Origin of the sequence: Kribbella sp. NPDC023972 (genome assembly GCF_040639075.1) — a bacterium.
Classification (GTDB): Bacteria; Actinomycetota; Actinomycetes; order Propionibacteriales; family Kribbellaceae; genus Kribbella.
Map to the genome: position 1 here is coordinate 1 of NZ_JBEZZH010000014.1, position 115,343 is coordinate 115,343.

Here is a 115,343-nt window from a genome sequence, read left to right on the forward strand (position 1 = left end):
GCCCGCCCCCCCCCCCCCCGCCCGCGCCGCCTCGTTTTCGGAGTACCTAGGCGCCAGGTACGCCGTACCCGGCCTCCCTAGGACCCCCTAAGGCCCAGGGATAGGGAGGAGTTCCGATGTGCGGAGCTACCTCAGACGAGCAGATTTGAGGCATCGGCAGGGAGCCGAGAACACTCCAGGAGGAACACCACATGTTCACGAACGACTCGCTCAAGGCAGAGGTCGACTACCGCAGGGAGCGCCTCAGCCGCGACTTCCGGCAGCACCGGACCAGCTCCGGGACCCGCCGGCACCTCGCCCACCTGTTCGGCCGGAAAGCCTGAAGGGAGGCACACCATGTTGTTCACCACACCGGAATCACTGAAGGCGGAGACCGCCTACCGGAAGGAGCGGATCACCCGCGACTTCGGGCGCTCGACCCGCCGGCAGCGCGCGGAGCGGGCTTCGCAGCCTGAACCGCGGCACGCGCGCCGGGCCCTTCGACCCACCACCGCAGCATGACGGAGTTGGCTGGCCGCGCCTCTGGCACCGGCGCGGTCATGCGGCTTGGGCCGGGAGGCCCCAGCACCGACGGGACCGCCGTCCCTGACCCGATAGCACCGGTCAGGGACGGCGTTTTCGTTGCCACTGGCGACCAGCGGAAGGGATGCCGTCGATTTGTGTCGGCTCCAGGGGCGAAGATGGACGACGTGCCCTGGACTTCGACACCTCTCGTCGGCCGCTCTACCGAGATGGCCGCCCTGCTCAGCGCCGTCGACGACGCCAAGACGCGTCGCGCCGGCGCCGTTCTCATGTCCGGTGATGCCGGCGTCGGCAAGACCCGGCTGCTGGACGAGGTGGCCACGGGTGCGCACGAGCGTGGTTTCGGCGTCCTGGTCGGGCACTGCACCGACTTCGGCGACGCAGGCCTGCCGTACCTGCCGTTCTCCGAGATCTTCGGCCGGCTGGCCGGTGACCGGCCTGACCTGGTCGAGAGCGTGCTGACCAACTTCCCGGCGATCGGCCGCCTGCTGCCCACCCACCGCCTGATCGGCGCCCAGCCGGTGCCGCAGGAGGGCCAGCTGGACCGGGCCGCCCTGTTCGACGCCGTCCTGGGTGCGTTCACCGCGCTGTCCACCAGCGAGCCGCTGCTGGTGATCATCGAGGACGCGCACTGGGCCGACGACTCGACCCGGGACCTGATCGGTTTCCTGATCACCCGGCTCACCTCGCAGCGGCTGGCCCTGGTGGTCTCCTACCGCAGCGACGACCTGCACCGGCGGCACCCGTTGCGCCGCCCGATCACCGAGTGGTCCCGCAACCCCCGGGTCCGCCGGGTCAACCTGCTTCCGCTCGACGCGGACGAGTCCCGCGCCCTGCTGAACTCCCTGCTCACCGAGCCGCTCCCGGAGTCCGAGGTACGACGCATCCTCGAGCGGGCCGGTGGCAACGCGTTCTTCACCGAGGAGCTGGTCGCCGCCGCGTCGATGGGCGACGGCGACGCCGTACCGCCCGATCTGGCCGACCTGCTGCTGGTCCGGCTCGATCCGCTGTCCGATGACGCCCGCCAGGTGGCCCGGGTGATCGCCGTGGCCGGCCGCCGGGTGCCGCATGACCTGCTGAGTGCCGTCGCCGGCCTGCCCGAGCGGGAGCTCGACGTGGCTCTGCGGGAGCTGATCGACGCGCACATCATCGACGTACCGGCCAACGACCGCTACTACTTCCGGCACGCGCTGCTGGCCGAGGCGGTGTACGACGACCTGCTGCCGGGCGAGCGGGTTCGGCAGCACGCGGCGTACGTGCAGGCGCTGAAGGACCAGACCGTCGCGGGTACGGCGGCTGAGCTGGCCGGGCACGCCACCCGGTCGCACAACCTGGCCGAAGCCTTCGAAGCGCGGGTCCGGGCCGGTGAGGAGGCCATCTCGGTCGCCGCGCCGCAGGAGGCGCTGAAGCACTACGAGCTGGCCCTCGAGCTGTTCCCGAACCGGGCGCCCGAGAGCAGCATCGACAAGGTCTGGCTGATCGTGCAGACCGCGACCGCCGCGACGCTGTCCTCACAGCACCTGAGGGCGCTGAAGATCCTGCGCAAGGCGCTGGCCGAGCTGCCCGCGGACGCGCCGAGGACGCAGCGGGCTGAGCTGCTGCTGCCACTGGCCGAGATCGCACTGATCATCGACCAGGATCAGGAGGCGAGCGAGGCGATTTCACAGGCGCTCAAGCTGGTCAACGACGAGCCGGCCAGCGTGTTCAAGGCACACGTCGCGTCGCTGTATGCCCGGGTCTCGGATGCGATGGGCCGGCCGATGGAGGCCGAGCGCTGGGCCCTGCGGGCGCTGGAGATCGCCCGCGAGGCGGGCCAGGAGTCCGCAATGGGCGACGCCGGGATCACCCTGGCCGTGCTCCGGCGCCGGGCCGGTGACCCGATGGGCGCGGTGCGGCAACTGGAGGAGGCCGCCGTACGGGCTCAGTTGGCCGGAGACGCCGCGGCGGAGGTGCGGAGCCGGTTCCTGCTCGGCTCGACGCACTACGAGCAGGGCGACCTGCAGAGCGCGAAGGCGGCGCTGGCGATCGCGATGCGGCGAGCAGCCGAGCTCGGCCGGCAGTGGGCCGTGTACGGGTTCGACGCGCGGCGGCTGCTCGGGCTGACCCAGTTCGTCATGGGCGAGTGGGACGAGGCGGCGGCGACCGCCCGGACCGACTCGATGACGCCGAACGCTTCCGCCGCGGCGCTGCGGGCGGTGGAGTTCGCCGTCCGGAGTGGGCGCGGTGACACCTCGGTCGCGGAGGAGCTGGAGCGGCTGCGCAAGTGGTGGGACCTCGACGTGATGCTGCCGATCATCGGTCTGCAGCCGGCCGTGGACGCCTACCTGCAGCTGGACCAGCCCACCGAGGCGGAGAAGCTGATCGCCGACGTGTCCACGCTGTGTGCCGATGTATTCCAGAGCGAGTGGTTCATGGCGCGGATCCGGTTCTCGACGCTCGGGCTACAGGTGCTGTGCCATCGGGCTGTGGGTGAGCCGACCGCGGCCAAGGAGCTGGTAGCCAAGGGCGCGGAGTTGCTCGCAGCCGGGCATGCGACCGCTGAGAAGGGCCTGCCGCCCGGCCGGTTGATGGGTGTCGAGGGCCTGGCGTGGCTGGCTCGGCTGGAGGCCGAGTGGGAGCGGCTGCGGTGGCTGGCCGGGATCGACCCGCCGACACCGGAGGAGCATGTGGCCGTGTGGGAGCGGACGGTGGACGCGTTCGGGTATGGCTACGTCTTCGAGCAGGCGTGGTCGCGGGTGCGGTTGTCAGCCGCGCTGCGGGCGGCCGGCCGGGTCGCGGAGGCGAACGAGCAGGCGGCGCTGGCGACCGAGGTCGGGCGGCAGTTGGCCTCGAAGCCGCTGCTCGACGAGGTCGGTGGAGTGGAGTCCGGGGGCGGGGCGAGCAGCCTGACGTCCCGGGAGACCGAGGTGCTCGCACTGCTGGCCGAGGGGCGGACCAATCGGCAGTTGGCACGGGAGCTCTACATCAGCGAGAAGACGGTCAGCGTCCACGTCTCCAACATCTTGGCGAAACTCGGCGTCCGCTCCCGCACGGAAGCAGCCGCAGTCGCCCGCCGCGACGGCCTACTGGACTGACCGGCCCGCTTACTGGACTGACCCGCACGCTTCCTGGCCCCGCTCGCCTTGTTGGGCTAACCGGCCCGCCGGCTGGGAGTGGTTCACCGTCGCTCACGTTCGGCGCTGTGCGCGTGGCCGCCGAACGTGAGCGATCGGTGTGGGCGGAACCCGGGTGTGGGGCCCAGGTGCCTTGGGTCTTTGGGGTCAGCCGTGGACCCAACGGCGGCCGGTTTCCGGTTCGACACGGCGCGCCTTGGCCATGGCTTGCGCCCGAGCTATGGACAGTTCGTCACCGGAAGGATCGGGTCGAGTACTCTCTGTCCGAGTAATATCAGCAAATACGTGCTGCGCGTGCCGCATCCTGGTCACGGCCTGTATCACGACCCCCGCCGCGATCAGCCCGATCAGCAACCAGAGTTGCCACGACATAACCTCACCACCCTGTGGTTACTTCATTCCCCCGAGTAATCACCATAGCTGTGATAGCAGCAATTGGCGACCGGGTGTACGCATTCCGTTAAAGCTGGGCCGATGATGGTGGCTTTTGTTGCCCAATGCAATCACATAGGGTGACCGGGCGACTTTTCGCCGCTCAGTTGGCAACTACAGACAGTCACATGGCCAGAGCCGACGATCCCGACCACGCACGCCGTGCGGCCGTCGACGTTGTCTGATGCTCCCGCTCGTCGGCAGGTCCCAGAGTAGCCTCGGGTCGGTGAGCGTTCTTTCGGCTGAGGATGTCCGTCGTGCTGTGCCGATGAGTACTGCGATCGACGCCGTACGGGACGCGTTCCGGGAGCTGGCCGCGGGAAACTTCGTGTTGCCGGCCCGGCAGATCTTCGGGGACGGGAGGGTCCTGGTGATGTCGGCGTACCACTCGCCGACCGGCACCGCGGTGGTGAAGACGATCGGCATCGCGCTCGACCAGGTGCCGGCCATCCGGGCGACGGTGGTCTGGACTGGCAGCGGTGACCAACTCGTCGCGGATGGCACCTCGATCACCGCCCTACGGACCGGAGCCGTCGTCGGCGTCGCCACCGATCTGCTCGCACCGGCCGATGCCACCCGGCTCACGCTGATCGGGACGGGCGCTCAGGCCCCCGACCAGGTCCGCGCCGTTCTCGCCGTACGACGGGTCGCCGCAGTGACCGTCACCGGGCGCTCCGCCGATCGAGCCGCGGCGCTGATCAAGAGCCTGGCCGACGAGTTCCCCGACGTGAAGTTCACCGCCAGTACGTCGATCGACGAAGCGATCGCCGATGCCGACATCGTCTGCTGCGCGACCTCGTCGTCCACCCCACTGTTCGAGGCGGATGCGCTCCCGGACCGCGTCCACGTCAACGCCATCGGCGCCTTCCGCCCCACCATGCGCGAACTCCCCCGCAACCTCCTCGCCACCGCCTCCACCGTCATGGTCGACCAGCGCGAAGCCGCGTTGGAGGAATCCGGCGAGATCACCGACGCCGTCACCTCCGGCGCCCTCAGCACCGACGACCTGCTGGAACTCGGCCCCGCCCTCTCACACCCGCCGACCCCCGCCGGCCGCACAGTCTTCAAGTCCGTCGGCATCGGCCCCCAAGACTGGGCCATCGCGGCAGCCCTGGCGCGGGCGTAGGCCCGGACGCCCACGCCATCACAATTGCTCCCGGCCGGGCAGCCCGACCGGTCACGGGGCTGATCGCCTCGATTGTGATGGCCTGGCGGTCCGCCTCAGGTCCAGCGGAGGACGCCCTTGCGGTAGGCGTAGAGGAGGCCGACGGCGACGAAGGCCAGGAAGATGAACATCTCGACCAGGGTGGCGAAGCCGAGGGTGGCGAAGATGGTGGCCCAGGGGAAGAGGTAGATCGCGTCGACGGCGAAGATCACGTAGAGGTAGGCGAACAGGTAGTACCGGATGTGGACCTGCGCCCAGCCCTCGCCGACCGGGTCGACACCGGACTCGTACGTCTTGAGCTTGCCCTCGGTCGGATAGGTGACGGTGAGCGCCTTGTTCAGCGCGAACGCGCCGAGCAGTCCGGCAAGGCCCAGTACGACGACCGCCGCGATGACGCCATAGCTCTCCGACACAGCCAGAAGCTTAGTTCGTACACAGCATGATCGAGTCGACCGCGACGTTCGGGCCGTAGCCGGACTGCACGTCCGCGGCCTGCAACCGCAGTCGCGTCACGCCGAGGATCTTGTAGTTGAGCCAGGTCTCGGTCTCCTGCTTCTGCAGCACCGACGTCATCACGGTCGTCCCGTTGTGCAGCGAAGTACGCACGGCCCCGTCGGTGAGGTTGCCCAGCCAGTTCCGTACATAGCTGCAGCCGGTCGAGTCGACGTCGCCGAAGACGTACCCGCCCTTGTCCGCCATCAGGTCGGCCTCCGCCCGCCGCGGCCCTTCCTGCGGCGGTACGACGGTGAACCGCGGCGTACCCTTCCCGCCGGTCGCGAGCAGCCCGTTCTTGAACATCCCGCGCCAGACGTAGTGCTTGAAGCTGATCATCGGCGAGATGGCGGCCGCGTACGGCGCCTGCGGCCCGAGCGCGATGCGGTAGGTCCGGACCGATCCGGGCTGGACGGTCTTGATCGTGACGCTGGTGCCGGTCGAGTACCCGTGGGCGATCTCCTGCCAGCGGCGTGCGGAGGGGATCCACTGGTGCAGCGGGATCCGGGTGCCCGCCTTCGGCGCCGGCGACAGCGTGCCGATCACAGTGATCACGCCCTTGGTCGCGTCGGTGGTCCGGATGCTGAGGATCTTCGCCGTTGACGTGGATGCCGTGATCGACGCCGGTGCCGCCGCCGGCAGTGCCGCTGCCGCCGTACTGCCGAGACTCAGCGCACTGTCCGCCGGGGCCGCCGGAGCGGCGCATCCGGTCAGGGCGAGGGCCAGCAGCCCGGCCAGAAGACGAAGAGGGCGACGGCGCATGGGGAACTCCAACCGCGTGGATCACGACTTGAAAACGCCACCCTGCCGGTTCTCACTCCGGATCGCAAGCGATCGGCTGCGCAGTGTGACACCAGCAGATTTCGACCTAGCGGAAAACCCAGGCCCCTAACACCGAGTCCCAGGCTGTGGACCACCGGGGCTTCCGCATGATTCTGTCCTAAGGGCGAACTAATATTGGGGTTATCGCCCTGACTGGGGGGATCGACCTGTCGTCCACGAAGCGGCCGGCCGACCCAAGCTTCGACTTGGAGATGAACAGAACAGTGACCATCGAGGTCAAGCAGCTCGACCGCGTGGTGATCCGCTTCGCCGGCGACTCCGGCGACGGGATGCAGCTCACGGGGGACCGGTTCACAGCGGAGACGGCTTCGTTCGGCAATGACCTGTCGACGTTGCCCAACTTCCCAGCAGAGATCCGGGCACCAGCCGGAACCTTGCCGGGCGTGTCGTCGTTCCAGCTCCACTTCGCCGACCACGACATCCTGACGCCGGGTGATGCGCCCGACGTGCTGATCGCGATGAACCCGGCCGCACTCAAGGCGAACCTGGGCGACGTCCCGCGCGGCGCCACCCTGATCGTCGACACCGCCGACTTCACCCCCCGCAACCTGAAGCGGATCGGGTACGACGAGAACCCGCTGGAGACCGGTGAGCTCGAGGCGTACCACGTCGTGCCGCTGAACCTGACCGGCATGACGGTGGAGTCGGTCAAGGAGTTCGGGCTGTCCCGCAAGGACGCGTCCCGGGCGAAGAACATGTACGCCCTCGGCCTGGTGTCCTGGCTGTTCCAGCGGCCGGTCGAGTCGACGATCACGTTCCTGGAGTCCAAGTTCGCGTCCAAGCCGGACATCCGCGATGCCAACATCGCGGCGTTCCGGGCCGGCTACAACTTCGGCGAGACGGCCGAGGAGTTCTCGGTCCGGTACGAGGTGAAACCGGCCAGCATGCCCAGCGGCACCTACCGGAACATCTCCGGCAACCTGGCGCTGGCGTACGGCCTGGTGGCGGGCGCCCAGCGGGCCGGCCTGCCGCTGGTCCTCGGCGCGTACCCGATCACCCCGGCGTCCGACGTGCTGCACGAGCTGTCCAAGCTCAAGCGGTTCAACGTCACCACGATCCAGGCCGAGGACGAGATCGCCGGTGTCGGCGCCGCGCTCGGCGCCTCCTTCGGCGGTTCGCTCGGCGTGACCACCTCGTCCGGTCCGGGGATCAGCCTGAAGTCCGAGACGATCGGCCTCGGCGTGATGCTCGAGCTGCCGCTGGTGGTCTGCGACATCCAACGGGCCGGGCCCTCGACGGGTATGCCGACCAAGACCGAGCAGGCCGACCTGTTGCAGGTGATGTTCGGCCGCAACGGCGAGGCCCCGCTGCCGGTGCTCGCGGCCCAGTCCCCCGCGGACTGCTTCGCGATCGCGATCGAGGCGACCCGGATCGCGGTCACCTACCGGACGCCGGTGATCGTGCTGTCCGACGGCTACCTGGCCAACGGCTCCGAGCCGTGGCAGATCCCGGCGATCGAGGAGTTGCCGACGATCGACCCGAACTTCACCGTCGAGCCGAACGCGACCGGCGCCGACGGCAAGCCGGCGTACCTCCCCTACCTGCGGGACCCGGAGACCCTGGCCCGCGCCTGGGCGATCCCGGGTACGGCGGGACTGGACCACCGGATCGGCGGTCTGGAGAAGGAGGACAAGACCGGCAACATCTCCTACGACCCGGCCAACCACGACCTGATGATTCGCACCCGGCAGGCGAAGGTGGACGGTATCGCCCGCTCCATCGAGCCGATCGGGGTCGACGACCCGGACGGTGCGGCGAAGGTGCTGGTGCTGGGCTGGGGATCGACGTACGGCCCGATCGGCGCCGGTGTCCGCCGGGTCCGCAAGGTCGGCGGCAAGGTCGCGCAGGCGCACCTGCGGCATCTCAACCCGTTCCCGCCGAACCTCGGCGACATCCTGCGGAGCTACGAGAAGGTCCTCGTCCCAGAGATGAACCTGGGCCAGCTGGCGATGCTGCTGCGGGCCAAGTACCTGGTCGACGTGGTGTCGTACGCCCAAGTCCGCGGCATGCCGCTGGGCGCGGCCGAGCTGGCCGAGGTGATCGGCAACCTGGTCGAGGAGACCGAGGGGATCGACGACGATGCCCGCCACCTGGGCGAGGCCGCGGCCAGTCTGAAGCACGGCGAAGTACTGACCGAGGAAGGTGCACGATGAGCACGGTCGAGCTCGGAATGCCGAGTCTGCCGAACGGTCTGCGCGGCGTACCCGCGGCGACCGAGCCGCAGAACCGCAAGGAGTACGTGTCGGACCAGGAGGTCCGCTGGTGCCCGGGTTGCGGGGACTACGCCGTACTGGCCGCTTTCCAGGGGTTCCTGCCGGAGCTCGGGATCAAGCGGGAGAACGTGGCGATGGTGTCCGGGATCGGCTGCTCGTCGCGGTTCCCGTACTACCTGTCGACGTACGGGATGCACTCGATCCACGGGCGCGCGCCGGCCATCGCGACCGGTCTGGCCGTGTCCCGGCCGGACCTGAGCGTCTGGGTGGTGACCGGTGACGGCGACGCGCTGTCGATCGGCGGCAACCACCTGATCCACACGCTGCGCCGCAACGTGAACATGAAGATCCTGCTGTTCAACAACCGGATCTACGGCCTGACCAAGGGTCAGTACTCGCCGACCTCGGAGCCGGGCAAGGTGACCAAGTCGACGCCGATGGGCTCGGTGGACAACCCGTTCAACCCGGTCTCACTGGCGCTCGGCGCGGAGGCGACGTTCGTGGCCCGGACGGTGGACTCCGACCGCAAGCACCTGACCTCGGTGCTGCGCGAGGCGGCCGAGCACCGCGGCACGGCGTTCGTGGAGATCTACCAGAACTGCCCGATCTTCAACGACAACGCGTTCGAGGCGTTCAAGGACCCGGAGACCCGCGACGACGCGATCATCCCGCTGGTGCACGGCGAGCCGATCCGCTTCGGCAAGGACGGCCGGCTCGGGGTGGTCCGCGACGGCTTCGCCTCGCTGGCGGTTCGCGAGGTCGCGGACCTGCCCGGCGGGGAGGCCGACCTGGTCGTCCATGACGCCCACACCGACGACCCGGCGTACGCGTTCGCCCTGTCCCGGCTGACCGACGCCGGCGTCCTGCACCAGGCCCCGATCGGCATCTTCCGCTCGGTCGACCGCCCGGCGTACGACGACCTGGTCCGCCAGCAGATCACCACCGCCCAGGAAGCCCAGGGCACCGGCGACCTGCAGTCCCTCGTCACCGGCTCCGACACCTGGACCGTCAACTGACCCCAGCGGGCTAACTTGTCGGGGTGGACGACCGGGTGGTCCTGAACGCAACCTGCGGAGGAGTCACAGCAGCTCGCTCACCGTGTGGATGATGATGCCGACCAGGGCGCCGACGACGGTGCCGTTGATGCGGATGAACTGGAGGTCGCGGCCCACGTGGAGTTCGATCCGGTCGGCGGCTTCGCGGCCGTCCCAGCGTTCGATGGTGTCGGAGATGACCGAGACGATCTCGCTGCCGTAGGTGCGGATGACGTACCCGACGGCCTCGGCGGCGCGGGCGTCCACCTTCGACCGCATCGCCTCGTCGTCCTGGAGCCGTTTCCCCAGGTCCTGCAGGGCCTTGGTCGCCCGGACCCGCAAGTTGCTGGCCGGGTCGGCGATCGAGTCGATCAGCGCGGTCCGTACGGCGTCCCACACCGCGGTCAGGCTGGCCCCCATGTCGGGATGTGTCAGCATCCGGGCCTTGAACGCCTCGAACCGGTCCATCACCTCGGGATCGTTCTGCAGGTCGTCGGCTAGCTGACTGAGCAGCCGGTCGATCGCCCTGCGGGCCGCATGCGCCTGGTCGTCGCGTACGTCGGCCAGCCAGGCCAGCGCTTCACGGTGGATCCGGTCGATCACCAGCCGGTCGACCCACTGCGGTGACCAGCGCGGCGCCCGCGGACCGACGACCTCGGTCAGCAGCTCCCGGTTGTCGCGCAGCCAGTCATGCGCCTCGACCATGAGCAGGTCGAACAGCGCGTGGTGGGCACCGTCGTCGACCACCGACTGCAGGAAGTGGCCGGCGATCGGGCTCAGCGGCTCCCTCACGAACCGCGGCAGCAGCGAGCCCTGCACGAACGCGGTCACGTCCTCGTCGCCGAGCTTCGGCAACGCGGCGCCGATCGTCCGCGCGCCCTCGGCCACGATCCGCTCCGCATGGTTGCCGGAGGCAAGCCACTCCCCCGCCCGGCGGCTGACCTCGGCGGTGCGCATCTTCTCCGCCACCACCTGCTCGGACAGGAAGTTCTCGGTGACGAACTGCTCCAGGCTCTCGGCCAGGCTGTCCTTGCGGGTCGGCACGATCGCGGTGTGCGGGATCGGCAGCCCGAGCGGCCGGCGGAACAACGCGGTCACCGCGAACCAGTCCGCCAGCGCACCCACCATCGCGGCCTCCGCCGCCGCGTTCACATATCCCCAGCCGCCGTCGCGGTGCAGCGTGGCCAGATAGATCACCGCCGCGAGCACGAGCAACGACAACGCCACGGACCGCATCTGCCGCAGCCCACGCCGCCGTACCTCGTCCGCCGCGCCCAACGTCAAGGTCGCCATACCCCGATCTAACCAAGTCGGCGGTGATCAGGTTGTCAGGCGAGTCCCCCGTCGATCCATGAGACCGGAGATGAGGGCGAGGGCCAGGCCGGCGACAGCGAGTGCGGCGCCGACTCGGCTGGGCCACTCGTAGCCGTAGCCGGCGGCCAGTACGACGCTGCCGAGCCAGGCGCCGAGTGCGTTCGCGATGTTCAGCGTCGAGTGGTTGAGCGAGGCGGCCAGCGACTGCCCTTCGTGCGCGACGTCCATCAGCCGGGTCTGCAGCGCCGGGACCAGGATGCTCGCGGAGAACCCCATTGCGAACACCGCGACGAACGCCGTCGGCCGGGTCTGCGCCAGCCAGCCGAACGTTCCGAGTACGACGGCGATCGCGATCAGGCCGCCGTACAGGCTGCCCATCAGGGACCGGTCGGCCAGGCGACCGCCGACGACGGTGCCACAGGTCATGCCCACGCCGTACACGGCCAGCACGATGGTGACCGCGGCCTCGGAGAAACCGGCCAGTTCCGTCATCGTCGGGGTGATGTAGGTGTACGTCGCGAACATGCCGCCGAAGCCGACCATCCCGACCAGCAGCGCCATCCACACCTGCGGCCGGGACAGCGCGCTCAGCTCACTGCGGACGTTGACGTCACTGCCGACCGGCTGCGGTGTGACCCAGAACCAGACCGCCACCAGCGTCAGCAGCCCGAGTCCGCCGACCGCCAGGAACGGCGCCTGCCAGCCGAGTTCCTGCCCCATCAGCGTCGTCAGCGGGACGCCGATGATGTTCGACACCGGCAGGCCGACCATGCTCATCGAGACCGCCCAGGCCCGCCGGTTGACCGGCACCATCGAAGCGCCGACCACCGCGCCGATCCCGAAGAACGCCCCGTGCGGTACGCCGGTCAGAAACCGCGCGGCCATCAGGAACTCGTAGCTGGAGGCGACCGCGGACAGCACGTTGCCGAGGACGAAGACCGCCATCAGCCCGAGCAACAGCCGCTTCCGCCCGGTCCGCGCACCCAGCGCCGCGATCACCGGCGCGCCCACCACCACGCCGAGCGCGTACGCCGAGATGACGTGACCGGCGGTCGGGATCGAGATGTTCACCCCGTCGGCGATCTGCGGTAACAGCCCCATGGTGACGAACTCGGTGGTCCCGATCGCGAACCCGCCGGTCGCCAGCGCGAACAACGCCAGCCCGACGTGCCGGGACGTCGTACCGCTGTCAGGAGTCACCGAACTTTTCACGGCTGATTCTGACATCGGACCGCCAGGCCATCACAATCCGCGGTCCACCGCGGGCGCTGAGCGCGCACAACGCCGCGACGGCCCGGTTGTGATGGCCTGGCGGTTCGCCACCGTGCAAGGATCCGCCATGGGCAACTTCGGAGACCACCAGCTCGGCATCTACCTCCAGGGCATGCTGCAGGGCACCAGGCCGGAGATCACGACCGATCTGGCCCGGCTGGAGTCCCAAGCAGCCGGCAAGTTGTCGGCCGAGGCGATGGGGTACATCGTGCCGAGCGCCGGCAGCGGTGCGACGGCACGAGCGAACCTGGTCGCGTTCGACCGCTGGCGGCTGGTGCCGCGGATGCTGAGGGCAGCACCGAGCGCGACCTGTCCTGCACCATCCTCGGTACGCCGATGCCGGCGCCGGTCCTGATCGCGCCGCTCGGCGTCCAGACGCTGGCCCACCCGGACGGCGAACTGGCGACCGCGCGGGCCGCCGACGCCCTCGGGCTGACCTACATGCACTCGACCCAGGCGAGTCACGCGTTCGAGCAGATCGAGGCAGGCAGCAAGTGGTTCCAGCTCTACTGGCCGACGGATCGCGACGTCTGCCTGAGCTTCCTCCAGCGCGCGAAGGCCAGCGGGTACGGCGTTCTCGTCGTCACCCTGGACACCGGAACGCTCGGCTGGCGACCGGCCGACCTGGATCGCGGGTTCCTCCCGTTCCTCAAGGGTGAGGGGCTGGCGAACTACTTCAGCGACCCGGCCTTCCAGGCCAAGCTGGTGAAGCCGGTCGAGGAGGATCCGGCCTCGGCCGTGATGCACTGGGCGCAGATGTTCCCGAACGTCGGGCTGAGCTGGGACGAGCTGTCGTTCCTGCGCGAGAACTGGGACGGCCCGATCGTGCTGAAAGGAATCACCGCGGTCGACGACGCCAAGCTCGCGGCCGAGCACGGCGTCGACGGCCTCGTGGTGTCGAACCACGGCGGCCGCCAGGTGGACGGCGCGATCGCCTCACTGGACGCCTTGCCCGCGATCGCCGAGGCGGTCAGCGAACAGCTGACCGTGCTGTTCGACTCGGGCGTGCGCACCGGCGCGGACGCGGCGAAGGCGCTCGCGCTCGGCGCGAAGGCGGTGCTGCTCGGCCGTCCGTTGCTGTACGGGCTTGCACTGGCCGGGCAGGCGGGCGTCGACCACGTGCTGCGGTGCTTCCTGGCCGAGCTCGATCTGACCCTGGCACTTTCGGGGTACGCGAACCACCGCGAACTCAACCGCGACTCCCTGGTCCGCGCATGAAGGCTGTCATCTTCGACCTGGACGACACTCTGTTCGACCACACCACGTCCGCGACGAACGCGATCCACGGCTGGGTCCCGGAACTCGGCGGTACGTCGTCCGACGAGCTGGTCGCGGAGTGGTTCGTGATCGAGAAGCACCGGTTCGACCGCTGGCTGAACGGCGACACGAGCCACCAGGGCCAGCGCCGCGAGCGGTTGCGTGACTTCCTGCCGTTGATCGACCACCCGGTACCTGATGGTGACGACGAGCTCGACGCGATCTTCGCGGGGTACCTGAAGCACTACCGGGCCAGCTGGGTCGCGTTTCCGGACGCCCGGCCCGCGCTGGACATTGCCAGGAGCAACGGTTGGCGGATCGGTGTGCTGACGAACGGCAGCAACACGCAGCAGAACGCCAAACTGGAGACGATCGGACTGTCGGCACTGGTGGACGTCGTCTGCACGTCGGAGCTCCTCGGCGTCAGCAAGCCCGACCCGGCGGCGTACCTGAGGACCTGTCAGGCACTTGGCGCCGAGCCGGACGACACAATCATGATCGGCGACAACCTCGAGTTGGACGTCCTGGCGCCCCGGACGGCCGGCCTGACCGCACACCACCTCGACCGCACCACCGGCATCACCCTGCTGGACCTGCTACCTGGGAGGTTTTCTGCTTGATCCTGGGAGGGTTTTCCCCGAATCGGGACAGAAACCCTCCCAGCATCAGCCGGGCTAGATGCCGCAGGTGGGGGCGTCCCAGACGTTGGACGTTCTGATATCTACGTGGGTGTGGTCGTTGTGGCCTGGGTAGCCGGGGCCGAAGATGCCGCCGAAGCCGTGGTAGCGGGCCTGCTTGGCCAGCGTGCACAGCGAGTGGACACCGACCAGGTCGGCGGACCGGCCGTACAGGTGCTGGCTGTTGCTCGCGCCGCCGACCGCGTTGTTGCACGCGATGCTGCGGAAGCCGCTGGTGACGTTCAGCGGCTGGTCACCCAGCGCGTGCCGCAAGGCCTCCAGCTGCCACATGGTCTGCAACGCGTTGGCCTTCGTCGCCGCCTCGGACAGCGGCCCGCCGTCGTACCCGGACCCACCGCAGCCGTCGTCCAGCTCGGCGTAGGTGAAGTGGATCGGCGTACAGTCGTCGTCCTGCAACTGGTAGATCTTGCTGAACGTGGCCGACCCGGCGATCCCGTCGGAGCCCAGCCCGTACGCCGTCTGGAAGCGCTGCACGGCCGCCTTCGTGGCCGGCCCGAAAGCACCATCGGCCGCCAGATGACCGCCGTACCCGGGCCAGCCTGCCACCCGGATCTGCAGTTGCCGCACGTCCTCGCCACTCATCCCCTGCGACAACGTGCGACCCCAGGTGTAGCAACCATCCGCATGGGCCTTGGTCGCGATCACCACTTGGGTCGTGACCGTCGCGGCCAGCATCGCCGCGAACAACATCAGGATCGCCAGGATCCTCGGCAACGGCCTGCTCAAGAGTCGGGACATCGGACACCTCCGGGGCGGTGAAGGAACCTGTCCGGCCCAGCATTACGGCACAATCCGCCCCTTGACCACCCCTCGGCGAAACTTTCTGACAAAGCCCAGGCAACCATCCGGTGCGCCCAACTGGTCCCACCCGGTGGACCAGCAAGCCGCCCTCGGCCTTAGATCAGATCCAGGAGTGGAGGGCCGCGGCGTCCTTGTTGAGGCGGTCCGGGGAGTCGTCGGCGACGAACTCGAGCAGGGCGTTGATCTCGCGGTCCTCGGCGGCGAGGCGGCTCAGGACCGGGCGCCACAAGGACTCGCGGCCGGTCAGTGGGAGCCGGGTGTTGGACGGCCACCAGGAGAAGACGTGGACCGTGGTCAGCCACGGCATCAGGGCCTCGAGCTGGGCGAGGCACTCGGCGTCGCTGAGATCGACCGGCGGCTGCCAGTACGTCGTCAGGTTGGGCGCGCCGACGTCGAGCAGCAACGTGATGGTCGAGTCGACCTCGTCGGTCAGCGTGTTGCGGTGGAACTCCATCGCGATCTCGATCCCGGAACCGGCCGCCACGTCGGCGAGCTCGGCCAGGCCGCGGGTCACCGCCATCCGGTCCCCCACCCCGGCATCCGCCGTACCGACGTTGCCTGCCCAGACGCGGATCCGGGGCGCACCCAACGCCTCGGCCGTGGCGACGGCCGAGCGCATCTCCTCGCGATCGACACTGCCGGCCCGCAGGTAGGAGCCGTACGCCGCGATCGCCACCCCCCGGTCGTCACACAGGGCCTTCACCCGCTTGGCGGTGCTCAGCTTCCCGAGCGGCACGTGGATGTCGCCACCCCATTCGATCGCCGCCAGTCCCGCCTTGGCCGCGACCTCCACCACCTCGTCGGCCGGCAATTGGCGGAACGTCACCGAGACCAGACCGGTCCTCACACCCACGCGTGCCTCCTCGTTGTCACCCTCTATCCAACCGCATCACGCCAGGCCGTCTCACGTCATGAGCAAAAACATTGGATGCCACTGTCCTCGGGCTTAGGCTGTAGCACGTGCCAGAGCTGCGGAGAGGGTTCGTCTACGGCCTGGCCGCCTATCTGATCTGGGGTCTGTTCCCGCTCTACTGGAAACTCCTGGACAGCTCCGGCCCGATCGAGGTGCTCGCCCACCGCGTCGTCTGGTCGATGGTGACGATCTCGCTGCTGGTCGTCGTACTGCGGAAGTTCGGTGCCGTGAAGGCGCTCCTGCGGGAGCCGCGCCGGCGATGGCCGCTGATCGCCGCGGCGGCGCTGATCTCGGTGAACTGGGGCACCTACATCTGGGGCGTGCACAACCACCGGGTGGTGGAGACCTCGCTCGGCTACTTCATCACCCCGCTGTTCACCGTGCTGCTCGGCGTCCTGGTGCTCAAGGAGCGCCTACGGAGCATGCAGTGGACCGCGCTCGCGATTGCCTTCGTGGCCGTGATCGGGCTGACCATCGAGAACGGGCGGCCGCCGTGGGTCGCGATGATCCTGACCTTCTCGTTCGGCCTGTACGGGCTGGCGAAGAAGCAGGCCGGGGCCGGGGCGATCGAGGGGATGGCGATCGAGACCGCCGCGGTCGCGCCCGTCGCGCTGGCGGCGATCGCCGTCCTGGGAGGGCAGGGGCAGTCGACGGTCGCGGACCACGGCGCCGGCTACCTGATCGTGGTGATGCTGGCCGGGCCGATCACCTCGATCCCGCTGATGCTGTTCGGCGCCGCCTCGACCCGGGTGTCGATGACGACCCTCGGCCTGCTGAACTACATCACCCCGAGCATGCAGTTCGCACTCGCGGTGCTGCTGTTCCACGAGGTGATGTCGCCGATGCGGTGGGCCGGATTCGGCCTGGTGTGGCTGGCGCTGGCGATCTTCACCTGGGACACGATGATGCAGCGGCGCCGGATCCAGTCGCTCGAGCGGACCGCGGTGACCGCCTCCGCAGTGTGACTGTTCGATCTCTCCTTGCTACTGAGGGCAACCTAAGCCTTGAGACGTTCACCTGACCTTCACTTCGTCACCGCCTGGCCTCCCTAGGGTCCCGGGCGTGACCAAGTTCCTGCCGCTGATCAGCCAGATCGGCACCCGCCACGGGTCCCGAAGCTTCCGCACCTGCGAGCTCAAGTGCGCCAACCAGTGTGACCACCCGGAGCCCAACACCTCCGGCAACGAGCACATCCAGACCGTGATGCGGTCGGCGTTCTCCCGCCGCCACGTCCTCAAGGTCGGCGCCGCCGGTGTCGCGGCCGCCGGGGTCGCGTCCCTCGCGGCCAACCTGCCCGCGGCCGCCGACCAGCCGGCCGGGGGCGACTACGGCAACGGCGCGTTCCCCGGTTTCGGCACGCCCGATGCGCTGACGCACGGCGTCGTACCGCCGAACCGCAAGGACGACATCGTCATCCCGCGCGGCTACGAGCAGGCCGTCATCATCGGCTGGGGCGACCCGGTCGAGTCCGGCGCGCCGAAGTTCGACGCCTACCAGCAGACGCCGGAGGCGCAGGCCAAGCAGTTCGGCTACAACAACGACTACACGATGATCGTGCCGCTCCGCGACGACCGGAAGGCGCTGCTCGTCTGCAACCACGAGTACACCGACGAGAACCTGATGTTCCCGGCCGGCAAGTACGACCAGAAGACGATCGCGAAGATCGGCCTCGCGGCGCACGGCATGACCGTGGTCCAGATCGAGCGGGTCGGCCGCACCGGCCAGTGGCGCCGGGACAAGCAGGGCTCGAAGTACAACCGCCGGATCACCGCCACCACCAAGTTCGAGGTCACCGGCCCGGCCGCCGCCGACCCCCGGGTCGGAAAGGTTGCCTACGGCACCTTCGGCAACTGCGCCGGCGGCGTCACCCCGTGGGGCACCATCCTGTCCGGCGAGGAGAACTTCAACGGGTACTTCGACGTCACCGGCTCGATCCCGGCCGAGTACGTGGCCAGCTACAAGCGGTACGGCGTACCGACCACGGTGACCAAGTCCGCCCGGCAGTGGAGCACCGTCGACCCGCGGTGGGACCTGGCCAAGACGCCGACCGAGGCGTTCCGGGCCGGCTGGATCGTCGAGGTCGACCCGTACGACCCGACGTCGACGCCGAAGAAGCGCACCATGCTCGGCCGGATGAAGCACGAGGGCGCGACCATCACGATCACGGCCGACGGGCGGATCGCGGCGTACCTGGGCGACGACGAGCGCGGCGAGTACATCTACAAGTTCGTCTCGGCCGGCAAGTACGACCAGGACAACCGGAAGAAGAACTTCGGCCTGCTCGACGAGGGCACGCTGTACGTCGCCAAGTTCACCGGTGACGGCACCGCGGACGGCCTGTTCGACGGCACCGGCCAGTGGATCCCGCTGACCTCGGACAAGAAGTCGTTCATCGACGGCATGAGCGTCGCGGAGGTGCTGATCAACGTCCGGTCCGCCGCGGACAAGGTCGGCGCGACCCGGATGGACCGGCCGGAGGACATCGAGCGCAACCCGGTGAACGGCCGGATCTACGCCGCGCTGACGAACAACTCGAACCGCGGCGGCACCTTCCCGGTCGACGAGGCCAACCCGCTGGCGAAGTCGCACACCCGCGCGACCCTCGGCGGCCCGCTGGTGGAGCAGTCCGGCAACCGGAACGGGTACGTCCTGGAGTTGAGCGAGGAGGGCGACGACGCGGCCAAGACCGGCTTCTTCTGGACCCTGTTCCTGGTCTGCGGTGACCCGGCCGCGCAGGAGACGTACTTCGGCGGCTTCGACAAGACCAAGGTGAGCCCGATCTCCTGCCCGGACAACGTCGCCTTCGACGGCTCCGGCAACCTGTGGATCTCCACCGACGGCAACGTGCTCGGCTCCAACGACGGGATCTTCACCGTCCCGGTGGCCGGCCCGAACCGCGGCCAGGTCAAGCAGTTCCTGTCCGTGCCGTTCGGCGCCGAGGCCTGCGGCCCGCTGGTGTCCGAGGACGACAAGACCGCGTTCGTCGCCGTCCAGCACCCGGGCGAGACCGACGACGCGACCTTCGAGAAGCCGACCTCGACCTGGCCTCACACGACCAGGTACCCGCGTCCGGCGATCGCCTGCGTGTGGCGCAAGGACGGTGGCCGCGTCGGCAGCTGACGCACTTCCCGGATCCGTCTTCCGGCCGTCCAGCTTCTCGGGCGGCCCTTCCGGCGGCCCAGCTCCTCGGGAGGCCCGGCGTCGCGGCGCCGGGCCTCTTGACTTCGGCTATTGAGGACATCTAATATCCAGAACCATGAAGATGAACGAAGGCGTCGAGTGGGCGATGCACAGCTGCGTGAACCTCAGCTGGCTGCCCGGCGAGGCGGTGACCGCCAAACGACTCGCCGCCTTCTACGACCTTCCCAGCGCGTACCTGAACAAGCAGCTCCAGGCACTCACCCGGGCCGGCATCCTGTCCTCGGCCTCCGGGCCGAAGGGCGGTTTCCAGCTCGCCCGGGATCCGCGCAACATCACCCTGCTCGACATCGTGATCGCGATCGACGGCGCCGACGAGGCGTTCCGGTGCGCCCAGATCCTGAAGGCCGGCCCGGGCGCCGACCCGCGCGCCGACTACCGCGAGATCTGCCTGGTCTCCCAGGCGATGCGAGCCGCGGAGCTCACCTACCGGCGCGAGCTCGCCGGGCAGACGATCGCCGACATCGTCGCCCGGGTCGAGGCGCAGTCACCCAGCGCTCCCGACAACACCCGCCGCTGGTTCGCCAACCTCAAGTCCTGACCCTTTTCCGTTGCCTCTTTCCATCGTTTCCGCCGGAGTTGATTCTGGATGTTGAATATCCAAAATAAGCCGTTGGTGCTGGCGCTCCTCGCGTTCGCACAGCTGATCATCGCGATCGACTACACCATCGTGTTCGTCGCCGTACCGGACATCGGCCGCGAGCTCGGCTTCGCCGCGCACAACCTGCAGTGGGTGATCAGCGGGTATGCCGTTGCGTTCGGCGGCTTCCTGCTGCTCGGCGGCCGGATGTCCGACCTGCTCGGCCGCCGCCGGATGTTCACCCTCGGCCTCTTCCTGTACGGCGTATCGTCACTGGCCGGCGGTCTCGCCACGGATCCGGGCCTGCTCGTCGCGGCCCGTGCGATTCAAGGTTTCGGCGGTGCGGTTCTGGCGCCCGCCGTACTCTCGCTGATCGGCACCCTGTTCGCCGAGGGCCGCGAACGCAACCGGGCGTTCTCGATCTGGGGTGCCGCCGGTGGTAGCGGGATGGCGCTCGGTTCTCTGCTCGGCGGCGTACTGGCGCAGTCCTTCGGCTGGCCGGCCGTGTTCTTCGTCAACGTGCCTCTCGCCGCGGTTGGTGTTGTCGCCGCGCTGCTGCTTCTCCCGGTCGACTCGTCGCTGCGGACCGGCCGGCGGTTCGACGTACCGGGGGCGCTCACCGCGACTGCCGGGATCACCTCGATCGTGTTCGCGTTGGTCCAAGGTCCTGCCACCGGGTGGAAGGGCGGCAGTCTCGCCGCGGCTGTGGCCGGTGCCGTACTCCTCGGGGCCTTCGTCATGATCGAACTGCGATCGCCGGATCCGCTGCTGCCGCTGAGGTTGCTGGCGCTGCGGAACCTCCGCACCGGTGTCGTCGTGATCACGATGTTCGCCGCGACGCTCGGGCCGCTGCTGTACTTCGAGACCGTCTACTTCCAGGACGTCCACGGTTACAGCGCCCTTCAGACCGGCCTCGCCTACCTCGTGCCCACGGTCGCGATCTTCATCGGTGCCAACCTGGGCGGACGGCTGGCGACCCGGTTCGGCCTGCAGCTCACGCTCGCGGTCAGCCTTGCGCTCGCCGGTACCGGGACCGCTTTACTCGGGCTGATCGTCTCCACGACCGCGTCGTACGCCGTACTCGTGCCGGCGCTGCTGATCCTCGGACTCGGCCAGGGCAGCGCGTTCACCACCATGTACGCCGCCGCGTCCACCGGAGTCGCGGCCGAGTACCAGGGCATCGGCTCCGGGATCGCGTCGACCGGCCAGCAAATCGGCAACGCGGTCGGCCTCGCCGTACTGGTCGCGATCGCCAACCGGGGTGTCGAGGGACTCACCGGCGATGCCCTCCGCACCGCCACCACTCACGGCCTCCGGGTCGCCGTACTGCTCGCCGCGGCCGGCGTCATCCTCACCGCCGGACTGGCCCTGTCCGGCCGGCGTCGTACGCCAGTCCTGGTCGACGCGCTCTGAAACCTCAACCCCCAAAAGGAGAATCCATCATGAACACCACCAAGCCCGTCCTCGTCCGCGCCGCCGACGCGGAGGTGCTGTCCGCCAGCGGTGTCACCCTCTTCGCCGACGTCCCCGACACCGACGGCCACCTCACCAGCCACCGCTCCATCTTCAAGCCCGGCAAGGAAGGCGCTCCCCCGCACCTGCACAAGGAAGCCGCCGAGCTCTTCTTCGTCCTGACCGGCTCCCTCCGGGTCCTGACCGGCGACGACGTGATCACGCTGACGCAAGGTGACTTCCTCGTCGTACCGCCGAACACCCCACACGCCTTCGAGGCCGCCGGCGACGAGGACACCGAGGTCCTCTTCGTCCTCACCCACGCCAAGCCCCGCTTCGACTACTACCGCCTCCTCGAGTCCGTCTACCAAGGCACCACCGCCCCCGCCGAACTCGCCAAGACCAGCGACCTCTACGACAACCACTACGTCGAAAGCCGCGCCTGGCAAGCGCGGTGACGACCGGAGTGCCCAGCCAACCGCACCTTGGCTGGGCACTCTCGCGTCTGGCCGGATGCCATCGCCCTCACCTGGCGGAGTGCTCTCGCGGTCGTGGGAGTGGGAGTTGGGCACTGGGAGGTGGTGAGACACGAGTGGTTTCTGAGCGCGGCGGAGCGGGGGAATCCCGCGACCGATATCGACGCCGATGGGGCTTGGATCGAGAGGAATCTGGTCACGCCGTTGGTGCATGGGGCTACCTACTTTCGCCGCTTGTACGACGAGCTGCGCGCCCTGCGGCCCGGGGATCGCGTGTATTTCACCGACTGGCGCGGGGATCCGGATGAGGCTCTGGTCGAGGATGGGCCGAGCATCGGATCGGTGCTCTGTGAGCTCGCGCGCGCCGGGGTGGAGGTCCGGGCACTGGTGTGGCGGTCGCATTCGGACCATCTGAACTTCAGTTCGCAGGAGAATCAGCGGCTCGGGACGGAGTTGAACGAGGCGGGTGGGGAGGCGTTGCTCGATCAGCGGGTACGGCGGTTGGCGTCGCATCATCAGAAGTTGTTCGTGATCCGGCATCGGGATGATCCGGAAGCCGATGTCGCGTTCGTCGGCGGGATCGACCTGTGTCACGGGCGCCGCGATGACGAACGGCATCTGGGCGATCCGCAGCCGGCGCCGATGGACCCACGGTACGGCGACCGCGCGCCCTGGCATGACGTGATGCTCGAAGTCCGCGGGCCCGCGGTCGGTGATCTGCTGCGCTGCTTCGTCGAACGCTGGGACGATCCGCATCCGCTCGACCGGCGGACGCCGTACCGGATGGTGATTCAGCGGTGGGCCCGGATGCCGCGGCATCCGGAGGAGTTGCCGGAAGCGTTCCCGGATCCACCGCCGGCCGGGCCGCATGCGGTGCAGGTGCTGCGGACCTACGCGTACAAGCATCCGGGGTACCCGTTCGCGCCGCGCGGGGAGCACAGTGTGGCACGCGGCTATCTGAAGGCATTCGCACGGGCACGCGAGCTCATCTACGTGGAGGACCAGTACCTCTGGTCGGCGGCGGTGACGCGCGAAATCCGGGAGGCGTTGGAGCGCGCGCCTGAGTTGCGAGTGATCGCGGTCGTGCCGCGATATCCGGACCAGGACGGGCGGATCACCGGGCCGCCGGCCAGATACGCGCAGAGGGAGGCGCTGCGGTTGCTGGAGTCGGATCGGGTGGCGGTCTTCAACCTGGAGAACGAGGACGGCGTACCGATCTATGTGCACGCGAAGGTCTGCATCGTCGACGACCAGTGGATGACCTGCGGCTCGGACAACTTCAACCGCAGATCCTGGACCAGCGACAGCGAACTGACCTGCGCGGTCGACTCCCCCGAGCTGGCCCGGTCGCTGCGAAGAGAGCTGTGGTCCGAGCATCTGTGCACCGACGACCCGGACCTCGACCCGATCACCGGCTTCGACCAGTGGCAGCAGACGGCCGCCACCCTGGACAAGTGGTACGCAACTGGTTGCCCCGGGCCACGACCCCCAGGGCGCGTCCGCCCCCACCACCCCGAGCCCGTCACCCGCTTCCAGTCCCTCTGGGCACCCTGGCTGGCCAATCACCTCTACGACCCAGACGGCCGCCCCACGTCCCTACGCCGCCGAAACACCTTCTAGGCAAACGACGACGACGGCCAGCAGAGTGCCGAGTACGGCGCAGAACTCGGCCATCGACCGTACGACGACGCGCACCACGAGACGCTTTCGAACCGCGTTCACCGGCGAGGCTTGCGGCTTTCGATCTCACGTACCAGCTCGGTCGCGAGCGTCTCCAGCTTGTCCGAGTCGGGCGTGCCGAGAGATTCCGCCTGATCGAACTTCGCCTCCAGTACAACGTTGTCGATCCGGATCTTGAGGGCGACGCCGGAAGTGTCCTCGGAGTCGATCGTGCCGTCGTACCAACGACGGATCCCTTCGTCGCCGAGTTGCACAGCGACGACGGTCTTCCCGTCGCGTTCGGCCCGATCCTTGTCCCGCTGGACGCTACGGCCGGCGGCGCGGGAGTCGTCGTACCTGCTGACGTAGATCTCGAGCTGAGCAGCCTCGCCGTCGTCGTCACCGCTGCGCTCCCAATCACAGCGGGCGTAGCTGGAGGCGGAGTACGCGTCCGGATCGGGAGGACTCGTGATGAACACCGCGATCCGGTCCTGCGACAAGGCATCCGACGTACAGATGTCCGGCGCGGACGTGAAGTCGTCCAGGCGGTCGATGGCGTGCGCGGTGGCCTGGCCGCCGACGAAGACCGGGAGGACCAGTGCGGCCAACGCCGTGGCCACCGACGCCCAGCGCTTCGGCCGTCCGCTCGACCCCGCGCCCGACGCAGTTCGGATCGCGGGAATGGCCAGCAGGGCGGCCAGGATCACGACGACGCCGGCGCTGACGAGGAGCGTAACGACGTAGTTCGTCTCCCGGGCGGCCTCGGCCATCGGCAAGGTGAGGGGGTTCAGGTTCATACGGCCCGCCCGATGAACCAGAAGTAGGTGCCCGCGACAGCACCGCCGAGCAGGATCGCGGCGAAACCCGTGATCCGATAGGTCGTCGTGACCCGGCCGAGCATCGCCGACGGCACGATCCGCTGCCGCAGCGAGCGGGACAGTCGATGCCAACTGGCGAACGCCACCACAGCGACCCCGGCGAGAACAACAGCAGGGATCGGAGTGTCCGGCCCTCCCAGCACGCCCGCGCCGACGAGAGACTCGCCCATCAGCAGCGCGCTCGCGATCAGAGCCATGGGTAGGCCGATCCACCGGGCCAGGCGAGGCGCCAGCACTGCGCCGAGCCCACCACCAAGCCCAATCGCTACGACCAGGGCGCCGGCGATCCAGACCGGCATCCCGTCGGTCAGCCCGTAGATGATGAGTGCCAGCAGAGCTCCGATCGCCCCGTTCAGCGCCACCTGCAGCCAGGCGAGCGCACGCAACACGCGATGGCCTCCGATGGAGCTGAGCCCACCGGAGTCGAGCCGGGTGTTTCCGTCCCGCAGCACCTTGGTGCCCCCACCGAACTTCTCGGTCGGCTTGTCCGCGTCGTTGAGCTGGATCGTCGGACTCTCGAAGGTGGGATAGCCGCCGGCGATGGCGAGCAACTGCTTCTTGGCAGAAGCGGCATCCAGCCGCCGGGCAGGGTCTCGCTCCATCAGGCCGGCGATCGCCCGTGCGAGCGGACCGGCATTCTTGGGCGGAGTCGGGTCCTGCGTCAGGACGGACGCGATCATCGCCGGGAGGTCGTCGTGGTCGTGCGCGTGCCGTCCTTCGACGGCGAAGTACAAGGTCGCACCGAGCGCCCACAGATCGGCCGCCGCGCCGGGCTCGGCGCCGGACAGCCGCTCCGGTGCGATGTAGCCGAGCGTGCCGGTCACCATGCCGGTTCCGGTGAGTGTGCGGGTCGCACCGGCGACCGAGGCGATGCCGAAGTCGGTCAGCATCCAGCGGTCGTCGGCGCCGAGCATCACGTTCTGCGGCTTCACGTCTCGATGCAGTACGCCGTTGGCGTGAGCGGTGGTCAACGCCTCGAGCAACCGCACACCGAGCTCGGCAGCGCGCCGCGGGCTCAGCGGCCCATCGGTTGCGACCGTCTGGTCGAGCGATTTGCCGGGGAGCAGCCGCATCACGATCCACGGCCGGCCGCCTTCGTCCACGACGTCGTGGATCGTGACGATGCCCGGATGATCCAAGCCCGCGGCGGCCCGCGCTTCGCGCATCGCCCGGGACCGCAGCTTGTCGCGTTCGGCCGGATTCAGGCCCTCGGGGATCCGCAGCTCCTTCACCGCCACCTCGCGGTGCAGGACGGTGTCGAACGCCTTCCAGACCGTACCCATCCCACCGACGCCGATGGGCGGCTGACTCAGGACATACCGGCCGCCGGCCAAGGTCTGCTCGCTCACCCAGCAGACCCTAGCGGCGACCAGTTCCACCACCGGCCGTTCGAGCCTCTGGTCAGACGGAGCGGGTGGCTACCAGGTCGCAGAGGGAGTCGAGGGCCTGGCGGGCGGGGCCTTCGGGGAGGGCGGAGAGGAGTTTGCGGGCGTCGGTGGCACGGCGGCGTACGTCGTCCTCGGCCTGGCGGAAGGCGGAGTGGGCGCGGAGGAGTTCGAGGGTTTCGGCCAGGCGGGCGTCGTCGGACAGATCCGAGTCGAGCAGCTCGAGCAACCGGGCGTCCGTCGGATTGCCCCGGTCCGCCTGGGCGCGGAAGATCAGCACCGGCAGAGTGGGCACGCCCTCGCGCAGGTCGGTGCCCGGGGTCTTACCGGACTGGCCGGAGTCCGAGGCGATGTCGAGGATGTCGTCGGCCAACTGGAACGCGACCCCGATCTCCTCCCCGAACGCGCGCAACGACTCCTGTACTTCAACGGGTGCACCGGCGTACCGGGCACCGAAGAGAGCCGACGTCGCGATCAGCGAGCCGGTCTTGTCGGCGATGACGGACAGGTAGTGGGCCAGCGGGTCCTGGCCGTCGCCGACGCCGAGGGTCTCGCGGATCTGCCCCTCGACCAGCCGGCCGAAGGTGCGGGCCTGGATCCGGACCGCCTCGGGGCCGAGGTCGGCGACCAGGTCCGAGGCGCGGGCGAACAACCAGTCGCCGGAGAGGATCGCGACCGAGTTGTCCCAGGCCGCGTTCGCGGTGGACGAGCCACGCCGGAGCGCGGCCTCGTCCATCACGTCGTCGTGGTGCAACGTCGCGACATGGGTCAGTTCGACCACCACGGCCGCCTTCACCACGTCGTCAGCCGCCGGTGCCGGACCGAACTCGGCCGCCAGCAGCACCAGCAGCGGCCGGAACCGCTTGCCGCCGGCAACCATCACGTGCTGGGCGGCCGCGGTGACGAACGGCGCCTCGGACTGGGTCGACTCGCGCAGCGCCTGCTCGACCGACTCCAGCCCAGCACGAACCCGGGATTCGAGCGCCTCGTCGGCGAACGCGAATCCCAGGCTCGCGGCCGGCAGCGGGTTCGGACTCAACGGATGAACTCACCCGCGCGGGCCGCCAGCTCGAGCACCGGTCCGGGAACCAGGCCGAGCACCACCGTGGCGGCGAGACCGAGGGCGACGGCGGTCGTGGTCTGCCAGCCGGGCAGGGCCACGTCCGGCGCGTCCGCCGGGAGGTCGGAGAAGAACATCAGCACGATCACCCGGACGTAGAAGAACGCGGCGACCAGGCTGCACAGCACCGCGACCACGACCAGCGGCCAGGCGTCGCCGGTCCAGGCGGCGGTGAACACCGCCCACTTGCCGGTGAAGCCCGCGGTCAGCGGGATACCGGCGAAGGAGAGCAGGAAGAAGGCGAAGATGCCGGCCAGCAGCGGGGACTTCTTGCCCAGCCCGGCCCAGCGGGACAGGTGCGTCGCCTCGCCGCCCGCGTCGCGCACCAGCGTGACGACGGCGAAGGCGCCGATGGTCGGGAACCCGTAGGTGACCAGGTAGAACAGCACCGCCTGGGTCGAGGTGATCCCGCTGTGCACGCCGCTCCCGGCCTGCGCCAGCCCGACGAACGCGGTCAGCAGGAAGCCCGCGTGCGCGATCGAGGAGTAGGCCAGCATCCGCTTCACGTCGGTCTGGGTGATCGCGACGATCGAGCCGACCACCATGGTGAGGATCGCGACGACCCACATCATCGGCGCCCAGTCCCAGCGGGTGCCGCCGAGTGCGACGTAGAAGACACGCATCAGCCCGATGAACGCGGCGATCTTGGTGCAGGCCGCCATGAACCCGGTGACCGGCGTCGGCGCACCCTGGTAGACGTCCGGCGTCCAGGAGTGGAACGGTACGGCGCCCACCTTGAACAGCAGGCCGACACCGACCAGGCCGGTCCCGGCCAGCAGGATCGCGTCGCCGCCGGTCTTGTCGGCCAGCACGTCCGAGATCCCGCCGAGCGACATCGTCCCGGCGTACCCGTACAGCAGCGCGATCCCGAACAGCAGGAACGCCGACGCGAACGCACCGAGCAGGAAGTACTTCATCGCCGCTTCCTGCGAGATCAGCCGGCGACGCCGGGCCAGACCGCAGAGCAGGTACAGCGGCAGCGAGAACACCTCGAGCGCGACGAACATCACCAGCAGGTCGTTGGCCGAGGCGAACAGCATCATGCCGCCGACCGCGAACAACGTCAGCGGGAAGATCTCGGTGTGCTCGACCCTGGCCGCGGTGCCCTCCCGCTCGGCCTCGGACCCCGGTACGGCGGCCGCCTGGCCGGCGAACGCGGACAGTCCGCCGTCGATCGAGCGCTCGGCGAACAGCAGCACGCTGATCAACGTGAGCGCGAGCAGGATGACCCAGGTGAACAGCGCCGGGCCGTCGACCGAGATCGACCCCATCGCCGCGACCAGTTCCTTGTTGTCGACCATCAGCATCGCGGTCAGCACACCGGCCACCACGATCGCGACCACCGTGATCGCCAGCTGGACCAGGTGCCGCAGCGACCGGGGCAGGAACGCCTCGGCCACCACACCGACGCAGGCCGCACCGAACACGACGAACAGCGGCATCAGTTCGCCGTACTCGATCTTCGGCGCGGTGAAGTCTGCCAGCGGCAGCAGCTGCGCGATCACTTCTGTCCCTCCGTCACGGGGATCTCCGGAGCCTTGTCGGTCACGCCCACGTGCTGCATCGTCGACTCCACCGCCGGCTTGATGATGTCCACCACCGGCTTCGGGAAGATCCCCAGGCCGATGATCAGTACGACGAGCGGCGCGATCGCGGCCACCTCGCGCACGTTCAGATCCTTCAGCTTCTCGATCCCGTCACGCACCGGCCCGGTCATCAGGCGTTGGTACATGATCAGGATGTAGAGCGCGGCCAGCACGATACCCAGGACGGCGATCACCGCGAGCACCTTGTGCCGGCTGAACGTCCCGGCCAGCACCATGAACTCGGAGATGAACGGCGACAGGCCGGGCAGCGCCAGGCTGGACAGGCCGGCGAACAGGAAGGTCCCGGCCAGGACCGGCGCCACCTTCTCCACCCCGCCGTAGTCGGCGATCCGCGCGGACCCGCGCCGGGAGATCAGGTACCCGGCGACCAGGAACAGCGCCGCCGTGGACAGGCCGTGGTTGAACATGTAGAGCGTCGACCCGGTCAGGCCCTGCGACGTCAGCGCGAAGATACCCATCACGATGAAGCCGAAGTGCGAGATCGAGGTGTAGGCGATCAGCCGCTTGATGTCGGTCTGGCCGATCGCCACCAGGGCGCCGTACAGGACCGAGATCAGCGCCAGCACCAGCACCACCGGGGTGGCCCACTCGGACGCGTTCGGGAACAGGTTCAGGCAGAACCGGATCATCCCGAAGGTGCCGATCTTGTCCAGGATGCCGACCAGCAGCACCGAGGTGCCCGGGGTCGCCTCGGCGGCGGCGTCCGGCAGCCAGGTGTGGAACGGCACCATCGGCGCCTTCACCGCGAAGGCGAAGAAGAAGCCGAGGAACAGCCACCGCTCGGTGTTCTGGCTGATGTCCAGTTTCATCAGGTCGGTGAGCAGGTACGACGGGTCACCGGCCTGGGACGAGAGGACGTACAGCCCGATCACCGAGGCCAGCATCAGCAGACCGCCGAGCAGCGAGTAGAGCAGGAACTTCACCGCGGCGTACGAGCGCTGCGCACCGCCGAACCCACCGATCAGGAAGTACATCGGGATCAGCGTGGCCTCGAACAGCACGTAGAACAGGAACACGTCGGTGGCGGCGAACACGCCGAGCGACAGCGCCTCCAGGCCGAGGATCCAGGCGAAGAAGGACTTCTCCGACCAGCGGCCGTTCTCCGCGTCGTTCCAGGACGCGACGATCACGATCGGGGTGAGCAGCGCGGTCAGCACCACCAGCACGACACCGACGCCGTCGAGGCCGAGCGCGAAGTGCGCCCCGAACGGCTCGATCCAGGTGTGCGTCTCGGCGTAGTCCTCGGCGCCGTTGCGCTGGTAGCCGACCGCGATGACCGCGGTCAGCACCAGCGTGACGAGCGAGAAGCCGAGTGCGACCTGCTTGGCCAGCAGCGCCTTCGCCCTCGGCACCAGCATCGTCGCCAGTGCCCCGGCGAACGGCAGGAGCAGTAACAGGGTCAGCCAACCGATGTTCACGACAACCTCACCGCGAGGAGGGCGACGACCACGAATGCGGCGCCGAAGACCATGCTGAGTGCGTAGGAACGGACGAAGCCCGTCTGGAACCGGCGGAGCCGGCCGGACATGCCGCCGAACAACGCGGCCAGCCCGTTCACCAGGCCGTCCACACCGCGGTTGTCCAGCCAGACCAGCGTCCGGGTGAGGTACTGGCCCGGGCGCATCAGGACCGCCTCGTTCAGCGCGTCGCCGTACAGGTCACGGCGGGCGAAGGTGGTGACCGGGGAGCCTGCCGGCGCCTCCCGCGGAAGTTCCCGGCGGTACAGCAGCACCGCGATGACGATGCCGACGGCAACCACCGCGAGGGTGATCAGGGTCATCACCAGCGCGCTGACCGGCGGGTGGTGCTCCTCGTGACCGACCACCGGCTCCAGCCAGTCGACGATCCAGTGACCGGCGAAGTACAGCGCACCGCCGCCCAGCGACAGCGCGGCCAGGATGATCAGCGGCCAGGTCATCACCGCGGGCGACTCGTGCGGGTGCACGTCGTCGGCCCAGCGCTTCTTGCCGAAGAACGTCATCAGCATCACCCGCGTCATGTAGAACGCGGTGATGCCGGCGCCGAGCAGCGCGCACAGGCCGATCACCAGGTTGTCCGCGAACGCGGCCTCGATGATCTTGTCCTTGCTGAAGAAGCCGGCGAACGGCGGGATGCCGAGGATGGCCAGGTAGCCGAAGGCGAAGGTGACGAAGGTGATCTTCATCGGCGTCCGGAGGGCTCCGTAGTGGCGCATGTTCACGTCGTCGTTCATGCCGTGCATCACCGAGCCGGCGCCGAGGAACATGTTGGCCTTGAAGAAGCCGTGGGTGAGCAGGTGGAAGATCGCGAACACGTACCCGGCCGGGCCGAGACCCGCGGCGAGCATCATGTAGCCGATCTGGCTCATCGTCGAACCGGCCAGCGCCTTCTTGATGTCGTCCTTGGCGCAACCGATGATCGCACCGGCCAGCGCGGTCACCGTACCGACGATGACGACCGCGGTGGAGGCGGCCTCGGTGTGCTCGTAGATCGCGTGCGACCGGGTCACCAGGTAGACGCCCGCGGTGACCATGGTCGCCGCGTGGATCAGCGCCGACACCGGGGTCGGGCCCTCCATCGCGTCCAGCAGCCAGGACTGCAGCGGCACCTGCGCGGACTTACCGCAGGCCGCCAGCAGCAGCATCAGGCCGAGCAGTGTGGCCCAGGTGCCCGACACGTTCTCGGCACCCGCGTCGACTCCTGCGAAGGCGGACGTGCCGAACAGCGCCCACATGCTCATCACCGCGAGCGAGAGGCCGATGTCACCGACCCGGTTCACCACGAACGCCTTCTTCGCGGCGACCGCGGCGGAGTCCTTGTGCTGCCAGAACCCGATCAGCAGGTACGACGCCAGGCCGACACCTTCCCAGCCGACGAACACCAGCAGGTAGTCGGCCGCGAGCACCAGCAGCAGCATCGCCGCGATGAACAGGTTCAGGTACCCGAAGAACCGGCGCCGGCGCGGGTCGTGCTCCATGTAGCCGATCGAGTAGATGTGGATCAGCGAACCCACACCGGTGATCAGCAGCACGAACAGGATCGACAGCGGGTCGATCAGCAGGGTGAAGTCCACCTTGATGCTGCCGACCGAGAACCACTCGAACAGCCGGACCGTCTCGGACCGCTCCTCGCCGCCGCGGCCACGCATCTGGAAGAACAGCACAACGCCGCAGGCGAACGAGATCAGCGGCGCCAGCGTCCCCAGCAGGTGACCCCACGCGTTGGTGGCCTTGCCACCCAGCAGCAGGATCGCCGCGGACACGGCCGGGACCGCGACCAGCAGCCACGTCAGCTCATGACTCATCGGTGCTTACCTCAGTACTTGAGCAGGTTGGCGTCGTCGACCGAGGCCGAGCGACGGGTGCGGAAGATGGCCATGATGATCGCCAGCCCGATGACCACCTCGGCCGCGGCCACCACCATCACGAAGAAGGCGGCGATCTGGCCGTCGAGGTTGCCGTGCTGGCGGGCGAAGCTGACGAACGCGAGGTTGGTCGCGTTCAGCATCAGCTCGACACACATGAAGACGACGATGGCGTTACGGCGTACCAGCACGCCGAGCGCACCGATACTGAACAGGATCGCCGCGAGCACGATGTAGGGCTCAGTGGTCACGACTTCCGCTCTCCTTCGCCGTATCCGGTCAGGTCCGTGCTCTCCGGCTCGGACGGAACCTCGTCGCCGACCTCACCCGCGTTGAGCTTGCGGACCTCGTCGACGTCCGACCGCTCCTGCGCCTCGGGGTACACGGTGCCACGGGCCTGCAGCACCCGCGAAACCGAGGTCGGCGCGATCGATCCGTCCGGCAGCAGCGCCGGCGTGTCGACGGCGTTGTGCCGGGCCAGTACGCCGGGAGTCGGCAGCGGACCGGGGTGGACGCCGGATTCGGCGTACTTGCGGATCCGCTCCTCGGCGTGGTCGCGCTGGGTGCGCTTCTTGGTCAGCCGCTCGCGGTGCGCCAGCATCATCGCGCCGAGTGCCGCGGTGATCAGCAGTGCCGAGGTCACCTCGAAGGCGAACACGTACTTGCCGAACAGCAGCTGCGCGATCCCCTTCGGATTGCCGTCCGGCTGCGCGTCGGCCAGCCCGGTCGGGTTGCCGTACACCGCGTTGCCGACCGCCGCGACCAGCAGGATCGCGAAGCCGAGGAACGCCAGCCCGGCCAGCAGCCGCTGCCCGCGGATCGTCTCGACCAGGGAGTCGCTCGCGTCCACACCGACCAGCATCAGCACGAACAGGAACAGCATCAGGATCGCGCCGGTGTAGACGATGATCTGTACGGCGAACAGGAACGGCGCGTCCTGAGCGGCGTACTGGACGGCCAGGCAGATCATCACAGTGGCCAGCAGCAACGCGGAGTGCACCGCCTTGCGGACCAGCACCATCGCGATCGCGGCCAGCACCATGATCGGCGCCAGCATCCAGAACGCCACCTGGGCGCCGGTGACCAGCGGGGTCACTTGCGGTCACCACCTTCGGCCGGTGCCGCGGCACCGGTCAGACCGAGGTAGTAGTCCTTCTCGGTGCTGCCGAGCTGCATCTCGTGCGGCGGCTCCTGCATCCCCGGCAGCAGCGGCGCGAGCAGGTCCTTCTTCTCGTAGATGAGGGACTCGCGGGTGCGGTCGGCCAGCTCGTACTCGTTGGTCATGGTGAGCGCCCGGGTCGGGCAGGCCTCGATGCACAGACCGCAGAGAATGCAGCGCAGGTAGTTGATCTGGTAGACGCGGCCGTAGCGCTCACCGGGCGAGAAGCGGCCGGAGCCGTCGGCGGTGTCGTCGACGTTGTCCGCGCCCTCGACGTAGATCGCGTCCGCCGGGCAGGCCCACGCGCACAGCTCGCAGCCGACGCACTTCTCCAGACCGTCCGGCCAGCGGTTCAGCTGGTGGCGGCCGTGGAAGCGTGGCGCGGTCGGCTTCTTCTCGAACGGGTATTGCTCGGTGAACACCTTGCGGAACATCGTCCGGAAGGTGACCCCGAACCCGGCTACCGGATCCCAGAGGGACTCTTTGACTGTCTTTTTCTCAGCCACGGCTGACGTCCGCCTCGTTTCGGCTCGGAGTGTTGACGAGCGGTGGGGGCACCGGGTATCCACCCGCGAAGGCGTCGAACTCCTTCGCCCGGTCGTCCTCGGTGATCTTGTCTGGCTTGGGCTTCTGCGGGATGAACATCGTGATGATCGCGATCAGCAGGACCACACCCGCGGCCACCAGCAGCGTCGTACGGCTGAAGGTGGTCTCCCGGCCCACCGCGCGGACGGTGGCGACCAGCAGGATCCAGCCCAGCGAGACCGGGATCAGGATCTTCCAGCCCAGCTTCATGAACTGGTCGTAGCGCAGCCGTGGCAGCGTCCCGCGCAGCCAGATGTAGAAGAAGATGAAGAGCATCATCTTGCCGACGAACCACAGCACCGGCCAGTAGCCGGAGTTCGCGCCGTCCCAGATCGAGATCGGCCACGGCGCCCGCCAGCCGCCCAGGAACAGCGTGGTCGCCAGCGCGGACACGGTCGCCATGTTGATGTACTCGGCCAGGAAGAACATCGCGTACTTCATCGACGAGTACTCGGTCAGGAAGCCGGCCACCAGCTCACCCTCGGCCTCCGGCAGGTCGAACGGCGCCCGGTTCGTCTCGCCGACCATCGAGATCACGTAGATCACGAACGACGGGAACAGCAGGAACGCGTACCAGCCCGGGATCGGGATGTCGGTGCCGAAGAACGGGATCGACTGGTTCGACCCCTGCGCCTCGACGATGTCCGAGGTGGACATCGACCCGGCGAACAGGAACACCGTGACCAGCGCCAGGCCCATGCCGACCTCGTAGGAGATCATCTGGGCGCTGGAGCGCAGGCCGCCGAGCAGCGAGTACGTCGAGTTGGACGACCAGCCACCGAGCACGATGCCGTAGATGCCGATCGAGGCGACCGCCATCACGTACAGCACCGAGACCGGCAGGTCGGTGAGCTGCAGCCGGGTGTAGGTGTCGGTGAACGGGATCTTCACCGTCGGCCCGAACGGGATCACCGCGAAGGTGAGGAAGGCCGGGATCGACACGATCACCGGCGCGGCGACGAAGAGGAACTTGTCGACGCCCTTGGGCATCAGGTCTTCCTTGAACATCAGCTTCATGCCGTCGGCGAGCGACTGCAGCAGACCGGCCGGTCCGTGCACGTTCGGGCCGATCCGGTGCTGCATCCGGGCCACCACCCGGCGCTCCCACCAGATGTTGAACAGCGTCAGCACGACCAGGAAGACGAAGACCAGCAGCACCTTCAGGCCGATGACCCACCACGGGTCGCTGCCGAACCCGGCATCGGGAGTGGCGAGGGGGATCAAACTCATCGGCGTCCTCGCTTCGCTGCGGGCGCCGATGAGGCACGAGAGGCGCTGCGCTTGATGATGAACTCGCTCCGCTCGTTCATGAGTTCCCTCCGGCGATCGTGACGATCGAGCCATGGTCTGCGTGCAGCGACCGGCGGACGTGGGAGTCGGCCGAGTTGGCCGGCAGCCACACCACGTTGTCGGTCATCGGGGTGATCACCACCGGCAGCCGGATCGACCCGGCGTCGGTGCTGACCACCAGCTCGTCACCGTCGGCGACACCGACCCGGTGCGCGGTGGTGAGCGAGATCCGGGCGACCGGAGTCCGCGCCGTCGCGGTCAGGTGCGGCTCGCCGTCGTTCGCGCGGCTGTCGTCGATCAGCATCCGCCAGGTCGCCAGCCGGGTGGAGTCGAACGCGCCGAGCGCCGGACCGGCCTGGTACGTCGGCTCCTGCGCGCGGTCGCCGTCCCAGCGGCCGAGCTCGTCGAACTCCTTCTTCGCACCGGCCGGAGTGGTGAACCCGAGCGAGCGGTCCATCTCCTGGGCCAGCGCGGCCAGCGCCCGGACGTCGGGCATCGCGGCCGGGACCTTCAGCACCACCGGGAACGGCCGCTCGCGACCCTCCCAGTTGACGAAGGTGCCGTCCTTCTCCGCCGGCGGAACCACCGGGAAGACGACATCGGCGTGCTCGGTGACCTGGGACTGACGGACCTCGAAGCTGACCACGAACGGCGCGGCCGCCAGCGCGGCCAGCGCCGCCGCCGGGTCCGGCAGGTCGTCGATCTCGACACCCGCCACCACCAGCGCCTGCAGCGATCCGGCCGAAGCGATGATCTCGCTCAGGTCCCGGCCCACCTGGGCGGGCAGGCTGTCCACACCCCACGCGGCCTGCATGTCGACCCGGGCCTGCGGGTCCGACACCAGCCGTCCGCCGGGCAGCAGCCCCGGCAGGCAGCCCGCCTCGAGCGCGCCCCGGTCACCCGCACGGCGCGGGATCCAGGCCAGCTGGGCGCCCGTGTCGAGCGCCAGCCGCAGCGCCGTCGAGTACCCGCCCGGCACAGTCGCCAGCCGCTCGCCGACGATGATGATCGAGTCGGAGCCGAGCGCCGCCAGCGCGGCCGCCCCGGTCTCCCCGGCGTTGCCGAGGTCGGCGAGTACGGCGGCCTCGGTGCCGGGCGACGCCGGTACGACGACGCCGTTCAGCTTCTCGACCCCGCGCGAACCGAACGCCGCGACCGTGAAGACCTTGGTGCCGTGCGAGCGGACGCCCTTGCGGAGCCGCAGGAACACCGACGGCGCCTCCTCCTCGGGCTCGAACCCGACGAGCAGCACCGATCCGGCCTTCTCCAGGTCGGCGAACGTCGTACCCAGGCCGGTGCCGGCCACCGCGGCGGCGAGGAAGTCCGCCTCCTCCGCGGAGTGCGGCCGGGCCCGGAAGTCGATGTCGTTGGTGCCGAGGGCGACCCGCGCGAACTTCGAGTACGCGTAGGAGTCCTCGAGGGTGAGCCGGCCGCCGGTCAGCACGGCCGCGTTGCCACGGGCCGCGGTCAGCCTCTCCGCCGCGACCGTCAGCGCCTCCGGCCAGGAGGCCGGCCGCAGCTCGCCGTCCTCGCGGATCAGCGGGTGGGTCAGCCGGTCACCGGTGCTCGCGTAGTTGAACGCGAATCGGTCCTTGTCGGAGATCCACTCCTCGTTGACCTCGGGGTCGTCCCCGGCCAGCCGGCGCATCACCTTGCCGCGCCGGTGGTCGACCCGGATCGCCGCACCCGAGGAGTCGTGCTCCGCCACCGACGGAACCGAGACCAGGTCGAACGGCCGGGACCGGAACCGGTACGCCGCGCTGGTCAGCGCACCGACCGGGCAGATCTGGATGGTGTTGCCGGAGAAGTAGCTCTCGAACGGCTCCTTCTCGTAGATGCCGACCTGCTGCAGCGCACCCCGCTCGACCAGCGCGATGAACGGGTCACCGGCGATCTGCTCGGAGAACCGGGTGCAGCGGGCGCACAGCACGCAGCGCTCGCGGTCCAGCAGCACCTCGGCCGAGATGTTGATCGGCTTCGGGAAGGTCCGCTTGATCTCGGTGAACCGGGTCTCGCCGCGGCCGTTGGTCATCGCCTGGTTCTGCAGCGGGCACTCGCCGCCCTTGTCGCAGACCGGGCAGTCCAGCGGGTGGTTGATCAGCAGGAACTCCATGTTCCCGTGCTGGGCCTTGTCCGCGACCGGCGAGGTCACCTGGGTGCGGATCACCATGCCGTCGGCCACCGTCAGCGTGCAGGACGCCTGCGGTTTCGGCATCCCCCGGCCGTTGCCCGCGTCAACGACCTCGACCAGGCACTGGCGGCAGGCGCCGACCGGGTCGAGCAGCGGGTGGTCGCAGAACCGCGGGATCTGGATGCCGATCTGCTCGGCGGCCCGGATCGCCAGGCTGTTCTTCGGAACCTTGACCTCGATGTCGTCGATGGTCACGGTCACCAGGTCGGTGCGCTCCACCTCAGACCCGGCCGGCGGGTTCGCTTGGATCGTCATGCGCTTGCTCCAGCTGTCGCGAAGACGGTCGATGCCATCGGGTCGAACGGGCAGCCGCCGTTCTCGAAGTGCGCCAGGTACTCGTCCTTGAAGTACTGGATCGAGCTGGTGATTGGGCTGGTCGCACCGTCACCGAGCGCGCAGAACGACCGGCCGAGGATGTTCTCGCACAGGTCGAGCAGGGTGTCGAGGTCCTCCTCGGTGCCCTTGCCGTGCTCCAGCCGCTCGAGGATCTGCACCAGCCACCAGGTGCCCTCACGGCACGGGGTGCACTTGCCGCAGGACTCGTGCTTGTAGAACTCGGTCCAGCGCAGGACGGCGCGGACCACGCAGGTGGTCTCGTCGAAGATCTGCAGCGCCTTCGTGCCCAGCATCGAGCCGACCGATCCGACACCCTCGTAGTCCAGCGGTACGTCGAGGTGCTCGGCGGTCAGCAGCGGCGTCGAGGACCCGCCCGGGGTCCAGAACTTCAGCTCGTGACCCTCGCGGACACCGCCGGCCAGGTCGAGCAGCTGCCGCAGCGTGATGCCCAGCGGCGCCTCGTACTGGCCCGGCCGGGTGACGTGCCCGGACAGCGAGTACAGCGTCATGCCCTTGGACTTCTCGGTGCCCATCGAGGAGAACCAGTCCGCGCCGTTCTTGATGATGGCGGGAACGGACGCGATCGACTCGACGTTGTTGATCACTGTGGGGCAGCCGTACAGACCGGCCACGGCCGGGAAGGGAGGACGCAACCGGGGTTGTCCGCGACGGCCTTCCAGCGAGTCGAGGAGCGCGGTCTCCTCGCCGCAGATGTACGCACCGGCGCCGGCGTGCACGATCACGTCCAGGTCGTAGCCGCTGCCGAGGATGTCGGTGCCGATGAAACCGGCCGCCTTCGCCTCCTCGACCGCCTGCTGCAGCCGGCGGACCACGTGCAGCACCTCACCGCGGACATAAATGAACGCAGTACTCGCGCGGATCGCGTACGACGCGATGATGACGCCCTCGACCAGCGTGTGCGGGGACGCGAGCATCAGCGGGATGTCCTTGCAGGTACCCGGCTCGGACTCGTCCGCGTTCACCACCAGGTACTTCGGCTTCGGGTTGTCCTGCGGGATGAACGACCACTTCATCCCGGTCGGGAAGCCCGCGCCGCCACGGCCGCGCAGACCCGAGTCCTTGACCGCGGTGACCACGTCGGCCGGCTGCATCCGCAGGGCGGTCTGCAGCGCGTCGTACCCGCCCTGACGCTGGTACGACGCCAGCTGCCAGGAACGGATCTGGTCCCAGTTGTCGGACAGTACCGGGGTCAGCATGGTCAGTCCTCCTTCCGGGAGTCGTCGGTGTGGACGGCCTGCGACTCACGTCCGGGCTGGTCCTCGGGCCGTGGACCCGGGACACCGTCGAGCGGCGCCGGGGAGCCGCCGCGTCCACCGGGCGCGGTCCAGTTGCGCTCGCGGGCCAGCCGCAGACCGGCCAGCGTCGCCTTGCCACCGGTCGGGCCCTCGTCGGCGCGGCCGTCGGGGAAACCGGCCAGCACCCGCTCGGCCTCGCGCCAGGTGCAGATCGTCGCGCCGCGCGGGGACTTCACCTCGTTGCCCTCGCGCAGATCGTCGACCAGCTGGGTGGCCGACTCCGGCGTCATGTCGTCGAAGAACTCCCAGTTCACCATCATCACCGGCGCGTAGTCGCAGGCGGCGTTGCACTCCAGGTGCTCGAGGGTGATCTTGCCGTCCTCGGTGGTCTCGTCGTTGCCGACGTCGAGGTGCTGCTTCAGCCGCTCGAAGATCAGGTCGCCACCCATCACGGCGCACAGCGTGTTCGTGCAGACCCCGACGTGGTAGTCACCGACCGGGCGGCGCTTGTACATCGTGTAGAAGGTCGCCACCGCGGACACCTCGGCGCCGGTCAGCCCGAGCACCTCGGCGCACGCCTCGATGCCCTCCGGGGTGACCCGGCCCTCGACCGACTGCACCAGGTGCAGCATCGGCAGCAGTGCGGACCGGCCGACCGGGTACCGGGCGGCCAGCTCGCGCAGCTCCGCGATCGTGGTGTCGGTGATGTTCGAGTCACCGGTGCTGTACGGCACCGGCTTGTCGGTCGCAGTCGCGTGATTCTCGGCCATCTATCGGTCCACTCCACCCATCACCGGGTCAAGGCTGGCGACGGCGACGATCACGTCGGCGACCATGCCGCCCTCGCACATGATCGGCATCGCCTGCAGGTTTGCGAAGGACGGGTCACGGAAATGCGCCCGGTACGGCTTGGTGCCGCCGTCGGAGACCAGGTGGCAGCCCAGCTCGCCGCGCGGCGACTCGACCGCCACGTACGCCTGGCCGGCCGGCACCCGGAAGCCCTCGGTGACGAGCTTGAAGTGATGGATCAGGGCTTCCATCGACTCGCCCATGATGTGCTTGATGTGGTCGAGCGAGTTACCCATCCCGTCGGTGCCGACGGCCAGCTGGCTCGGCCAGCCGATCTTCTTGTCGGCCACCATCACCGGCTCGCCCTCCATCTTGGCCAGCCGGTCGGCGCACTGCTCGACGATCTTCAGCGACTCGTGCATCTCCTGCAGCCGGACCCGGAACCGCCCGTAGGAGTCCGCGGAGTCCCAGGTCGGTACGTCGAAGTCGTACGTCTCGTAACCGCAGTACGGCTGGGTCTTGCGCAGGTCCATCGCGTACCCGGTCGAGCGCAGCGTCGGGCCGGTGATGCCGAGCGCCATGCAGCCGGTCAGGTCCAGGTGGCCGACGTCCTGCAGCCGGGCCTTGAAGATCGGGTTCGCGTTGCACAGCTCGGCGTACTCGGGCAGGTGCTTGTTCATCCAGGTGATGTACTCGCGGATCTTGTCCAGCGCACCCGGCGGCAGGTCCTGGGCGACACCGCCCGGCCGGATGAACGCGTGGTTCATCCGCAGGCCGGTGATCAGCTCGAACAGGTCGAGCGTCATCTCCCGCTCCCGGAAGCCGATCGTCATCACCGTGAGCGCGCCGATCTCCATCCCACCGGTGGCGATGCAGACCAGGTGGCTGCTGATCCGGTTGAGCTCCATCAGGAGCACCCGCATCACGTTCGCCTTCTCCGGGATCTGGTCCTCGATCCCGAGCAGCCGCTCGACCGCGAGGCAGTACGCCGCCTCGTTGTAGAACGGCGACAGGTAGTCCATCCGGGTGCAGAACGTGACGCCCTGCGTCCAGGAGCGGAACTCCATGTTCTTCTCGATACCGGTGTGCAGGTAGCCGATGCCGCAGCGGGCCTCGGTCACCGTCTCGCCCTCGAGCTCCAGGATGAGCCGGAGCACGCCGTGGGTGGACGGGTGCTGCGGGCCCATGTTGACGACGACGCGCTCTTCGGGCTCCTCGCCGAGGCCGGCCACGACCGAGTCCCAGTCCTGGCCGGTGACGGTGAAGACCTTGCCCTCGGTGGTGTCGCGAGTGGTCGCGTACGGGTCTGTAGTGGTCATCAGTTGTACGACCTCCGCGTGTCGGGCGGTGGGATGACGGCGCCCTTGTACTCGACGTCGATACCGCCGAGCGGGTAGTCCTTGCGCTGCGGGTGACCCGGCCAGTCGTCCGGCATCTGGATCCGGGTCAGCGCCGGGTGACCGTCGAAGATGATGCCGAAGAAGTCCCAGGTCTCCCGCTCGTGCCAGTCGTTGGCCGGGTAGACCGAGACGATCGACGGGATGTGCGGGTCGGCGTCCGGGCAGGACACCTCCAGCCGGATCCGGCGGTTGTGGGTCATCGACATCAGGTGGTAGACCGCGTGCAGCTCACGGCCGGTCTCGTTCGGGTAGTGCACGCCGCTGACGCCGGAGCAGAACTCGAATCGCAGCGCCTCGTCGTCGCGCAGGTGCTTGCAGACCTCGACCAGGCGCTCGCGCTGCACGTGCAGGGTCAGCTCGCCGCGGTCGACCACGACCTTCTCGATCGCGCCGTCGCCGACCAGGCTCTCCAGCCGGTCGGTCGCGCCGTCGAACCAGGAGCCGTACGGCTTCGGCGTACCGCCGGGCAAGGCGACCTGGCGGCGCAGGCCGCCGAAGCCGGAGGTGTCACCGGTCCCGCGGACCCCGAACATGCCCTGCCGCTGGTCCACCACCTCCGCTGCCGGCGTCTGAGCGTCGCCGGCCGGCGAGGTCGCCGGCAGATTCTCGGGCTGGTGCTCGCTCATCTGCTCCCTCGCTTCGCTCGTCCGCAGCTGAGCGAGGCGCTGCTCTGCTTTGTTGTGCCCTCGCTCCGCTCGGTCACCTGAGCAGCCCCTTCATCTCGATCGTCGGCGAGGCAGCCAGCGCGGCGGCCTCCCGCTCCTGCAGCTCCGCCCGCTTGTGCGCGCCGAGCTTGCTGTGCTGGATGTCGTCGTGCAGCTTGAGGAACGCGTCCAGCAGCATCTCCGGCCGCGGCGGGCAGCCGGGCAGGTACATGTCGACCGGTACGACGTGGTCCACGCCCTGCACGATCGCGTAGTTGTTGAACATGCCGCCCGACGACGCGCAGACACCCATCGCGAGCACCCACTTCGGGTTCGGCATCTGGTCGTAGATCTGGCGCAGCACCGGGGCCATCTTCTGGCTCACCCGGCCGGCCACGATCATCAGGTCGGCCTGCCGGGGCGACGCCCGGAAGACCTCCATGCCGAACCGGGCGGCGTCGTACCGCGGCGCGCCGGTGGTCATCATCTCGATCGCGCAGCAGGCCAGCCCGAAGGTTGCCGGCCACAACGAGGCCTTCCGCATGTACCCGGAGAGTCCCTCGATCGTGGTCAGCAGTACGCCGGCCGGAAGCTGTTCCTCAACACCCATAGCTCAGTCCCACTCCAGTCCGCCGCGACGCCAGACGTAGGCGTAGGCGACGAAGACGGTGACGATGAAGATGACCATCTCGATCAGCCCGAACAGCGCCATCTGGTCGAAGGCGACCGCCCACGGGTAGAGGAAGATGATCTCGATGTCGAACACGATGAAGAGCATCGCGGTGATGTAGTACTTCACCGGGAACCGCCCGCCACCGACCGGCTGCGGGGTCGGCTCGATCCCGCACTCGTAGGAGTCGAGCTTGGCCCGGTTGTAGCGCCGGGGTCCGACCAGCGCGCTCGTCACCAAGGTGCCCGCCACGAAGATCGCCGCGAGCACACCGAGAACGAGGATCGGTACGTAAGGGTGCATCGGGTTCGTGCTCCCTCCTTCAGCCGGTGGTCTGTCTGTCCTGGATCAGTGCCGATGGATCAGCACTGTGTTATCAGTACCGCTGTGGCTCATCTCACTCGCCCCGCCTGATCAGGCCGCGGGGGCGACCTTGGTGAGGCCGTTGATGATCTTGTCCATCACGTCGCCGTCGCGCGGGTCGGTGAGGTTGGCCAGCAACTTCAGGGTGAACTTCATCAGCGTGGTGCGCGGCAGACCGTACTTCGTGCACAGCCGCATCACCTCCGGATTTCCGATCAGCTTCACGAAGATCCGGCCGAGCGTGTAGTACCCGCCGTACTCCTGCTTCAGCGCCTTCGGGTACGCCGACAACGCGCGCTCGCGCTGGTTCGGCTGCCGGCGCAGAGCCTGGGCGGCGACCTCGGCGGCGAACGCCCCGGACTCCATCGCGTACGGGATGCCCTCGCCGTTGAACGGGTTGACCATGCCGCCGGCGTCGCCGAGCAGCATCAGGCCGCGGGTGTAGTGCGGCTGCCGGTTGAAGCCCATCGGCAGCGCCGCACCGCGGATCGGGATGGTCTGGAACTCGTCGGTGAACTGCCACTCCGCCGGCGTGTTCTTCAGCCACTGCTTCAGCAGGTCGGCGTAGTCGACCTTGCCGAACGCCTCGGACGTGTTCAGGATGCCGAGACCGACGTTGACGGTGCCGTCGCCCATCCCGAAGATCCAGCCGTAGCCGGGCAGCAGGTTGCGCTGGCCCGGGTTCTGCGGGTCGTCGGCCCACAGCTCCAGCCACGACTCGAGGTAGTCGTCGTCGTGACGCGGGCTGGTGAAGTAGGTGCGGACGGCGACCCCCATCGGGCGGTCGTCACGCTTGTGCAGGCCCATCGCGACGCTGAGCCGGGACGAGTTGCCGTCGGCCGCCATCACCAGCGGCGCCCGGAACTCGACATCGGCACCGGCACGGCGGCCGTTGTCGTCGACCGGCTTGGCGGTGACGCCGACGATGAAGCCCCTGTCGTCCAGGATCGGCGCGGTCACGTTGGTCCGCTCGTGCAGCCGGGCGCCGGCCTTGACGGCCTGCCGGGCGAGCATGTCGTCGAAGTCCATCCGGTTCCGGGTCAGCCCGTAGTTCGGGTGGCTGGACAGGTCCGGCCAGTCGAGCTGCAGGACGTGCCCGGCGCCCTGGATGCGCAGGCCGTAGTTGCGGATCCAGCCGGCCTCTTCGGAGATGTCGATGCCCATGTTGATGAGCTGCTTGGTGCCGCGCGGGGTGAGCCCGTCGCCGCACACCTTCTCCCGCGGGAAGGCGGTCTTCTCCAGCAGCAGGACGTCGAGTCCGGCGTTGGCCAGGTGGTAGGCGGCGGCCGAACCGGCCGGCCCCGCACCGACGACGATCACATCCGCGGTCTCGGCTGACTGCCGTGCCGACGCGCTCTGGCTCATCTCATCCTGGCCTGGAGGTTGGAGTCTGGTCACCCGGTGGTCCCTCGTGAAGGGATTCACGAGGCCCGGTCATCCGACAGTCTAGGACTGCCTGACTCGGACACGAAACCGGCCCTGAATCCCTTGCTGCACACGGATTTACGCACGTTCCACCTTGCGTAAATCGACATCCGTCGTACGCCGGACCAGTGAGGCCAGTGGTCTACTTCGCCGGCTTGACCGCGCGGTGGATGGCGACCAGCCCACCGGTCAGGTTGCGCCACTGGACCCGGGTCCAGCCGGAGGCCTCGATGGTGCGGGCGAGCGGCTCCTGCGCGGGCCAGGCCCGGACCGACTCGGCCAGGTACTCGTACGCGTCCGGGTTGGTCGACACCGCCTTCGCGACCACGGGAACCGCTCGCATCATGTACTCCAGGTACGCGATCCGGAACGGCTTCCAGGTCGGGTGCGAGTTCTCTAGTACGACGAGCCGCCCGCCGGGCCGGGTCACCCGGAGCATCTCCCGCAGCGCGATGGTGACGTCGTTCACGTTCCGCAGCGCCCACGAGATCGTCACCACGTCGAACGTGTTGTCGGCGAACGGCAGCCGCAGCGCGTCCCCCGCGATCAGGTCGAGCTCGGGGTAGCGCCGCTTGCCGACCCGCAGCATGCCGACCGAGAAGTCGCACGACACCACGTCGGCGCCGGCCTCGCGCAGCTTGATACTCGACGCACCGGTCCCGGCGGCGAGGTCGAGGATCTTCATCCCCTTCCGCGGCGCGATCTCGCGGAACGTCTCCGGCCGCCAGTGCAGCTTCTCCAGCCCCATCGTCGCGACCGCGTTGGTCCGGTCGTACCCCTCGGCCACGTTGTCGAACATGGCCGCCACGGCCTGCGGTTCTTTGCTCAGATCTGCGCGGGTCACCTGTCTAGTGTCCTGCACCTCCCTCCGTGCGCCAGCTCCGGTGTCCAGGTGGGTGCATCGCAAGGCGGAGAAGCTGCCTCGATGCGGTGTTCATCGTGGCTGCTTCTCCAACGCAGCGAGGTGCCCGCATGGGCGCCGGAGATGGTGTGCGGAGGGCGGTGTAGGACGCGAGGTTGATCACGGCTCCGGCGGGCTCCGAAATTCGCTGGACAGGCGGCAGGCATACGCTTGCGTTTCGTGAGTGCATCTCCACGTAGCCGGCCGGCCATCGGGACCCGGGGCCGGACCGCGAGCAAGGAGTGGTGCCGTGAGCTTGACTGAACCGGTCGGGAGCACCGCTCCCCACCTGGTGATCCGGAGCCAGCCGATCGACGGCGTCTCCGCCCAGCTGATGGACCATCTGCCCACCGAGGGCGGCCTGGCCTGGGTCCGGCGTGGCGACGGTCACGTCGGCTGGGGCGTCGCCGCCCGGCTCGACGTTGCCGGTGGCAACCGGTTCCAGGAGGCGGTGACCTGGTGGAAGGACCTGGTCGCGGCCGCGGTCGTGCGCGACGAGGTCGGCGTACCGGGGTCCGGGCTGGTCTGCTTCGGGTCGTTCGGGTTCACCGACGACGACCCCGGTCAGCTCGTTGTGCCCGAGGTGATCGTCGGCCGCCGCGGCGGCACCACCTGGGTGACCACGATCTCCCCGGCATCGTCTTTGGGCGCTCCGCCGGAGCTCGTCGTGCACGAACCGTCACCGGTGCATGACGTCGCGTTCGCCGACGGCGCCCGGTCCGGCACCGACTGGTCGAGTATCGTCGCGGACGCGATCAAGCGGATCACCGCCGGTGAGCTGGACAAGGTGGTGCTCGCCCGCGACCTCATCGCGATCGCCGAGCAGCCGATCGACCTGCGCTGGCCGTTGCGCCGGCTGGCGGCGGCGTACCCGAACTGCTGGACGTTCTCCGTCGACGGGCTGATCGGCGCGACCCCCGAGCTGCTGGTCCGGCGGGAGAAGGGGCTGATCACGTCCCGGGTGCTGGCCGGGACCATCCGCCGTACCGGTGACGACGCGCACGACCTCGCGCTGGCCGCGTCGCTGGCCCGGTCCAGCAAGGACCTCGAGGAACACGAGTTCGCGGTCCGCTCGGTCGCCGACGCACTGAAGCCGCACTGCAAGTCGATGAACGTGCCGGAGACCCCGTTCGTGCTGCACCTGCCGAACGTGATGCATCTGGCCACCGACGTCGCCGGCGTGGCCAACAACGGCGCGTCCGCGCTCGGCCTCGCCGCCGCGCTGCACCCGTCGGCAGCGGTCTGCGGTACGCCGACCGACCTGGCCCGCGACCTGATCGGGGAGATCGAGGGGATGCGGCGCGGCCGGTTCAGCGGACCGGTCGGCTGGATGGACGCGGCCGGCGACGGCGAGTGGTGTATCGCCCTGCGCTGCGGTCAGGCCGACCCGGACGACCCGCGGCGGATGCGCATCTTCGCCGGCGCGGGCATCGTGGCCGGCTCCGATCCGGTCGCCGAGCTGGCCGAGACGAACGCCAAGCTGGTTCCGATGAGAGACGCGTTGGGAGACTGACCGTGAGACTCACGAAGTTCGCACATGCCTGCGTCCGGCTGGAGAAGGACGGCAAGGTGCTGCTGGTCGACCCGGGAACGTTCAGCGAGGACGCGGTGTTCGAGCGGGCCGACGCGGTCTTGGTCACCCACGAGCACCCGGACCACCTGGACGTGGAGCGTCTTTCTGCGTTGAACGTCCCGGTCTTCACGAACGCCGGCGTCGCCACGCAGCTCGCGGACCTGGGCGACCGGGTCACCGCGGTCGCCGACGGGCAGTCCTTCGACGCGGCCGGCTTCTCGGTCCGTGCCTACGGCAAGGACCACGCGGTGATCCTGCCCCAGCTGGGTGTTCCGTGCGAGAACGTCGGCTACCTGATCGAGGACGCCGTCTACCACCCGGGCGACTCGTTCACCCGGCCCGACCGGGAGGTGCACACCAACCTGGTCCCGATCTCCGGCCCGTGGTTCGCCCTGCCGCCGGCGATCGAGTACGCCCGCGCGATCAAGTCCGAGCAGACCATCGGCATCCACGACGCGCTGCTCAGCCCGATCGGCCTCGGCATGATGAAACGCTGGCTCAGCGAGCAGGGCGGGCGCCCCTACCTCGCCCTGGCCCCGGGCGAGACCACCGACCTCAACTGACCGCGAACCGGGTCAGCTGAATACACAGGTGATCATGGGGTGAACTCCACGTCGACGAAGTCGGCCACCGGGCGGTAGCCGGCCCGGTGGTAGATCTTGTTGGACGTCGGGTTGGCGAGATCTGTGTAGAGGCACGCCTGGTTGCCCTGGGCAAGGATCGCCGCGGACACGTGACTGGTGAGGGCCCCGGCGTACCCGTGCCGGCGGTGCTCGGGTGGGGTGTAGACCGGACCGACCCGGCAGACGCCGAACACCGCGTGGTGGTAGCCGACCATGCTCACCGGTTCACCATCGGCCTCCCAGATCCACATCCGCTCGCTCTTCAGGTTGAGCTCGGCCCACTCCAGGTCGGGTTCGCTGAACTCGTCGCCGAAGCCGTCGGCCGACCATGCCGCAACCAGCTCGGTCTCGGTCGCCTTCATCAACCGCGGTGCACCCTCGGCGGTCAGCACGGTCGGTGTTTCGAGCTTGTGCAGCCTGGTCGCCTTCGTCTCGGTCGCCGTACCACCCCGCTGAGCGAGCCATCGGTCGGCGAACCTGGTGACGGCCTCCCGGTTACCCGCGACGCCGCCCAGCTCCGGGACGACGTCGAGGTAGGCGTCCGCGACGGCCTCGGCGTACTCGGGCCGGATCCCACCGAGGTACACCGGGCGTGCCTGCGTCCGCATCGCCGCGCCGACCACCTCACCGTCGTGGACCGAGACGTAGTACCCGGGCTCCCGCTCGGACCGGTAGGCGCCGGCCGCGCGTTCGTGGACGTTGGTCATGATGATCGTGTGCAGCACCGGATCCCGTTGCAGGAAAGGGAACACCGTCTGCTCGAAGGCGACCGGGTCACTCGTCACTCGTACATCCATGCCTGTGGAGATTACGCCTCGGAGTCGCCAGGAGTCCTGCGGATTTACACTGCGACTATGTCCACCACGCGGTTGCTGCTGCTCGGGGTCGTGCGGATCTTCCAGCCGGCCTACGGGTACCAACTGCGCCGCGAGTTGCTCAGCTGGAACGTGCAGGAGTGGGCGAACATCAACCCGGGCTCCATCTACACCGGCCTGCGGACCTTGGCCAAGCACGGGGCCCTGCAGGAGCTCGAGGCAGGCGCCGCTCACCGGCCGGGGCGTACGTCGTACAAGCTGACGACCGACGGCGAGACGGAGTACTTCACGCTGCTCCGCGAGATGCTGTGGAACGTCGACGGCTTCCGGCCGGACAAGATGCAGGCGGCGCTCAGCTTCCTGTGGTCGCTGCGCCGCGACGAGGTGCTGGCCGCGCTCGAGGCGCGGATCGCCCAGTTCGAGCAACGCCGCAAGGCGGAGCCGTTCGCGGAGCGGCAGGTCCTGGAGGATCCCGGTACGCCGAACCACGTGGTCGAGATGTTCCGCATCACCACGGCGCGGGACACGGGGGAGCTCGAGTGGACCCGCGCCTTCCACGAGCGGGTCGCCAACGGCGCCTACTCGTTCGCCGGCGAGCCCGCCGACTGGGCGCCGTACCCCGGCATGGTCACGCACTGGGGCGAGATCCCCAGCCCACCCACCGACTGACCCGCGACGGACCCTCCGGAGGTAGGGTGGCGGCCGATTAATCAACATTGACTATTCAACGTTGATTGTTGAGACTGGTCCGCATGATGATCGAAGCGCGCGGACTGGCGCGTACTTTCAAGACCAAACGCGGCCCGGTGGAGGCCGTGCAGGGGGTTGATCTCGATGTCGCCGACGGCGAGATCGTCGGTTTCCTCGGCCCGAACGGGGCCGGCAAGACCACCACGATGCGGATGCTGGCGACGCTGATCACGCCGACCGCCGGGTCCGCGACAGTGGCCGGCTGCGACCTGGCCAAGAACCCGGTCGGCGTCCGCCGCGGCATCGGGTACGTGCCGCAGAGCGGCTCGACCCTGCCGGAGGCGATCGCCGGTGACGAGGTCGTCGACCACGCCCGGCTGTACGGCGTACCGAAGGCGAAGGCGGCCGCGGACGGGCAGCGGCTGTTCGAGGAGCTGGACCTGTCCGGCCTGTGGCGGCGGCAGTGCAAGACCCTGTCCGGCGGCCAGCGGCGCCGCCTCGACATCGTGATGGGGCTGATCCACGACCCGAAGCTGATCTTCCTGGACGAGCCGACCACCGGCCTCGACCCGCAGGCCCGGGCGAATCTCTGGCAGCACATCCGCGGTCTGCGCGACCGCGGTGCGACGATCTTCCTCACCACTCACTACCTGGACGAGGCGGACGCGCTCTGCGACCGGATCCTGGTCATCGACCACGGCAAGATCGTTGCCTCCGGCACCCCGGAGACGCTGAAGCAGCAGGTCTCCGGCGACGCGGTCCGGCTCAGCCTCGCCGACGCCGGCCAGGCGCCCGCGGTGACCAAGATCGTACAGGAGCTGGACGGCGCGACCAGCGTCGAGACCGATGGCGATGTGGTCGGCTTCCGGATCCCCCGCGGGGGTTCGGTGCTGCCCGGCCTGCTTCGGCAGATCGATGCCCAGGGCATCGAGCTGGCCGGTGTCGAGGTGCACCGCCCGACCCTGGACGACGTGTTCCTGACCATGACCGGCCGGTCGCTGCGCGACGAGGAAACCCCGGCGGAGAAGGACAAGGAGGCCGCGGCATGACCGAGCGAAGCGAGGTCATCATCAAGCACAGCCGGCATCGTGTCTCATCCGCGCCCGGAGCGAAGCGAGGACGCGGATGAGTACGCTTCGTGAGACGTGGATCGTCTTCCACCGTGCCATGCGGTTGACGCTGCGGAACCCGATGTGGGCGATCCTGATGCTCAGCCAGCCGTTGATGTACCTGTTCCTGTTCGGCCCGCTGCTGAAGCCGATCACCGCGCAGATCGGCGAGGGCGCGACCACCAATGCGTACCAGGTGTTCATCCCCGGCCTGATCGTCCAGCTCGGCATGTTCGGCGCGATGTTCGTCGGCTTCGGCCTGATCGCGGAGTACCGGGCCGGTGTGATCGAGGCCGACCGGGTCACCCCGGCGTCGCGGATCGCACTGATGGCGGGCCGGGTCCTGCGGGATGTCGTCGTACTGGTCGTGCAGACGTTGGTGTTGCTGATCGCCGCGATCCCGCTCGGCCTGCGGGCGCCGTGGGGCGGCGTACTGCTGTCGTTGGTGATCGTCGCCCTGCTCGGCGCGACCTTCGCGTCGCTGTCGTACTCGGTCGCGCTCATCACCAAGAGCGAGGACGCTCTGGCGCCACTGCTGAACGGCATCGCGATGCCGCTCCTGCTGCTGTCCGGGATCCTGCTGCCGATGCAGATCGGCCCGACCTGGCTGCAGCGGCTGTCCGACATCAGCCCGCTGAAGCACGTGGTGAACGGCGTCCGGGCGCTCTTCCGCGGCGACATCGACAACAGCTCGTCGCTGTGGGGCCTGTTCTGGGTGGTCCTGCTGACGATCGTCGGACTGACTGTCGGCGCCCGGACCTTCCGCAAGGAATCCGCTTAGCCAGCCTGGGCCTGGCTCGCGGTTACAACTGGCTGAGTGCGTTGACCAGTGCCTCGGTCAGTGGGCGATGCGTGCTGCGCGGCAGGCGGGCCTCCACGACGTCCAGACCGGCGACGGTCGGTGTCAGCGCGGCGCGGAGTGCGTCGAGGGTTTCCGCCAGCGCGTACGGCGTGCTGGTCGCGGCGCAGAGTGCTGCGAGGTCAACGTTGTGCGGCGTGCCGAAGACGCGTTCGAAGTGCGTCGCGTGGGTCGGGTCACCCTGTTCGAGGGTGGAGAAGATGCCGCCGCCGTTGTCGTTGACGACGACGATGCGCAGGTCGGGACGGGCCTCGTCCGGGCCGATGATCAGGCCGCTCGCGTCGTGCAGGAAGGCCAGGTCACCGATCAGCGCGTACGTCGGTCCCGCGTTCGCCAGCGCTGCCCCGACGGCCGTCGAGATGGTGCCGTCGATACCGGCCAGGCCGCGGTTGGCGATGGTGCGGATCGGCACCACCGGCGCGAGATCGAGGTCGCGGACCGGGTTCGACGAGGCGACCACGAGCATGCCGTCGGCACCCACGGCTTCCCCCACGATGGCGGCGATGCGCGGCCCGGTGAGACCGTCGGCGAGGACCTTGTCGATCACCGGGCGAGCCAACTGGTCCGCGTGCTGCCAACGCTCCAGCCAGTCGGTCGTGTCAGCAGCGGCGACCTCGAGCCCGGTCACGACGGACGACGCGCGGCGAGCCGGGTCCGGCCACAGGCCGGTCGGCGCGACCACGATCACCTCGACGTCGGGCCGGGCCAGCAGCCTGGCGATCGGCCGCGACAGCGTCGGATGCCCGAACACCAGCACCCGCTCGATCTCCTCAGCCAAAGAATTTGCCTGGAGCAACAACCGGTACGCCGAGATGACCGCCGGCCCGGTCCGCGCCCGGCTGGACGGCTCTGCGAACAACGGCCAGTGACCGGCCTCCGCCACCAACCGCGCGGCCTGCGAGGCCCCGTCCCCGGCAACCACAACAGTCCTCGGCCCGGGCCGGATCGCCGACGGCTGACCGGCTGCGGCCTGGATAGCGGTCCACGGGCCAGTACTACGACCGTCCAGCGGCTCCGGCCACTCCGGTCCGTCAGTAGGCACCAACGGCTCGGCCAACGGGCAGTTGAGCTGCACCGGCCCTGGATGCGACGATCGGGCGCCCACTGCGTCGGCCACTGCGCGGGCGACCTGCGACCGCCAGTACGCCACCTGCCCGACCTCACGCACCGGCGTGCCCATCTCGTGGAACAGCCGGACCGCGGAGCCGAACACCTTCAACTGGTCGGTGGTCTGGTTGGCTCCGCTCCCCCGCAACGCGGGTGGCCGATCAGCACTCAGCACGATCAACGGCAGTCCACTGTGCGACGCCTCCAACACGGCCGGGTGCAGGTTCGCCACCGCCGTACCGGACGTGGTCACCACCGGCACCGGCAGTCCGGTCCCCCGGATCAACCCGATCGCCAGGAATCCCGCCGTACGCTCGTCGATCCGGACATGCAGCCGCAGGCGTCCCTCGCGATCCGCGGCAGCCAGTGCCAGCGCCAGCGGTGCGCTGCGCGAGCCCGGCGCGACCACGGCCTCGCGGACGCCGCACCGGATCAGCTCGTCGACCACCACCGTGGCAAACGCCGTGGACGGGTTCATCCGGCACTCCTCATCTGCACTCGACTCATGCGCTCTTCCCACACCGCGGTCCTGGCCGCATCCGCCCGAGCTGCTTCCAGCAACACAGGGTCCGGCTGCACACGCTTCACCGGCAAGAAGCCGTCGACCGGCAGCAGCGGCTCGGCAACGACCTCACTGGTGAACATCGACACCGTGGCCAGCCCACAGGCGTACGGCAGCTCAGGAAGCGCAGCAGCCAGAGCCACACCGGCAGCGATGCCCACCGAGGTCTCGAGTGCTGACGACACCACCACCGGCAGCCCAATCTGCTCGGCGATGTCCAGGCACGCACGGACCCCACCGATCGGTTGCACCTTGAGTACGGCGATGTCCGCGGCGTCCAGCTTCTTCACCAGCAACGGGTCCTCGGCCCTGCGGATCGACTCGTCCGCGGCCACCAGCACCTCGGTGCGTCGTCGTACCGCGGCAAGGTCCTCCACGGCCGCGCAGGGCTGTTCGACGTACTCCAGGTCGAATCGCTGGAGTTCCTTCAAGCACCGCACGGCCTCGTCGACGGACCACGCGCCGTTCGCGTCGATCCGCACCCGGCCGTCGCCGATGGCGTCGCGGACGGCCTCGACCCGCTCCAGGTCGTCGGCCAGCGTCTGCCCCGGTTCGGCCACCTTCACCTTCGCGGTGCCGCAGCCAGACGCCCGCACGATCTCGGCGGCCTTCTCGGGCCCTACGGCAGGCACAGTGCAGTTCACGGGTACGGCGGTACGCATGGGGGCCGGCCAACCGTCGACGGCCGCCTCCCGCGCGGCCTGGAGCCAGGAGACACACGTGGCGTCGTCGTAGTCCAGGAATGGGCTCCACTCCGCCCAACCGGCTGGACCCTCGAAGAGCATGCCCTCGCGCACGGTGATCCCGCGGAACCTGTTCTTCAGGCCGATCGAGTACGTGATCACCGCACACCATCCAGCAACCGCCGGCGATCAACCTTGCCCGAGGCAAGCATCGGCAGGGCGTCGAGCCGGACCACCTCACGCGGTGCCCAGGTCCGCGGCAGCGTCTCGGCGACAAAGTCCCGCAGCTCGTCCCGCTCAGGCTCACCAACGACGAAGGCGACCACTCTGGTCCCCCACTCCGGGTCCGGCACGCCCAGCACCACGGCATCCTTCACCCGGGGATGTTCGAGCAACCGAGCCTGGACGGTCGGCAGCGTGACGTTGACGCCGCCGGAGATCACCACGTCGTCCACCCGGCCGATCACCCGCAGCCGCCCGTCCACGAGCTCGCCGCGGTCCTGCGTCCGGAACCAGCCGTCACGCAGCACTTCCGCGGTCAGGTCCGGCCGCAGCCGGTACCCGGAGAACAACGTCGGGCCCTTGATCAGGATCCGCCCGTCGTCGAGCGCTATCGAGGTCCCTTCCAGCGGCTCACCGGAGTACACACAGCCACTGCCGGTCTCCGTCATCCCGTACGCCGGAATCGCGGTGACGCCGGCCTCGGCCGCGCGGGCCTTCAGCGGAGCGGGGGTGGCGGCACCACCGATGATGATCGCGTCGAAGGAGCGCAGCGCCTCCAGATCGGTGTCCAGGTAGCGCGCCAGCTGAGTCGGCACCATCGCGGTGTAGCGGCGGCGTCCAGTCATCGCGGCGGCGGCCTCGGTGAAGCTCTCCCCGGCTATGACAGGTGCCAGACCGGCAAGCACTGACCGCGTGAGGATCTGCAGCCCGCCGACGAAGTAAGGCTTCATCGGTAGCAGCCACTGCCCCGGCCCGCCAAGCCGGTCGTGGGTAGCAGTGGCGGACGCGATCAGCGCCTCCCGCGACAGCAGCACACCCTTGGGCTCGCCGGACGACCCGGAGGTCGTCAGCACCACGGCGCAGCCGTCCTCCAGCGGCTCGTCCGGTGCGGCCGCCTGCCTGACCCGGAGCGCGGCCGCCGGGTCGGACGGTAGCGGCGCGAACGGCGTACCGCTGCCGTCCAGTACGGCGGAGAGCGCGGACAGCACGGCATCCGGCGTACCGGGGACCAGGCGCAAGGTAGACATGTCAGCAATGAGCGTACGGCCCGGGCGCGGCGGCCCCACCCGCGGCTGACACAATCGACAGTCATGGCCACCCCTGCCCAGTGGATCGAAGGCGCACGCCCACGCACGCTGCCCGCCGCGATCGCGCCCGTCCTCGTCGGAACCGGTGCAGCCGCCTACCTGGACGGCTTCGTCTGGTGGAAGGCGCTGCTCGCTCTCGGTGTCGCCCTGGCCCTGCAGATCGGGGTCAACTACGCCAACGACTACAGCGACGGCATCCGCGGCACGGACGAGAACCGGGTCGGTCCACTGCGTCTGGTCGGCTCCAAAGTCGCCACGCCGGGACAGGTGAAGACCGCAGCGTTCACCTGCTTCGGCGTGGGCGCCGTACTCGGGGTCATCCTGTGCGCGACGTCCAACTGGTGGCTGCTGGTCGCGGGAGCGGCCTCACTGGTCGGAGCGTGGTTCTACACCGGCGGTAAGCGGCCGTACGGCTACCGGGCGCTCGGTGAGGTCAGCGTCTTCCTCTTCTTCGGGCTGGTCGCCGTACTCGGCACTACCTACGTGCAGGCCGAGACCCTGAGCTGGACGGCCCTGGCCGGCGCCGTAGCCATCGGCTCAATCGCCTGCGCCCTGCTGGTGGCCAACAACCTCCGCGACATCCCCACCGACACCGTCACCGGCAAGCGCACCCTGGCCGTCGTACTCGGTGCTGCACGCTCCAGGCAGTTGTACGCCGCCCTCATCGCGCTCGCCTTCATCCTTGCGATCGTCTCGGCGCTAGCAACCCCGTGGACCCTACTGGCTCTTATCGCCCTGCCCCTGGCCGCCAAGGCAGTCAAAGTAGTCATCAGCGACGCAGTAGGCCCCGCCCTCATCCCTGTCCTGAAGGCCACCGGCCTGACCGAACTCGCCTACGCCATCGGCCTGGCAGCCGGTTTGTGGATCGGCGGCTAGCACTTACCGCCGACGGGCCTGAAGTCACTCCGCCCACACCCTCAACTGCGACGGGCCGCTTTGATGGCGGAGAATGTCTGACCACGTTCTGCCGTCTCGATGAACTCGGTCCGGAAGCGGTCGGGCGACGCCTTGAGCCGGATCAGGCGGTGGTCGAGTGCCGGCACCCAGCCGCTTTCACCGATTAGCGGCCAGCACTGCCGCGAGGCCCTCTTGTAGATCTTTGACGAAATACTCGGGAACCTCCAGCGACGGGAAATGTCCGCCGCTTTCGGGCGACCTCCATCGGACGATCTGCCGGTACCGCTCCTGTGCCCAGGGGCGCGGACACTTCTCGATGTCGCGGGGATACACACTAATTGCTGACGGGACGTCGACCCGAAGTTCGGGGTCCAGCGAGTTGTGGCTTTCGTAGTAAATGCGGGCCGCCGATGCGCCGGTCCGCGTCAGCCAGTACAGGGTGACGTCGTCAAGAACTCTGTCTCTGGAAATCGTCTCGAACGGGCTGTCTTCGGTATCTGACCACTCGGCGAACTTGTCCAGGATCCAGGCGAGAAGCCCGACCGGTGAGTCGACGAGCGAGTAGCCGATGGTCTGCGGCCGGGTCGCCTGCTGCTTCGCGTACGCCGCGTGGTGGCGCGAGAAATCATGGGTTTCCTCGGTCCACTTGCGCTCGACCGCCGTCAGCCCGTCCGTTGTCAACCCGGGCGGTGCCTGCGCCAACACCGTGTGGATGCCGAGAACGTGCGCCGGGAACCGGCCGCCGAGAACCGTGGTGATCACACCACCCCAGTCGCCGCCGTGGGCTGCGAACTTGCCGTAGCCGAGCCGTCCCATCAGTTCCACCCACGCGGCCGCGATCTTTTCGGTTCCCCACCCGGTGGTGGCCGGCTTGTCGCTGTAACCAAAGCCTGGTAGCGACGGAACCACGACGTGGAACGCCGGCGCGTCCGCATCTTTCGGATCTGCCAGCTCGTCCACCACATCGATGAACTCGGCAATGCTGCCTGGCCACCCGTGCGTCAAGATCAGCGGAGTGGCATCCGCGCGCGCGGATCGGCGGTGCAGGAAGTGGATTCCCAGACCGTCAATGGTCGTGCGGAACTGGCCGATCCGGTCAAGGCGCTCTTCGAACGACCGCCAGTTGTACTCGGTGCGCCAGTAGTTCACGACATCGACGAGATCGGCGAGAGGAACGCCCTGTTCCCATCGGCGCGGGTCGGGCGCGGCGCGATAAACCGTCTCGGCCTCCGGCAGCCGCGCCGCGGCCAATCGCGCGCGTAGATCGTCGAGGTCAGCGTCAGTTGCGTGGGCTTCAAATGCTTGCACGTCGCTGGTTGGGCGGGGCATGAGACCTCCTGTCCATCGTGGAACCGGCTACAACCTTCGCGAACCGGCTAAGACGGTTCTAACATGCTTTCATGCCAGCCTGCAACCAGCTAAGGTGGTTCCATGCGTGCTGCGTTCCCTGACTTTCGCCTCGGTAACGTGCTGGCGACCAGCTTCACGGGGACTCTGTCGGAGCGTCATGGCGACGCTGTGGAGCGCATTCCCACGCCGCACCGGCTCGTCGACTGGCTGGCAGTGAACGGCCTCGCCGTGGACTCCTGCACCACCGCCCAGCTCGACCTCGCTCGGGAACTGAGGGAGTCGATTCACGCCGCCGCGACAGCGGCCGCGATCCAGGACGCTCTCCCCGCATCTGCTGTCCAAGTCATCAATGACTGCAGCGCTCAGGGTCGGGCCGCGGCCCTCCTGACGGCCGAGGGTAAGCGGCGCTGGCAGCTCAGCTCGGCTTCCCGCGTGGAAGACGCCCTCAGCGTGATCGCCGCCGACGCGATCAGCATCATCGCGGGCGAACGAGACGGAAAATTGGCCTTGTGCGCATCGCCGACCTGCCAAGCCGCCTTCTTGGACACCAGCCAAAGTCGCACCCGCAAATGGTGTGACATGAACACGTGCGGGAATCGTCAGAAGAAGGCGCGCTTCAACGCCAACCGGCGCAAAAACCCCAGATCAGCAGAGTGATCGTTACCTCGATACATCCAAGTGGTCCCCACGGTTGGCAGGCAGGCGTGGAGGTCTTCCAGGATGGCGGCGATTCCGGCGGCACAACGCATGCCGTCGCCTACGCTGGTCCGCTTCGTCTTAGCGCGCGTGGGTAGAACCCTCTACAAGGTCGGTTCGCGCCAGCGGCCGCTGGTGGCGAAGGTTTCCAGGGTGGCCATGTACGGGGAGATGTCGATGCCGTTCGTGCGCAGCCAGGCGTCGTCGTAGTACGTGTTGCCGTAGCGCTCGCCGCTGTCGCACAGCAGCGTGACGATGCTGCCGCGGGTCCCGGTACGGCGCATCTCCTCGGCCAGCCGTAGCGAGCCCCAGAGGTTGGTCCCGGTCGAGCCGCCGACCAGGCGGCCGGTGACCCGGGAGCAGAACCGCATCGCGGCGATCGAGGCGGCGTCCGGGACCGCGATCATCCGGTCGACCACGCCGAGCACGAACGACGGCTCCACCCGGGGCCGGCCGATTCCCTCGATCCGGGACGGGCGGCCGGTGGAGAAGTCGTCGTCAGCGGCCTCGTAGCCGGGGAAGAAGGCCGAGTTCTCCGGATCGACGACGCACACCGAGGTGTCGTAGCGCTGGTAGCGGACGTACCGGCCGATGGTGGCCGACGTACCGCCGGTGCCGGCGCCGACCACGATCCAGGCCGGGATCGGGTGCTGCTCGAGTTTCAGCTGGCCGAAGATCGACTCGGCGATGTTGTTGTTCCCCCGCCAGTCGGTGGCGCGTTCGGCGTACGTGAACTGGTCCATGTAGTGGCCGCCGGTCTCCTCGGCCAGCCGCTTCGCCTCGCCGTAGATCTGGCCGGACCGCTCGACGAAGTGGCAGCGGCCGCCGTAGAACTCGATCAGCTCGACCTTCTCCTGGCTGGTCGAGCGCGGCATCACCGCGATGAACGGCAGGCCGAGCAGGCGGGCGAAGTACGCCTCGCTGACCGCGGTCGAGCCGCTGGACGCCTCGATCACCGTGGTGCCCTCGCGGATCCAGCCGTTGCACAGCGCGTACAGGAACAGTGACCGGGCCAGCCGGTGCTTGAGCGAGCCGGTCGGGTGCACGGACTCGTCCTTCAGGTACAGGTCGACCCCGGTGAGGTCCGGCATCGGGAACACGTGCAGATGCGTGTCCGCGCTCCGGTTCGCGTCCGCGTCCACGATCCGGATCGCCTCGGAAACCCACGCCCGGGCCTTCTCGTCGCGCCGATCAACCTCGCGACACACCCCGTCAACCTCACTCATGCGGGCCAGGCTAAGTGCTATGGCCAGATTTGAGTATTCCTACGCTCGGTCACCGGACGCGCAGTCCACCGGCTGTGCCAGTCAGCCTCTGCGCCGACGCCGCCGACGACCTGGACGAACAACCCACCGCAGGCCGTCGGACGACGTCTCGGCCTCGATCACCGCACCCAGCGCCTCCTCGGAGAGGAGCCGTTCGAAGTCCGCCTCGTAGCGGGCGATCAGTTCAGGAGTGACCCCGCCCGGCGCCATCCGCGTGATGACGAAACAGTCCCCCGGCTCCTCGTCGTACGGCGAAGGATCCTCGATCAACGGGATCAGCGGCACCGACGCCAGGTCGCCGCCCTGCCCAGCCGGCGGCAACGGCCCGAGGTTCTTTCGCTCGCCGACGACGGACAGGGCGTCCAGAACCACCGGTTCGAAGAAGCTGACCATCTCGTCGACCGTCATCTCGGCCAGCTCCGGGCACACGACGGAGAATTCCGGTGACAGCAGCCTGCCGATCGCCGGCACCGCGCTCCGCCCGCGGCCATGCTTCTTCACCCGGTACTCCAGGCCCAGCGAAACACGCTCATATCCGCGCTGCGCGAGCCAGGCGGCACCGTCGTACTCGTCGAGCAGCTTCGCCTGCAGACGACCGAGCGCCTCCCACGCCTTGTCGGTCACCTGGTCGGAGAAGTCCTCCTCGAACGAACGACGGTCAGATGTCGGGGCGAGGTAGGCCCCACCGACTAACTGCAACCACGCGATCGCCACTGGCTCATCATCCTGCATGCACCAATGTCGGCCCTGATTTGAGTATTCCTACGCTCGGTCACTGGCCGCCGGGCCGGAACGATGAGTCCATGATTCCCCTGGGCCCGATCGAGTTCTCACCGGCGGAAGTGGCCATGATCCTCACTGTCATGGCACTGGTCGGCGTCTGCGCCGCCCTGCCCGCCACGATTCCGCTGGCCATCGTCGGCCACCGCCGCGCGGTGCAGTACCCCGGCTGGAACGCCCTCTGGTACTGGCTGTGCGGTACGGCGCTCACCATGGTGATCATGGGCGGCCTCATCCACACCGACCTCGGCTGGGCCGTCGTACCGCTCAGCTGGCTGCCCACCCTGCTGATCGCCTGGCTGCTCAAGCCCAGACACCGGCGACCCGGGGGCGAGTTAGGTTGGGGGGACATGACGACTGGGCAGGGGGAGCGATGAGCCAGCACGAAGAGCGGCCTACTCGGCAGCGGACCACGTTGACGGATATCAGTTCGCGGGCGTGGGAGCACCCGGCGGACCGGGGTGCACTGGTGGCGCTGCGGCAGCTGAAGGGGTTCGACTTCGTACTGCGGAAGCTGTCCGGGCTGATCAACGAGCGGGCCTTCCGGCTGCAGTTCCTCGGCTCGGCGATCCGGGTCGACGAGCGGCAGTTCCCGACCGTCCACCGGCTCTACACCGAGGCCGGTACGACGCTCGACGTACGCCAACTGCCGGAGCTCTACGTCACCAACAGCCCGATCTGGAACGCCGTCACCATCGGCATGGACAAGCCCTTCGTCGTCGTCAACAGCGCCCTGCTGCAGGGGCTGGACGAGGAGGAGCTGCGGTTCATCCTCGGTCACGAGCTCGGCCACGCGCAGAGCGGGCACGCGTTGTACCAGTCGCTGCTGTTCTGGCTGATGCGGCTCACCGGCGCGGTCAACTGGATGCCGATCGGCGCGCTCGGCATCCGCGCGATCATCGCCGCCCTGCACGAGTGGTCCCGCAAGGCCGAGCTGTCCGGCGACCGGGCCGGTCTGCTGGCCGTCCAGGACCCGGCCGTCGCGCTCCGCGTCCAGATGAAGCTGGCCAGCGGCGGGCAGCTCGGCGAGCTCGACACCACCGCGTTCCTGGCGCAGGGCACGGAGTACGAGAGCGCCGGGGACCTGCGCGACAGCGTGCTCAAGCTGCTGCTGCTCGAGGCCCAGTCGCACCCGCTGGCCGTCATCCGGGCGCACGAGCTGCGCCGCTGGGTGGACGAGGGCGAGTACACCTCGATCGTGTCCGGCACCTACCCGAAGCGGCAGGACGACAGCAGCGCCTCGATGTCGCAGGAGGCGAAGAACGCGGCCAAGTCCTACTCCGACGCCTTCGCTCGCTCCCAGGACCCGCTCGCCAAGCTCCTCCGCGACCTGGGCGACGGCCTCGGCGGCGTCCGCGACTGGGTCTCCACCCGATTCCCACCCAGACCCTGACCGAGTGATCGAGCTCCAGGACATCGGGCCCGACGACACGTACGACGAAGGGCCCGCTTCCCCCTCCCGGGAAGCGGGCCCTTCGGGTTTCAGGTGGTCAGCCCATGTGGACGGGGCTCTGGCCGTCGGTGGCCAGGTCCTTGTGCTTGATGGACAGGCCGATGATGGTGACGACGGCCGCGCCAAGCATCAGGAACGTCGACCACAGGAACGCGCGGGTGAACCCGTGCGTGGTCGCCACCGCGGTGAACTGACCCTCCAGTTGCTTCACCTGCTCCGGCGTCGAGCCGGACTGGGCCGCCTGCTGCAGGCCCGGGGCCAGCTCGGTGAACTTGTCCTTGATCGCGTTGGCGGAGATCGTGCCGAGCAGCGCCAGGCCGACCGCACCACCGATCTGCTGGACCGTGTTCAGCACCGCGGAGCCGACACCGGAGTCCTCGTTCGCGACCCCGCTGACCGCGGTCAGCGTGAGCGGCACGAAGATCAGGCCCATCCCGAACGACAGCAGCAGGATGAACGGCAGCAGGTGGGTCAGGTACGACGAGTCCACCGCGAGCCGGCTGAACCCGAACATCCCGCCGGCCACCAGCACCCCACCGGCACCGGAGATCCAGCGCGGGTCCATCTTCGCCACCAGCGTCGACGCGACCTGCGCGGCGATCACGATGCCGACACTGAACGGCAGGAAGGCGAACCCGGTCTTCAGCGCGCTGTAACCCATGATGTTCTGCACGAAGATGCCCAGGAAGTAGAACATCGAGAACATCGCGGCACCGACGACCAGCATCACGAAGAAGCTGATCCCCCGGGTGCGGTTGGCCAGGATCCGGAACGGCATCAGCGCGTGCCGCGACCGGGCCTCGATACCGAGGAAGACCGCGAGCAGGCCGAGACCGCCGAGGATGAACAGCAGCGTGAGCGAGTCACCCCAGCCGTCCGTCGCTGCGTGGGTCAGGCCGTAGACCAGCGAGGTCAGACCCGCCGTACCGGTGATTGCGCCGGCCAGGTCGAACTTGCCGGTCTGGCGCTCGGACTCCCCGAGGAAGCGGAAGGCGAGCACCGCCACCAGGAGGCCGATCGGGGTGTTGATGAAGAAGGTCCACCGCCAGTCCGCCTCGGTCAGCGCACCGCCGAGGATCAGGCCGACGGCCGCGCCGGCGCCGGACATCGCGGCGTACACGCCCATCGCGCGGTTGCGCTCCTTGCCGGCCGGGAAGGTGGTGGTGATCAGCGCGAGCGCGTTCGGCGAGGCCGCCGCCGCCGCGAGACCCTGCAGGATCCGGCTGGCCAGCAGCACGCCCTCGCTCTGGGCGATACCGCCGACGAACGACGCCACCCCGAACAGGACGACGCCGAACACGAACACCTTGCGGCGGCCGAGGATGTCCCCGATCCGGCCGCCCAGCAGCAGCAGGCCGCCGAAGGCCAGCGCGTAGGCGTTGACCACCCACGGCAGCGTGGCGTTGCTGAAGCCGAGTTCGTTCTGGATGTGCGGCAACGCGATGTTGACGATGGTGCCGTCCAGCACCACCATCAGCTGCGCCATGCTGATCAGCGCCAGCGCGATACCTAGATGGCGGTGACCGTGGCCGTTCTGTGGCTCCGGCACCGAATCGGCCGGGCGCCGGTCCGGCGGATCGGCCTTGACGACGTCTTCGGACATGAAACTTCCCCTCGCTACTGTGCTTGTCTTGGTCGCGGACCGGCCCCTCAACCGGTCAGCTCGCCTGCGACCCCCGCGCCGCAGGCAGGATCACGTTGTCGATCACTCGGAGGATCAGGTCGTCGGTGGGCTCGACACCGAGGACGTAGGCGTGGTGGATGATCACCGCCGGCAACGTCGTCGACAGCAACTGCACGTCGACGTCCGGCGCGATCTCACCGCGCTCTACGGCACGGCCGTAGATCCGGTTCGTCAGGGCGATCCGGGGGGCCAGGAACAGCTCCTGGAACGCCCGCTGCAGCTCCGGGTCCCGGTGCAGCGCGGTCAGCAGACCGGCGATCACCGACATCGGCATCTCGTCGGTGAAACCGCCGTCACCACACGACATCGAGATCAGGTCACCGCGCAGGCTGCCGGTGTCGACGTCCTCCGGCATCGGGCAGCCCTTCGCCCGGCTGATCGCGTCGACGACCAGGTCGGCCTTGGTGGTCCAGCGCCGGTACAGCGTCGCCTTGCTGGCCTTGGCGGCCGTCGCCACCGCATCCATCGTCAGCCGGTCGTAGCCGAGCTCGGCCAGCACCGCGACGGTCGCATCGAGGATCTCCTCCTCGCGACCACCCTCGACCCGAGGCCGATGCCGTACACCCGCTGACTCCACAACTCATCACCCTGCGTAAACCTGTAGCCACCGATAGAACGAAACGGTTTCGTTTCATCCACCACTCTACGACTCATGTGAACGCATGCACAAACAGTTTTTCGGTGGAATCCAGAGTGGCTTAGATCACTCGCTGTACCAGTCGCTTCAGTGGTACGACGCTCCGCCGCGCAAGGCCGGCGTACTCACCCGACCAGTCAGAGCCGACTCTTGGGGGCTTGAACAAGAACTGGTGGGCTGGACAGGCTATTTCCTGTCTCAGCCCACCAGAAGGTGTTCAAAGCCTCCGAGGTCGGGGTGGCCCCGAGGTCTGGGGTGGGTGGCTGAGGGGTCTCAGTCGTCGTCTTCGGCGGTGCGAGCCTGCTCGATGCGGTGCGAGATCTTCTCGGCGCGCTGCTCGATCTTGCCGGCCAGGCGGTCGCGGGCGGCGCGGAGGACGAAGATCGAGAGGATCGAGGAGACGATCAGGGCCAGCAGCAACAGCGGGAAGATGGTCAGCCAGTTGTTCAGCGCGAGCCAGAGCGCACCGAAGCAGACGGCGAACAGCGCCGCCCGCAGGCCGGTGTAGATCGCGAACTCCTTCATCTCAGACTCCAGCGTAGGAGTGCAGGCCGGAGACCAACAGGTTCACGCCGACGAAGTTGAAGATGAAGACGAACCAGCCGACGATCGCGATCGTCGCGGCCCGGCGACCACGCCAGCCCGCCGTCGCCCGCGCGTGCAGGTAGGCGGCGTACACGACCCAGGTGACCAGCGACCAGACCTCCTTCGGGTCCCAGCCCCAGTAGCGGCCCCAGGCGTACTCCGCCCAGATCGGACCGGCCACGAGTACGCCGAAGGTCCACAGCGGGAAGGCGAACGCCAGCACCTTGTACGCCGTACCGTCCATCGCCTCGGCACTCGGCAGCCGGCGCAGCGACGCCGACATGGTCCCACCGGCCAGCACGCGCCGCTCGGCCCGCGCCTTGATCAGGTACAGCACCGACACCAGTCCACCGACGGTGAACGCGCCACCGGAGATCGCGGCCGCGGACACGTGGATGACGAGCCAGTACGAGTGCAGCGCCGGCACGAGCGGTCCGGCCGGGGTGTACAGCGCGAGAGTCGCCAGCCCAAGTACGGCGGCCACCACCAGCGTGACGCCGAGACCCAGCCACTGCAGGCGGTAGCGGTGCACGAAGATCAGGTAGACCGCAGCCACCGCGAGCGATGCCGTGATCGAGAACTCGTACATGTTGCCCCACGGCACACGCTCGGCCGCGAGACCACGCGTCACCACTCCACCCAGATGCAGCACGAACGCCAGCCAGGTCAGCAACAACCCAACCCGGCTAGCCGCCTCCATCCGCTCTGTCCGGCTCTCGGAGGTCACGTCAGCCGAGTCGCCGACAGCAGCTGTACCGGCTGGCCCACTCGAGGTCTGCTCAGAGCCGTCGGCCGCAACCAGAACCTCGCCCTTGACGTCAGCAGTCTTGGCTACCGCTGCGCGGCCCATGGCCCATTCGAGGGCGTGGGAGACCATCGCCAGGGCGTAGATGACCGTAGCGGTCGGGACCAGCAGGTTGGAGACTTGCGCGTAGGTCTCCGGTGTCATGGGGCCTCCCGGTCTGGACTGAGGAGCGGAGGGAGCGAAGCGACTGGAGTGACGAGGGAAGACCGGGAGCCAAGGCCCCATGACCCCGCCGGCGCCGGAGGCCCGGCCATATGCACAGTCATGGTTTCTCCTGCGTGCTCGATCGATCTGGTTGGAGTGCCTTGCTGATGGCCTGGAGCTCGTCGCCGAGGCCGCGCTCGGGTCCGCGGTCCAGGCCCGCGACCTCGACCACGGTACGCCCGTCCTCGGACCGGACCCGCACCCAGGTACGGCGTGGGTGCACGAACAGCGACCCCATCAGCCCGAGGATCGCCAGCAGGATGCCCGCCAGCGCGAGGTCCGTGCCCGGCGTGTGGCTGATCTGCAGCTTCACCCACCGGCTGTAGCCGTCGAAGGTGATCGAGCCCATCTTGTCCGGCAGGGTGGTGGTCTGCCCCGGTGCCATCTGGAACCGCAGCTTGTCACCGTTCTGCTCGAACTGGGTCAGCTTCGACTTGTCCAGCTGGTACACCGACTCCGGCTTCCCGGTCTCCGGCTGCGGCCGGCCGTAGTACGCCGTCATCACCAGCTGGGGGTTGAGGTCGTCGGGGAACACCGAGATCGGTCCGCGCTGGTCGATCACCGCGGTCGGCAGGAAGAACCCTTCGAAGCCGAGCTGGGCCGGCCGGGCGTCCGGGGCCTTGATCACCCCGAACGACGAGAAGTTGCCGTCCTGCGGAAGGAACGGCACCGGCCCGGAGAACGCGACCTGGCCGTCCCCGTCCCGTACCGTCACCCGCGGCGCGTAGCCGTGGCCGAGCAGGTAGACGCTGCTCCCGTCGAGCTTCAACGGGTGGTTGACCTTCAGGTCGTACGACTTCTCCGGCGCGTCCGGCGTCTCCTGGTAGGTCAGCTGCGCGTTGAACTCACGCGCCGCGCCCTTCTGCGGGCCGTCCTCCTGGAACTTCACCTGGAAGTCCTTCACCGTCAGCGAGAACGGCGGCAGCGCGTCCTCGCTGAACACCCGGCCCGGCGCGAAGTCGTCGTACTGCGCCAGCGAGTTGGAGAAACCGTTGCCCACGACAACCAGTACGGTGCCGCGGTAGCCGAACAGCGAACCCCAGGCGACGCCGATCAGCGCCAGGATCAGGGAGAAGTGGAAGAGCAGGTTGCCCGCCTCGCGCAGGTAACCGCGCTCGGCGCCGACGGCACCGTCGTACGCCTGCACCCGGAAACGACGCCGGCGAAGCTCGCGGGTCGCGACCTCGAGTACGTCGCCGGGCGCGTCGACCGTGAACCGCTGGTAGCCGGGCAGCCGGTTGAGGTTGCGCGGCGGCTTCGGCGGCCGGGCCCGGACGGCCTTCAGGTACACGCCGAGCCGGGGCACCACACACCCGATCAGCGAGATGAACAGCAGCAGGTAGATGGCCGAGAACCAGGCCGACTTGTAGACGTCGAACAGCCCGAGCTTGTCGTAGAACGGCCCGAGTTTCGGATGCGCCTCGAGGAAGTCCGCCACTTTGATCGGGTCGATCGGCGTCTGCGGGATGAGCGACCCCGGGACGGCGCCCAGCGCGAGCAGGAAGAGCAGCACCAGCGCCGTCTTCATCGAGGTGAGCTGGCGCCAGCTCCAGCGCAGCCAGCCCACGAACCCCAACGCGGGCGGCGGCTCGGGCGGCGTGGTGACGCGATCCTTCACCTCGGTCACGTCACACCGCCGACCCGAAGTTGCTGACCCATTGCCTGAGGTCGGCGGTCATCGAATCCCACACTCCCGTCAGCAGCAGCAGTCCCACCGCGATCATCAGCACGCCGCCGACCCGGATCACCAGCAACTGGTGCGCCCGGACCCACGCCACCGCGGCAAGCATCCGCCGGAAGGCCAGCGCCGCGACGATGAACGGGATGCCCAGCCCGAGGCTGAACACGATCGCCAGCATCGCACCCCGCCCGGTGCTGCCCTCGGTCGCGGCCAGCGTCATCACGGTGCCGAGCGTCGGCCCGATACACGGCGTCCAGCCGAACCCGAACAGTACGCCGAGCAGCGGGGCCGCCGCGATCCCGACGGCCGGCACCCGGTGCACCCGCAGATCCTTCTGCAGGAACCCGAAGCCGCCGAGGAACACCAGTCCCAGTACGACGGTCAATGCGCCGAGTACGCGAGTGATCGCGGTCTGATGCTCCAGCAACGCGTCACCCGCGGCCCCGAAGACCACGCCGGTGAGGATGAACACGGCCGAGAACCCGGCGACGAACAGGGCGGTCCCGGCCAGCATCCGGCCGCGTTGCTTCGACCCGAGCTCGGCCGCGGACAAACCGGTCACGTAGGACAGGTAGCCGGGCAGCAGCGGGACGACGCACGGCGAGAAGAACGAGATCGTTCCGGCCAGCACCGCGATCGGCAGTGCCACCAGCATCGAGCCCGTCATCGACTCGGCGAACCAGTCACCCATCAGCCTGTGGCGCCAATCATCGAGCGTCAGCCACCATTCCGAGCAGGGTCTGCTTCGACACCTCACCGAGGACGCGCGCGGCGACCTTGCCGTTCTTGTCGATCACCAGGGTGCTCGGGATCGCCGACGGACTGATCTGCCCCCGGAAGCCGAGCAGCAGTTTGCCGCTCGGATCGAAGATGCTCGGGTAGGTCATGCCGAACTCCTGGGCGAACTTACGGGGCGGCGCCTTGTCCAGGTCCCGGGTGTTCAGCCCGACGAACTGCACCGACGGGCCGAGTTCCTTCGCTGCCGCGACCAGGTCGGGAGCCTCCTTGCGGCAGGGGTTGCACCACGAGCCCCACACGTTCAGCACGACCACCTTGCCGGTCTGGTCGGCCAGGCTCCAGGTCTTGCCGTCGAGGGTCGTGCCGGTGAGCGCCGGGGCCTGCTTGCGGTCGGCCGGAGCGAACACGGACACGTTGCCCGAGCCGCTGACGAACCCGGTCTGTCCCTGCCGGTTCTGCGCCGCCTGCTGCCCGGACGAACAGGCCGTCGCGGCCAGCAGCACCGCGGCGAAGACAACCGTCGTACGGCGGAACATCACGCGCCGCCCACGAACTTCTTCGGGTTCTTCACCGGCAACAGGTCCTTGGCCGGCTCGGCGTAGCCGACCGAGACGATCGAGTCGCCGTGGAAGGTGAACGAGGTCAGGCTGGCCAGGCTGCACTGCCGCTTGCGCGGGTCGTGCATCAGCCGGCGGCCCTCGATCGCGGACCGGACGATCCAGATCGGCAGCTGGTGCGACACGATCAGCGCCTCGTGCCCGGCGGCCTTCTGCCGGGCGGTCTCGATCGCGTCCCGCATCCGGCGGACGATCTGCTGGTACGGCTCACCCCAGGACGGCTTGACCGGGTTGCGCAGCAGCCACCAGGCGCTGGGGTTCTTCAGCGCGCCGTCGCCGACGCCGAACTTCTTGCCCTCGAACAGGTTCGCCGCCTCGATCACCCGCTCGTCGATGTCCGGCGTCAGCCCGAGGAGCTTGGCGATCGGCTCCATCGTCTCCTGGGCCCGCTCCAGCGGCGAGCTGACCAGGTGCACGATGTCGCGGCCGGCCACGTGGTCGGCGACCCGCTCGGCCATCTTCCGGCCCAGCTCGGACAGGTGGAAGTCGGGGATCCGGCCGTAGAGCACTCCGGTCGGGTTGTGCACCTCGCCGTGACGCATCAGGTGCACGACCGTCGTTTCGGTCACCGCTGCCGTTCCCTTCAGTTCTGTACGGCGGCTGCCGCGCGGGCTGCCGGGGCGAGGGCGGACTCCAGCTCGGCCAGCGCGTCGTCGTCGATCGCACTGCTGACGAACCAGGCCTCGAACGCACTCGGCGGCAGGTAGACGCCAGCGTCCAGCATGGCATGGAAGAACGCCGCGAACCGGGGCAGCACCTGGGCATTCGCCCCGGCGAAGTCCCGGATCTCGACAGGTCCCTCCGAGGACTCCACGAAGAAGACGCTGAAGAGGTTCCCGGCCGCCTGGATGACGTGCGGCACACCTTCCTTCTCCAGCGCGTTGGCGACCAGCCGCTGGATGGCGGCCGAGGTCTCGTCGAGCTTGGCGTAGACCTCGTCGGTTGCCAGTCGCAACGTGGTCAGGCCGGCCGCGGTGGCGACCGGGTTCCCGGACAGGGTGCCCGCCTGGTAGACCGAGCCCTCCGGCGCCAGGTGTGCCATGACGTCGGCCCGTCCGCCGAACGCGGCCGCGGGGAACCCACCGCCCATCACCTTGCCGAACGTCATCAGGTCGGGCTGTACGCCGTCCACGCCGTACCAACCGGAGCGGGTGATCCGGAAGCCGGTCATCACCTCGTCCGAGATGAACAGCGCGCCGTTGTCCGCGCACGTCCTGGCCAGGAAGGCGTTGAAGTCGTCCCGGGGCGGGACCACGCCCATGTTGCCCGGCGAGGCCTCGGTGATCACGGCCGCGATCTGGTCGCCGTACTCGGCGAAGGCGGCGGTGACGGCGGGCTGGTCGTTGTACGGCAGCACGATCGTGTCCGCCGTGATGGCTTCGGTGACCCCCGGCGTACCAGGGATGCCGAGGGTGATGACGCCGGAACCGGCCTGGGCCAGCAGCGCGTCCACGTGGCCGTGGTAGCAGCCGGCGAACTTGATGATCTTGGCGCGGCCGGTGAAACCGCGGGCCAGCCGGAGCGCGGACATGGTCGCCTCGGTCCCGGACGACACCAGCCGGACCTTGTCCACCGGCGTCCGGGCGACGATCTCCTCGGCGAGCAGGACCTCGGTCTCGGTCGGCGTCCCGTACGACGTACCGCGGGAAACGGCGGCCTGGACGGCGGCGGTCACCTCCGGGTGGGCATGACCGAGCAGCATCGGCCCCCAGGAGCAGACCAGGTCGAGGTAGCGGTTGCCGTCGACGTCGGTGATGTGACATCGGTCACCCGATGCCATGAAACGCGGCACGCCGCCGACGGCGCGGAACGCACGCACGGGAGAGTTGACCCCGCCCGGGGTGACTGCGGAGGCCCTGTCGAAGAGCGCGGCGGACTGTTCTGTGTGGTCGGGCACGGCGGCCATTCTCCCCGACGCACCAGCCGATCAGATGGGCGGGCAGGACCAATCGGGGCCCCGAGGGCTTCACTTGTGCGTTGTTACGCGCCAGTATGGGTACCCGGTGACAGCTCGTACACGGTCTCGTCCGGCGCGTAACCCACGCACGGGGCGGACGTTAGACCAACTGCGAGGCAGCCGAACAGACGAAATGACGTGTCCGCGGCGTGGGGCCGGGCAGGTCGATGAGTCACGGAGGGGATCATCGATGGCGAAGGGCAAGCGCCGCGCCACGGGCAGCGGATGGCGGCAGATGGCGCCACTGGTCCCGTTGGCGTTGTTCGCGAGCGCGTTCACCGTCAGCGCCACGGACGATCCGGCGGTTGCCACGGCCTCGCTGGAACAGGGACTGTCCGGCAAGGACCCGGTCGTGGTCCCGGCCAAGCCGATCACCCAGCCGGCCAACGTGCCGGTGCCCGGTGTGGTCGGCCATGGTGTCGACCCCGGCGAGCAGCCGACCCAGGTCGTCTCGGGACTGTCCCGGAACGGGATCCCGACCCTGGCTCTGAAGGCGTACTCACGGGCCCAGCAGGTGATGGCCCAGGTCGACCCGGCCTGCCACCTGCCCTGGACGCTGGTGGCGGCGATCGGTCGCGTCGAGTCGAACCACGGCCGCTTCGGCGGCAACGCGCTGAACTCGAAGGGCGTCGCCGTACCGGGCATCTTCGGCCCCCGGCTGGACGGCGTCAGTACGGCGCGGATCACCGACACCGACGCGGGTGCGTTCGACGGTGACGGCGCCTTCGACCGCGCGGTCGGCCCGATGCAGTTCATCCCCGGCACCTGGCGCTCGATGGGCGTGGACGGCGACGGCGACGGCGTGCGGAACCCGCAGGACATCGACGACGCGGCCATGTCGACCGCGGTGTACCTGTGCTCCGGCAAGACCGACCTGTCCAAGGCGAGCGACCTGAACTCGGCCGTCCTGCGCTACAACCACTCCCAGCAGTACGCCGACCTGGTGCTGAGCATCGCCAAGGCGTACGCCGGTGGCAGCTGGATCGCGGTCGGCAACGGGACCGAGGACGGTGACCAGGGCATCGACCGGGCCGGCGACCAGATCGGCGACCCGACCATCGACGCCCCGGCCGAGGAGAACCTGCCACAGGCGCAGGATCTCCCGACCTACCCCGGGGCGACCAAGCCGACGCCCACGCCGGTGGAGCAGAGCGGCAAGCCGAGCACCAACCCGACCAAGACCCCGCCGTCGACCACCAAGCCGACGCCGAAGCCGACCACCAAGCCGCCGGCGGACGACCCGACCGTTCCGTCGACCCCCAAGCCGCCACCGTCGACGCCGAGCACCCCGGGTGTCGCGACCCTGAAGACCGCCGCCGGCCTGATCGTCGGCACGGCCGGCAGTACGGTGGCCGAGCTGACCAAGGCCACGCAGTACTGCCAGGCCGAGATGGCGAAGGTGACCATCACCAAGCCGACGCAGGACCAGCTGCAGAAGTGCGTGACCGCCTACCAGACCGGCGGCACCAAGGCCGTCGACCAGGTCATCCGCAACCTGCTGTCCGCGCTCGGCCTGCTCGGCGTCCTGGGTGGAGGCCTGGGCGGAAGCTGATCCATCGGACCGGCGCGCCTACCCCCACCCCTCCCTGGGCGCGCCCCTGGCGACGCCACGGAGCCCCTCCCCCCGGCTTCGTGGCGTCGCCCTTTATCGTTCTACGGCCCAGGCCCGCTCGATGGTCTGGCTGATCTTGTTGCCGACCAGATCCGTCGCCGTCACCCGGATGTTCGCGTACGACGCCGCACCCGGCGCGACCGGGATCCGCGCTCCCACCGCGCCACCGAGACCCCGCGGACCGAGCGGCAACCGCTGCCACGTCGTACCGTCGTACGAGATCTCCGCGGTGGTCCGGAACAGCCCCAGCCCGCGGACACCCGGCTGGTATCCGGGCTTCAGCTCGAGCCAGCCGTTGGCGACCGTGTAGTCGACCTGGACGAGCGGCAGCACTGACCGTCCGCGGGCCGGCTGGGAGAAGAAGTGCCACTCGGTGCGGGTCGCGGTGGACGTGGTCGCCCAGCTGTTCGGGCCGCGCTTCTGATCCAGGACCAGGTCGTACCAGGCCGCCTTCGCCGGAACCGCGAACTGTGCGACGGACCAGTTCTTGCTGCCGAGCTTCACGCCGTTGCTGCTGAGCTCGAGGTTCGTCACGTCCCCGCGGTCGCCCCAGCCGTAGATGTCACCGTCGCCGCTGACGTACTGCGGGATCGCGATCCGCACCGCGTTCTCGAACCGGGCGGCGGGCAGGCCTTCGGACTCGCTGCCGGTGGCGTTGTCTGGGGTGGCCGGACGCATCAGGGACTCCCACCAGCCGCGGGTGATCTTCTCGTTCGGCCGGTAGCCGCGGGCGACGGTGTACTCGATCCCGGACTCGTTCCACTCCCCTGCCGCCGTCTTCTCGTCCCACGTGACGCCCTTGACGTCGGTGGCGAGGTAGTCGATCCGGGTGACCGGGCCGGTGACCAGACGAGACGAGGACAGACCTGTGCTGATGCCGGGCAGGTGGGCGATCCGCTGGTCCCTGTGCAGGTGCCACGCGTCGTTGCGGTGGAAGTCCGTGGTCACCGCGGCCGGGCGCATCTTCCCGATGTCATACGTCAGGGGGCCGTTCACCGTGGACGGTCCGACTGCCAGGTCGTACCGGTAGGTGCTGTCGAGCAGACCGTTGAGCTGGAATGTCACCGGGCCCTGGGCCAGCAGGGCGAGCAGTCGCCTTCCCTGCTCGGCACCCAGCAGGTAGAACGGGATGCCCTGATCCGAGCTGGTCGACCAGAAGCCAGGCTGCTCGTTGTACATGAAGATCGCTCTGGCACCGGCATCCTTCGCCGCCTTGACCTGCCCCTCGACCTCGTCCGGGGACCGCCAGCGGACCAGCGCCACCTTGTCCTTCGCCCCGGCCAGCTCCTCCGCCGTCCCGTCGCCGCCGTTGAACAGCGGCAGCTTCTCGTTCCCGAGGAAGACGGTCCGGTACGACGCCTCGTCCGGTGTAGGCAGCCGGAAGCTGCTCCCCGTGCCCTGTACGTCGACGGTCAGCCTGGGCTGCGCGAGATCCCACCGCTGCACGACCTGGAAGGTGCCGTTGGCAACCTTCCCGAACTCCTGCACGTAGACGCCGTTGGCGACGCGCTCGTTGAACGCCCAGCCGGAGACCGCGTCCCGGTCACCGATCTTGCGATGCCAGGCGACCCCCACGGACTGCGCGTCGGCTCGCCGTGGCGTCTTCACCGTCACCTTGTGCGCCGCCCGGGCGTCGAAGGTGAAGGTGCGGTCGCGGTCGATCCACTCGTCCGGATCGCCCATCAGCGTGACCGAGTTGGTCCAGTCGGCCTCGTCGCCGCCCATCGCGTACGCCATCACGCTGTACCGCCCGGTCGGCACCTCGAGGGTCCGGCTGCCGGTCTGGTCGAACGCGATCGCGGTGACGTCACCGGTGTCCTGGTTCCACAGCTGGACACCGCTCGCACCCGTCTTCGTGGTGGCGGGCTGCCCGTCGCGGCCGACGCCCTTCACCGTCACCTGATGCAGTCGTCCGCCGGCCGCGAAACCGAGCCCGGTCCGGTACGACGTACCGCCTGAACTTGCCGTGAGGACGCCGGAGTACTTGGCCGGCGAGATCTTGGCCAGGTCGAGGGTGACGGTTGCGGACGCCCTACCGCCGGCCGGGATGGTGAGGCGCGCCGGGGTGACCGTGAGGGCGGCGTTGATCTTCGCGGGCGACTGGGCGCCGACGCTCAGGTCGAGCGTGACCGGCCGGGTCGAGTTGTTGCGATAGGCAACCTTGCGGGTGACCGGCGCCGGGGCGGTGGGCCCGCTCCAGGACAGGTCGCCGAGGAAGAGGTTCGCGGTGTCCGGCAGGACCTTCGGGTCGAGTGCCTTCGGGATGTCGATCCGGCCGAGACCCTGCTGATCGGCCCTTGCCGCGGCCGACGGGACAGCGGTCGCGGCAAGGGCAGCCTTCAGTTGCTGCCCGGTCCAGTCCGGGTGGCGCTGGGCCAGGATCGCGGCGGCGCCGGCGACGTGCGGAGTCGCCATCGAGGTGCCGCTCATCGCCGTGTAGTACTGGCTGAGCACGTGACCCTGCTCGGTCCCGGCCGCGCGGGCGGCCGCGATCTCGACGCCGGGCGCGGTCACCTCGGGCTTCAGCGCGCCGTCGCCGAGACGCGGGCCGCGGCTGGAGAAGCTCGCGAGCTGGTCGTCGCGATCGACCGCGCCGACGGTCAGCGCCTCGGCCGCCGTACCGGGAGAACCAACGGTTTCCTCCGCGCCGGAATTGCCGGCCGCGATCACGAACAGGGCGCCGCTGGACTTGGACAACTGGTCGACGGCCTGGCTCATCGGGTCGGAGCCGTCGGTCGGCCAGCCGCCGAGACTCATGCTGATCACCTTCGCGCCCTGCTGGACGGCCCACTCCATCCCGGCGATCGCCTCGGAGTCCAGGCCGCTACCGCGGTTGTCGAGGACCTTGCCGACCAGCAGTTCCGCGCCCGGCGCGACACCCTTCCGCCTGCCGTCGGACGCCGTACCGAGGCCGGCCACGATCGACGCGGTGTGGGTGCCGTGGCCGTGCAGGTCCTGGACCGGCTGGTCAGGGATGAAGCTCTCCGCCGCGACCACCTGCTTGGCGAGGTCGGGGTGGCCGGCGTCGTACCCGGTGTCGAGGACGGCCACCTTGACGCCGCGGCCGTCGTACCCGGATTTCCAGGCGGTCGGGGCACCGATCTGTTTCGTGGACTGGTCGAGGGTGGCGTGGGTGCGGCCGTCGAGCCAGATCTTGCTCAGCTGACTGCTCTTGAACGTCGTGGGTCCGCTGACGCTGTCCCAGAAGGTCTTCGCCTCGGACTTCCGCACGCTGACCGCCGTGCTGCCGACGCTGCGCAGCGTACGGCGGACGGTCGCGGCCGTGGGGGCCTGAGGGGTGTTGCGCAGGGTCGACGGCGCGGTGAGGAGGAGTGGCAGCCGGTCGCTGCTCGCGTCGTCGTACCCCTGCGCAACAAGCTCGGTGAGGTTGAAGAGCCGCTGGTCGAGGCGGCCCACGGTGAGCAGCTGGTACGCCGAGGCCGGGACCAGGCTGAGGTCGCCGTCGAAGTTGCCGAAGTAGTACGGCTCGTCGCTGGTCAGCCGGGCGGAGACCTGGCCGTTCGAACTGGTGGTCAGCTCCGCGACGTCACCCGTGACCAGGGTGATCCGGTGCGTGCTCGCACCTGGTGTCGGCCGCTCGGTGGCCGTACCGCCCGGGGAGGCGGCGTTCGCGGAGGTGGTCGCCAGCAGCAGGGAACTGGCGACCACCATCGCGAACAGGCTCTTCGCGAGTCGTGACGATCGGGTAGTCACAGGGGGATACCTCCCGACGCCCCGACCCACGCGAGGCCCTCGTCGGGAGCCTTACAGTTGCCCTAGGCCCCGGTCCACCGGTCTTCGTGACGGACTCCCGCCATGACCGGTTCTGGTCACGACCTTGAGAACCCACCAGCCATTTCCAGCGCGGAAAAGTGATCGGTGGGTTCTCAAGGTGGGTTACGCGAAGCGCTTGGCTACCTGCTCCATCCGGTCGACCAGGTCCAGGTCGTAGGCGACACCCGGGACGTAGAAGTTGACGTAGTCGGCGCCGGCCTCCAGGGCGGCCTCGACCTTGACCGCGATCTCGTCCTCGGTGGCGATCAGGTTGTCCCGGTCGAACTTCTCCCGGTTCATCGGGCCGAGCGCCTTCTCGGTGGCCCGCTGCGGGTCGTCACCCTTGTCGATCGGGAACACGTTGAAGTTGGTCGACTTGATGATCTCGTCGTAGTCGCGGCCGAGCTTGTCGCAGTGCTGCCGCAGGATGGCGCACTTCTCCCTGATCACCTCGGGGTTGCCACCACCGATGTTCGCGGCGTCGCCGTACTCCGCGACCAGCTTCAGCGTGACCTGCGGGCCGCCGCCGCCGATCCAGAAGCTCGGGTGCGGCTTGCGCACACCCTTCGGCTCGTTGATCGGCTCGTTGATCGAGTAGTACTTGCCGTTGTAGACCGGCTTGTCCTCGGTCCACATCTTGTAGATGATCTCGGTGGCCTCCCGGAAGGCGGCCATCCGCGGCTTCACCTCGGTCCACTCGTAGCCGTACGCCTTCCACTCGTGCTCGTACCAGCCGGCGCCGATCCCGGCGTACAGCCGGCCGTGGCTGGCGACGTCAACGGTGGACGCGATCTTCGCGTACAGCGCCGGGTTGCGGTATCCGTTGCAGCCGACCATCTGGCCGATGTTCACCCGCTGGGTGTCGCGGGCCAGCGCCGCGGTCGCGGACCAGCACTCGAAGGTGGTGTTGTCACTCGGCTCCGGCACGGTGTGGAAGTGGTCGAACAGCCAGATCGAGTCCCACGACTGGTCGTCGGCCCGCTTGGCGACCGCGGTCATCGCCTCCCACTGATCGATCGGATCCGCGATCTGCGCCAGATCCATCTTCCAGCCCTGCGGAACGAAAATGCCGAAACGTGTAGTCATACCCCCATCCTTTCCGGCGAGCCGCACCACGGTCCATCGCTGTGACTACTGAATTCGTTCTCAATCGAACCACTGCGGTTTCTGAATCACCGACGGCGTGAGAGCGCTCTAGTTCCGGAACCGGTGAGGTCTTGACCCGGTGCCGGGCAGCGCTGAGAGTCGGCCCGAGACGCGGGTGAGGCCCCGCGCCCGAGTCTAGGAGTCGCCCATGCCCAGGTGGCCTGTTCTTCGACCACGACGTCGTACGGCGGTCATCGTCGCGGCCGGACTGATCGCAAGCTTCCTCCCCGCGGCGCAGGCGGCGGATGATCCGGCGCCGATCGTGCTGGCCGCGTTCGAGGGGGCGGAGCCATTCGCGTCGCCGCCGAGTCCCGGCATCTTCGGGTGGGGCAGTGACGGTGACGACCCGCCGACGATGGAGCAGCAGGCGCGGGCCGACGCACCGGGCGGCGAGAAGGTGCTGCACGGGACATACAACATCAGCGGCTGGGGTGGGTTCACCCACAACGTGACGTTCGACCAGAACCCGGGCGACTGGTCGGCGTACAAGGGCGTCCGGTTCTGGTGGTACGGCCAGAACACCGCGCCGCTGCCGCCCGGGTCGGGCAAGCGGATCTTCTTCGAGATCAAGGACGGCGGCACCAACGCCGAGGCCTCCGAGCTGTGGAACACCACCTTCACCGACGACTGGCAGGGCTGGCACCTGGTCGAGATCCCGTTCAGCGACCTGGTCTACCGCGGTGACTACCAACCGGTCGGCGGGATCGACCAGGTGCTCAGCCTGACCCACATGTGGGGTTACGCCTTCACCATGCCGGCCGGGTCGCCGGGTGAGTTCGCGATCGACCAGGTCGAGGTGTTCGGCAAGGCCGACCCGGCTTTGAAGGCCAGTGTCGTCACCGATGCCGGCGTCTACCCGGTGAAGGAAGGCGGCACCGCCGAGGTCAAGATCTCCGTCGCGACCACCGGCAGCACGCCACTCGAGGAGCCTGTCACGGTCGCCTACCGCACCGGCACCGGCAGCGCCGCGCCGGACGACTACACACCCGTGACCGGATCCATCACCTTCCCCGCTGGTACGCCGTCCGGCGCAGCACAGGTCGTCGACGTCATGACGACGAAGGACAACACCGCCGAGGTCGCCGAGACGATCCCGCTGGAGCTCACCGTCACGGGCGCCAAGCCACCGTCGACCCAGCCGACCGTGGTGATCAACGCGCACGACCTGCCCTACCTCAACAGCAAGCTCCCGGTGAACAAGCGCGCCGCGGACCTGCTGTCCCGGATGACGCTGGCCGAGAAGGTCGGCCAGATGACCCAGGCCGAACGCAACGCACTCCGGTCCCGCACCGACATCGCGACGTACGCTCTCGGCTCACTGCTGTCCGGTGGCGGCTCGGTGCCGACGCCGAACACCCCGGCAGCGTGGGCCGCGATGATCGACACCTTCCAGTTGAACGCGCAGGCGACCCGGCTGCAGATCCCGTTGATCTACGGTGTCGACGCCGTCCACGGGCACAACAACGTGGTCGGTGCGACGATCCTGCCGCACAACATCGGCATCGGCGCGACCCGCGATCCGGACCTGGCCCGCCGCACCGGCGAGGTGACCGCGAGCGAGGTGCGCGCGACCGGCATCCCCTGGGATTTCGCGCCGTGCGTGTGCGTGGTGCGCGACGACCGCTGGGGCCGGACCTACGAGGGGTACGGCGAGGATCCGGCGCTGGTGCAGTCGATGGCGACCGTGATCACCGGCCTCCAAGGCAAGGCCGACGGCAGCCAGCTCAAGCAGAACAACCGCGTGCTGGCGACGGCGAAACACTTCGTCGGCGACGGCGGGACGACGTTCGGATCATCGACGACCGGCTCCTACACGATCGACCAGGGGATCACCGAAGTCACCCGGGAACAGTTGGAGAAGGTGCACCTCGCGCCGTTCCAGACCTCGGTCGACCTCGGCGTCGGCACGGTGATGCCGTCGTACTCGAGTGTCGCCGTCGACGGACAGGCGCCGGTGAAGATGCACGGGAACGGCGAGCTGATCAACGGGGTGCTGAAGGACCGGATGGGCTTCGACGGGTTCGTGATCAGCGACTGGCAGGCGATCGACCAACTCCCGGGTGACTACCCCAGTGACATCCGGACGTCGGTCAACGCCGGCCTCGACATGATCATGGTGCCGACGAACTACCAGGGTTTCACCCAGGGCCTGACCGACGAGGTCAACGCCGGCCGGGTTCCGGTCAGCCGCATCGACGACGCGGTCCGGCGGATCCTGACCGAGAAGTTCAAGCTCGGGCTGTTCGAGCGCCCGTACGCCGACACCTCACGCATCGCCGAGATCGGATCGGCCGCACACCGAGCGGTCGGACGGGAGGCCGCGGCCAAGTCGCAGGTGCTGCTGAAGAACCACGGCAACCTCTTGCCGCTCGCCTCCACCGCGAAGGTCTACGTGGCCGGCAGCAACGCGAACGATCTCGGCAACCAGCTGGGCGGCTGGAGCATCAGCTGGCAGGGCGGTTCGGGTACGACGACCACCGGTACGACGATCCTGGACGGGATCAGGCAAGTGGTGCCGTCGGCAACGTTCAGCGCGGACGCGTCGGCTCCGGTGGACGGTCATGACGTCGGCGTGGTCGTGGTCGGCGAACGCCCGTACGCCGAGGGAATCGGTGACGTGGGCAACGGTCATGACCTGGAGCTGTCGGCCGCCGACAAGGCCGCGGTGGACAAGGTGTGCGCGGCGATGAAGTGCGTCGTGCTGATCGTGTCCGGCCGGCCGCAGGTGATCGCGGAACAGCTCGGCACGATCGACGCGTTGGTCGCGTCGTGGTTGCCGGGCACCGAGGGTGCGGGGGTCGCGGACGTGTTGTTCGGCATGCGGCCCTTCACCGGTCGCCTCCCGGTCAGCTGGCCGCGCGCGGAAGACCAGCAGCCGTTGAATGTCGGTGATGCGTCCTACGATCCGCAGTACCCCTACGGCTGGGGTCTGACCACGCAGGCGACGGCCCGGCAGAAGCTGGCGGAGGCTCGCAACGTCCTGCTGCGCAAACACGATCCGTACGCGGTAGCCGCGGGTGTCGCTGCCGGTGTCGCGCTCCGCGTCGAGGACTGGTCGGGGCCGCAGGCAACCATCGCGCTCGCCGCCCTCGCACAGTCTGCTCGGTACCTCGAGCGGACGACGGCGGACTCCCACGCCGAGGGCGACGCGGTGGTGAGCGCCGCCCGATGGATCGCGCAGAACCGCATCGGCCAGAACGTCGATGAGCCGACCTCCAAACTCACCTCCGACGCCGAGCACCTGCTCCTGACCGGACAGCTCGGTGCCGCCGTCAACAAGCTGACGGCGGCCTTCAGGCTCAGCTAGCACGAGCGACGGCCGGGACGGCCCCTCACCATCCCGGCCGTCACCCATCCCCTCGTGGGTCGGTTCGACCGGGAGACGCAGGTTCCGGCGAAAAGGTTGGAAACGGGCTAGACCGACGCGAGTTCGCGATCCCGGACCTCGGGTGTGGCCGCGGCCGGCAGCTTGTTCGGCCACCAGGCCTTGCGGCCGAGCAGGACCATGATCGACGGGAGCACCACGATCCGGACCAGGGTGGCGTCGATCAGGACGGCGACGGCCAGGCCGACTCCCATCTGCTTCATCTCGAGCATGCCGAGGGTGGCGAAGACGGCGAAGACCGAGACCATCACCGCGGCCGCACTCGTCACCACGCCGGCCGACTCGGTGATGCCCTTGCGGACGGCCTCCCGTGGCGCCAACCCCGCCGTGACGCCTTCGCGGATCCGGCCGAGCACGAACACGTGGTAGTCCATCGACAACCCGACCAGGATCACGAACAGGAACAGCGGGATCCACGACACCACGAACCCGGCCGAGGTGAACCCGAGCAACCCTTCCGCCCACGAGTGCTGGAACACCAGCGCCAGTACGCCGAAGCACGCGGCCACCGAAGCCAGGTTCAGCAGCGTGGTCACCACCGCGATCGCGACGCTGCGGAAGGTCACCGCCATCATCACCAGGGTCAGCGCCAGCACGAACGCGATCACGTACGGCAGCTTGTCCCGCTGATTGTTGCCATAGTCAACGGACTCGGCCGACTCACCGCCGACCGCCCAGCTCACAGGTCCCAACGCCGCCGGCGCGAGCTCGGTCCGCAACTGGTCGAGCGCGACCTCCGAGTTCTTGCTGCTCTCCGGCAGCACCGACACCAACGTCAGTACCGCGGTCCCGTCCGCCTGCCGGATCGCCTCCCCCGGCGGCACCACGAACTTGCCGCTCTGTACGGCGGACTCCTGCAGCCGGCCCAACGCCGCGACCGCCTCCCCGCCTTGCGCGACCACGTCGTACGAGAGACCGCCCTGGGACGGGAAGCTGGCCTGCAGTTCCTTGAGCGTGCGCACCTCGGGGATGCTCTGCGGCAACGTGTTCAGATCGGCCGGTTCGGTCTTCATCCCGAGTGCCGGTACGGCGAGGGCCACCACGGCGACCGCGGAGATCGACAGCGCGGCCCGGGGATAACGCAGTACCGGAGCCAGGATGCGACGGCTGATACCACCCGGTCCGATCCGCCGGTTCAGCCGCCACAGCAGCGGAACGCGCGGCCGGTCGACCCGATGTCCCAGCTTCGCGAGCAGCGCCGGCAGCACGGTCAGTGAGCCGAGCACCGCTACCGCGACGACCACGATCGTTGCCGTCGCCATCGACTCGAAGGTCGCGTCCTGAGCGACGTACAGGCCGGCCATCGAGACGATCACGGCCAGGCCGGAGACGACCACCGAGTGCCCGGAGGTGGCCGCGGCGATCTCGACGGCGGCCAGGGTGTCGCGACCCTTGCGGCGTTCCTCGCGTTCGCGCTTGAGGTAGAAGAGCGAGTAGTCGACGCCGACCGCCATCCCGATCAGCAGGACGACGTTCGCCACCGAGCCGCCGTCCGGGAACAGGTACGACAGCGGCGCGTAGAAGCCGAGCGCGGCGCCGACGGCCGAGAACGCCAGCAGGACCGGGATCCCGGCCGCGATCAGCGCACCGAACGCGAGCAGCATCAGCGCGAACGTGATCGGCAGGCTGAGCTTCTCCGCCTTCGCGAGATCGGAGCCGACCTGCTTCCAGATTCCCGCATCCACCGACGCGCTGCCGGCCTGCGCGATGGTCAGGCCGGGGTTCGCCTGTTGCACTTCAGCTGTGGTGGCGACGATCTTCTCGATGTTGTCGGAGGCGTCGTCCGCCGTACCTTTCAGCTCCATCGGGACGAGTGCGGCCTTGCCGTTCTCCGACCAGACCGGCTGGCCGACGGACTGGATCGAGTCCAGTGCCTTGAGCTTCTGCTGAAGCTGGGCGATCGCCGTGCTCGCGGCCGCCTTGTCCAGCGTTCCGTCCGGGTCGGTCAGCAGGACTGTCTCGGTCGGGCGGTCGCCGAGTCCTGCCTTCTCGATCAGTTCCGCCGCCTGGCCGGACTGGCCGACCCAGGTGTCCTTGCTCTGCGTCTGTTGCTTCGGGATGACCACCGACATCCCGACTGCGACGACGACGAGCAGCAGCCAGAGGCCGATCGCCCGCCATGGATGGGTAGCACTCCAGCGCGCGACGCGCACGGTCATGGGGCCTCCAGGCCTGGACTGAGGAGCGGACGACTGGAGCGACGAGGGAAGGCCGGGAGCAAAGCCCCATGACCCGCCGCGCCGGAGGCGTGGCATTCAGTACAGTCACTGAACCCCTGCTCACCCTGTCCACCTCTCCGTTGGTTCGGTCAGGACGAGCCTGACCGGACCAGAGCCGGAACTCAGGAGTCTTGAGTCCCCGGCCGGGGTGGACCTAGACCTACCCCGCGACGGGTTCGGCGGTGCGGGAGCGGAGGCGGCGGAGCATCCGGGCATCCTCGAACCCGACCGACCGCGCGGCGGCCTCGACCGTCGCACCGTGGCCAATCAGGTGCTCGGCGCGTTCGAGCCGCAGCAGTTGCTGGTAGCGAAGCGGAGTCAAACCCGTGGCCGCGGTGAAGATCCGGGTCAGGGTTCGCTCGCTCACGCCGATCTGCTGGGCGAGGTCGGCCAGCAGCAGCCGGTCGGCGTACCGGGCGTCGATGACGTCCTGCACCCGGTGCGCGAGATCGCTGAGGTGAGCCCGATGCCGCAACATCGCGCTCTCCTGCAGCTCGTCGCCGTTCCGCCGCGCGTAGACGACCATCTCCCGCGCCACCCGCGCGGCCGCCTCGGCACCGTGCTCGACCGCGACCAGGTGGAGGGCGAGATCGATCCCGCTGGCGATCCCCGCGGACGTGATCACCCGATCGTCGACGACGTAGAGGACATCGCGCACGATCGTCGCCCTCGGGTACCGGGCGGCCAGCTCGGCGGTCAGGTCGTGGTGCGTGGTGTAGCGCCGCCCGTCGAGCAGTCCGGCCGCGCCGAGCGCGTCGGCTCCCGAGCAGACACTCGCGACCGAGCCTCCGCCGGCGTGATGAGTGCGCAGCCGCTGCCTGGTCTCCGGTCCGATGGGCGGCACCGGCGACAACCGCGGCGACCTCCACCCCGGTACGACGATCAGGTCGCCGGGACCGAGGTCGGGCCAGTCCAGCCGCGCCTTCACCGGGACGCCCTGCGCGGTCAGGATCTCGTCGGTCTCGGCCACGTAGCTCAGCCGGTAGCCGCAGCCGAGGTCGTTCGCGGTCGAGAAGACCTGCGCCGGCCCGGCCAGATCCAGCAGGTGCAACTTCGGCACCAGGAGGAACGCGACCTGTGTAGGTCGTCGCTCGTCATCCCGCGCCGTCGCGAGCAGGTGCTCGGCGCGGTAGCTCGGCGTGCTGGAGCGAAGGTCTCGATGCGGAGCATCGTGGCCTTTGCGCCAGTGCGGCGAGATGCCGTGCCGAGTGCCGCGCAGTAGGCGCGGGATGACGAGCGACGACCTCAGGCTCATCCGGTCAGGATGGCACGGGTACGCCGGTGAGTTCGTCGAGCGTCCGAATGGTGGCGAACCGGCCGGCCAAGGCGTACTCCGTTCGCTCGGTGACGACGTCGGGAGCCAGGGTCCGCGGGTCCGCCAGGATCTCCTCGAGGGTCGCGTCGGCCGGCATCGTCCAGTGCGGCAACGGAGTGGTCGCGGTCGCCTCGGTGACGAAGACGACGTCGTACCCGAGGTCGGAGGCGACTCTCGCGGTCGTCTCGCAGCACTGCTCGGTGCGGATGCCGCTGATCACGACCTCGGTGACGCCGTGCTGGGTCAGCAGCTGCGGCAGATTCGTTGTGGTGAAGGCGTTGTGAGACGTCTTGCTGATCACAGTCTCGTCGCCGAGGGGCTCCAGTCCTTCCATCAGCCGGACGTGCCCGTTGGCGGGGTCGAACGCACCACCGGTGCCCGGCTCGGTGTGCAGCACCCAGACGACCAGGTCGCCCTTGTCCCGGGCCGCGCGGACCAGGCGGTCGACCCGCTCGGCGATGTCGGGGTGGTTCACGGCCCGCCAGTTCGGGCGGACCCGGAAGGATTCCTGGACGTCGATCACGATCAGCGCGGTTCGGCTCATGACCCCCATCCTCGCGGCCGGCCGGCGTACCGCGGAAGGCTCGATCGGGGCCGGTGCCGGACCGATCCGGTCAGAGGGCTGGGAGCCGGGCTGTGCATCGCCGTCGCGGGCGCTCTCAGCGGCACCGCGAACGCCGCCACCCAGGCCAGTTCGACTGCTGGTACGGCGGATAAGTTGACCGCCATGGGCGAACACCACGACAGCTTCGAGATCCGCAACGACCCGTTCGGCACGACACCCGACGGACAGCAGGTGGACGTCTACACGTTCACCAACGGCCGGGTCACCATCTCGATGCTGACCTGGGGCGCCACCATCCAGCGGGTCGAGACACCGGACCGGCGCGGCCGGACCGAGAACATCAGCCTCGGGTTCGACAACCTGCCGGACTACGCGACGCTCAGCCCGTACTTCGGCTCCACCGTCGGCCGGTACGGCAACCGGATCGCGAAAGGCCGGTTCACCCTCGACGGTACGACGTACCAGATCCCGGTCAACAACGGCGAGAACGCGTTGCACGGCGGAACCATCGGGTTCGACAAGAGGGTGTGGACGGCCAAGGTGGTCCGCGGCGACAAGTCGATCGGGGTCGCGTTCAGCTACGTCAGCCCGGACGGCGAGATGGGCTTCCCGGGTGAGCTGACCACGACCGTGACCTACACGCTGGACGGGCGGGACACGCTGCGGATCGACTACCACGCGACGGTCGCGGGCAAGCCGACCATCGTGAATCTGACCAACCACGTGTACTTCAACCTGGCCGGCGAGGGCAGCGGCTCCGTCGAAGGCCACGTGCTGCAGCTGGACGCTCCGGCGTACACCCCGGTCGACGCTGGGCTGATCCCGACCGGCGAGATCGCACCGACGGCCGGCACGCCCTTCGACTTCAGCAAGCCGACCGCGATCGGCAAGCGGATCCGCGACGACCACCCGCAACTGGCGATCGGGCTCGGCTACGACCACAACTTCGTCGTCGGCGGCGAACCGGACAAGAACGGCCTGCGCTTCGCCGCCCGCTTCTGGGAACCAGAGGATGGCCGCACCGTCACCGTCCACACCACCGAGCCGGGCGCCCAGTTCTACAGCGGCAACTTCCTCGACGGCACCTTCCAGGGCATCGGCAACAAGTCCTACCGCCAGGGCGACGCCTTCGCCTTCGAGACCCAGCACTTCCCCGACTCCCCCAACCACCCCAACTTCCCCTCCACCGTCCTCCGCCCCGGCGACACCTACACCTCCACCACCACCTACACCTTCGGCGCTGAGTAGCAGCGGTGCCGAAGAACAGGAGGTAGCCGCCTCGCGACGCCGATCCGAGCGAAGCTCACGGCGCACAGCCGGGGCACCTCCTGTTCTTCGGTACCCGGTCACCTCTCGCCAGGCCCCAGCCACAGCCCCCCATTGGCCTCCAAGACTTCGCCGGTGACCCAGCGGGCGTCGTCGGAGGCGAAGAAGGCGATGACTGAGCGGGGTGGCCGGCGCCCGATTGTGATGGCCTGGCGGTTCGGTACTACCTCGGCAGTGCCAGGGTGAAGCTGGTGCTGCCTGGTTCGGAGACGACTGTGATCGCGCCGCCGTGGGCTTCGGTGATGGACTGGGCCAGCGAGAGGCCCAGTCCGGCGCCGCCGGAGTCGCGGGTGCGGGATGCGTCGGCGCGCGTGAACCGCTTGAAGACGGTGGGCTGCAGATCGGCCGGGATGCCGGGGCCGTCGTCATGGATGCTGAGTACGGCGGACTGGCGTACGTCGTCGGTGGTCAGCCCGACGGTCACCGTCGTACCGGCCGGTGTGTGCCGGCGCGCGTTGCTCAGCAGGTTGGTGACGACCTGGTGCAACCGCTGCTCGTCGGCCGTGACGACCACCGGTTCCGCCGGCAGGTTCAGGGTCCAGTGGTGGTCGGGGCTGACGATGCGGGCGTCGGTCACCGAGTCCAGCGCCACGCGGGCGAGGTCCACGGGTCTGAGGTCGAGCGGCCGGCCTGCGTCGAGCCGGGCCAGCAGTAGAAGATCCTCGACCAACGCCGCCATCCGGGTGGCTTCCACCATCACTTTCCCCATGGCCAGCGGTAGATGCTCCGGGCTACGAAGGCTGAGCTGTGCATAGCCGTGGATCGTGGTGAGCGGCGTACGCAGCTCATGTGAGGCGTCCGCGACGAACTGGCGGACCTGTTGCTCGCTGCGATGCCGGGCATCGAGCGCGTTCTCCATATGTCCCAGCAAGGTGTTCAACGCGACCGCGACCTGACCGACCTCGGTCCGTTCATCGGTGAGCGCTTCCGGTACCCGCGCGGTGACGCCGATCTCGCCCGTGGCCAGCGGCAGGCCGGCCACCTCGCGGGCGGTCTGCGCGACTCGGCGCAGTGGCCGCAACTGGCGCCGTACGACGATGATCGCGACACCTCCGGCAGTGATCACGCCGACGCAGCCGAAGAGCACCTCCCAGCCGATCAGGGAGTTGATCGTGTCGTCGATGTCCTTGGTGGGCAGGCCGGTGATCACCGCCGTACCGCCGATCTGTGACGCGCGGACGCGGTACTGGCCGAGCCCTGGGACGTTGACGGTCTCGTTCGCCGCATCGACCGGGACCGAGGAGAGTGCGGCGATCGCCTGCGCGGACAGGCCGGCCAGCTCACCGTCCGCGGTGATGACGTTCGCACTGGTCCCCGAGCCGGTCCGGTAGATGGTGATCGTGCCCGCGTCCTGGCCGTGCGGGTTGCCGAAGTCCGGCGGCTGGAACTCGTCCGACACGGGCTTGTTCAGTACGCCGATCGCCCGGCTCTGGGACGCGGACACCTTGTTGTCGAGCTGCCTGGTCAGGTACGAGCCGATCGCGGCCGTGATCAACGCGCTCATCACCAGGCTGACCGTTGCCATCAGCAAGACAACGGCCGCGGTCACCCGCGCGGTCAGCGAGGTGGGCAGCAAGCGGCGCATCATGACCCCAGGATGCGCGTCGATCCCTGGCGCTTCCTGGGCGAATCCTGGCACCTCGCTGTGAATCCTGACGGGTCAGAGAAGTTGCTCAGCCGCTTGTTCGAGCGCGGTGAGCTCGCGATCGGCCCAGCCTTCGGTGCGGGACTCGGCGCCGCGGATGAGCGGTTTGTCGACGAGGTGGAAGTGCAGGTTGGAGATGCGCGCGACGACACCGAGATAGGGGATGGCGGCCTCGTCGTCGGCGGTGATCGGACGGTGGGCGGAGTAGCCGGCCTTGAAGGCGTCCCAGTACGGCGTGGCCGCGACGCCGGTGAAGTCGGCGGCCCGGTAGCCGACGGCGGCGAGGTCGAAGTCGTACAGAACGAGACCGTTGCCGGCGACCAGGAGATTGTCCAGGGTCACGTCGCCATGGCAGATGCCGGAGGCCAGACTGTACCGCGCGAGGTTGTTCCGTACGGCGTCGGTCAGTGCCCGGAGCAGGTTTTCCTGCGCGGGTGCAAGGTGCGGCCGGAGTTCGTCGAACTGTTGTGATAGATCCGGCGCCAGTCGCGGAAATTCGGGCACGTAGGAATCGGCCATTTCGTGGAACCGGGCAACCAGTCCACCGAACTCCCGGTAGAGGTTCTCCTGGTACGGCGGCTTGGACCCGTCGACGAATTCCTGCAGCACGAACGGGCGGGGTCCCTCGGCTGCGTCGAGCAGCCCGACCGGGTCGCCGTCAGGGAGCGGATGAACGGCCGGCGTCCGCAGTCCGTTGGCGATCAGATGCGCCGAAAGCCCTGTCTCCCAACGGATTTCGTCCGGGCGCCGGCCGCCGTACCGGTAGAGCTTGAGGATGTAGCGCGCATCGGCCGTGGCCAGTTCGTAGACGTCGTTCACCAGGGACCGGAGCAGCGTGCACCCGGTGAACCCGAGGCCGTAGCGCTCGCGCAGGTACATCGTCATTGCGCCGGGGTCGGGCAGCGAACGCAGAGTCGGGATCACGAAGTAGAGGTTAGAACTCGGAGGTGTGAAGCGGCGGTGGAGTGGGGAGGTTCGAGACGTTTCCGGATTCGCCTCCCCTTCCGGGGCCGGAAACCGGTAGCCTCTTGCAGCGCCCTTAGCGGGAGGCCGCCTTACCATCCCGACGAAACTGCCGGAGAGCCCAAACCGGTCAGGAGACCACGTCTTGCAGGAGAACACCACCAGCACCAGCCCTGGCGAACTGGAGAACGTACCTCTCACCGGTGCGGACAAGGTCGCCTACGCCTTCTACGCCACGGCGGCCACCGCCGCCCTCGTCGGTCAGGTCTGGGCCGGCGTCACCCACATCCCCTGGCCCGAGGAAGGTTTCTCGACGTTCCTCAAGATCCTCCTCGTCACGCCCGCGGTGGCCGTGCTCGAGCTCGGTGGTGTCGCCACCGCCGCGCTCGCCGACCTGCGCCGGCGCAAGGGCGAGCAGGCCTACGCGTACCGCGCGATGTCGCTGTTCGCGGCGCTGGTCGCGGTCATCTTCAACGTGGTCGGGCACTGGCGGCCGGAGGAGCGGTTCCTCGCCTTCGGCTTCGGCGGCCTGTCCGCGTTCGCCTATGTGCTGTGGCTGATCCACAGCTCGGCCCGTCGCCGCGACGCTCTGCGGCGGGCGGGCCAGATGCGCGAGACCGGCCCGGTGTACGGCGTCGTCCAGTGGGCCCGCGAGCCGAAGGTCACCTGGCTGGCCCGGTCGCTGGCGATCGAGCACGGGTACGGCCTGTACGAGAGCCTGCGCGCGGCCCGGCACCAGATCCGGAACAGGACCCGGCGTGAGGCGATCGCCGGAACCGTGGCCGAGTACATCCGCTCCGAGCACCAGGACGAGCGGCTGGCCAAGATCGCCGAGACGACGTACGACCCGGACCGGCTGGCCGGGATGCTCGAGGAGCGGATCAACTACGAGGTCATCACGAACAAGCTGACCAAGGCGATCTCGCCGCCGCCGGAGCAGCCCGAAGAGGGAGCACGGATGCCGGCAGCGGTGTGGGTGCTCGAAGGCGGGCAGCCGCGGCCGCTGCGTGCGGACAGCACCGGCGTGTCGCTGCGCGACGAGGACGCCTGGACCGGCGAGCTGATGGCGATCGTCGACCAGACGCCGGACCAAAAAGACGGTGACGAGCCGGTCGCCGAGGCTGTCGTCGTCGAGGACGAGAGCGAGCGACAGCACGTCGCGCAGAACGGTACGGCGTCATCGGCTGTGAACGGCAAGCTGAAGCCGTACGCGCCGCAGCCGAAGGCGGAGCCGGTCGTGCGGAAGCCGCAGCCGCCGTCGCCGTTCGCGGACGCCACCGACTCCCAGCCGCCGGCGCTGATCACCACTCCCAAGGTCGAGCAGGTGCTCCCGGATCCGGTGCCGGTGGTCGTCGCGAAGACCGAGGACGACAAGCCGGCCGAGGATCAGCCGGAGCCGACCGCGCTGGAGAAGAAGCGGATGCGGGCGTACGCGCTCCTGTCGGACTGGCCGGCTGGTCGTGAGCGCACCGCGAAGACTCTGGCCGACGCGATCGCGTCGAGCGAGCCGATGGCCGCTCGGTTCATCGAGCAGTACGAGACCGAGCACGGCGTCGTGTTCGCCTCCCAGAACTGACGCTGACGTCCGAAGAAGTGGTGAGACGTCTCGCCACTTCTTCGAACGTAACGTCTCAGCCGAGGTTCACCGGCAGCTCGGCCAGGCCGCTGACCAGGACGCGACGCCATTCGAGGGCCTCGGGTGGCTTGGCCAGACTCATCCGGGGGAAGCGGCGTACCAGCGCCAGCAACGACTCCTGGAGCTCGATCCGGGCCAGCTGGGCGGCCAGGCAGAAGTGCGGACCGAAGCCGAACGACAAGTGCTTGTTGTCCTTCCGGTCCAGCCGCAGCTCGTCGGGTTCGTCGTACGCCCGAGGGTCCCGGTTGGCCGAGTTGAGCGCCGCCATCACGCCTTCACCGGCCTTGATCCGTACGCCGTGCAGCTCGACGTCCTCGATCGCGACGCGGAGTTGGCCGACCTCGCTGAAGCGGTTGAACCGCAGCAACTCCTCGACCGCCGACGGAACCAGGTCGGGGTTCGCGACCAGCTTCGCCCAGTTCTCCGGCCAGCGCAGCAGGGTCGCGACACAGCTGGAGATCTGGTTCGCCGAGGTTTCGTGACCGGCCACGAGGAGGTTCACGCCGAACGCGATCAGCTCGTCCTGACTGAGCCGGTCGCCTGCCTCGCGTGCCCGGACCAGTTCGTCGAGCAGGTCCTCGGCCGGCTGGTCGGTGTTCGCCAGCTTCTTGGTGACGAGGGCCTCGATGTACGCGGTCAGGTTCGTCATCGCGTCCTCGACGAGATCCTTCTCCGCCATCCGCATGCTGTACCCGAGCTCGGTCCACTCCCGGAACTGCTCGCGGTCGTCGTACGGTACGCCGAGCAACTGGCAGATCACCTGGATCGGCAGCGGCAACGCGACCAGCTGCCGGATGTCCGCACCATCGCCGGCCACGGCCACGGCCACGTCCTCGGCCAGCTGAGCCGACAACTCCGCCACCCACGGCCGGGTCCGCTCGATCCGCCGATGCGCGAACGTCGACGACACCAGCTTCCGCAATCGGGTGTGCTCCGGCGGGTCCGTCGTGGTGAGGCTGTTCGGCATCGGCTTGGCCAACGCGACCCGCGGCGCTCCGTGTTTCACCACCGCCGCCCGCGAGAACCGCGGATCCGCGAGCACCAGGCGCACATCGTCGTACCGGGTCACCAACCAGACCTCGGCCCCCGCTAGCGTCCGAACCCGGGCGACGGGCCGGTTCTCCCGCAACTGCGCGAACGTAGGCGACGGATCGAACTGAAACGCATCCTGAAACGGAATCTCGAGCACCGGCTCCGACATACCCCGACCCTAGGCGCCTTGGGGAACCCTTCGCCGAGCAGTCAGCGCGTCGGGCCGGGACCGGACCGCCAGGCCATCACAATGGGCCGCCCACGGCGCCTTTGCGCGGCGAGGGCCTGCGTTAGCGGTGATTGTGAGGGCCTGGCGGTTCGCACCTCAGCCGGCCGCCAGGGCCTTTTGGGCCTGGGCGGCGAGGCCGGTGGCGCGTTGGTCGTCGGAGGGGCCGTCGGCGACCAGGACGGCGTAGCGGAAACGGAGGGTCTGGCCGGGTTCGAAGGGGAGTTCTTCGGAGAAGAAGGGAGCGGGGCAGACGGCGGCGAAGTCTTCCGAGCGGACGAACCACTGGGGTGGGTGGCGGACGTTGTCGGCGGCGTCGGCGATGATGACGGTGGAGGCGCGGTCGTTGTTGTCGTGCTTGCCGCTGAAGCCCATCCACGCCGCCCGCTGGCCGCGCAGCTCGTCGCCGCCCTTGCCCTGCGGCGCCAGCACGGTGCCGTTGGTGAACGACCGCGGCCCGCGCCAGAACAGGCCGCCGTACCCGGCGTTCTCCCGGCCGGCCGTGGTCGGGCTGCCGATCTGGACGGTCTCGTCGGAGACGTTCGTCATCGCGGTCTCGTAGACCAGCACCCAGCCGTCGTCCGCGAACCGCGTGGTCAGCGACCGCGACTCGTCGACGACGTGCGCACCGGCCTGGGTCCGCCAGGACAAGTGGTGGACGAACCGGACCAGGTCGTCGGACACGTCGAGCGCGTCGATCCGGTCATGGTCCATCGAGCCGTTGTTGTCGAGCTGCTGGTACCCGGCCTCCCTGGAGAACGTCGGCCCGCCCCAGAAGTTCTCGTGCCCGAAGTGCGGCAGCGACCAGGTCAGGCCTTTGTGCCAGACGTGGTCGTGCGGCCGGAACACGCTGACCAGGTCGCCACCCAGCGTCCGCATCGGGTGCATGTACGGACGCGGTGACTCCAGCTGCGGATCGGTCGCCCGGTACACATAGGTGAACAGCTCGCCGTCCCCCGCCGTGACCTGGATCGATCGGCCGACGGCATGGTTACAACCGAGGTTCTGCGTCATGATTCTCCCGTTTCGATTGGCTGGTCCAGGGTGCGCCGAGCTCGCTGAACAACGCCAGCTCGTCCGACGCACGGTCGATCCACTGCTCCACGTCGAGCACGATCGGGTGGCGTTCGAGTCCTTCGCCTTCCCAGCGCACCAGCGCCTCCGGGATCTCGGCCGGCGCCTCCGCCACCCGCACCGCCTCGACGACCCTGGTGAACCCACCGGTCGCGGACAGCGGGCAGTACAGCGGTACGGCGGGATCCGCGCGATGGGCGAGCAGGTTCTCCAGCAGGTCCTCCCGGTCGTACTTCTCGACCGACCCGTCCGGAAGCTCGAGGGTGTCCGAGGCGTACTTCAGGACGGCGCGACCGGTCGAGCCGTGCACGATCACCTGCGGCTCGAGATGTTCCGCGGCGCACAACGTCACCGCGATCAGGATCGTCGTACCGCGACCGGTGACGATCCGGACCGTGGACGTGTCGTCGGACTCGATCGCGTTGGCCCGGAACAGCTCGGTCTCTACCGACCGTACGTCGTCCGCGCCGGGGGAACCGTCGAGCAGCAACGCGGCCGCGGTCGAATGGGCGAGCGGATTGGTCACCGCGCCGTCGACCACCGCGACCCCGTCGAGCGTACGGCGGCCGGCCCACCGCGCGCGCTGGAAGTACTGAGCCTTCCGCACCCATTTGCCGACCGCGCTGATGCCACGGATCTCGCCGAGCCGTCCGTCGGCCATCAGCTCAGCAAGCGTCAGCGTGGCCGCGGACGCCTGTGCCTGAAAGCCGACCTGGCAGGCCCGGCCGGTCTCGGCGACCACCGCGGACAGTTGCTCGAACTCGGCCAGCGAAGCGGTCGGCGGCTTCTCCAGCAGTACGTCGGCACCCGCCCGCATCGCCAACGTGGCCAGCGGGAGGTGCGTCTGGATCGGCGTACTGATGATCACCACGTCGACCTCGGTCGCCGCGAGCAGCTCGTCCAGGCCGGCGAAGACCTGGACGTCAGGTGGCAGGTCCTCGGCCGGCCGGGGATCGGCGACGGCGACCAGGCGGGCGCGGCCGGCCTCGGCCAGCCGCGCCACGTTCCGGACGTGCGAAGCCCCGTGGCCGTGGACACCCGCCACGGCCACCCGAGCGGTCATCTGCAATCAGTTGCCATCAGCAACACTTACTTGAGCTCCCCGTTGACCTCGTCGATGAATCCCTTCGCCGCCTTGTCCGGCGTCTGCCGGCCGAACAGCACCTCGGTGGTGTAGCGCTGGATGATCTTCTCCACCTGGCCACCACCCACCGGCGGCGCCGGCGACGGGTCGCCGAGCTCCTTGCCGATGTCCTGGATGAACTTCGCCGAGGCGGCGTCGGCCGGCTGCAGCTTCGGCGTCACCGCGGCGCGGATCTCGGTGTTCGGCGGCACGCCCCGCTCGGCCAGCAGGATGTTGCCGGCGGCCGGGTTGTTGGCCAGGAAGTTGACGAACTCGGCGGCTTCCTTCTGGTGCTTCGACCGCGACGAGATCGACCAGAACATGGATCCCTTGTAGTACGAGCCGTTCGCGCTGGCCTTGCCGTCCACGCTGGGGACCCGGAGCAGCTTGAGCTCCTGACCGGCCGCCTTGCTCATGGCGTTCAGCTGGTTGCTCCACATCCAGCCCATCGCCAGCTTGCCGGTGGCCATCGCGGACTGGTCGAGCGCGGCGTTCATGTCCTGCGAGACGAACTCCGCCGACGGGATGGCCTTGGCGTCCCGCAGCTTCAGCACCTGCTGGTAGAACGCGGTCACCTGGTCGGCCGAGACGCCGAGCTTGCCGTCCTGGGTCCACAGCGACTCGCCGTGCTGGCGGGCCCACAGGTTCAGCGCGGCCTCGTTGGTGCCGGGCGCGCCCGTCCCCCAGGCCTTGCCCTTCAGCTTGGTGGTGAGCTCGGCGGCGAGCTTGGTGTAGTCGTCCCAGGTCCACGTGGTGTCGTCCGGAAGCGCCACGCCGGCGGCCTTGAAGACAGCGGGGTTGGCCACGATCGCGAACGAGTTGATCCCGGCGTTGAGGCCGTAGAGACCGCCGTCGAACTCACCGGCCTTGAGGGTGTCCTCCTCGAACTTGCCGGTGTCCAGACCCTCGGCCTTCTTCAGATCCAGCAGCGCGCCGCGGTCGGCGTACTCGCGCAGGTACTTCTCGTCCATCTGGATGATGTCCGGCGCGTCGTTCGCGGCGACCGTGGTGGCGAGCTTGTCCCAGTACCCGGACCACTCGCCGAACTCACCCTTGATCGTCACGTTCGGGTGGTCCTTCTGGTAGGCCTCGATCGCCTGCTGGGTCAACTTGGTGCGGGTGTCGCCACCCCACCAAGTGAACCGCAGCGTGACCTTGCCGTCCGCGGAGTCGCTGCTGCCACCGGAGTCACCGCCGCAGGCACTGGCGGCCAGCAGGCCGGAGGCGATCGCGACAGCGGCCAGCGCACGCAGGCGCCGGCGCGCTGTGGGTGGAATGAGCTGCCTCATGGTGTGCACCTTTCGGAGTTACTTGATGCCGGTGGTGGCGATGCCCTTGATCAGGAACCGCTGGCCGAGCAGGAAAGCTAGGAAGATCGGGATGAGGGACACGACCGACATGGCGAACATCGATCCCCAGGACGATTCCGCGGTCGCGTCGACGAACGCGCGCAGTGCGACCGGGACGGTGTACATCTTCGGGTCGGTCAGGTAGATCAGCTGGCTGAAGAAGTCGTTCCAGGTCCAGATGAACGTGAAGATCGTGGTGGTGGCCAGGGCCGGCACCATCAGCGGCAGGATCACCCGCAGGAAGATCCCGGCCCGGCCGCAGCCGTCGATCCGGGCCGCCTCGTCCAGCTCCCGCGGGATGCCGCGGATGAACTGCACCATCAGGAAGACGAAGAACGCGTCGGTGGCCAGGAACTTCGGAATGACCAGCGGCAGGAACGTGTTGATCCAGCCCGCCTGCGAGAACAGGATGTACTGCGGCACGATCACCACGTGGATCGGCAGCATGATGCTCAGCAGCATGATCGCGAACCAGAACTTCTTCCCGACGAACTCCAGCCGGGCGAACGCGTACGCCGCCATCGAGCACGACACCAGGTTGCCGACCACACTGCCGAGCACCACGGCCGCGGAGTTCAGCAGGTAGCGGGTGAACGGCTCGGTCAGCGCGTTCCAGCCGATCCGGTAGTTCTCGATCCGCAGATCCTTGGCCAGGATGCTCGGGTCGCGGAAGATCTCGTTGCCCGGCCGCAGCGAGCTGACCACCATCCAGATCAGCGGGTAGAGCATCACCAGGGCGGAGGCCGCCAGCGCGAGGTGGATCACCACCGGCCGCATCCGGACCCAGCTGATCACCGCGGGCCGCGCAGTCACCGTGCTGCGGAGCGTCTCAGTCGTCATAGAACACCCAGTACTTCGAGGCGAAGAAGTTCGCCGCGGTGAAGGCCCCGATGATCACGAGCAGGAACCACGCCATCGCGGAGGCGTAGCCCATGTCGAAATTGCCGAAGCCCCGGTCGTAGAGGTAGAGCGTGAAGAACATGGTCGAGTCCGACGGCCCGCCGGTTCCCCCGGAGACGACGAACGCCTGGGTGAACGACTGGAATGCATGGATGATCTGCAGCACCAGGTTGAAGAAGATGATCGGGGTGAGCAGCGGCAGCGTGATGCGGAAGAACCGGCCCAGCACGCCGGCACCGTCCACGGAGGCGGCCTCGTAGTACATCGCCGGGATCTGCCGCAGGCCGGCCAGGAAGATCACCATCGGCGAGCCGAACGTCCACACGTTCAGCACCACCAGGGTGCCCAGCGCCGTACTCGGGTCGGAGATCCAGCCCTTGCCCTCGACACCGATCAGGGCGAGCACCTGGTTCAGCAGGCCCTCGGTGCCGAACACCTGCCGCCACAGGATCGCGATCGCGACACTCGAGCCGAGCAGCGACGGCAGGTAGAAGACCGAACGGTAGAACGCCATCCCGCGGACGCCGCGGTCGAGCACGACGGCGAGCAGCAGCGCGACCCCCAGCTGCAGCGGCACCGAGACGAACACGTAGGTGAACGTCACGCGCAGCGAGTTGTGCAGCCGCTCGTCGGACAGCATCCGGGTGAAGTTCTCGAATCCGATCCACTGGGGCGCCTGGATCAGGTTGTAGTCCGTGAAGGACAGGTACAGCGAGGCCAGCATCGGCCCGATCGTGATGAGGAACAGTCCCAGCAGCCACGGCGCGAGAAACAGGTACGCGGCCAGATTGTCCTTCTTCTGCCCTGCGGGTTTCTTCTGCCGGAGCGAGCCGAGCTCGCCCAGCGCACTCATACTTTCTTACCTCCGGAAACCTTGCGGGCGGCGGAAAGCGTTTGCCTTGGCCGGTCAAGTTAGCCCAGGAAACCGGTTCACACAAGACCTCGAATGAACCTGGTCCGACCAGATGCGGACAGCTGCGAAGTATTGACAGGACAAAGGTGCAAGGACACAGTACTGGGCATTTGGCAACCGCTTGCCGCCATGTCCCCGGAGGTCCGGCCGGTCAGCGATTGCGTCCCCTGTCCTGTTGGAGGCTTCGATGCAGCGCCGTACGTTCCTCGCCGGATCACTGACCACGCTGACGGTCGGTGCCCTCTACCCGGCCACCGCGGCCGGGACGACCAATGCTGGAGTAGCAGCCGTGGACGAAGACTTCCTCGCCGTACTGACCAAGGCCAACCAGGCGCAGATCCCGCTGGTGCTCGGCAATCTCCAGAACCCGTCCGACAGTGTCCGGGCCGTCGCCCGCAAGGCCCGCCGGCTCGTCTCCGGGTACGTCTGGGGCAAGTCGTCGTACCACCATGACGAGTCGTTGCTGGCGCCGCTGCTCTGGCTGGCCGAGCAGCTCGCGGCGCGCCAGCACGAGGACGGTCTGTACGACGTCGGCAACCTGCACTCGCCGCCGGACAGCTCATTCGCGATCCAGGACGTCTGCATGGTCTACGGCCTGCTCGCCGACGACGACCAGGCGGCGACGAAGCCGCACCGGGCGATTCTCGAGCAGGTCCTGCGCAAGGCCGGGCCGGCGATCGCGGCGGGTGGAGTGCACACGCCCAACCACCGGTGGGAGATCGCGGCGGCACTGGCGCGCACCCATCACCTGTTCCCGGATCGCCGGTACGCCGCCCGCATCGACGACTGGCTCGACGAGGGGATCGACGCGACGCCGGACGGGATCTACAGCGAGCGCAGCTCGACGTACGCGTCCGAGGTCACGAACCACTGCCTGCTCACCGTCGCCTGGCTGCGGAACAAGCCCCAGCTGCTCGAGTACGTCCGGCGCAACCTGGACGCGACGCTGTACTTCATCGAGCCGAACGGCGAGGTCGACACGATCGCGTCCCGGCGCCAGGACCAGAACCGGATCCGCGAGGTGTGGTGGTACCTGACCCAGTTCCGCGAGCTCGCCCTGCACTCGGGTGACGGGCGGTTCTCGACTGTTGCCAAGAGCATCGAGCAGCGCGGCACCGGTGAGATCGGCGACTTCCTGGCCGAGGTGCTGGAACGGCCGGAGATCGCGGCGGTGCTGCCGGCTCCGAAGCCGGCGCCGACCGATTTCGCCCAGCACTTCCCGTCGCAGGCGTCGGCGCGGATCCGGCGGAACACGAAGACCGCGACCGTCTTCGGCGGCACCGACTTCCACGACATCCCGGTGATCGCGTCCGGGCTGTCCACCAACCCGACGTTCTTCAAGCTGCGCAACGGCGCCGCGATCCTCGACTCGGTCCGGCTGTCGCCGCAGTTCTTCAGTACCGGCCACTTCCGCAGCGACGGTATGCGCCGTATCGGCCCGCGCACGTACCAGCTGGCGCAGGAGGTGAAGGTGCCGTACCACCTGCCGCTGCCGAAGCGATACCGGCGAGAGGACGGCCTGTACGCGCTGACTCTGGACGGCCGCTTCTACGCGGCGATGGATTTCCCGCACCGGCCGAAGCAGTACCGGACGCTGCGGACCGAGGTCACGATCGTCGAGCTGGGCAACGGCTGGGACCTGTCCTTCGAGTTCGACGGTGACGAGACGGCATACGCGATCGAGCTCTGCTTCCGATCCGGCGGCACGCTGTCCGGGGTCCAGGCCTTGGATGCTCCCGGCAACTACCAGCTCGTGTCCGGAACCGGCTCCTACACCGTCGGTTCCGACCGCATCGAGTTCGGCCCCGGCAACGGCGCCGCCCGGGTCTCGATGGATCCGGGCGAGCGCTACACCTACCTCGGCGGCAGCCTCACGCCCGACGGCCTCCGTGTGTACCTCACCGGCCGCATCCCGGGCCGCCAAACCCTGCAGCTGCGCACTTCCTAGACGGTGAGGATCACCTTGGCGCGAGCGTGCTCCGTCTCCACGTACCGGATGGCTTCAGCAGCGTCGGCCAAGTGGTAGCTGCGGTCGATGGCCGGGATGAGCTGTCTGTGCTCGGCCATCGACCGGAGCGTCTCGAGGTTCTCCGCGCTCGGCTTCGCGTCGAAGGTCACGATGCGCTGACTGACGAAGCGAGACAGCAGTACGCCGCGCAGGATCAGGCCGACCGGGCCGACCACGCTGCCGCCGCGGGACACACCGCCACCGGACAGGATGAGTGTCCCGCTCGCCGCCAGCGCGCGCCTGAGGTCGCCGAGTGAACGGTTTCCCACCAGGTCGAGCACGATGTCGTACCGCTTGCTGGTGAAGTCGTCCCGCGTGTAGTCGACGACCTCGTCGGCGCCGAGCGACCGCAGCAGGTCGACGTTCTTCGTGCTGCAGACAGCGGTCACCTCCGCGTCGAGCGCTCTGGCGATCTGTACGGCGAACGTCCCGACTCCACCGGAAGCGCCGTTGATCAGGAGCTTCTGTCCCGGCTTCAGCTGAGCCACGTCCCGCAGTCCGACCAGGGCGGTGTTCGCCGCGAGTGGGATCGCGGCCGCCTGCTCGAAGGTCAGGTTGGCCGGCTTGGGGCCGACCACGGTCTCCGGTGCGACGACGTACTCGGCGAACGCTCCGGGGGCTTCGCCGTACACCTCGTCGCCTGGCTTCAAGCGGCGTACTTCGGGCCCGACGGCCTCCACCACACCGGCGAAGTCCGTGCCCAGGACCTGCTTGGGCGCCCGGAGCCCGAACGCCCCCGGATCCATCAGCCGGGCGATGTACGGATCGCCACGCATGACGTGCCAGTCGCGCGCGTTCACCGACGCCGCCCGGACTCGCACAAGCACCTCGTTGCCGACGACTTCGGGCTGGTCGACCTCCTTCATCCCCAGCACCTCCGGCCCGCCGTACCGCTGCTGCCCGACCACCTTCATCCGTGCCCCTCCCGTTCGCTGGCTGTGACGCTATCCGGTGAAGGCGTCCGGGGCATCCGGACGAACCCTGCTCGGTCCCTGGCTACCTCGTCCGGACAGTCGTCTCGAGTACGCCGTCGTGCGGAATGCGGAGGACGTGGGCCGAGTGTTCTCCGGGCGATCGGCGCCAGTCAGTATGCTGTCGCTGCTAATCCGCATTACCACGGGCAATAACCTCTTGACGGCTGTTCGCGGACTGTTCTACGGTTCCCGGCAATGCGTATTACTGCGAAGGATTGATCCCATGCCGGACAAGGCGACCACCCGACTCACCCAGCGCGACATCGCCCGGCTGGCGAAGGTGAGCCAGACGACCGTGTCGCTGGTGCTGAACAACCGCAGCGACGCGTCGGCGCGGATCCCGGCCGAGACCCGGGACCGGGTGCTGAAAGTGATCCGGGAGACCGGATACCAGGCCGATCCGCTGGCCCGCCGGATGGTGCAGCAGCGCAACCAGATCCTCGGCGTGTTCACCTACGAGTCGGTGTTCCCGAGCTCGAGCGGCGACTTCTACCACCCGTTCCTGGCCGGCATCGAGGAGTGTGCCGAGCGGCTCGGCTGGGACCTGCTGCTGTTCACCAGCGCGCCGGTGACGGCGGGCCGGCGGCGGATCTTCCACGAGAACAACCGGCTCCGCATCGCCGACGGCTGCCTGCTCCTCGGTCGTCACATCCCGGGTGACGAGCTGGCCCGGCTGATCGCGGAGGAGTACCCGTTCGTCTCGGTCGGCCGTCGCGACGACGCCGGCGGCCCGGTGCCGTACGTCGGCGCCGACTACGCCCCGGCGACCCGGATCGTGGTGGAGCGGGCCCAGGCGCTCGGCCATCGGCGGATCGCGTTCGCCGGTCCTGGCGCCGGCGCCGAGTCGTCGGCCGATCGGTTGCGGGGATTCCGGCAGGCGGCCGGTGCTCGCGCTCCGCACCTGCCGACAGTCGACCGATCCGGCGGTGACCTGCTCGACAGCCTGCTCGACCAGAAGGTGACCGCCGTCTTCGTGGAGGAGCGGACGGACGCGGTCGCTCTGCTCGCTGCCGCGACCGCACGGGGCGTCGACGTACCGGCCGATCTGTCCGTGATCGCCCTCGGTGACTCGACCCGGCCGGCCGAGAGCGACATCGACCTCACCGGCTTCCACGTGCCTCGCCGAGCCATGGGTCTGCGAGCGGTCGAGCTTCTCGAGGCCGTGCTGAGCGGCACCGCCACCGAGCGCCAACTACTGCTTCCCTGCGAACTGACCGACGGAACCACTCTCACCTCACCGAAAGGTGTGTAGATGCACAGCGATGTACTGATCGTCGGCGGCGGCCTCGGCGGGGTCGCCGCGGCGCTCTCCGCCCTACGGGCCGGCCGTTCGGTGATCCTCACCGAGGAGTTCGACTGGCTCGGCGGTCAGCTGACCAGCCAGGCCGTCCCACCGGACGAGCACACCTGGGTCGAGCAGTTCGGTGTCACGGCGTCGTACCGGGCGCTGCGTGAGGGGATCCGCGACTACTACCGTCACCACTACCCGTTGACCTCGGCGTCACGTGCGGCGGCGCAGCTCAATCCCGGTGCCGGCTATGTGTCCAAGCTCTGTCATGAGCCACGGGTCGCACTGGCTGTGCTCGAAGCGATGCTCGCGCCCCATCGGGCCAGCCGCCGGCTCCAGGTTCTCCAGCCGTTCAAGCCCGTCGCCGCCGAGACCGATGGCGATCGGGTCACCGCGGTGACGGTGCAGCACCGCGACGCCGGCGATCAACTGACGATCACCGCGCCGTACATCCTCGATGCGACCGAGACCGGTGAGCTACTGCCGCTGACCGGGACGGAGTTCGTGACCGGCTTCGAGGCGCAGAGCGAGACGGGTGAGCCGAGCGCGCCCGCCGAGGCACAGCCGCTCAACATGCAGGCCGTGTCGTACTGCTTCGCAATCGATCATGTGGACGGCGATCACGTCGGGGACAAGCCGGCCAACTACTCGTTCTGGCGCAACTACCAGCCCTCGTTCTGGGGTGACCGGCTGCTGTCCTGGACGGCACCCGACCCGCGGACGCTGAAGAGCTCGCTCCGGACGTTCACGCCGAACCCGGACGACGATCCGCTCGCGGTGGTCGCGGACCAGCGCCGTACCGGAGGTGACACGAACCTGTGGACCTTCCGCCGGATCGCCGCCCGCAAGCACTTCGAGCCGGGCGCGTACGACAGCGACATCTGCCTGGTCAACTGGCCGATGATCGACTACTTCGAGGGCCCGGTCATCGACGTACCCGATGCGGACAAGCACCTGGCCGCGGCGAAGGAGTTGTCGCGGGCAGTGTTCTATTGGCTGCAGACCGAGGCTCCGCGTCCCGACGGCGGGGCCGGCTTCCCCGGGTTGCGCCTGCGCGGTGATCTGCTCGGTACGGCGGACGGCCTGGCGCAGGCGCCGTACATCCGGGAGTCCCGGCGGATCAAGGCGGAGTACACGATCGTCGAGCAGGACCTGTCGGTCGCGGTCCGCGGCGATCGGGGCGCGGTCGAGTACGGCGACAGCGTCGGCATCGGGATGTACCGGATCGACCTGCACCCGTCGACCGGTGGCGACAACTACATCGACGTGGCCAGCAGCCCGTTCCGGATCCCGCTCGGGGCGCTGATCCCCCGCCGGGTCGAGAACCTGCTGCCGGCGAACAAGAACCTCGGCACTACCCACATCACCAACGGCTGCTACCGGCTGCACCCGGTCGAATGGAACATCGGCGAGGCAGCCGGTGCGCTCGCGGCCTTCTGCCTGGACCGCGGCGTCAGCCCTCGCGCGGTCCGCAACACCCCGGCCCTGCTCGGCGAGTTCCAGTCCCAACTGGTTGCCCAGGGCATCGAGCTCGGCTGGCCGGCCATCGAAGGCTACTGAGTACCGGCTACTGATGGAGGACCGATGAAGCTACGTGTGCTGACCGCGGCGGCCACCGCCGCGACCCTGTTGACCGCCTGGCCCAGACCGGACTGAAGGGTTGACCAGGTTCGTGGAAAAATGGTCACGTGAGTTTCCACGTGGCTGTTTTCATCGCGACAAGTCTCGACGGGTACATCGCCCGTCCGGACGGGTCGATCGACTGGCTCACCGAGCGCGGCGAGCAGGCGGGCGACACCGGGTACGACGAGTTCCTGGCGTCGGTGGACACCGTCGTCCTCGGCCGGAACACGTACCAGAAGGTGCTCACCTTCGGGTTCTGGCCGTACGAGGGGAAGCAGGTCGAGGTGCTGAGTACGACGCTCGCCCCGGACGCCGATGAGCGGATCATCGTGCACCGCACGCTGGACAGCCTGATCGAGACGCTGAACGACCGCGGCGCCAAACGCGTCTACGCCGACGGCGGCCACGTCATCCAGACCTTCCTCCGGGCCGGCCTGCTGAACGAGCTCACCATCACCACCGCCCCGGTCCTCCTGGGTTCGGGCATTCCGCTCTTCGGTGAGCTGGACCACGACATCGCCCTCACCCACAACGCCACCCGCACCCTCAAAGCCGGCTTCATCCAGTCCGACTACACGATCCACCGCTAGGCGCGCTGCGGTCAGCCCACAACGGCTCCGCCAAATGCGCTCCGGCGACCCTCACCACTCGGCCAACGCCGATTGGGTCCTCACCGCGGCCTAGCGGTCGATGCCTTGGCCCACGTCCCGACCTTGGGACCAGGCGACTCTCGGGTCCTCGACCGTCGCTCCTGGAGTGGTTTGCTGGGAGCGGGGTGTCGGGTTAAGGCCAGCCCGGACGGCGTTGTGCAGGTCGCTGGCACCACTGAGGGCCGCGGCTGAGTCCTGGTCGGCGTTGTAGAAAGGCTGCCCCAGTCCCTTGATCTCGTCGTGGGCTGCGCGGGTCTCACGCCCGACGTTGCTACCGGCCTCGGCGATCATCTGCGCGGTCTGCTGCCGATCGTCGATGTACGTCCCCGAAGTGAGCAGCGTTCGGAGGCTGTCCCGGGCCTTGCCGAGCCGCCAGCCGGCGTCCTCGGCTCCCTCGGTCGCGGCCGTGAGCGCTTCGTCGAAGAGCTCCACCCGCTCGCGCAATTCAGCCACCGTCGGTACGTCCTTCGGCCACTCCTCCTGCCCGGAGCCCTCCGCGCCCGGAGTCAGCTGCTCGAGCTCCTGCAGAGCGCTCCTGGCGGTGCCGATAGCCTGCGCACTCTGGTCCAGCCGGCGGACGGCGTCGTTGACCTCCTCCTGCGCACCGCCCAGCCGACGGAAGACCTGATCCGCGTACGACTGCGCGTTCTCCAGGGGGACGCGTGGCACCTCGTGCTGCAGGACAAGCCTCGCTTGCTGCGGCAACTCGTTGATGTCGGCCTCTGAGCGCCCGATCGCCTCATCGGCGTCCTGCAGGGCACCGTCCGCCAGTCGCATGTGCCTTCGTGCGTCCGCCAGTGCGTCGGTAACCCGGTCACTCAGCAGGACGGCATCCACGTTGACGCTCATTTCTCCACCTCGCCCAGGTCATCGGTGAGTTGGTCGTCGACCGCCAGCGCCGCGCGAAGGGCCGCGCGAGCCGAGCGAACACCGTTGCGCGCGGCCCGCAACTCCGTGGCCACCTGCTGCAGTTGCTCGCCCTCGCCCCCGGAAGCGCCCGAGACCCTGCCCGACGGCTGATCCTGCACGGCCAACACTTCCTCTCGAACGACGAAACACTCGCCCAGGAGCGTATCCCGGGCCCGGACCACCTCCTCACGGTTGTCCACAGCCCCCGCCCCGGCGACGAGGCGGTAGTCGGTCGGGCGTGACGAAGGATCGCGCAGCCCACGGGCGAGATGCCCGCAAGGGAGGGCCGCGTGGGTCAGATCCAGTACCTCAGCGGTGGAGGGTCTGGCTGGTCCGTCGGGGCGATGACGCCGGTCGTGCTCGGTGCGCGTCCCCTGGTTCTGCCGGGCGGACGGCCTCTGGTCAGCGGTTGAGGAGGTGGGCTGCTTCGGCGGCCCAGTAGGTGAGGATGGTGTCGGCGCCGGCTCGGCGGATGGAGGTGAGGGTTTCGAGGATGGCGCGGTCGCGGTCGATCCAGCCGTTGGCGGCGGCGGCTTCCACCATGGCGTACTCGCCGGAGATGTTGTACGCCGCGACAGGGACGTTCACGTGGTCGCGGATCTGGCGGATGATGTCGAGGTAGGCGAGGGCCGGCTTGACCATCACGATGTCGGCGCCTTCGGCGAGGTCCAGATCGACCTCGCGGATCGCCTCGCGGGCGTTGGCGCCGTCCTGCTGATACGTCTTGCGGTCGCCCTTCAAGGACGAGGCGACGGCTTCGCGGAACGGCCCGTAGAACGCCGACGCATACTTCACGGCGTACGCCAGGATCACCGTGTCGACGAAACCGGCCGCATCCAGAGCAGTACGGACCGCGCCGACCTGGCCGTCCATCATCCCGGACGGCCCGACGACGTGCGCGCCGGCGGTGGCGTGCGCGACGCCCATCTCGGCGTAGATCTTCAGCGTCGCGTCGTTGTCGACCCGGCCGGAAGCGTCCAGCACCCCGCAGTGCCCGTGCGACGTGAACTCGTCCAGGCAGAGATCCGACATCACCAGCAACGCGTCCCCGGCCTCAGAGACCGCGTCGCTGATCGCGACATTGAGGATCCCGGACGGATCGAGCGCTCCTGAGCCGACCTCGTCCTTCTCAGCAGGTACGCCGTACAGCATGACCCCACCGAGCCCGAGCTGAGCCGCCTCCGCGATCGCCTTACGGGCGGTGTCCCGGGTGTGCTGGACGACGCCCGGCATCGACTTGATCGCGATCGGCTCGCGGGCGCCTTCCCGGATGAACATCGGCAGGATCAGCTGCCGAGGCTCGAGGGTGGTCTCCGCGACCAGCCTGCGCACCGCCGCCGACGACCGAAGCCGCCGCGGCCTGACCTCCGGGAAACCACCAGACACGATCAGCTCTTTCGACGAGATCCCGAGCGACGCTCGGACGGACGGGTGACCGGTTCACCGGCCCCGATCATGGTGTCACGCCGGTCGGCGCCGAAGCGAGCGAGGGCGTCGGCCAGCTCCTCGGCGGACGGCGTCTCGGCCATCGCGTCGACCCGCAGCCCATGCTCCTCGGCCGTCTTCAGCGTCGCCGGGCCGATCACCGCGATCACCGTCGAGGCGTGCGGCTTGCCGGCGATGCCGACCAGGTTGCGCACCGTCGAGGACGAGGTGAAAACGACCGCGTCGAACTTGCCGGACTTGATCGCCTCGCGGGTCGGCGCGGGCGGCGGAGCGGCCCGCACGGTCCGGTACGCCGTCACGTCGTCGACCTCCCAGCCGAGATCGGTCAGCCCGGCGACCAGGGTCTCGGTGGCGATGTCGGCCCGCGGCAGGAAGACCCGGTTGATCGGGTCCAGCACCTCGTCGAACGGCGGCCAGTCCTCGACCAGGCCGGCGGCGGACTGCTCACCGGACGGGACCAGGTCCGGACGGATGCCCCAGGCACCGATCGCCTCGGCGGTCTTGTCGCCGACCGCGGCGATCTTCAGCCCGGAGAACGCCCGCGCGTCCAGGCCGTACTCGTCGAACTTCTCCCGGACCGCCTTGACCGCGTTGACCGAGGTGAACGCGACCCACTCGTACCGGCCCTCGACCAGGCCGCGGATCGCCTTGTCCATCTGCTGCGGGTTGCGCGGCGGCTCGACCGAGATCGTCGGCACCTCTTCCGGCATCGCGCCGTACCGCCGCAGCCGGTCCATCAGCGGACCGGCCTGGTCCTTGGTGCGCGGCACCAGGATCCGCCAGCCGAACAGCGGCTTGGTCTCGAACCAGGACAGCGTCTCGCGCTGCTCGACCACGGAACCGACCACGATGACGGCCTCGCCGGTCACCTTGGCCGCGCGCAGGTCGGCGACGATCGTGTCCAACGTGCCGACCACGCTGGTCTGCGAGGTCGTCGTACCGCCGACCGTGGCGGCGACCGGGGTGGTCGCGTCGAAACCGGCCTCGACCAGCGCGGCGACGGTGTCCTTCAGGACGTCGGTCGCGTTCAGCAGCACCAGCGTCTGCTTCGGGTGCAGCCGGGTCAGGTCGAGCTTGGCCTCGGCGAGGTCGAGCACGGTGACCTCGCGGTCACCCTTCATCGTCAGCGGGATACCGGCGTACGTCGGCACCGCGCTGACCTCGCTGACACCGGGGATGACGTTGAACCCGATGCCGGCCTTCTTGCACGCGGCCGCCTCCTCGGCGCCGCTGGAGAAGGTGAACGGATCGCCGGTCAGCAGGCGTACGACGTTCGCCGCGGACTTGGCCGTCTTTACCACCAGCCGGGCCCGGGCGGCGACCTTCAGTGCCCGGCTGCCCTCGGCGCCGGACCCGTCGACCACCTCGACACCCGGCTTGCAGTACGCCAGGAAGGCGTCGTGCTCGGGGCCTTCGACCACCACGGCGTCGGCGTTCGCCAGGACGTCGCGGCCGGCCAGCGTCAGCAGGGCGGGGTCGCCCGGCCCGACGCCGACGAAGGTGACGTGGCCGAGTGGTCTGGTCGGCTTGACCGTGCTGGTGGCGGCAGCCTTCGCCGGCACTTTCTGAGGTGTCCTGGATGCCGCGGTGGCCGCTGTCTTCGCGCTGCTCACGTCTGCCTTCGCCCTCGTCCTCGTCCTGCTGCTCGTCTTCTTGGCCGTCGTCGTGCCCTGTGCCGGTGTCATATTCGCTCCAGCAGCTCGTTCGCCAGCGCCTTGCCCAGTGACACCGGGTCGTCCACCGGCCCGTTCGCCGACAGTCGCCGTACGCCGTCTTCCTGGCCGAGCGCTCCCCGCAGCCACAGCTCCGGGCCGTCCTCACCTTCGACCACCTCGGCGAGGGCGCCGACCGGAGCCGTGCACCCTGCCTCGAGAGTGGCAAGCATCTGCCGCTCCGCCGTCACCGCTGCCCGCGTGGCCGCGTCCTCCAGCGGCGCCAGGGCAGCCAGCACCTCGGCGTCGTCCGCCCGGCACTCGATGCCCAGGGCACCTTGTCCCGGCGCGGGCAGGACCTGAATCGGATCCAGCGTCTCGGTCACCTCGGCGAGCCGTCCCAACCGGGACAACCCTGCCCTTGCGAGCACCACCGCGTCCAATTTGCCATCGGCCACCAGGCCGATCCTGGTATCCACGTTGCCGCGGATCCCGGTGCATTCAAGGCCAAGGCCGAGCGCGTCCAGCTGCGCGACCCGGCGGGGCGAGCCGGTGCCGACCAGGGCCCCGGCCTGTAGCTCGCCGAGGGTCAGTCCGTCGCGGGCGACCAGCACGTCCCGCGGGTCCTCGCGCACCGGCACGGCGCCGATGGTCAGGCCGTCGACCGGTGCGGTCGGCAGGTCCTTGAGCGAGTGAACGGCGATGTCGATCTCTCCTGCCAGCAGGGCGTCGCGCAGCGCGCTGACGAAGACGCCGGTGCCGCCGATCTGCTCCAGCGGTGCCTTGTTGACGTCGCCGGTGGTCACGATCGGGACCAGCTCGACCTCGTGCCCGAGGGCGCGCAACTGGTCGGCCACCCAGGTCGCCTGCGCGGTCGCCAGGGCGGACCGCCGCGTACCGAGCCTGATCATCAGCGGTCACCTCCGGTCGCGTCGGCGCGGGTGTTGCTTGTCTCTTCCGGCGTCTTCGCGGCGGTGACCGCGTCGACGGTGGCCGGGTCCAGCGCGAACAGCTCGCGGAGTGCGTCGGCGTACGTCGGCCCGCCCGGGTCGGCAGCCAGTTCCTTCACCCGCACCGTCGGGGTGTGCAGCACCTTGTCGACCACTCGGCGGATGGTCCGGGCCACCTCGTGCCGCTGGGTGTCGTCCAGTCCGGGCAGCTTGCGATCCAGCCGGGCCAGCTCGGACTCGACCAGCTCGGTCGCCATCGCCCGCAGCGCGACCACGGTCGGTGCCACCGACGCGGCCCGCCGGGTTGCCTCGAACGAACCCGTCTCCGCCGAGACGATCCGCCGTACCTCGTCGATGTCGTCCTCGCTGCCGCCCGCCGTACTGGCGAGGTCGGCCAGCGTGACGAGCGTGACGCCGGGGATCTGGGCCGCCTCGGGCGCGACGTCGCGCGGCAGGGCGACGTCCAGTACGCCGAACGGGCGCCCGTCGGTCGCGTTCCGGATCATCTCCTCGGTCAGTACGACGCCGCGCGCGCCGGTGCAGGACACGACCAGATCGGCGTCGGCCAGCGCGTCGGGCACAGCCGCGAGCTGAACCGCCGTACCGCCGACCCGATCGGCCAGCGCCACCGCGCGGTCGTAGTTGCGGTTGGCAATGGTCACGCTCGCCGCGCCGCCGGCCAGCAAGGTCTGCGCGGCCAGTGAGGCCATCGAGCCGGCGCCGACGATCAGGGCCCGGCGGCCCTCGAAACCGCCGACCGCGTCGAGACCGGCGGACACGACCGAACGTCCGGCCGAGTCGATACCAGTCTCGGTCCGGGCCCGCTTGCCGACCCGCAACGCGTGCTGGAACAGGGCGTTCAGCTCGGTGCCGATCGTCTCCAGGTCCTGCCCGACGCGCAGCGAGTCCTTCACCTGGCCGAGGATCTGGCTCTCGCCGACGACCATCGAGTCCAGCCCGACCGCGACCTGGAACAGGTGCGCGACGGCACCTTCCTCGAAGTGCACGTAGAGGTGCTCGGCCAGATCCAGCAGCGGTACGCCGGTGATGTCGGAGAGAATCGCGGTGACCTCGTCCATCCCGGCGTGGAACCGGTCGACGGTCGCGTAGACCTCGGTCCGGTTGCAGGTGGCCAGGACCGCGGACTCGGAGACGGCCGGGGTGAGTTTGACGGCCAGGGCCAGCTTGGTCGCCGCGTCCGCGTCGAGCGCCACCCGCTCGAGCACGTTGATGTCGGCAGAGCGGTGGCTGATCCCGACGACCAGGTAGCTCATGCGCCGACACCCCCGCCAACGCTGGGCAGATCGGTGAGACCGTTCATCGCTGGTAGCTCGGGCACCTCGGGGAGCGCCGCCTCTCCGGACTTTCGTTGTTCGTGGTACGCCAGGATCTGCAACTCGATCGAGAGGTCCACCTTGCGGATGTCGACGCCGGCGGGCACGGACAGCACCACCGGCGCGAAGTTCAGGATGCTGGTCACCCCGGCGGCGACCAGCCGGTCGCACACCTCCTGGGCCGGGCCGGCGGGGGTGGTGATGACCCCGATCGAGACCCGGTCGGCCTTCACGATGTCCTCGATCTGGGCGAAGTCGCGGACCTCCATGTCGCCGACCCGCTCGCCGATCAGGTTGGGGTCGGCGTCCAGCAGCGCCACGATCCGGAACCCGCGGGTGCCGAAACCGGAGTAGTTCGCCAGCGCGTGACCCAGGTTTCCGATCCCGACGATGACCACGGCCCAGTCCTGGGTGACGCCGATCTCCCGGGCGATCTGGTAGCGCAGGTACTCGACGTCGTACCCGACGCCGCGGGTGCCGTAGGAGCCCAGGTAGGACAGGTCCTTGCGCAGCTTGGCCGAGTTCACCCCGGCCGCGGTCGCCAGGTCCTCGCTCGACGCGGTGGCGATACCGCTGTCCGACAGAGCGGTCAGGGCACGCAGATACACCGGCAAGCGCGCGACAGTCGCCTCGGGAATGCCGCGTTCGGTTCTCGTCGGCGGGCCGGGGCGACGGCTGCTGGCACGCGTCACAATTCTCCTGGGAACGGTCGTTCAGGCCGCGGTCTGACGGCCGCCGGCCCTTCTTACTCTAGGAGCTTGTGAACGTGAGAACAAAATCGGCGACGGCCAGGGTGACCGACAGCACTAAGCGGTGAGCGCCTTTCGGAGTCTGGCCGGGTCTACGCGCCAGAAGTCGTGTTGCCTGCCGTCGACGAAGGTGACCGGGATCTGCTCGCCGTACTCGGTGAACAACCGGTCATCCTGCGTGATGTCGACCTCGGTCCAGCCGACGCCCAACTCGGCGCAGACCTGCTCGATGATCGCCCGGGCGTCGTCGCAGAGATGACAGCCGGGTTTGCCGTAGAGCGTGACCCGGGTCATTACCGCAGCCGGCCCTTCGCCACCTTGCCGGTGACCGAGTGCGGCAGGTGATCGACCACCTCGATCTCCACCGGGCATTTGAACCGCGCCAGCCGGGTCCCGGCGTGCTCCCGGACCTCGGCCGGGTCCACCGCCGCCCCGGTCTCGGGTACGACGAACGCCTTCACCGCTTCCCCGGTCTCCTCGGACGGTACGCCGATGACCGCGGCCTCGCGGACCCCCGGAGCACCGACCAGGACCTCCTCGACCTCGCTCGGGAAGACGTTGAAGCCCGACACGATGATCAGCTCCCGCAGCCGGTCGACCAGGAACAGATCGCCGTCGGCGTCCAGGAATCCGACATCGCCGGTGCGGTACCAGCCGTTCTCGTCCGGCCCGTCGACGCCGCCCGGCCAGTAGCCGGAGAACAGGTTGCCGCCGCGGATCAGGATCTCGCCGGGATCGTCACCTTCGACGTCCTCACCCTGCTCGTCGGCGACCCGGAGCTCGACGTTCGGCAGCGGGCGGCCGACCGAGCCCGGTTTCGGGTCCTCCTGGCCGAGGGTGGTGGTGACACCGGGAGATGCCTCGGTCAGGCCGTAGCCCTGGTGGACGAACTTCCCGGTCTCGCGCTCGAACCGCTCGGCCAAGGCGCGATCGAGGGTCGACGCGCCGGTGAGGACGACCTTGACCGTTCGCAACGCGTCGCGGAGGTCGGGCCGGGCCAGCAGGGCGCTCAAGGCCGGTGGTGCGAGTGGCAGCCGGGTCACGCCGTACTTGCCGATCAGGTCGAGGGTGTGGACGGAGTCGAAGCGCTGGTCGACGACGAGCATCGCGCCGGTCGCGACGGCCCAGCCGAGGACCGCGTTCAGGCCGAACGCGTGGAACATCGGGAGCACGGCGAGGACGACGTCCTCCGGACCCATCCGCTCCTCGCCGAGCGCGGAGAGATTCTTGACGTTCGCGGCCAGCGCGCGGTGGGACAGCATCGCGGCGCGCGGGTCCCCACTGGTGCCCGAGGTGTAGAGCAGGACCGCGAGAGTTTCCGGGTCAAGGGACGGCAGTAACGGCGCGTCACCCTCGAGCTCGCCGGCCCGGACCGTTCGCAGGCCTTCGATCTTGCCCGCGAGGTCCCCGTCGGCCACCGCCAGCCGGGCGCCGGAGTGCTCGATGACGGCACTGATCTCGGTCGCCGTCAGGCCCGTGTTCAGCGGTACCGCGACCAGGCCGGCGCGAAGAATCCCCAGGTAGGACGTGACGAAGTCGACGCTGTTGGCCATCAGCAGGATGACCCGGTACCCCGGCACCAGGCCGGTCGCCGAGAACCCCTGGGCAGCCCTGTCGACGGCGGCGTCGAGCTCACTCCAGGTCAGCCGCCGGTCGCCGTCGACCAGCGCGAGACGTTCGCCGTGACGTTGCGCTGTGTCACGAAGAATGTCCGCGAAATTGAAGTTCACCAGGCGAGTCTGCCACGTTCGCCCGGGCACGGCGCCGGGGGCCGGGGGCCGGTTCGAGACGGTGCCGCGCAGTTCGGCGCGGAGCTCGGTCAGGTGACGCGCAGTAGGCGACAGGGTGGGGCTCCGTGCTCTAAGGTCCTCACACATGGCTGGGGGTTCTTCGCGCAATTTGCGCGCGAGGTCTGTGGTGGCGGGGGAAGCCAGCGCGGCCGCGGCCGAGCTGGAGGCGGCGCTGGAGACGCCGCCGGTGCCGGACGTGGCGGCGTTCTTCGACGTGGACAACACGATGCTGCAGGGCGCCTCGATGTTCCATCTGGCCCGTGGGCTCTACCGCCGGAAGTTCTTCACCACCGGCGAGATAGCGCAGAAAGCCCTTGCTCAGTTGAGGTTCAGGCTCCAGGGCGAGACGCCGGACTCGGTCGCGAAAGCGCGGTCCGCGGCGCTGTCGTTCATCGCCGGTCACCGGGTGGCCGAGGTCCAGATCCTGGTCGAGGAGATCTTCGACGAGATCATGGCCGACCGGATCTGGCCGGGGACCCGGGCGCTGGCCCAGCAGCACCTCGATGCCGGCGAACGCGTCTGGCTGGTGACAGCGGCTCCGGTCGAGGTCGCCCGGCTGCTCGCCAGGCGACTGGGACTGACCGGCGCGCTCGGAACGGTTGCAGCAGAGCGTGACGGGATATATACAGGTGAACTCGTGGGCGACATCCTCCATGGCCCGGCCAAGGCGGAGGCCGTCCGCGCGCTCGCGGCGCACGAGGGGTTGAACCTGGCCTCCTGTGCGGCGTACTCGGACTCGGTGAACGACTTGCCGTTGCTCGAGCTGGTGGGGAATCCGTGCGCGATCAACCCCGACAGCAGGCTGCGCCGCCACGCGGAAGTAGCCGGCTGGCGCATTCGTGACTATCGGACCGGACGAAAGGCGGCACGCCTCGGACTGTTGACAGCGGGTGCTTCAGCCGTGACGCTCGGTGCTGTCTCAGCCGCTGTGGCCATTCGCGGATGTGTCAGAAGACGTGTCAGTTGAACGGGGAGAAATCTTGACGACGCCGGAGCCAAGCCCGGACGGGATGAGACGTGCGGAGCTCGTCGATCGCGCCCAGGCCGGGGACGTCGGTGCCTTCGGTGAGCTGTACGACGAGTACTCGCTCACCGTCTATCGCTACATCTACGCGCGGGTGTCGTCATCGGCACTCGCCGAGGACCTGACCAGTGAGACGTTCGTCCGGGCGCTGCGCGCGCTGGACTCGTTCCGCTGGCAGGGCCGGGACTTCGGCGCCTGGCTGGTGACGATCGCCCGGAACCTCATCACCGACCACTACAAGTCCGGCCGGGTCCGGCTCGAGGTGGTCACGGACGAGATCGAGACGCACGACCGGCAGACCGAGGGGCCGGAGGTCGACGTACTGGCCGCCGCCACCGCCGACGTACTGCGGGACGCCGTCGCGGCCTTGCCCGAGGAGCAGCGCGACTGCCTGACGATGCGGTTCTTCGCCGGTTTGTCCATCGCGGAAACGGCCAAGGCGCTGGAGAAGTCCGAAGGCGCCGTCAAGCAACTGCAACTGAGGGCCGTACGGCACTTGGCGAAGGTTATCCCCAAGGACTTGAGGTGACGCGGATGACAACGAATGTCTTTCGTAACCCGTCAGGGAGTTTCCTCGTTTGCCTGATGAGGACCTGTCGGTGACCCCGACTGGCCATTGAGGAGAACGAGAACTCATGAGTGACCTACACAGGGCTCGAGCGCGCGCGGAGACCTTCGCGCACGCCGTCGATCACGGGCCCCGTCACTCTTCGCGACTGAGCGATGACCCCGAGCTGATGGAAGCTGTGGAACTCGTCGGACGGCTGAGGACCGCCGGCGCAGTGGCACCGCGACCGGAGTTCAGTGCCGAGTTGCGGCACCGCCTGATGGAGCAGGCGGCGGCGCGATCGGCAACGACGACTCCGACGATGGTGCGCAGCACTCCGGACGACTCGGACGACCCGCCGCCCCGCGAGGACGTCGACGCGTCCGTAACAGATATCCGCCATCGTCACGGCCGGCGCATCCGGCTCGTGGCCAGTACCGCCGCGCTGGTCCTGCTCGGAGGTGGCATCGGTTCTGCCGCCGCCGCTCAGCAGGCGATGCCCGGTGACACCTTGTACGGGATGAAGCGCAGCATCGAGAACGTCTCCACCAACGTCAGCGTCGGGGACGACTCCCGGGGCCGGCGCGATCTCGAGCACGCGATGACCCGGCTGTCCGAAGTCCGCGCGCTGGCCGAGTCCGGCGGCGACGTGGGCACGATCAACTCGACTCTCGACGACTTCTCGGCACAGGCCCGCAAGGGCGTGTCCCGGCTGGTCGCGTCGTACCAGCAGGACGGCGACGCCGGCTCGATCGCGGCGATCACGGGGTTCATCACCGGTGCCCGCCAGGCTCTTGGTGAGCTCGCACCGAAACTGCCGCCGGAATCGCTGAAGTCCGCCGTCGAGGCGCTCGCCACCATCGAGCAGCTGGCCCAGCACACCACGGCCGCCTGCCCGAAGTGCGAGCAGCCGAAGCCGGCCAAGGGCGCCAACCAGCCGGCCGCGCCGGCCACCGGGACCGGCAGCGAGCCGACCACCCCGGTCACCGGTAGGCCGAGCGCCAAGCCGTCCAGCAAACCGACCACGGGTGAGAGTGTCCAGCCGAGTTCGGCGCCGAGCCAGCTCCCGGACACGACGATCGTGCAGGAGTCCAACACTCCTCCGCCGAGTCTGAAGACACCGCCGAAGTCGTCTGCGTCCTCCACCCCGCCGACCATCCCCCCGGTCGTCGTCCCCACTGTCCCCACACCAGGCACCACCCAATGGCCCTGGCCCTTCCCGACCCTGCCCCTCCCCACCACCCCCGCCATCAACCTCCCCGGCGTCATCCAGACCCTCCTTCCCCCGTGGAAGTAGCAGGTCCCTGACACCAAGAAGCCCGGCGCGAACCCCGCGCCGGGCTTTCTTCTTCCCCAGGCAGCTCGTTCCCCGCGCTGCTTCTTCCCCGACAGCTCCTTGCCGCAGGCAACTCTCGCCCGATCGGCCAACCCTGGGCTGACCCGGCAGCTCTCGGGGGGCTTGAACAGGATCTCGGGGCCTGAGGCCGGTTATTTCCTGTTCAAGCCCACGCCACCCTGTCCCAGCCCTCCACAGACGACCACACCGGGTGCGGCCGGGAGCGGCCGGAGGGGCGGGAGGTGGGCCGGGTGGGGCGCGGGTGGGCCGGGTGGGGTGCGGGTGGGTCAGAAGAAGACGCTGCGGCGTTGCATGAGGAGGGTGTAGAGGGTCTGCTGGATGGTTTCGCGGACCTGGTCGGTGACGTTGAAGACGAGCATCGGGTCGTCGGCGGCGCCTTCGGGGAAGTCGTCGGTGCGGATGGGCTCGCCGAACTCGATCAGCCACTTGGACGGCAGCGGGATCAGCCCGAGCGGTCCGAGCAGTGGGAAGAACGGGGTGATCGGGATGTACGGCACGCCGAGGAGCCGGGCCAGTGACGCGATGTTCCCGACCAGCGGGTAGATCTCCTCGGCCCCGACGATCGAGCACGGCACGATCGGCACACCGGTCCGCATCGCCGCGCTGACGAACCCGCCCCGGCCGAACCGCTGCAGCTTGTACCGCTCGCTGAACGGCTTCCCGATCCCCTTGAACCCTTCCGGCCACACGCCGACCAGGTCACCGCGCCCGAGCAGCCGCTCGGCGTCGTCGTTACTCGCCAGCGTCGCGCCACCCTTGCGCGCCAGCTCACCCACGAACGGCGTCTGGAACACCAGGTCGGCCGCCAGCGTCCGCAGCGGCCGGTGCGCGTGATCCGCGACGATCAACTGGGTGACGAGCCCGTCCAGCGGCATCGTGCCGGAGTGGTTCGCGACGATCAGCGCCCCACCGTCGGACGGGATGTTCTCCACCCCGCGCACCTCGACCCGGAACCACTTCTCCGCCAGCGGTCGCAGCAACGGCAGCAACACCTGGTCGGTCAGGTCCTCGTCGTACCCGAACTCGTCGATCTCGTAGTTCCCGCTCAACCGTCGGCGCAGGAACGCGAGCCACTCCGCGACCCGCCGCTCGCCGTCTTCCCCGAACAATTCGCGCACGATCCGCTCGAGCCCGGCGAAGTCGAGGCCGGACGGTACCTCGGTCACCGGGGTCTCATCGGCGACCGCGTTGACCGGCTCGGCCGGTGCCTCTGCGGTGTCGGGCTTCTTCTTCGCAGCAGACTGGCCGGCGAGTGCGCGGGCAGCCGCGGAGGGCGTCGTACGACGGCCGCTGCCGCGACCCGGTCGCCCGCCGGAGCCGATCGGAATCACATCGGCGTCAGCCACGCAGCGCCCCCAATCCGGCGGTGAGCAGCCGGGACGC

At 68.8% G+C, this 115,343-nt stretch carries 101 protein-coding genes (1 of these 101 running past the window's edge); 35 read left to right on the plus strand and 66 right to left on the minus strand.

Annotated features, from left to right (window positions below):
* The first annotated feature begins 191 nt into the window (after nt 1-191).
* The 4 genes from AB0F43_RS35245 to AB0F43_RS35260 all read left to right on the plus strand — a co-directional run bounded on the left by AB0F43_RS35245 (nt 192) and on the right by AB0F43_RS35260 (nt 5,193).
* On the plus strand, nt 192-323 hold the full coding sequence (locus AB0F43_RS35245; RefSeq protein WP_360487202.1) for a hypothetical protein: 132 nt from the start codon (nt 192-194) through the stop codon (nt 321-323).
* A 13-nt stretch (nt 324-336) separates the two neighbouring features.
* The gene (locus AB0F43_RS35250) at nt 337-501 is read left to right on the plus strand and encodes a hypothetical protein (protein WP_360487205.1); all 165 of its coding nucleotides are present in this window, start codon (nt 337-339) and stop codon (nt 499-501) included.
* 179 nt (nt 502-680) lie between these two features.
* The gene (locus AB0F43_RS35255) at nt 681-3,596 is read left to right on the plus strand and encodes an AAA family ATPase (RefSeq protein ID WP_360487208.1); all 2,916 of its coding nucleotides are present in this window, start codon (nt 681-683) and stop codon (nt 3,594-3,596) included.
* Nucleotides 3,597-4,293: 697 nt separating this feature from the next.
* Nucleotides 4,294-5,193, plus strand: a complete 900-nt coding sequence (locus AB0F43_RS35260; RefSeq protein ID WP_360487211.1) for an ornithine cyclodeaminase family protein — start codon at nt 4,294-4,296, stop codon at nt 5,191-5,193.
* A gap of 95 nt (nt 5,194-5,288) precedes the next feature.
* Here the strand turns inward: AB0F43_RS35260 and AB0F43_RS35265 are convergent, their stop codons facing one another.
* A complete protein-coding gene (locus tag AB0F43_RS35265) occupies nt 5,289-5,645 on the minus strand; it encodes an NADH-quinone oxidoreductase subunit A (protein ID WP_360487214.1) in 357 nt (118 codons plus the stop codon).
* Between the two features lie 10 nt (nt 5,646-5,655).
* Nucleotides 5,656-6,486: a hypothetical protein gene (locus tag AB0F43_RS35270; RefSeq protein ID WP_360487217.1), complete on the minus strand. Its 831-nt coding sequence runs from the start codon at nt 6,484-6,486 to the stop codon at nt 5,656-5,658.
* A gap of 272 nt (nt 6,487-6,758) precedes the next feature.
* On the opposite strand from AB0F43_RS35270, the gene AB0F43_RS35275 reads away from it, so the two are divergent.
* A complete protein-coding gene (locus AB0F43_RS35275; protein WP_360487220.1) occupies nt 6,759-8,720 on the plus strand; it encodes a 2-oxoacid:acceptor oxidoreductase subunit alpha in 1,962 nt (653 codons plus the stop codon).
* Nucleotides 8,717-9,796, plus strand: coding sequence for a 2-oxoacid:ferredoxin oxidoreductase subunit beta (locus tag AB0F43_RS35280; RefSeq protein WP_360487223.1), 1,080 nt, complete (start codon nt 8,717-8,719; stop codon nt 9,794-9,796). The genes AB0F43_RS35275 and AB0F43_RS35280 overlap by 4 nt, the downstream gene beginning before the upstream one ends.
* A gap of 63 nt (nt 9,797-9,859) precedes the next feature.
* On the opposite strand, the gene AB0F43_RS35285 is transcribed toward AB0F43_RS35280, so the two are convergent.
* Both AB0F43_RS35285 and AB0F43_RS35290 read right to left on the minus strand, forming a co-directional pair.
* On the minus strand, nt 9,860-11,107 hold the full coding sequence (locus tag AB0F43_RS35285; protein ID WP_360487226.1) for a DUF445 domain-containing protein: 1,248 nt from the start codon (nt 11,105-11,107) through the stop codon (nt 9,860-9,862).
* 27 nt (nt 11,108-11,134) lie between these two features.
* Nucleotides 11,135-12,328 (minus strand): MFS transporter, encoded by a 1,194-nt coding sequence (locus AB0F43_RS35290; protein WP_360487229.1) that lies wholly within the window; start codon nt 12,326-12,328, stop codon nt 11,135-11,137.
* A 139-nt stretch (nt 12,329-12,467) separates the two neighbouring features.
* Between AB0F43_RS35290 and AB0F43_RS35295 the strand changes: the two genes are divergently transcribed.
* Genes AB0F43_RS35295 through AB0F43_RS35305 form a run of 3 tightly spaced genes read left to right on the plus strand, consistent with a single transcriptional unit; the run spans nt 12,468 to nt 14,277 of the window.
* A complete protein-coding gene (locus AB0F43_RS35295; protein ID WP_360487232.1) occupies nt 12,468-12,755 on the plus strand; it encodes an alpha-hydroxy-acid oxidizing protein in 288 nt (95 codons plus the stop codon).
* The gene (locus tag AB0F43_RS35300) at nt 12,737-13,618 is read left to right on the plus strand and encodes an alpha-hydroxy-acid oxidizing protein (RefSeq protein WP_360487235.1); all 882 of its coding nucleotides are present in this window, start codon (nt 12,737-12,739) and stop codon (nt 13,616-13,618) included. The genes AB0F43_RS35295 and AB0F43_RS35300 overlap by 19 nt, the downstream gene beginning before the upstream one ends.
* A complete protein-coding gene (locus tag AB0F43_RS35305; RefSeq protein ID WP_360487238.1) occupies nt 13,615-14,277 on the plus strand; it encodes an HAD family hydrolase in 663 nt (220 codons plus the stop codon). The genes AB0F43_RS35300 and AB0F43_RS35305 overlap by 4 nt, the downstream gene beginning before the upstream one ends.
* 54 nt (nt 14,278-14,331) lie before the next feature.
* Here the strand turns inward: AB0F43_RS35305 and AB0F43_RS35310 are convergent, their stop codons facing one another.
* Nucleotides 14,332-15,093: a D-Ala-D-Ala carboxypeptidase family metallohydrolase gene (locus tag AB0F43_RS35310; protein WP_360487241.1), complete on the minus strand. Its 762-nt coding sequence runs from the start codon at nt 15,091-15,093 to the stop codon at nt 14,332-14,334.
* 163 nt (nt 15,094-15,256) lie between these two features.
* On the minus strand, nt 15,257-16,009 hold the full coding sequence (locus AB0F43_RS35315; RefSeq protein ID WP_360487244.1) for a TIM barrel protein: 753 nt from the start codon (nt 16,007-16,009) through the stop codon (nt 15,257-15,259).
* Nucleotides 16,010-16,116: 107 nt separating this feature from the next.
* Between AB0F43_RS35315 and rarD the strand changes: the two genes are divergently transcribed.
* The 6 genes from rarD to AB0F43_RS35345 all read left to right on the plus strand — a co-directional run bounded on the left by rarD (nt 16,117) and on the right by AB0F43_RS35345 (nt 23,395).
* Nucleotides 16,117-17,034, plus strand: a complete 918-nt coding sequence (gene rarD, locus AB0F43_RS35320; RefSeq protein ID WP_360487247.1) for an EamA family transporter RarD — start codon at nt 16,117-16,119, stop codon at nt 17,032-17,034.
* Between the two features lie 97 nt (nt 17,035-17,131).
* Complete coding sequence (locus tag AB0F43_RS35325; protein WP_360487250.1) at nt 17,132-19,189, plus strand: PhoX family phosphatase; 2,058 nt, start codon at nt 17,132-17,134, stop codon at nt 19,187-19,189.
* Nucleotides 19,190-19,325: 136 nt separating this feature from the next.
* A complete protein-coding gene (locus tag AB0F43_RS35330) occupies nt 19,326-19,808 on the plus strand; it encodes an Rrf2 family transcriptional regulator (protein WP_360487252.1) in 483 nt (160 codons plus the stop codon).
* A gap of 75 nt (nt 19,809-19,883) precedes the next feature.
* On the plus strand, nt 19,884-21,260 hold the full coding sequence (locus AB0F43_RS35335; RefSeq protein ID WP_360487611.1) for an MFS transporter: 1,377 nt from the start codon (nt 19,884-19,886) through the stop codon (nt 21,258-21,260).
* 29 nt (nt 21,261-21,289) lie between these two features.
* Complete coding sequence (locus AB0F43_RS35340) at nt 21,290-21,757, plus strand: cupin domain-containing protein (RefSeq protein ID WP_360487255.1); 468 nt, start codon at nt 21,290-21,292, stop codon at nt 21,755-21,757.
* A 252-nt stretch (nt 21,758-22,009) separates the two neighbouring features.
* A complete protein-coding gene (locus AB0F43_RS35345; RefSeq protein ID WP_360487258.1) occupies nt 22,010-23,395 on the plus strand; it encodes a phospholipase D family protein in 1,386 nt (461 codons plus the stop codon).
* A 98-nt stretch (nt 23,396-23,493) separates the two neighbouring features.
* On the opposite strand, the gene AB0F43_RS35350 is transcribed toward AB0F43_RS35345, so the two are convergent.
* The 19 genes from AB0F43_RS35350 to AB0F43_RS35440 form a co-directional block, all read right to left on the minus strand.
* On the minus strand, nt 23,494-24,231 hold the full coding sequence (locus tag AB0F43_RS35350; protein WP_360487261.1) for a hypothetical protein: 738 nt from the start codon (nt 24,229-24,231) through the stop codon (nt 23,494-23,496).
* Complete coding sequence (locus AB0F43_RS35355; RefSeq protein WP_360487264.1) at nt 24,228-25,661, minus strand: serine/threonine-protein kinase; 1,434 nt, start codon at nt 25,659-25,661, stop codon at nt 24,228-24,230. Before AB0F43_RS35355 ends, AB0F43_RS35350 begins: the two co-directional genes overlap by 4 nt.
* Nucleotides 25,662-25,713: 52 nt before the next feature.
* Entirely contained in the window at nt 25,714-26,736 is a 1,023-nt protein-coding gene (locus tag AB0F43_RS35360) for a polyprenyl synthetase family protein (RefSeq protein ID WP_360487267.1), read from the minus strand.
* Nucleotides 26,733-28,259, minus strand: a complete 1,527-nt coding sequence (nuoN, locus tag AB0F43_RS35365) for an NADH-quinone oxidoreductase subunit NuoN (RefSeq protein WP_360487613.1) — start codon at nt 28,257-28,259, stop codon at nt 26,733-26,735. Before nuoN ends, AB0F43_RS35360 begins: the two co-directional genes overlap by 4 nt.
* A gap of 59 nt (nt 28,260-28,318) precedes the next feature.
* The gene (locus AB0F43_RS35370) at nt 28,319-29,842 is read right to left on the minus strand and encodes an NADH-quinone oxidoreductase subunit M (protein WP_360487270.1); all 1,524 of its coding nucleotides are present in this window, start codon (nt 29,840-29,842) and stop codon (nt 28,319-28,321) included.
* Nucleotides 29,839-31,707, minus strand: coding sequence for an NADH-quinone oxidoreductase subunit L (gene nuoL, locus AB0F43_RS35375; RefSeq protein ID WP_360487273.1), 1,869 nt, complete (start codon nt 31,705-31,707; stop codon nt 29,839-29,841). The genes AB0F43_RS35370 and nuoL overlap by 4 nt, the downstream gene beginning before the upstream one ends.
* An 11-nt stretch (nt 31,708-31,718) precedes the next feature.
* Nucleotides 31,719-32,018 carry an NADH-quinone oxidoreductase subunit NuoK gene (gene nuoK, locus AB0F43_RS35380; protein ID WP_130384807.1) on the minus strand — a complete coding sequence of 100 codons (300 nt, stop codon included), beginning with the start codon at nt 32,016-32,018 and terminating at the stop codon, nt 31,719-31,721.
* Nucleotides 32,015-32,824: an NADH-quinone oxidoreductase subunit J gene (locus AB0F43_RS35385; RefSeq protein ID WP_360487616.1), complete on the minus strand. Its 810-nt coding sequence runs from the start codon at nt 32,822-32,824 to the stop codon at nt 32,015-32,017. The genes nuoK and AB0F43_RS35385 overlap by 4 nt, the downstream gene beginning before the upstream one ends.
* A gap of 35 nt (nt 32,825-32,859) precedes the next feature.
* Nucleotides 32,860-33,432: an NADH-quinone oxidoreductase subunit NuoI gene (nuoI, locus tag AB0F43_RS35390; protein ID WP_360487276.1), complete on the minus strand. Its 573-nt coding sequence runs from the start codon at nt 33,430-33,432 to the stop codon at nt 32,860-32,862.
* Complete coding sequence (nuoH, locus tag AB0F43_RS35395) at nt 33,425-34,741, minus strand: NADH-quinone oxidoreductase subunit NuoH (protein ID WP_360487279.1); 1,317 nt, start codon at nt 34,739-34,741, stop codon at nt 33,425-33,427. Before nuoH ends, nuoI begins: the two co-directional genes overlap by 8 nt.
* A gap of 76 nt (nt 34,742-34,817) precedes the next feature.
* Nucleotides 34,818-37,247: an NADH-quinone oxidoreductase subunit G gene (locus AB0F43_RS35400; RefSeq protein ID WP_360487282.1), complete on the minus strand. Its 2,430-nt coding sequence runs from the start codon at nt 37,245-37,247 to the stop codon at nt 34,818-34,820.
* Nucleotides 37,244-38,545 (minus strand): NADH-quinone oxidoreductase subunit NuoF, encoded by a 1,302-nt coding sequence (gene nuoF / locus AB0F43_RS35405; protein WP_360487285.1) that lies wholly within the window; start codon nt 38,543-38,545, stop codon nt 37,244-37,246. The genes AB0F43_RS35400 and nuoF overlap by 4 nt, the downstream gene beginning before the upstream one ends.
* Before the next feature lie 2 nt (nt 38,546-38,547).
* Complete coding sequence (nuoE, locus tag AB0F43_RS35410) at nt 38,548-39,354, minus strand: NADH-quinone oxidoreductase subunit NuoE (RefSeq protein ID WP_360487288.1); 807 nt, start codon at nt 39,352-39,354, stop codon at nt 38,548-38,550.
* Nucleotides 39,355-40,692 (minus strand): NADH-quinone oxidoreductase subunit D, encoded by a 1,338-nt coding sequence (locus AB0F43_RS35415; RefSeq protein ID WP_360487291.1) that lies wholly within the window; start codon nt 40,690-40,692, stop codon nt 39,355-39,357.
* On the minus strand, nt 40,692-41,399 hold the full coding sequence (locus AB0F43_RS35420; protein ID WP_360487294.1) for an NADH-quinone oxidoreductase subunit C: 708 nt from the start codon (nt 41,397-41,399) through the stop codon (nt 40,692-40,694). Before AB0F43_RS35420 ends, AB0F43_RS35415 begins: the two co-directional genes overlap by 1 nt.
* 73 nt (nt 41,400-41,472) lie before the next feature.
* Nucleotides 41,473-42,027, minus strand: coding sequence for an NADH-quinone oxidoreductase subunit B family protein (locus tag AB0F43_RS35425; protein ID WP_360487297.1), 555 nt, complete (start codon nt 42,025-42,027; stop codon nt 41,473-41,475).
* Between the two features lie 3 nt (nt 42,028-42,030).
* Complete coding sequence (locus AB0F43_RS35430) at nt 42,031-42,390, minus strand: NADH-quinone oxidoreductase subunit A (protein ID WP_132209850.1); 360 nt, start codon at nt 42,388-42,390, stop codon at nt 42,031-42,033.
* Nucleotides 42,391-42,501: 111 nt separating this feature from the next.
* Entirely contained in the window at nt 42,502-43,815 is a 1,314-nt protein-coding gene (locus tag AB0F43_RS35435; protein WP_360487300.1) for a geranylgeranyl reductase family protein, read from the minus strand.
* 202 nt (nt 43,816-44,017) lie between these two features.
* Complete coding sequence (locus tag AB0F43_RS35440) at nt 44,018-44,719, minus strand: demethylmenaquinone methyltransferase (protein ID WP_360487303.1); 702 nt, start codon at nt 44,717-44,719, stop codon at nt 44,018-44,020.
* Nucleotides 44,720-45,026: 307 nt separating this feature from the next.
* Between AB0F43_RS35440 and AB0F43_RS35445 the strand changes: the two genes are divergently transcribed.
* Both AB0F43_RS35445 and AB0F43_RS35450 read left to right on the plus strand, forming a co-directional pair.
* Entirely contained in the window at nt 45,027-46,289 is a 1,263-nt protein-coding gene (locus AB0F43_RS35445; protein WP_360487306.1) for an isochorismate synthase, read from the plus strand.
* Between the two features lie 2 nt (nt 46,290-46,291).
* On the plus strand, nt 46,292-46,912 hold the full coding sequence (locus AB0F43_RS35450; RefSeq protein ID WP_360487308.1) for an MBL fold metallo-hydrolase: 621 nt from the start codon (nt 46,292-46,294) through the stop codon (nt 46,910-46,912).
* Between the two features lie 32 nt (nt 46,913-46,944).
* Here AB0F43_RS35450 and AB0F43_RS35455 read toward each other — a convergent pair whose 3' ends face one another.
* Nucleotides 46,945-47,769, minus strand: a complete 825-nt coding sequence (locus tag AB0F43_RS35455; protein WP_360487311.1) for a GNAT family N-acetyltransferase — start codon at nt 47,767-47,769, stop codon at nt 46,945-46,947.
* Between the two features lie 57 nt (nt 47,770-47,826).
* Between AB0F43_RS35455 and AB0F43_RS35460 the strand changes: the two genes are divergently transcribed.
* From AB0F43_RS35460 to AB0F43_RS35470, 3 genes are all read left to right on the plus strand, one after another.
* Nucleotides 47,827-48,456 (plus strand): PadR family transcriptional regulator, encoded by a 630-nt coding sequence (locus tag AB0F43_RS35460; protein ID WP_360487313.1) that lies wholly within the window; start codon nt 47,827-47,829, stop codon nt 48,454-48,456.
* 83 nt (nt 48,457-48,539) lie between these two features.
* The gene (locus AB0F43_RS35465; protein WP_360487316.1) at nt 48,540-49,526 is read left to right on the plus strand and encodes an ATP-binding cassette domain-containing protein; all 987 of its coding nucleotides are present in this window, start codon (nt 48,540-48,542) and stop codon (nt 49,524-49,526) included.
* A gap of 76 nt (nt 49,527-49,602) precedes the next feature.
* Nucleotides 49,603-50,367, plus strand: coding sequence for an ABC transporter permease (locus AB0F43_RS35470; RefSeq protein ID WP_360487319.1), 765 nt, complete (start codon nt 49,603-49,605; stop codon nt 50,365-50,367).
* Between the two features lie 22 nt (nt 50,368-50,389).
* Here the strand turns inward: AB0F43_RS35470 and menD are convergent, their stop codons facing one another.
* From menD to menE, 3 genes are read right to left on the minus strand one after another with little or no spacing between them, the layout of a single operon-like run.
* Nucleotides 50,390-52,030 carry a 2-succinyl-5-enolpyruvyl-6-hydroxy-3-cyclohexene-1-carboxylic-acid synthase gene (gene menD, locus AB0F43_RS35475; protein ID WP_360487322.1) on the minus strand — a complete coding sequence of 547 codons (1,641 nt, stop codon included), beginning with the start codon at nt 52,028-52,030 and terminating at the stop codon, nt 50,390-50,392.
* Complete coding sequence (locus AB0F43_RS35480) at nt 52,027-52,959, minus strand: o-succinylbenzoate synthase (RefSeq protein ID WP_360487325.1); 933 nt, start codon at nt 52,957-52,959, stop codon at nt 52,027-52,029. Before AB0F43_RS35480 ends, menD begins: the two co-directional genes overlap by 4 nt.
* On the minus strand, nt 52,956-54,047 hold the full coding sequence (menE, locus tag AB0F43_RS35485; protein WP_360487328.1) for an o-succinylbenzoate--CoA ligase: 1,092 nt from the start codon (nt 54,045-54,047) through the stop codon (nt 52,956-52,958). The genes AB0F43_RS35480 and menE overlap by 4 nt, the downstream gene beginning before the upstream one ends.
* 63 nt (nt 54,048-54,110) lie before the next feature.
* Here menE and AB0F43_RS35490 point away from each other — a divergent pair, with 63 nt between their 5' ends.
* Nucleotides 54,111-54,983, plus strand: coding sequence for a 1,4-dihydroxy-2-naphthoate polyprenyltransferase (locus AB0F43_RS35490; RefSeq protein WP_360487331.1), 873 nt, complete (start codon nt 54,111-54,113; stop codon nt 54,981-54,983).
* Nucleotides 54,984-55,160: 177 nt separating this feature from the next.
* On the opposite strand, the gene AB0F43_RS35495 is transcribed toward AB0F43_RS35490, so the two are convergent.
* Complete coding sequence (locus AB0F43_RS35495; protein ID WP_360487334.1) at nt 55,161-56,333, minus strand: epoxide hydrolase family protein; 1,173 nt, start codon at nt 56,331-56,333, stop codon at nt 55,161-55,163.
* Nucleotides 56,334-56,435: 102 nt separating this feature from the next.
* Here AB0F43_RS35495 and AB0F43_RS35500 point away from each other — a divergent pair, with 102 nt between their 5' ends.
* Entirely contained in the window at nt 56,436-57,011 is a 576-nt protein-coding gene (locus AB0F43_RS35500) for a CGNR zinc finger domain-containing protein (RefSeq protein ID WP_360487337.1), read from the plus strand.
* Between the two features lie 143 nt (nt 57,012-57,154).
* Here the strand turns inward: AB0F43_RS35500 and AB0F43_RS35505 are convergent, their stop codons facing one another.
* Together AB0F43_RS35505 and AB0F43_RS35510 are read right to left on the minus strand one after the other, a co-directional pair.
* A complete protein-coding gene (locus AB0F43_RS35505) occupies nt 57,155-58,276 on the minus strand; it encodes a PLP-dependent cysteine synthase family protein (RefSeq protein ID WP_360487340.1) in 1,122 nt (373 codons plus the stop codon).
* Nucleotides 58,277-58,357: 81 nt separating this feature from the next.
* Nucleotides 58,358-59,047 (minus strand): hypothetical protein, encoded by a 690-nt coding sequence (locus AB0F43_RS35510; RefSeq protein WP_360487342.1) that lies wholly within the window; start codon nt 59,045-59,047, stop codon nt 58,358-58,360.
* Between the two features lie 71 nt (nt 59,048-59,118).
* Here AB0F43_RS35510 and AB0F43_RS35515 point away from each other — a divergent pair, with 71 nt between their 5' ends.
* Both AB0F43_RS35515 and AB0F43_RS35520 read left to right on the plus strand, forming a co-directional pair.
* Nucleotides 59,119-59,472, plus strand: a complete 354-nt coding sequence (locus AB0F43_RS35515; RefSeq protein ID WP_360487345.1) for a hypothetical protein — start codon at nt 59,119-59,121, stop codon at nt 59,470-59,472.
* Complete coding sequence (locus AB0F43_RS35520) at nt 59,469-60,488, plus strand: M48 family metallopeptidase (RefSeq protein ID WP_360487348.1); 1,020 nt, start codon at nt 59,469-59,471, stop codon at nt 60,486-60,488. Before AB0F43_RS35515 ends, AB0F43_RS35520 begins: the two co-directional genes overlap by 4 nt.
* 97 nt (nt 60,489-60,585) lie before the next feature.
* On the opposite strand, the gene AB0F43_RS35525 is transcribed toward AB0F43_RS35520, so the two are convergent.
* From AB0F43_RS35525 to hemL, 9 genes are all read right to left on the minus strand, one after another.
* The gene (locus tag AB0F43_RS35525) at nt 60,586-62,151 is read right to left on the minus strand and encodes an MFS transporter (RefSeq protein ID WP_360487350.1); all 1,566 of its coding nucleotides are present in this window, start codon (nt 62,149-62,151) and stop codon (nt 60,586-60,588) included.
* A 55-nt stretch (nt 62,152-62,206) separates the two neighbouring features.
* Nucleotides 62,207-62,809 (minus strand): TetR/AcrR family transcriptional regulator C-terminal ligand-binding domain-containing protein, encoded by a 603-nt coding sequence (locus AB0F43_RS35530; RefSeq protein WP_360487353.1) that lies wholly within the window; start codon nt 62,807-62,809, stop codon nt 62,207-62,209.
* A gap of 333 nt (nt 62,810-63,142) precedes the next feature.
* Nucleotides 63,143-63,394, minus strand: coding sequence for a DUF4229 domain-containing protein (locus AB0F43_RS35535; protein WP_360487356.1), 252 nt, complete (start codon nt 63,392-63,394; stop codon nt 63,143-63,145).
* 1 nt (nt 63,395) lies between these two features.
* The gene (gene ccsB, locus AB0F43_RS35540) at nt 63,396-64,403 is read right to left on the minus strand and encodes a c-type cytochrome biogenesis protein CcsB (RefSeq protein ID WP_360487359.1); all 1,008 of its coding nucleotides are present in this window, start codon (nt 64,401-64,403) and stop codon (nt 63,396-63,398) included.
* Between the two features lie 118 nt (nt 64,404-64,521).
* On the minus strand, nt 64,522-66,090 hold the full coding sequence (locus tag AB0F43_RS35545) for a cytochrome c biogenesis protein ResB (RefSeq protein WP_360487362.1): 1,569 nt from the start codon (nt 66,088-66,090) through the stop codon (nt 64,522-64,524).
* A gap of 1 nt (nt 66,091) precedes the next feature.
* Entirely contained in the window at nt 66,092-66,835 is a 744-nt protein-coding gene (locus AB0F43_RS35550; RefSeq protein WP_360487365.1) for a cytochrome c biogenesis protein CcdA, read from the minus strand.
* 16 nt (nt 66,836-66,851) lie between these two features.
* Nucleotides 66,852-67,418 (minus strand): TlpA disulfide reductase family protein, encoded by a 567-nt coding sequence (locus AB0F43_RS35555; protein ID WP_360487368.1) that lies wholly within the window; start codon nt 67,416-67,418, stop codon nt 66,852-66,854.
* The gene (locus AB0F43_RS35560; protein WP_360487619.1) at nt 67,418-68,041 is read right to left on the minus strand and encodes a histidine phosphatase family protein; all 624 of its coding nucleotides are present in this window, start codon (nt 68,039-68,041) and stop codon (nt 67,418-67,420) included. The genes AB0F43_RS35555 and AB0F43_RS35560 overlap by 1 nt, the downstream gene beginning before the upstream one ends.
* Before the next feature lie 41 nt (nt 68,042-68,082).
* Entirely contained in the window at nt 68,083-69,405 is a 1,323-nt protein-coding gene (gene hemL, locus AB0F43_RS35565) for a glutamate-1-semialdehyde 2,1-aminomutase (protein WP_360487372.1), read from the minus strand.
* Between the two features lie 241 nt (nt 69,406-69,646).
* Here hemL and AB0F43_RS35570 point away from each other — a divergent pair, with 241 nt between their 5' ends.
* Nucleotides 69,647-71,008 carry a lytic murein transglycosylase gene (locus AB0F43_RS35570; protein WP_360487375.1) on the plus strand — a complete coding sequence of 454 codons (1,362 nt, stop codon included), beginning with the start codon at nt 69,647-69,649 and terminating at the stop codon, nt 71,006-71,008.
* A 93-nt stretch (nt 71,009-71,101) separates the two neighbouring features.
* Here the strand turns inward: AB0F43_RS35570 and AB0F43_RS35575 are convergent, their stop codons facing one another.
* Both AB0F43_RS35575 and AB0F43_RS35580 read right to left on the minus strand, forming a co-directional pair.
* Entirely contained in the window at nt 71,102-74,782 is a 3,681-nt protein-coding gene (locus tag AB0F43_RS35575) for a S8 family serine peptidase (RefSeq protein WP_360487378.1), read from the minus strand.
* 183 nt (nt 74,783-74,965) lie between these two features.
* On the minus strand, nt 74,966-75,928 hold the full coding sequence (locus tag AB0F43_RS35580) for an LLM class F420-dependent oxidoreductase (protein WP_360487381.1): 963 nt from the start codon (nt 75,926-75,928) through the stop codon (nt 74,966-74,968).
* A 208-nt stretch (nt 75,929-76,136) separates the two neighbouring features.
* Here AB0F43_RS35580 and AB0F43_RS35585 point away from each other — a divergent pair, with 208 nt between their 5' ends.
* Nucleotides 76,137-79,295: a glycoside hydrolase family 3 N-terminal domain-containing protein gene (locus AB0F43_RS35585; protein WP_360487384.1), complete on the plus strand. Its 3,159-nt coding sequence runs from the start codon at nt 76,137-76,139 to the stop codon at nt 79,293-79,295.
* A gap of 107 nt (nt 79,296-79,402) precedes the next feature.
* Here AB0F43_RS35585 and AB0F43_RS35590 read toward each other — a convergent pair whose 3' ends face one another.
* From AB0F43_RS35590 to AB0F43_RS35600, 3 genes are all read right to left on the minus strand, one after another.
* Entirely contained in the window at nt 79,403-81,532 is a 2,130-nt protein-coding gene (locus AB0F43_RS35590; RefSeq protein ID WP_360487387.1) for an MMPL family transporter, read from the minus strand.
* Between the two features lie 220 nt (nt 81,533-81,752).
* Nucleotides 81,753-82,847, minus strand: a complete 1,095-nt coding sequence (locus AB0F43_RS35595; protein WP_360487390.1) for a DJ-1/PfpI family protein — start codon at nt 82,845-82,847, stop codon at nt 81,753-81,755.
* 4 nt (nt 82,848-82,851) lie between these two features.
* Nucleotides 82,852-83,451, minus strand: a complete 600-nt coding sequence (locus AB0F43_RS35600; RefSeq protein WP_360487393.1) for an isochorismatase family protein — start codon at nt 83,449-83,451, stop codon at nt 82,852-82,854.
* Between the two features lie 183 nt (nt 83,452-83,634).
* Between AB0F43_RS35600 and AB0F43_RS35605 the strand changes: the two genes are divergently transcribed.
* Entirely contained in the window at nt 83,635-84,720 is a 1,086-nt protein-coding gene (locus AB0F43_RS35605; protein ID WP_360487396.1) for an aldose epimerase family protein, read from the plus strand.
* Between the two features lie 241 nt (nt 84,721-84,961).
* On the opposite strand, the gene AB0F43_RS35610 is transcribed toward AB0F43_RS35605, so the two are convergent.
* Nucleotides 84,962-86,386, minus strand: coding sequence for a HAMP domain-containing sensor histidine kinase (locus tag AB0F43_RS35610; protein ID WP_360487399.1), 1,425 nt, complete (start codon nt 86,384-86,386; stop codon nt 84,962-84,964).
* A 72-nt stretch (nt 86,387-86,458) separates the two neighbouring features.
* A complete protein-coding gene (locus AB0F43_RS35615) occupies nt 86,459-87,367 on the minus strand; it encodes a phosphotransferase (RefSeq protein ID WP_360487402.1) in 909 nt (302 codons plus the stop codon).
* Nucleotides 87,368-87,551: 184 nt separating this feature from the next.
* On the opposite strand from AB0F43_RS35615, the gene AB0F43_RS35620 reads away from it, so the two are divergent.
* Nucleotides 87,552-88,982 carry a hypothetical protein gene (locus AB0F43_RS35620; RefSeq protein ID WP_360487404.1) on the plus strand — a complete coding sequence of 477 codons (1,431 nt, stop codon included), beginning with the start codon at nt 87,552-87,554 and terminating at the stop codon, nt 88,980-88,982.
* A 55-nt stretch (nt 88,983-89,037) separates the two neighbouring features.
* On the opposite strand, the gene AB0F43_RS35625 is transcribed toward AB0F43_RS35620, so the two are convergent.
* From AB0F43_RS35625 to AB0F43_RS35650, 6 genes are all read right to left on the minus strand, one after another.
* The gene (locus AB0F43_RS35625) at nt 89,038-90,243 is read right to left on the minus strand and encodes a cytochrome P450 (RefSeq protein WP_360487407.1); all 1,206 of its coding nucleotides are present in this window, start codon (nt 90,241-90,243) and stop codon (nt 89,038-89,040) included.
* 156 nt (nt 90,244-90,399) lie between these two features.
* Nucleotides 90,400-91,314, minus strand: a complete 915-nt coding sequence (locus AB0F43_RS35630) for a PmoA family protein (RefSeq protein WP_360487410.1) — start codon at nt 91,312-91,314, stop codon at nt 90,400-90,402.
* Nucleotides 91,292-92,437 (minus strand): Gfo/Idh/MocA family oxidoreductase, encoded by a 1,146-nt coding sequence (locus tag AB0F43_RS35635; RefSeq protein WP_360487412.1) that lies wholly within the window; start codon nt 92,435-92,437, stop codon nt 91,292-91,294. Before AB0F43_RS35635 ends, AB0F43_RS35630 begins: the two co-directional genes overlap by 23 nt.
* A gap of 26 nt (nt 92,438-92,463) precedes the next feature.
* Nucleotides 92,464-93,786 carry a sugar ABC transporter substrate-binding protein gene (locus tag AB0F43_RS35640; protein WP_360487414.1) on the minus strand — a complete coding sequence of 441 codons (1,323 nt, stop codon included), beginning with the start codon at nt 93,784-93,786 and terminating at the stop codon, nt 92,464-92,466.
* A gap of 18 nt (nt 93,787-93,804) precedes the next feature.
* The gene (locus AB0F43_RS35645; protein ID WP_360487417.1) at nt 93,805-94,686 is read right to left on the minus strand and encodes a carbohydrate ABC transporter permease; all 882 of its coding nucleotides are present in this window, start codon (nt 94,684-94,686) and stop codon (nt 93,805-93,807) included.
* On the minus strand, nt 94,676-95,599 hold the full coding sequence (locus AB0F43_RS35650; protein WP_360487419.1) for a sugar ABC transporter permease: 924 nt from the start codon (nt 95,597-95,599) through the stop codon (nt 94,676-94,678). The genes AB0F43_RS35645 and AB0F43_RS35650 overlap by 11 nt, the downstream gene beginning before the upstream one ends.
* 247 nt (nt 95,600-95,846) lie before the next feature.
* Between AB0F43_RS35650 and AB0F43_RS35655 the strand changes: the two genes are divergently transcribed.
* Nucleotides 95,847-97,607 (plus strand): hypothetical protein, encoded by a 1,761-nt coding sequence (locus AB0F43_RS35655; protein ID WP_360487422.1) that lies wholly within the window; start codon nt 95,847-95,849, stop codon nt 97,605-97,607.
* On the opposite strand, the gene AB0F43_RS35660 is transcribed toward AB0F43_RS35655, so the two are convergent.
* A complete protein-coding gene (locus tag AB0F43_RS35660) occupies nt 97,604-98,581 on the minus strand; it encodes an NAD(P)-dependent alcohol dehydrogenase (protein ID WP_360487425.1) in 978 nt (325 codons plus the stop codon). The genes AB0F43_RS35655 and AB0F43_RS35660 overlap by 4 nt on opposite strands.
* Nucleotides 98,582-98,864: 283 nt before the next feature.
* Here AB0F43_RS35660 and AB0F43_RS35665 point away from each other — a divergent pair, with 283 nt between their 5' ends.
* From AB0F43_RS35665 to AB0F43_RS35675, 3 genes are all read left to right on the plus strand, one after another.
* Nucleotides 98,865-99,893, plus strand: coding sequence for a LacI family DNA-binding transcriptional regulator (locus tag AB0F43_RS35665; RefSeq protein WP_360487428.1), 1,029 nt, complete (start codon nt 98,865-98,867; stop codon nt 99,891-99,893).
* A complete protein-coding gene (locus AB0F43_RS35670; protein ID WP_360487431.1) occupies nt 99,894-101,489 on the plus strand; it encodes an FAD-dependent oxidoreductase in 1,596 nt (531 codons plus the stop codon).
* A 128-nt stretch (nt 101,490-101,617) separates the two neighbouring features.
* Nucleotides 101,618-102,142, plus strand: coding sequence for a dihydrofolate reductase family protein (locus tag AB0F43_RS35675; RefSeq protein WP_360487434.1), 525 nt, complete (start codon nt 101,618-101,620; stop codon nt 102,140-102,142).
* Nucleotides 102,143-102,232: 90 nt separating this feature from the next.
* On the opposite strand, the gene AB0F43_RS35680 is transcribed toward AB0F43_RS35675, so the two are convergent.
* The 9 genes from AB0F43_RS35680 to AB0F43_RS35720 all read right to left on the minus strand — a co-directional run bounded on the left by AB0F43_RS35680 (nt 102,233) and on the right by AB0F43_RS35720 (nt 110,972).
* On the minus strand, nt 102,233-103,051 hold the full coding sequence (locus AB0F43_RS35680) for a hypothetical protein (RefSeq protein WP_360487437.1): 819 nt from the start codon (nt 103,049-103,051) through the stop codon (nt 102,233-102,235).
* Nucleotides 103,048-103,311, minus strand: coding sequence for a hypothetical protein (locus AB0F43_RS35685; RefSeq protein WP_360487440.1), 264 nt, complete (start codon nt 103,309-103,311; stop codon nt 103,048-103,050). Before AB0F43_RS35685 ends, AB0F43_RS35680 begins: the two co-directional genes overlap by 4 nt.
* A gap of 202 nt (nt 103,312-103,513) precedes the next feature.
* The gene (hemB, locus tag AB0F43_RS35690) at nt 103,514-104,497 is read right to left on the minus strand and encodes a porphobilinogen synthase (protein WP_360487443.1); all 984 of its coding nucleotides are present in this window, start codon (nt 104,495-104,497) and stop codon (nt 103,514-103,516) included.
* Between the two features lie 2 nt (nt 104,498-104,499).
* A complete protein-coding gene (locus AB0F43_RS35695) occupies nt 104,500-106,242 on the minus strand; it encodes a uroporphyrinogen-III synthase (protein WP_360487446.1) in 1,743 nt (580 codons plus the stop codon).
* Entirely contained in the window at nt 106,239-107,120 is an 882-nt protein-coding gene (gene hemC, locus AB0F43_RS35700; RefSeq protein WP_360487449.1) for a hydroxymethylbilane synthase, read from the minus strand. The genes AB0F43_RS35695 and hemC overlap by 4 nt, the downstream gene beginning before the upstream one ends.
* On the minus strand, nt 107,120-108,433 hold the full coding sequence (locus AB0F43_RS35705; protein ID WP_360487452.1) for a glutamyl-tRNA reductase: 1,314 nt from the start codon (nt 108,431-108,433) through the stop codon (nt 107,120-107,122). Before AB0F43_RS35705 ends, hemC begins: the two co-directional genes overlap by 1 nt.
* The gene (locus AB0F43_RS35710) at nt 108,430-109,185 is read right to left on the minus strand and encodes a redox-sensing transcriptional repressor Rex (RefSeq protein WP_360487455.1); all 756 of its coding nucleotides are present in this window, start codon (nt 109,183-109,185) and stop codon (nt 108,430-108,432) included. Before AB0F43_RS35710 ends, AB0F43_RS35705 begins: the two co-directional genes overlap by 4 nt.
* Nucleotides 109,186-109,299: 114 nt before the next feature.
* Nucleotides 109,300-109,536: a glutaredoxin family protein gene (locus tag AB0F43_RS35715; protein WP_360487458.1), complete on the minus strand. Its 237-nt coding sequence runs from the start codon at nt 109,534-109,536 to the stop codon at nt 109,300-109,302.
* The gene (locus AB0F43_RS35720; protein ID WP_360487460.1) at nt 109,536-110,972 is read right to left on the minus strand and encodes an AMP-binding protein; all 1,437 of its coding nucleotides are present in this window, start codon (nt 110,970-110,972) and stop codon (nt 109,536-109,538) included. Before AB0F43_RS35720 ends, AB0F43_RS35715 begins: the two co-directional genes overlap by 1 nt.
* A 187-nt stretch (nt 110,973-111,159) precedes the next feature.
* Between AB0F43_RS35720 and AB0F43_RS35725 the strand changes: the two genes are divergently transcribed.
* The 3 genes from AB0F43_RS35725 to AB0F43_RS35735 all read left to right on the plus strand — a co-directional run bounded on the left by AB0F43_RS35725 (nt 111,160) and on the right by AB0F43_RS35735 (nt 113,900).
* Nucleotides 111,160-111,999 (plus strand): HAD-IB family hydrolase, encoded by an 840-nt coding sequence (locus tag AB0F43_RS35725; protein ID WP_360487463.1) that lies wholly within the window; start codon nt 111,160-111,162, stop codon nt 111,997-111,999.
* 13 nt (nt 112,000-112,012) lie between these two features.
* A complete protein-coding gene (locus AB0F43_RS35730) occupies nt 112,013-112,585 on the plus strand; it encodes a sigma-70 family RNA polymerase sigma factor (RefSeq protein WP_360487466.1) in 573 nt (190 codons plus the stop codon).
* A gap of 208 nt (nt 112,586-112,793) precedes the next feature.
* Nucleotides 112,794-113,900 (plus strand): DUF5667 domain-containing protein, encoded by a 1,107-nt coding sequence (locus AB0F43_RS35735; protein WP_360487469.1) that lies wholly within the window; start codon nt 112,794-112,796, stop codon nt 113,898-113,900.
* A 326-nt stretch (nt 113,901-114,226) separates the two neighbouring features.
* Here AB0F43_RS35735 and AB0F43_RS35740 read toward each other — a convergent pair whose 3' ends face one another.
* The gene (locus tag AB0F43_RS35740) at nt 114,227-115,306 is read right to left on the minus strand and encodes a lysophospholipid acyltransferase family protein (protein WP_360487472.1); all 1,080 of its coding nucleotides are present in this window, start codon (nt 115,304-115,306) and stop codon (nt 114,227-114,229) included.
* A protein-coding gene (locus tag AB0F43_RS35745) for an NAD-dependent epimerase/dehydratase family protein (RefSeq protein WP_360487475.1) crosses the window boundary here: on the minus strand, nt 115,299-115,343 show its 3' portion. 963 nt of this gene lie beyond the right edge of the window; only the last 45 of its 1,008 coding nucleotides appear in the window; its start codon lies beyond the right edge, outside the window — the gene reads right to left on this strand; its stop codon occupies nt 115,299-115,301. The genes AB0F43_RS35740 and AB0F43_RS35745 overlap by 8 nt, the downstream gene beginning before the upstream one ends.

Coding starts and splice junctions, on each gene's coding strand:
- AB0F43_RS35245 (WP_360487202.1), top strand. CDS start 192: ATGTTCACGAACGACTCGCTCAAGGCAGAGGTCGACTACCGCAGGGAG.
- AB0F43_RS35250 (WP_360487205.1), top strand. CDS start 337: ATGTTGTTCACCACACCGGAATCACTGAAGGCGGAGACCGCCTACCGG.
- AB0F43_RS35255 (WP_360487208.1), top strand. CDS start 681: ATGGACGACGTGCCCTGGACTTCGACACCTCTCGTCGGCCGCTCTACC.
- AB0F43_RS35270 (WP_360487217.1), bottom strand. CDS start 6,486: ATGCGCCGTCGCCCTCTTCGTCTTCTGGCCGGGCTGCTGGCCCTCGCC.
- AB0F43_RS35275 (WP_360487220.1), top strand. CDS start 6,759: ATGAACAGAACAGTGACCATCGAGGTCAAGCAGCTCGACCGCGTGGTG.
- AB0F43_RS35280 (WP_360487223.1), top strand. CDS start 8,717: ATGAGCACGGTCGAGCTCGGAATGCCGAGTCTGCCGAACGGTCTGCGC.
- AB0F43_RS35285 (WP_360487226.1), bottom strand. CDS start 11,107: ATGGCGACCTTGACGTTGGGCGCGGCGGACGAGGTACGGCGGCGTGGG.
- AB0F43_RS35295 (WP_360487232.1), top strand. CDS start 12,468: ATGGGCAACTTCGGAGACCACCAGCTCGGCATCTACCTCCAGGGCATG.
- AB0F43_RS35300 (WP_360487235.1), top strand. CDS start 12,737: ATGCCGGCGCCGGTCCTGATCGCGCCGCTCGGCGTCCAGACGCTGGCC.
- AB0F43_RS35305 (WP_360487238.1), top strand. CDS start 13,615: ATGAAGGCTGTCATCTTCGACCTGGACGACACTCTGTTCGACCACACC.
- AB0F43_RS35310 (WP_360487241.1), bottom strand. CDS start 15,093: ATGTCCCGACTCTTGAGCAGGCCGTTGCCGAGGATCCTGGCGATCCTG.
- AB0F43_RS35330 (WP_360487252.1), top strand. CDS start 19,326: ATGAAGATGAACGAAGGCGTCGAGTGGGCGATGCACAGCTGCGTGAAC.
- AB0F43_RS35340 (WP_360487255.1), top strand. CDS start 21,290: ATGAACACCACCAAGCCCGTCCTCGTCCGCGCCGCCGACGCGGAGGTG.
- AB0F43_RS35350 (WP_360487261.1), bottom strand. CDS start 24,231: ATGAACCTGAACCCCCTCACCTTGCCGATGGCCGAGGCCGCCCGGGAG.
- nuoN (WP_360487613.1), bottom strand. CDS start 28,259: ATGCCGCTGTTCGTCGTGTTCGGTGCGGCCTGCGTCGGTGTGGTGGCC.
- nuoL (WP_360487273.1), bottom strand. CDS start 31,707: ATGAGTCATGAGCTGACGTGGCTGCTGGTCGCGGTCCCGGCCGTGTCC.
- AB0F43_RS35385 (WP_360487616.1), bottom strand. CDS start 32,824: ATGCTGGCGCCGATCATGGTGCTGGCCGCGATCGCGATGGTGCTGGTC.
- nuoH (WP_360487279.1), bottom strand. CDS start 34,741: ATGAGTTTGATCCCCCTCGCCACTCCCGATGCCGGGTTCGGCAGCGAC.
- AB0F43_RS35400 (WP_360487282.1), bottom strand. CDS start 37,247: ATGACGATCCAAGCGAACCCGCCGGCCGGGTCTGAGGTGGAGCGCACC.
- nuoF (WP_360487285.1), bottom strand. CDS start 38,545: ATGCTGACCCCGGTACTGTCCGACAACTGGGACCAGATCCGTTCCTGG.
- nuoE (WP_360487288.1), bottom strand. CDS start 39,354: ATGGCCGAGAATCACGCGACTGCGACCGACAAGCCGGTGCCGTACAGC.
- AB0F43_RS35415 (WP_360487291.1), bottom strand. CDS start 40,692: ATGACCACTACAGACCCGTACGCGACCACTCGCGACACCACCGAGGGC.
- AB0F43_RS35420 (WP_360487294.1), bottom strand. CDS start 41,399: ATGAGCGAGCACCAGCCCGAGAATCTGCCGGCGACCTCGCCGGCCGGC.
- AB0F43_RS35425 (WP_360487297.1), bottom strand. CDS start 42,027: ATGGGTGTTGAGGAACAGCTTCCGGCCGGCGTACTGCTGACCACGATC.
- AB0F43_RS35430 (WP_132209850.1), bottom strand. CDS start 42,390: ATGCACCCTTACGTACCGATCCTCGTTCTCGGTGTGCTCGCGGCGATC.
- AB0F43_RS35435 (WP_360487300.1), bottom strand. CDS start 43,815: ATGAGCCAGAGCGCGTCGGCACGGCAGTCAGCCGAGACCGCGGATGTG.
- AB0F43_RS35455 (WP_360487311.1), bottom strand. CDS start 47,769: ATGGATGTACGAGTGACGAGTGACCCGGTCGCCTTCGAGCAGACGGTG.
- AB0F43_RS35460 (WP_360487313.1), top strand. CDS start 47,827: ATGTCCACCACGCGGTTGCTGCTGCTCGGGGTCGTGCGGATCTTCCAG.
- AB0F43_RS35465 (WP_360487316.1), top strand. CDS start 48,540: ATGATGATCGAAGCGCGCGGACTGGCGCGTACTTTCAAGACCAAACGC.
- AB0F43_RS35470 (WP_360487319.1), top strand. CDS start 49,603: ATGAGTACGCTTCGTGAGACGTGGATCGTCTTCCACCGTGCCATGCGG.
- menD (WP_360487322.1), bottom strand. CDS start 52,030: ATGAACCCGTCCACGGCGTTTGCCACGGTGGTGGTCGACGAGCTGATC.
- menE (WP_360487328.1), bottom strand. CDS start 54,047: ATGTCTACCTTGCGCCTGGTCCCCGGTACGCCGGATGCCGTGCTGTCC.
- AB0F43_RS35490 (WP_360487331.1), top strand. CDS start 54,111: ATGGCCACCCCTGCCCAGTGGATCGAAGGCGCACGCCCACGCACGCTG.
- AB0F43_RS35495 (WP_360487334.1), bottom strand. CDS start 56,333: ATGCCCCGCCCAACCAGCGACGTGCAAGCATTTGAAGCCCACGCAACT.
- AB0F43_RS35500 (WP_360487337.1), top strand. CDS start 56,436: ATGCGTGCTGCGTTCCCTGACTTTCGCCTCGGTAACGTGCTGGCGACC.
- AB0F43_RS35505 (WP_360487340.1), bottom strand. CDS start 58,276: ATGAGTGAGGTTGACGGGGTGTGTCGCGAGGTTGATCGGCGCGACGAG.
- AB0F43_RS35510 (WP_360487342.1), bottom strand. CDS start 59,047: ATGCAGGATGATGAGCCAGTGGCGATCGCGTGGTTGCAGTTAGTCGGT.
- AB0F43_RS35515 (WP_360487345.1), top strand. CDS start 59,119: ATGATTCCCCTGGGCCCGATCGAGTTCTCACCGGCGGAAGTGGCCATG.
- AB0F43_RS35520 (WP_360487348.1), top strand. CDS start 59,469: ATGAGCCAGCACGAAGAGCGGCCTACTCGGCAGCGGACCACGTTGACG.
- AB0F43_RS35525 (WP_360487350.1), bottom strand. CDS start 62,151: ATGTCCGAAGACGTCGTCAAGGCCGATCCGCCGGACCGGCGCCCGGCC.
- AB0F43_RS35535 (WP_360487356.1), bottom strand. CDS start 63,394: ATGAAGGAGTTCGCGATCTACACCGGCCTGCGGGCGGCGCTGTTCGCC.
- ccsB (WP_360487359.1), bottom strand. CDS start 64,403: ATGACACCGGAGACCTACGCGCAAGTCTCCAACCTGCTGGTCCCGACC.
- AB0F43_RS35550 (WP_360487365.1), bottom strand. CDS start 66,835: ATGGGTGACTGGTTCGCCGAGTCGATGACGGGCTCGATGCTGGTGGCA.
- AB0F43_RS35555 (WP_360487368.1), bottom strand. CDS start 67,418: ATGTTCCGCCGTACGACGGTTGTCTTCGCCGCGGTGCTGCTGGCCGCG.
- AB0F43_RS35560 (WP_360487619.1), bottom strand. CDS start 68,041: ATGCGTCACGGCGAGGTGCACAACCCGACCGGAGTGCTCTACGGCCGG.
- hemL (WP_360487372.1), bottom strand. CDS start 69,405: ATGGCCGCCGTGCCCGACCACACAGAACAGTCCGCCGCGCTCTTCGAC.
- AB0F43_RS35570 (WP_360487375.1), top strand. CDS start 69,647: ATGGCGAAGGGCAAGCGCCGCGCCACGGGCAGCGGATGGCGGCAGATG.
- AB0F43_RS35580 (WP_360487381.1), bottom strand. CDS start 75,928: ATGACTACACGTTTCGGCATTTTCGTTCCGCAGGGCTGGAAGATGGAT.
- AB0F43_RS35585 (WP_360487384.1), top strand. CDS start 76,137: ATGCCCAGGTGGCCTGTTCTTCGACCACGACGTCGTACGGCGGTCATC.
- AB0F43_RS35590 (WP_360487387.1), bottom strand. CDS start 81,532: ATGACCGTGCGCGTCGCGCGCTGGAGTGCTACCCATCCATGGCGGGCG.
- AB0F43_RS35595 (WP_360487390.1), bottom strand. CDS start 82,847: ATGAGCCTGAGGTCGTCGCTCGTCATCCCGCGCCTACTGCGCGGCACT.
- AB0F43_RS35600 (WP_360487393.1), bottom strand. CDS start 83,451: ATGAGCCGAACCGCGCTGATCGTGATCGACGTCCAGGAATCCTTCCGG.
- AB0F43_RS35605 (WP_360487396.1), top strand. CDS start 83,635: ATGGGCGAACACCACGACAGCTTCGAGATCCGCAACGACCCGTTCGGC.
- AB0F43_RS35610 (WP_360487399.1), bottom strand. CDS start 86,386: ATGATGCGCCGCTTGCTGCCCACCTCGCTGACCGCGCGGGTGACCGCG.
- AB0F43_RS35625 (WP_360487407.1), bottom strand. CDS start 90,243: ATGTCGGAGCCGGTGCTCGAGATTCCGTTTCAGGATGCGTTTCAGTTC.
- AB0F43_RS35630 (WP_360487410.1), bottom strand. CDS start 91,314: ATGACGCAGAACCTCGGTTGTAACCATGCCGTCGGCCGATCGATCCAG.
- AB0F43_RS35635 (WP_360487412.1), bottom strand. CDS start 92,437: ATGACCGCTCGGGTGGCCGTGGCGGGTGTCCACGGCCACGGGGCTTCG.
- AB0F43_RS35640 (WP_360487414.1), bottom strand. CDS start 93,786: ATGAGGCAGCTCATTCCACCCACAGCGCGCCGGCGCCTGCGTGCGCTG.
- AB0F43_RS35645 (WP_360487417.1), bottom strand. CDS start 94,686: ATGACGACTGAGACGCTCCGCAGCACGGTGACTGCGCGGCCCGCGGTG.
- AB0F43_RS35650 (WP_360487419.1), bottom strand. CDS start 95,599: ATGAGTGCGCTGGGCGAGCTCGGCTCGCTCCGGCAGAAGAAACCCGCA.
- AB0F43_RS35655 (WP_360487422.1), top strand. CDS start 95,847: ATGCAGCGCCGTACGTTCCTCGCCGGATCACTGACCACGCTGACGGTC.
- AB0F43_RS35660 (WP_360487425.1), bottom strand. CDS start 98,581: ATGAAGGTGGTCGGGCAGCAGCGGTACGGCGGGCCGGAGGTGCTGGGG.
- AB0F43_RS35665 (WP_360487428.1), top strand. CDS start 98,865: ATGCCGGACAAGGCGACCACCCGACTCACCCAGCGCGACATCGCCCGG.
- AB0F43_RS35670 (WP_360487431.1), top strand. CDS start 99,894: ATGCACAGCGATGTACTGATCGTCGGCGGCGGCCTCGGCGGGGTCGCC.
- AB0F43_RS35680 (WP_360487437.1), bottom strand. CDS start 103,051: ATGAGCGTCAACGTGGATGCCGTCCTGCTGAGTGACCGGGTTACCGAC.
- AB0F43_RS35695 (WP_360487446.1), bottom strand. CDS start 106,242: ATGACACCGGCACAGGGCACGACGACGGCCAAGAAGACGAGCAGCAGG.
- hemC (WP_360487449.1), bottom strand. CDS start 107,120: ATGATCAGGCTCGGTACGCGGCGGTCCGCCCTGGCGACCGCGCAGGCG.
- AB0F43_RS35705 (WP_360487452.1), bottom strand. CDS start 108,433: ATGAGCTACCTGGTCGTCGGGATCAGCCACCGCTCTGCCGACATCAAC.
- AB0F43_RS35715 (WP_360487458.1), bottom strand. CDS start 109,536: ATGACCCGGGTCACGCTCTACGGCAAACCCGGCTGTCATCTCTGCGAC.
- AB0F43_RS35735 (WP_360487469.1), top strand. CDS start 112,794: ATGGAAGCTGTGGAACTCGTCGGACGGCTGAGGACCGCCGGCGCAGTG.